The 87,131-nt window shown below is 43.9% G+C and carries 83 protein-coding genes, 2 tRNA genes, 2 pseudogenes and 1 riboswitch (1 of these 88 only partly in view); of the genes and pseudogenes, 66 read left to right on the top strand and 21 right to left on the bottom strand.

What is annotated here, in order from left to right:
- The 18 genes from nusA to AAV90_RS07970 form a co-directional block, all read left to right on the top strand.
- Positions 1–794, top strand: partial view of a transcription termination factor NusA gene (nusA, locus tag AAV90_RS07885; RefSeq protein ID WP_046497451.1) — the 3' portion only. 271 nt of this gene lie to the left of the window's left edge; the window shows 794 of its 1,065 coding nt (coding positions 272–1,065); the start codon falls outside the window, past its left edge; it ends in the stop codon at positions 792–794.
- Positions 778–1,044 (top strand): RNase P modulator RnpM, encoded by a 267-nt coding sequence (rnpM, locus tag AAV90_RS07890; RefSeq protein ID WP_046497453.1) that lies wholly within the window; start codon positions 778–780, stop codon positions 1,042–1,044. The genes nusA and rnpM overlap by 17 nt, the downstream gene beginning before the upstream one ends.
- Before the next feature lie 26 nt (positions 1,045–1,070).
- Positions 1,071–1,415, top strand: coding sequence for a L7Ae/L30e/S12e/Gadd45 family ribosomal protein (locus AAV90_RS07895; RefSeq protein ID WP_046497455.1), 345 nt, complete (start codon positions 1,071–1,073; stop codon positions 1,413–1,415).
- Positions 1,403–4,033, top strand: a complete 2,631-nt coding sequence (gene infB, locus AAV90_RS07900; RefSeq protein WP_046497458.1) for a translation initiation factor IF-2 — start codon at positions 1,403–1,405, stop codon at positions 4,031–4,033. The genes AAV90_RS07895 and infB overlap by 13 nt, the downstream gene beginning before the upstream one ends.
- Before the next feature lie 103 nt (positions 4,034–4,136).
- The gene (gene rbfA / locus AAV90_RS07905; protein WP_046497460.1) at positions 4,137–4,523 is read left to right on the top strand and encodes a 30S ribosome-binding factor RbfA; all 387 of its coding nucleotides are present in this window, start codon (positions 4,137–4,139) and stop codon (positions 4,521–4,523) included.
- Positions 4,510–5,475 carry a DHH family phosphoesterase gene (locus AAV90_RS07910; RefSeq protein WP_046497462.1) on the top strand — a complete coding sequence of 322 codons (966 nt, stop codon included), beginning with the start codon at positions 4,510–4,512 and terminating at the stop codon, positions 5,473–5,475. The genes rbfA and AAV90_RS07910 overlap by 14 nt, the downstream gene beginning before the upstream one ends.
- Positions 5,476–6,387 carry a tRNA pseudouridine(55) synthase TruB gene (truB, locus tag AAV90_RS07915; protein WP_046497464.1) on the top strand — a complete coding sequence of 304 codons (912 nt, stop codon included), beginning with the start codon at positions 5,476–5,478 and terminating at the stop codon, positions 6,385–6,387.
- A gap of 111 nt (positions 6,388–6,498) precedes the next feature.
- A complete protein-coding gene (locus tag AAV90_RS07920) occupies positions 6,499–7,443 on the top strand; it encodes a bifunctional riboflavin kinase/FAD synthetase (protein ID WP_046497465.1) in 945 nt (314 codons plus the stop codon).
- A gap of 272 nt (positions 7,444–7,715) precedes the next feature.
- The gene (gene rpsO, locus AAV90_RS07925; protein ID WP_046497467.1) at positions 7,716–7,982 is read left to right on the top strand and encodes a 30S ribosomal protein S15; all 267 of its coding nucleotides are present in this window, start codon (positions 7,716–7,718) and stop codon (positions 7,980–7,982) included.
- Positions 7,983–8,051: 69 nt separating this feature from the next.
- Positions 8,052–10,154 (top strand): polyribonucleotide nucleotidyltransferase, encoded by a 2,103-nt coding sequence (locus tag AAV90_RS07930; RefSeq protein ID WP_046497469.1) that lies wholly within the window; start codon positions 8,052–8,054, stop codon positions 10,152–10,154.
- Positions 10,155–10,510: 356 nt separating this feature from the next.
- Positions 10,511–11,308: a VanW family protein gene (locus AAV90_RS07935; protein ID WP_242847511.1), complete on the top strand. Its 798-nt coding sequence runs from the start codon at positions 10,511–10,513 to the stop codon at positions 11,306–11,308.
- 1 nt (position 11,309) lies between these two features.
- Complete coding sequence (locus tag AAV90_RS07940; protein ID WP_046497471.1) at positions 11,310–12,077, top strand: polysaccharide deacetylase family protein; 768 nt, start codon at positions 11,310–11,312, stop codon at positions 12,075–12,077.
- Complete coding sequence (locus tag AAV90_RS07945) at positions 12,046–13,194, top strand: D-alanyl-D-alanine carboxypeptidase family protein (protein WP_052729676.1); 1,149 nt, start codon at positions 12,046–12,048, stop codon at positions 13,192–13,194. The genes AAV90_RS07940 and AAV90_RS07945 overlap by 32 nt, the downstream gene beginning before the upstream one ends.
- 420 nt (positions 13,195–13,614) lie before the next feature.
- Positions 13,615–14,883, top strand: coding sequence for a M16 family metallopeptidase (locus AAV90_RS07950; RefSeq protein ID WP_052729677.1), 1,269 nt, complete (start codon positions 13,615–13,617; stop codon positions 14,881–14,883).
- A 5-nt stretch (positions 14,884–14,888) separates the two neighbouring features.
- Positions 14,889–15,326 (top strand): dUTP diphosphatase, encoded by a 438-nt coding sequence (gene dut, locus AAV90_RS07955; RefSeq protein ID WP_046497474.1) that lies wholly within the window; start codon positions 14,889–14,891, stop codon positions 15,324–15,326.
- Positions 15,327–15,403: 77 nt separating this feature from the next.
- Complete coding sequence (locus tag AAV90_RS07960) at positions 15,404–15,673, top strand: YlmC/YmxH family sporulation protein (RefSeq protein WP_046497476.1); 270 nt, start codon at positions 15,404–15,406, stop codon at positions 15,671–15,673.
- A gap of 263 nt (positions 15,674–15,936) precedes the next feature.
- On the top strand, positions 15,937–16,500 hold the full coding sequence (locus AAV90_RS07965) for a TlpA family protein disulfide reductase (RefSeq protein WP_052729678.1): 564 nt from the start codon (positions 15,937–15,939) through the stop codon (positions 16,498–16,500).
- Between the two features lie 126 nt (positions 16,501–16,626).
- Positions 16,627–17,550 carry a hypothetical protein gene (locus AAV90_RS07970; RefSeq protein ID WP_046497478.1) on the top strand — a complete coding sequence of 308 codons (924 nt, stop codon included), beginning with the start codon at positions 16,627–16,629 and terminating at the stop codon, positions 17,548–17,550.
- 90 nt (positions 17,551–17,640) lie between these two features.
- On the opposite strand, the gene AAV90_RS07975 is transcribed toward AAV90_RS07970, so the two are convergent.
- Entirely contained in the window at positions 17,641–18,516 is an 876-nt protein-coding gene (locus AAV90_RS07975) for a methionyl aminopeptidase (RefSeq protein ID WP_046497479.1), read from the bottom strand.
- Positions 18,517–18,562: 46 nt separating this feature from the next.
- Complete coding sequence (locus AAV90_RS07980; RefSeq protein WP_046497481.1) at positions 18,563–18,910, bottom strand: helix-turn-helix transcriptional regulator; 348 nt, start codon at positions 18,908–18,910, stop codon at positions 18,563–18,565.
- Between the two features lie 310 nt (positions 18,911–19,220).
- On the opposite strand from AAV90_RS07980, the gene AAV90_RS07985 reads away from it, so the two are divergent.
- The gene (locus AAV90_RS07985) at positions 19,221–19,964 is read left to right on the top strand and encodes an SIMPL domain-containing protein (protein ID WP_242847512.1); all 744 of its coding nucleotides are present in this window, start codon (positions 19,221–19,223) and stop codon (positions 19,962–19,964) included.
- A gap of 64 nt (positions 19,965–20,028) precedes the next feature.
- On the opposite strand, the gene AAV90_RS07990 is transcribed toward AAV90_RS07985, so the two are convergent.
- The 3 genes from AAV90_RS07990 to AAV90_RS08000 all read right to left on the bottom strand — a co-directional run bounded on the left by AAV90_RS07990 (position 20,029) and on the right by AAV90_RS08000 (position 23,435).
- Positions 20,029–21,579 carry an L-lactate permease gene (locus AAV90_RS07990; RefSeq protein ID WP_046497482.1) on the bottom strand — a complete coding sequence of 517 codons (1,551 nt, stop codon included), beginning with the start codon at positions 21,577–21,579 and terminating at the stop codon, positions 20,029–20,031.
- A gap of 178 nt (positions 21,580–21,757) precedes the next feature.
- Positions 21,758–22,255, bottom strand: coding sequence for a MerR family transcriptional regulator (locus tag AAV90_RS14100; RefSeq protein ID WP_052729679.1), 498 nt, complete (start codon positions 22,253–22,255; stop codon positions 21,758–21,760).
- A 310-nt stretch (positions 22,256–22,565) separates the two neighbouring features.
- The gene (locus AAV90_RS08000) at positions 22,566–23,435 is read right to left on the bottom strand and encodes a metallophosphoesterase (protein ID WP_084691519.1); all 870 of its coding nucleotides are present in this window, start codon (positions 23,433–23,435) and stop codon (positions 22,566–22,568) included.
- Positions 23,436–23,621: 186 nt separating this feature from the next.
- Here AAV90_RS08000 and AAV90_RS08005 point away from each other — a divergent pair, with 186 nt between their 5' ends.
- Positions 23,622–25,403, top strand: a complete 1,782-nt coding sequence (locus AAV90_RS08005) for a multicopper oxidase family protein (RefSeq protein WP_046497486.1) — start codon at positions 23,622–23,624, stop codon at positions 25,401–25,403.
- A gap of 203 nt (positions 25,404–25,606) precedes the next feature.
- Here AAV90_RS08005 and AAV90_RS08010 read toward each other — a convergent pair.
- A tRNA-Ala gene (locus AAV90_RS08010) sits at positions 25,607–25,682 on the bottom strand.
- A 361-nt stretch (positions 25,683–26,043) separates the two neighbouring features.
- Here AAV90_RS08010 and AAV90_RS14105 point away from each other — a divergent pair.
- Positions 26,044–28,521 carry an MEDS domain-containing protein gene (locus AAV90_RS14105; protein ID WP_052729680.1) on the top strand — a complete coding sequence of 826 codons (2,478 nt, stop codon included), beginning with the start codon at positions 26,044–26,046 and terminating at the stop codon, positions 28,519–28,521.
- Positions 28,522–28,635: 114 nt separating this feature from the next.
- On the opposite strand, the gene AAV90_RS08020 is transcribed toward AAV90_RS14105, so the two are convergent.
- Positions 28,636–29,787 (bottom strand): CapA family protein, encoded by a 1,152-nt coding sequence (locus AAV90_RS08020; RefSeq protein ID WP_157609515.1) that lies wholly within the window; start codon positions 29,785–29,787, stop codon positions 28,636–28,638.
- A gap of 233 nt (positions 29,788–30,020) precedes the next feature.
- Between AAV90_RS08020 and AAV90_RS08025 the strand changes: the two genes are divergently transcribed.
- The 3 genes from AAV90_RS08025 to fusA all read left to right on the top strand — a co-directional run bounded on the left by AAV90_RS08025 (position 30,021) and on the right by fusA (position 33,720).
- The gene (locus AAV90_RS08025; protein WP_046497488.1) at positions 30,021–30,566 is read left to right on the top strand and encodes a hydrolase; all 546 of its coding nucleotides are present in this window, start codon (positions 30,021–30,023) and stop codon (positions 30,564–30,566) included.
- Positions 30,567–30,709: 143 nt separating this feature from the next.
- Entirely contained in the window at positions 30,710–31,495 is a 786-nt protein-coding gene (locus AAV90_RS08030; protein ID WP_046497490.1) for an enoyl-CoA hydratase/isomerase family protein, read from the top strand.
- Between the two features lie 206 nt (positions 31,496–31,701).
- On the top strand, positions 31,702–33,720 hold the full coding sequence (gene fusA, locus AAV90_RS08035; protein ID WP_046497492.1) for an elongation factor G: 2,019 nt from the start codon (positions 31,702–31,704) through the stop codon (positions 33,718–33,720).
- 187 nt (positions 33,721–33,907) lie between these two features.
- Here fusA and AAV90_RS08040 read toward each other — a convergent pair whose 3' ends face one another.
- Together AAV90_RS08040 and AAV90_RS08045 are read right to left on the bottom strand one after the other, a co-directional pair.
- Positions 33,908–34,909 (bottom strand): anti-sigma factor family protein, encoded by a 1,002-nt coding sequence (locus AAV90_RS08040; protein WP_046497494.1) that lies wholly within the window; start codon positions 34,907–34,909, stop codon positions 33,908–33,910.
- Complete coding sequence (locus AAV90_RS08045) at positions 34,890–35,483, bottom strand: RNA polymerase sigma factor (protein ID WP_046497496.1); 594 nt, start codon at positions 35,481–35,483, stop codon at positions 34,890–34,892. The genes AAV90_RS08040 and AAV90_RS08045 overlap by 20 nt, the downstream gene beginning before the upstream one ends.
- 185 nt (positions 35,484–35,668) lie before the next feature.
- Here AAV90_RS08045 and AAV90_RS08050 point away from each other — a divergent pair, with 185 nt between their 5' ends.
- The 5 genes and pseudogenes from AAV90_RS08050 to AAV90_RS15405 form a co-directional block, all read left to right on the top strand.
- On the top strand, positions 35,669–36,112 hold the full coding sequence (locus AAV90_RS08050; RefSeq protein WP_046497498.1) for a YaiI/YqxD family protein: 444 nt from the start codon (positions 35,669–35,671) through the stop codon (positions 36,110–36,112).
- 101 nt (positions 36,113–36,213) lie between these two features.
- Entirely contained in the window at positions 36,214–37,059 is an 846-nt protein-coding gene (locus AAV90_RS08055) for an Mrp/NBP35 family ATP-binding protein (RefSeq protein ID WP_046497500.1), read from the top strand.
- 202 nt (positions 37,060–37,261) lie between these two features.
- Positions 37,262–37,408 carry a hypothetical protein gene (locus AAV90_RS14910; RefSeq protein WP_157609516.1) on the top strand — a complete coding sequence of 49 codons (147 nt, stop codon included), beginning with the start codon at positions 37,262–37,264 and terminating at the stop codon, positions 37,406–37,408.
- 476 nt (positions 37,409–37,884) lie between these two features.
- Positions 37,885–38,121: pseudogene (locus tag AAV90_RS15400) on the top strand (peptidoglycan-binding domain-containing protein); the annotation flags it as partial.
- 237 nt (positions 38,122–38,358) lie between these two features.
- Positions 38,359–38,538: pseudogene (locus AAV90_RS15405) on the top strand (3D domain-containing protein); the annotation flags it as partial.
- A 207-nt stretch (positions 38,539–38,745) separates the two neighbouring features.
- Here AAV90_RS15405 and AAV90_RS08065 read toward each other — a convergent pair.
- Positions 38,746–39,990 (bottom strand): KamA family radical SAM protein, encoded by a 1,245-nt coding sequence (locus tag AAV90_RS08065; RefSeq protein ID WP_046497502.1) that lies wholly within the window; start codon positions 39,988–39,990, stop codon positions 38,746–38,748.
- Between the two features lie 89 nt (positions 39,991–40,079).
- Positions 40,080–40,206, bottom strand: a riboswitch (cyclic di-AMP (ydaO/yuaA leader).
- A gap of 249 nt (positions 40,207–40,455) precedes the next feature.
- On the opposite strand from AAV90_RS08065, the gene AAV90_RS08070 reads away from it, so the two are divergent.
- Positions 40,456–40,857: a secondary thiamine-phosphate synthase enzyme YjbQ gene (locus AAV90_RS08070; protein ID WP_046497505.1), complete on the top strand. Its 402-nt coding sequence runs from the start codon at positions 40,456–40,458 to the stop codon at positions 40,855–40,857.
- A gap of 154 nt (positions 40,858–41,011) precedes the next feature.
- On the opposite strand, the gene AAV90_RS08075 is transcribed toward AAV90_RS08070, so the two are convergent.
- A tRNA-Lys gene (locus AAV90_RS08075) sits at positions 41,012–41,088 on the bottom strand.
- 225 nt (positions 41,089–41,313) lie between these two features.
- Between AAV90_RS08075 and AAV90_RS08080 the strand changes: the two genes are divergently transcribed.
- The 3 genes from AAV90_RS08080 (at position 41,314) to AAV90_RS08090 (ending at position 44,822) form a co-directional block, all read left to right on the top strand.
- Entirely contained in the window at positions 41,314–41,616 is a 303-nt protein-coding gene (locus AAV90_RS08080; protein ID WP_046497507.1) for a phasin family protein, read from the top strand.
- 82 nt (positions 41,617–41,698) lie between these two features.
- Complete coding sequence (locus AAV90_RS08085) at positions 41,699–43,354, top strand: ABC1 kinase family protein (protein WP_242847513.1); 1,656 nt, start codon at positions 41,699–41,701, stop codon at positions 43,352–43,354.
- A gap of 313 nt (positions 43,355–43,667) precedes the next feature.
- A complete protein-coding gene (locus AAV90_RS08090) occupies positions 43,668–44,822 on the top strand; it encodes an alkaline phosphatase family protein (protein ID WP_046497509.1) in 1,155 nt (384 codons plus the stop codon).
- 70 nt (positions 44,823–44,892) lie between these two features.
- Here AAV90_RS08090 and AAV90_RS08095 read toward each other — a convergent pair whose 3' ends face one another.
- Positions 44,893–45,117 (bottom strand): hypothetical protein, encoded by a 225-nt coding sequence (locus tag AAV90_RS08095; protein ID WP_157609517.1) that lies wholly within the window; start codon positions 45,115–45,117, stop codon positions 44,893–44,895.
- 533 nt (positions 45,118–45,650) lie between these two features.
- On the opposite strand from AAV90_RS08095, the gene AAV90_RS08100 reads away from it, so the two are divergent.
- From AAV90_RS08100 to AAV90_RS08165, 14 genes are all read left to right on the top strand, one after another.
- Positions 45,651–46,139 carry an Lrp/AsnC family transcriptional regulator gene (locus AAV90_RS08100; RefSeq protein ID WP_046497512.1) on the top strand — a complete coding sequence of 163 codons (489 nt, stop codon included), beginning with the start codon at positions 45,651–45,653 and terminating at the stop codon, positions 46,137–46,139.
- Positions 46,136–47,305 (top strand): aminotransferase class I/II-fold pyridoxal phosphate-dependent enzyme, encoded by a 1,170-nt coding sequence (locus AAV90_RS08105; RefSeq protein ID WP_046497514.1) that lies wholly within the window; start codon positions 46,136–46,138, stop codon positions 47,303–47,305. The genes AAV90_RS08100 and AAV90_RS08105 overlap by 4 nt, the downstream gene beginning before the upstream one ends.
- A 142-nt stretch (positions 47,306–47,447) precedes the next feature.
- On the top strand, positions 47,448–47,924 hold the full coding sequence (locus tag AAV90_RS08110) for a hypothetical protein (protein ID WP_046497516.1): 477 nt from the start codon (positions 47,448–47,450) through the stop codon (positions 47,922–47,924).
- 67 nt (positions 47,925–47,991) lie between these two features.
- Positions 47,992–49,569 (top strand): MBL fold metallo-hydrolase RNA specificity domain-containing protein, encoded by a 1,578-nt coding sequence (locus AAV90_RS08115; protein ID WP_046497517.1) that lies wholly within the window; start codon positions 47,992–47,994, stop codon positions 49,567–49,569.
- A gap of 384 nt (positions 49,570–49,953) precedes the next feature.
- The gene (locus AAV90_RS08120) at positions 49,954–51,135 is read left to right on the top strand and encodes a DnaD domain-containing protein (RefSeq protein WP_046497519.1); all 1,182 of its coding nucleotides are present in this window, start codon (positions 49,954–49,956) and stop codon (positions 51,133–51,135) included.
- Positions 51,136–51,187: 52 nt separating this feature from the next.
- Positions 51,188–52,546 (top strand): replicative DNA helicase, encoded by a 1,359-nt coding sequence (locus AAV90_RS08125; RefSeq protein WP_157609518.1) that lies wholly within the window; start codon positions 51,188–51,190, stop codon positions 52,544–52,546.
- A complete protein-coding gene (locus tag AAV90_RS08130) occupies positions 52,546–52,863 on the top strand; it encodes a hypothetical protein (RefSeq protein ID WP_046497521.1) in 318 nt (105 codons plus the stop codon). Before AAV90_RS08125 ends, AAV90_RS08130 begins: the two co-directional genes overlap by 1 nt.
- Before the next feature lie 228 nt (positions 52,864–53,091).
- Positions 53,092–54,399, top strand: a complete 1,308-nt coding sequence (locus AAV90_RS08135) for a phenylacetate--CoA ligase family protein (protein WP_046497523.1) — start codon at positions 53,092–53,094, stop codon at positions 54,397–54,399.
- A 16-nt stretch (positions 54,400–54,415) separates the two neighbouring features.
- The gene (gene hisC, locus AAV90_RS08140; RefSeq protein WP_046497525.1) at positions 54,416–55,519 is read left to right on the top strand and encodes a histidinol-phosphate transaminase; all 1,104 of its coding nucleotides are present in this window, start codon (positions 54,416–54,418) and stop codon (positions 55,517–55,519) included.
- A gap of 4 nt (positions 55,520–55,523) precedes the next feature.
- Positions 55,524–56,051: a spore protease YyaC gene (gene yyaC / locus AAV90_RS08145; protein ID WP_046497527.1), complete on the top strand. Its 528-nt coding sequence runs from the start codon at positions 55,524–55,526 to the stop codon at positions 56,049–56,051.
- A 178-nt stretch (positions 56,052–56,229) separates the two neighbouring features.
- Positions 56,230–57,969 carry an indolepyruvate ferredoxin oxidoreductase subunit alpha gene (iorA, locus tag AAV90_RS08150; protein WP_046497529.1) on the top strand — a complete coding sequence of 580 codons (1,740 nt, stop codon included), beginning with the start codon at positions 56,230–56,232 and terminating at the stop codon, positions 57,967–57,969.
- A 3-nt stretch (positions 57,970–57,972) separates the two neighbouring features.
- Positions 57,973–58,560: an indolepyruvate oxidoreductase subunit beta gene (locus AAV90_RS08155; RefSeq protein WP_046497531.1), complete on the top strand. Its 588-nt coding sequence runs from the start codon at positions 57,973–57,975 to the stop codon at positions 58,558–58,560.
- Between the two features lie 20 nt (positions 58,561–58,580).
- Entirely contained in the window at positions 58,581–59,411 is an 831-nt protein-coding gene (locus tag AAV90_RS08160) for a deoxyribonuclease IV (protein ID WP_046497533.1), read from the top strand.
- Positions 59,412–59,847: 436 nt separating this feature from the next.
- Positions 59,848–60,558 (top strand): type 1 glutamine amidotransferase, encoded by a 711-nt coding sequence (locus tag AAV90_RS08165; protein ID WP_046497534.1) that lies wholly within the window; start codon positions 59,848–59,850, stop codon positions 60,556–60,558.
- A gap of 169 nt (positions 60,559–60,727) precedes the next feature.
- On the opposite strand, the gene AAV90_RS08170 is transcribed toward AAV90_RS08165, so the two are convergent.
- The 9 genes from AAV90_RS08170 to nifH form a co-directional block, all read right to left on the bottom strand.
- Positions 60,728–61,333 carry a Fe-only nitrogenase accessory AnfO family protein gene (locus AAV90_RS08170; protein WP_046497537.1) on the bottom strand — a complete coding sequence of 202 codons (606 nt, stop codon included), beginning with the start codon at positions 61,331–61,333 and terminating at the stop codon, positions 60,728–60,730.
- A 28-nt stretch (positions 61,334–61,361) separates the two neighbouring features.
- Positions 61,362–62,216 (bottom strand): nitrogenase cofactor biosynthesis protein NifB, encoded by an 855-nt coding sequence (gene nifB, locus AAV90_RS08175; RefSeq protein WP_052729683.1) that lies wholly within the window; start codon positions 62,214–62,216, stop codon positions 61,362–61,364.
- Positions 62,200–63,621, bottom strand: coding sequence for a nitrogenase component 1 (locus tag AAV90_RS08180; protein WP_423229772.1), 1,422 nt, complete (start codon positions 63,619–63,621; stop codon positions 62,200–62,202). Before AAV90_RS08180 ends, nifB begins: the two co-directional genes overlap by 17 nt.
- Positions 63,622–63,677: 56 nt before the next feature.
- Positions 63,678–65,054, bottom strand: a complete 1,377-nt coding sequence (gene nifE / locus AAV90_RS08185) for a nitrogenase iron-molybdenum cofactor biosynthesis protein NifE (protein ID WP_052729687.1) — start codon at positions 65,052–65,054, stop codon at positions 63,678–63,680.
- A 124-nt stretch (positions 65,055–65,178) separates the two neighbouring features.
- Positions 65,179–66,540 carry a nitrogenase molybdenum-iron protein subunit beta gene (nifK, locus tag AAV90_RS08190; RefSeq protein WP_046497542.1) on the bottom strand — a complete coding sequence of 454 codons (1,362 nt, stop codon included), beginning with the start codon at positions 66,538–66,540 and terminating at the stop codon, positions 65,179–65,181.
- Positions 66,541–68,142: a nitrogenase molybdenum-iron protein alpha chain gene (gene nifD, locus AAV90_RS08195; protein ID WP_046497545.1), complete on the bottom strand. Its 1,602-nt coding sequence runs from the start codon at positions 68,140–68,142 to the stop codon at positions 66,541–66,543.
- A gap of 16 nt (positions 68,143–68,158) precedes the next feature.
- Entirely contained in the window at positions 68,159–68,542 is a 384-nt protein-coding gene (locus AAV90_RS08200; protein ID WP_046497548.1) for a P-II family nitrogen regulator, read from the bottom strand.
- Between the two features lie 15 nt (positions 68,543–68,557).
- Positions 68,558–68,884, bottom strand: a complete 327-nt coding sequence (locus tag AAV90_RS08205) for a P-II family nitrogen regulator (protein ID WP_046497551.1) — start codon at positions 68,882–68,884, stop codon at positions 68,558–68,560.
- A gap of 21 nt (positions 68,885–68,905) precedes the next feature.
- Complete coding sequence (gene nifH / locus AAV90_RS08210; RefSeq protein ID WP_046497554.1) at positions 68,906–69,727, bottom strand: nitrogenase iron protein; 822 nt, start codon at positions 69,725–69,727, stop codon at positions 68,906–68,908.
- Positions 69,728–70,213: 486 nt separating this feature from the next.
- Between nifH and AAV90_RS08215 the strand changes: the two genes are divergently transcribed.
- The 19 genes from AAV90_RS08215 to AAV90_RS14110 all read left to right on the top strand — a co-directional run.
- Positions 70,214–70,882 (top strand): N-acetylmuramoyl-L-alanine amidase, encoded by a 669-nt coding sequence (locus AAV90_RS08215; RefSeq protein WP_052729684.1) that lies wholly within the window; start codon positions 70,214–70,216, stop codon positions 70,880–70,882.
- Positions 70,883–70,926: 44 nt separating this feature from the next.
- A complete protein-coding gene (locus AAV90_RS08220) occupies positions 70,927–71,523 on the top strand; it encodes a hypothetical protein (RefSeq protein WP_242847514.1) in 597 nt (198 codons plus the stop codon).
- 151 nt (positions 71,524–71,674) lie between these two features.
- Positions 71,675–72,850 carry an Acg family FMN-binding oxidoreductase gene (locus AAV90_RS08225; RefSeq protein WP_157609520.1) on the top strand — a complete coding sequence of 392 codons (1,176 nt, stop codon included), beginning with the start codon at positions 71,675–71,677 and terminating at the stop codon, positions 72,848–72,850.
- A gap of 180 nt (positions 72,851–73,030) precedes the next feature.
- The gene (locus AAV90_RS15715) at positions 73,031–73,117 is read left to right on the top strand and encodes a stalk domain-containing protein (protein WP_076982626.1); all 87 of its coding nucleotides are present in this window, start codon (positions 73,031–73,033) and stop codon (positions 73,115–73,117) included.
- A gap of 229 nt (positions 73,118–73,346) precedes the next feature.
- Positions 73,347–74,213: a respiratory nitrate reductase subunit gamma gene (locus AAV90_RS08230; protein ID WP_046497559.1), complete on the top strand. Its 867-nt coding sequence runs from the start codon at positions 73,347–73,349 to the stop codon at positions 74,211–74,213.
- 47 nt (positions 74,214–74,260) lie between these two features.
- Positions 74,261–75,868, top strand: a complete 1,608-nt coding sequence (gene dsrK / locus AAV90_RS08235) for a sulfate reduction electron transfer complex DsrMKJOP subunit DsrK (protein ID WP_046497561.1) — start codon at positions 74,261–74,263, stop codon at positions 75,866–75,868.
- A gap of 268 nt (positions 75,869–76,136) precedes the next feature.
- On the top strand, positions 76,137–77,807 hold the full coding sequence (locus AAV90_RS08240; RefSeq protein ID WP_046497564.1) for an FAD-dependent oxidoreductase: 1,671 nt from the start codon (positions 76,137–76,139) through the stop codon (positions 77,805–77,807).
- Positions 77,808–77,954: 147 nt separating this feature from the next.
- Complete coding sequence (locus AAV90_RS08245; RefSeq protein WP_076982627.1) at positions 77,955–78,143, top strand: indolepyruvate ferredoxin oxidoreductase subunit alpha; 189 nt, start codon at positions 77,955–77,957, stop codon at positions 78,141–78,143.
- A 33-nt stretch (positions 78,144–78,176) separates the two neighbouring features.
- Positions 78,177–79,367, top strand: a complete 1,191-nt coding sequence (gene dsrA / locus AAV90_RS08250; RefSeq protein WP_046497569.1) for a dissimilatory-type sulfite reductase subunit alpha — start codon at positions 78,177–78,179, stop codon at positions 79,365–79,367.
- Between the two features lie 69 nt (positions 79,368–79,436).
- Positions 79,437–80,495 (top strand): dissimilatory-type sulfite reductase subunit beta, encoded by a 1,059-nt coding sequence (dsrB, locus tag AAV90_RS08255; RefSeq protein WP_046497570.1) that lies wholly within the window; start codon positions 79,437–79,439, stop codon positions 80,493–80,495.
- 61 nt (positions 80,496–80,556) lie between these two features.
- The gene (locus tag AAV90_RS08260) at positions 80,557–80,775 is read left to right on the top strand and encodes a hypothetical protein (protein ID WP_046497573.1); all 219 of its coding nucleotides are present in this window, start codon (positions 80,557–80,559) and stop codon (positions 80,773–80,775) included.
- A gap of 21 nt (positions 80,776–80,796) precedes the next feature.
- Positions 80,797–81,357, top strand: a complete 561-nt coding sequence (locus AAV90_RS08265; RefSeq protein WP_198142838.1) for an RsbRD N-terminal domain-containing protein — start codon at positions 80,797–80,799, stop codon at positions 81,355–81,357.
- Entirely contained in the window at positions 81,354–82,343 is a 990-nt protein-coding gene (dsrM, locus tag AAV90_RS08270; protein ID WP_046497578.1) for a sulfate reduction electron transfer complex DsrMKJOP subunit DsrM, read from the top strand. The genes AAV90_RS08265 and dsrM overlap by 4 nt, the downstream gene beginning before the upstream one ends.
- Before the next feature lie 7 nt (positions 82,344–82,350).
- Positions 82,351–83,967 (top strand): sulfate reduction electron transfer complex DsrMKJOP subunit DsrK, encoded by a 1,617-nt coding sequence (dsrK, locus tag AAV90_RS08275; protein WP_046497580.1) that lies wholly within the window; start codon positions 82,351–82,353, stop codon positions 83,965–83,967.
- Positions 83,960–84,364, top strand: coding sequence for a sulfate reduction electron transfer complex DsrMKJOP subunit DsrJ (dsrJ, locus tag AAV90_RS08280; protein WP_046497583.1), 405 nt, complete (start codon positions 83,960–83,962; stop codon positions 84,362–84,364). The genes dsrK (AAV90_RS08275) and dsrJ overlap by 8 nt, the downstream gene beginning before the upstream one ends.
- Positions 84,361–85,146 (top strand): sulfate reduction electron transfer complex DsrMKJOP subunit DsrO, encoded by a 786-nt coding sequence (gene dsrO, locus AAV90_RS08285; RefSeq protein WP_046497585.1) that lies wholly within the window; start codon positions 84,361–84,363, stop codon positions 85,144–85,146. The genes dsrJ and dsrO overlap by 4 nt, the downstream gene beginning before the upstream one ends.
- Positions 85,139–86,302 carry a sulfate reduction electron transfer complex DsrMKJOP subunit DsrP gene (gene dsrP / locus AAV90_RS08290; RefSeq protein WP_046497586.1) on the top strand — a complete coding sequence of 388 codons (1,164 nt, stop codon included), beginning with the start codon at positions 85,139–85,141 and terminating at the stop codon, positions 86,300–86,302. Before dsrO ends, dsrP begins: the two co-directional genes overlap by 8 nt.
- 105 nt (positions 86,303–86,407) lie before the next feature.
- On the top strand, positions 86,408–86,722 hold the full coding sequence (locus AAV90_RS08295; protein ID WP_046497590.1) for a TusE/DsrC/DsvC family sulfur relay protein: 315 nt from the start codon (positions 86,408–86,410) through the stop codon (positions 86,720–86,722).
- A 199-nt stretch (positions 86,723–86,921) separates the two neighbouring features.
- Positions 86,922–87,131, top strand: a 210-nt coding sequence (locus AAV90_RS14110; RefSeq protein ID WP_207642033.1) for a helix-turn-helix domain-containing protein, incomplete at its 3' end; no start/stop codon positions are given.

Below are 87,131 nucleotides of genomic sequence, written 5' to 3' on the forward strand. Positions count from 1 at the left end.
ATATTATAAATATTGAAATAACACCATCCAATTTTGGCAGAATTGCTGCGCAGACCGCTAAACAGGTAGTGGTGCAAAAGCTTCGCGAAGCCGAAAGAAGCATGATTTTTGAAGAATTTTCGGAACGTGAAGGCGAAGTTGTGACTGGTGTCATCCAGCGTATTGAATCAAAAATCGTTATAATCAATCTGGGTAGAACCGAAGGTCTTATGTTACCATCAGATCAAATCGCTACGGAACGATATGAAGTTGGGCAAAGGGTCAAAGGTTACATATATGAAGTAAAGAACAGTTCCAAAGGCCCCAGCGTATTTGTTTCCCGATCCCATCCTAATTTTTTAAAACGACTGTTTGAACTCGAAGTACCAGAAATATATGAAGGATTAGTGGAAATTAAATCTATTGCCCGGGAAGCAGGAGCCCGTTCCAAAATCTCGGTTCATTCCCTGGATGATAAAATTGATTCCGTAGGAGCCTGTGTCGGACCTCGGGGGATAAGGGTGCAGAACATTGTAACTGAGTTAAATGGGGAGAAAATTGATATAATCAAATATAGCAAAGATCCGGAGAAATTTATTGCCAATGCTTTAAGTCCCTCCAAGGTGGTTTGGGTAGCGGTCGACGAAGAAGAAAAAAAGGCTCAGGTAGTGGTACCGGATTACCAGTTGTCTTTGGCGATCGGTAAAGAAGGTCAAAATGCCCGTCTGGCGGCTAAACTTACCGGTTGGAAGATTGACATAAAGAGCGAAAGCCAGATGGAAGAGGAGCAGGATCAGGATGGCGAAAGTTCGTAAAGTACCGCAGCGTATGTGTGTAGGTTGCCGGGAAATGAGGAATAAAAAAGATTTGATCCGTGTGGTTAGAACTCCCGAAGGCAATATTGAACTGGATCCAACCGGTAAAAGATCAGGCCGGGGTGCCTACCTGTGCCCCAATTCTGAATGTCTTAACCAGGCGGTGAAAGGTAAACGCTTGCAGAAAGCATTGGAACAAGAGATATCCAGTGAAATACTGGATATAATAAGGACACAATTACAAACATAGGTGGTTGCCACAAGGCGGGTGATAGCGTGAAAAGGGTTTACAATCTGCTGGGGCTGGCCCAACGAGCCGGCAAAATATCTTCAGGAACAATGGCTGCTAAAACCAGTCTTTTGCGTAAAAGAGCCGTATTATTGATTTTAAGTCAAGATATTTCGGAAAATACGAAGGAATCCCTGATCTCAACCTGTACCAGGCAAAAAATACCCTGCATTATCATGGGTAATAAATACGATCTGGGAACTGCAGTTGGGGAAGCCTATCGGGTAGCTATAACCGTAAATGATACGGGCTTGGTAAAAGCGATATTTGACACGATTGAGGCGAGCGGAGAAAATGTAGAAAGTATGGGGGTGGTTGAATGGCCAAAATAAGAGTACATGAATTGGCTAAAGAACTGGGGATATCGAGCAAGAATATGGTTAATACGCTGCAGGAGTTAGGTCTGGATATAAAAAACCATATGAGCACCATGGAAGATTCACAGGCCAACTGGGTGAGAAAAAGACTGAGGGATTCAAAAACGGCTGAGAATGCCAAGCCAACCCCTGCCAGCGAACCAAAAGCGGCTTCGTCCAAGCCGGAAATGCGTTTTGAACCACAACCCAAACCCAAAACTGCGCCTAAAGAAGCAAAAGCCTCGCGTGACGTCGGAGTTGACCGCAACGTTAAGCCACAGCCGAACCAAAGCAAAATTCAACAACAAAACAGGCCTCAGCAGCCAAATAAGAATCAGACAGCGAGCCCAAGTCAGGATGTGCGTGCGCGCAGGAATGATACTACCCGGGAGACGCTTTCACCTGACCGATCGCCGCAACGTGACCAAAGTGCAAATCTGAGACCCGCTAGAGCGGAAAAAAAACCGGGCGCAACCCCAAAAAACCAGAGTCAACCGGTTGCCTCCAGACCTCAGAATAGAACGGCCGGACAGGCACAGGATAACCGACCCCGACCACAAAATGCCTCCCGTCCTCAAGACAATCGCACCCATGCAGGGACCGAAGCTGACAAACGACCGAATGCAGTTTCAGGAAGAAAAGATTATCCTTCCCGGGACAATCTTAATGGCCCGGATAACAAACCGGCCCCACAGATAAAAAAAGGCCGTTCTCCTGGACAGAAAACTGCGGCTGCGAACAAGAACTTTGGACAGAATAAAGGCATACCGCCTAAAAAGGATTTCAGCCGTCCACAACGCAAAGGCAAACATAAACGCAAAAAAGAGGATGCGGTAATGCTTACACCGGAACTCATTCAGGTAGGGGAGTCCATTCAGGTCAGGGATTTGGCTGAAAAAATGGGCAAAACTCCGGCTGAAATAGTTAAAAAACTCATGGAACTTGGCACCATGGCCACCATAAATCAGGAAATAGATTTTGATACGGTAGAAATTGTGGCTAGCCTGTTTGGTGTTGATGTTGAACGTGAAATAAGTGAAGAAGAAAAAATCTTGGAGGAAATAATCGACACCGAGGAAACTTTGCAGCCGCGCTCACCGATTGTCACCGTTATGGGGCATGTAGACCACGGCAAGACTTCCCTTTTGGATAGAATCCGCCAAGCTGATGTGGCTTCCGGGGAAGCGGGGGGCATAACCCAGCATATAGGCGCGTATCAGGTAACGGTTAACGGAAACCGCATTACCTTTATTGATACACCCGGCCACGCTGCATTTACCGCTATGCGAGCCCGCGGAGCCAACCTTACCGACTTGGTTATCCTGGTAGTAGCAGCTGACGATGGGGTTATGCCTCAGACGGTGGAAGCCATAAACCATATAAAAGCCGCTGATGTTCCCTTTGTGGTGGCCCTGAACAAAATGGACAAAAATGATGTCAACCCCGACAAGGTTATGCAGCAGCTAACTGAATATAATATTGTCCCCGAAGAATGGGGAGGCGACACCATGTTTATTCCGGTTTCAGCCAAAACCGGCCTGGGGATTGAAGACCTCCTGGAAAGGGTGCTATTGATTGCCGAAATACACGATTTGCGGGCCAACCCGCACCGCTTAGCGGAAGGTGTGGTTATAGAAGGGGAATTGGATAAAGGCCGCGGAGCCGTTGCTACGGTTCTGGTACAAAAAGGAACCCTGCGTACCGGAGATTATTTAATCTGCGGCACAAACTGGTGCAAAGTCAGGACTATGACAGATTACCGGGGGCGCAGGGTGGAAGAAGCCTATCCATCTATGCCGGTCGAGATAACGGGCTGGTCAGATGTGCCTGAAGCCGGTGAAAAAGTTCAGGCCTGTGACGAAAAAATAGCCAAGGAAATTACTAACCTGCGCTTAAACGAAAAGAAACTGGAAGAACAAAAGAAAAACAGCCGAATATCCTTGGATGATTTCTTTAAACAGATGCAGGATGCAGATGTAAAAGAACTTAACCTGATAATAAAAGGTGATGTTCAGGGTTCGGTCGAAGCCTTGGCCAGTTCTTTGCTGAGATTAAACGCCCTTGAAGTCAAAGTAAACGTGATTCATTCAGCCGTAGGTGCGGTTACTGAAACAGATGTCATGCTGGCATCGGCTTCTAATGCAATTATAATTGGTTTTAACGTCCGCCCGGATGTTAAAGCCCGCAGGTATGCTGAAGAAGAAAATATTGATGTCCGGCTGTATCGGGTAATATATGAGGCAATCGAGGATGTCAAAAAAGCTATGGAGGGTCTGCTTGACCCTGAATACAAAGAGAAATACCTGGGCAGGGCTGAAGTAAGGGCAACATTCAGAGTTCCCAATATCGGCACGATTGCCGGCTCATATGTGATTGACGGAAAAATGCAAAGAAATGCCCATATGCGGGTTTTAAGAGATGGAGTCATAATATACGATGGCAAACTGGAATCTTTAAAAAGATTTAAAGATGATGTCAAAGAGGTCGTCAGCAACTTTGAATGCGGTATAGGTATCCAGGATTTCAATGATGTCAAAGAAGGCGATATTATCGAAGCCTATACTATGGAAGAAATAAAAAGAACCCTGGATTAAACGTTGCACATGACGGTACAGACTCCCTTGATAGAAAGCAACCTCTAATCTGACAGAGCTGTTATCCGCAGAGATTCAATAAATATATACGGGGGTGTTATAAATGGGTAAACGTAGACAGGAAAGAATGGCTGAAGAAATTAAAAGAAGTCTATCTTCCATAATTCAGCACGAAATCAAAGATCCCCGCATTGATTTTAGTACTGTTTCAGTGACCCGGGTGGATATTCCCGCAGATATCAGTCATGCCCGAATCAATATCAGCGTTCTGGGTGATGAAGTCAAACAGGCTGAGACCATGAAAGCCCTGCAAAGCGCTCGGGGGCATATACGCACGGAATTGGCACGGATGCTTCAAATCAGACATGCGCCCGAATTGGATTTTAGATTGGACAAATCCATCGAGCACGGTATAAAGATGTCCTCCTTGCTGGAGGAATTAAGCAAGGAAGCCGAGGAAAAAAAGGATCACAGTGATGAAAAATCTTAAAAAAATAGCCCGGGAGATACAAAAGCGTGATAATTTTTGGCTAATAAGTCACGCTATCCCAGATGGGGACAGCATCGGTTCATTACTTGCCCTGGGCCAGGCTCTCACAGCCATGGGCAAAAAAACCGGCATGGTTTTGAAAGATCCAGTACCACATATTTATAATTATCTACGGGGCAGCGAACAGGTATTGTCTCCCGATCAGGTGAACGGTGAGTTAAGCCAGGTTATTTTTCTGGATTGTGCTGATAGGGAAAGGGCCGGAGAAGAGGTATTAAAACTAATAGCCCCGGATTGTTTCAGTATAAATATTGACCATCATGAAAGCAATACCTGTTTTGCGGATCTTAATTGTATTCAGCCGCGGGCGGCTGCTACCGGAGAAATAATCTACCAACTGTTAAAGGTTTTAGATATTAAGATTGAACCCGCAATGGCAAATGCCCTATATGCAGCTATTATTCAGGATACCGGCAGCTTTCAGCATAACAACACAACCCCCGCAACTTTTCGTATAGCGGCTGATTTGCTGGAATGCGGGGCAGATTTAGAGCTTACGAAAATCAAGCTGTTCGAATCCAAAAAACGTGAGGAGATTTGCCTTTTGGGCCATGCGCTGAACGGTATTCAATTCAGCCCGGACGGGAAACTTGCCTGGATGTCGATTAGTTTTGAGGATGCCAAACGCCTGGGGGTTATTGACCTTCACCCCGAGGGCATCATTAATCACACCCTTAAGGTGGAAGGAGTAGAAGTTGGTTTATTGTTTCGGGAAATCAGACCAAAAGAGATAAAAGTTGGTTTTCGTTCCAAAGGTGCATTCGATGTCTCCCGAATGGCTGCTCTGTATGAGGGCGGTGGGCATAGACAGGCGGCCGGGGCTCAGGTAAACGGTGATCTTGAAGCATGCATAGAAAATGTAGTACAAACAGTCAGGGATGTGATCACTTAATTGGATGGATTTATTTGTATAAATAAAGGCCAGGGGCCGACTTCTTTTGCAGTATTAAAGAAACTGCAAAAGATTTTCCCCCCCACCAAAATGGGTCATTTAGGTACACTAGATCCCATGGCCGAAGGTGTATTGCCCGTGGCTTTGGGACAGGCCACCCGATTAATTGAGTATATACCTGATTCTGATAAAACATATTGCGCTCGCATGACGATAGGAGCGGTATCGGACACCCAGGATGCCTGGGGGAATATTGTTGCCACCGGCCCCAGCTACTTTGATTTAGCTGATCTTACCGCTATATTGCAGGATTTTACCGGCATCATACAGCAAGTACCACCGATGTTTTCCGCCGTCCATCATCAGGGTAAGCGTCTCTACGAGCTGGCACGACAGGGAATTGAAGTAGAGCGCCCGTCCCGTACGATTGCGATTAAGACCCTCGAATTGCTGGATATCGGTCATGATGAAGCGGGTCGTCCGTTTGTTGACCTTGAGGTGGAATGCTCTCAGGGGACCTACATCAGGACATTGTGCCATGACATAGGTCAGAGACTGGGAACGGGTGCCTATATGTCCAGGTTGGTAAGAACCAGGGCGGGTATATTTAGGCTCGAGGATGCGCATACCTTGGAGGAATTAGAACAGCTCGCTGGTTCCTTTAAGGATATAATCAAACCGCTTGATTATCCGCTCAAGAGCCTGCCGGCTATATATCTGCGTGAACCGGCCGATATATTCCGGATTCAAAATGGCAGCCAGGCGGCAGTTGACTCAGATATCAACGCTGACCTGGTCAGGGTTTATATGTCAGCGGAAACCGAACCAGCCTCCTTGCTGGCCATAGGCAGAATAATAACCCAGGCAGACAGCCGATATATCAAACCCCAAAAAGTATTAAAGACGAATTAGAACAAAACCTAACACGAACTCGGATAATGGATTTACACAGATTATTTTTATCATTAAGGATGCTATCCTAGCTGTATAGATTGGAATTTAATAAGTTCAAGGAGCGTTGGCATGCAAATAGTATTAGGAATGGAAAACTATCGGCCCGCGGAAAAAGATCTTTTTCTGGCTCTGGGTAATTTCGATGGAGTACACCGGGGACATCAGAGTTTAATCGATCAATTGTTAAAAAGGAAGCATGAGGCCCAGGGTATGGCCGGTGCCTTTGTTTTTGAACCGCATCCGACTCAAATTCTCACCCCGGAGCGGATGCCTCCGCTTTTATCCAGCCCGCAGCGCAAAGCCCAGCTTTTGGAGAAATTCGGTCTGGATCTTTTGATTTACAGTCCTTTCAGCCGAGATATAGCGGCCTGGACTCCTGAACAATTTGTTGCTGATTTCCTAATTGACAAGCTGCATGTAAAAGGTGTCTTCGTTGGTTTTAACTATTCATTTGGCCACCGGGGCATAGGAACACCCCAGCTTTTGCAGCTGTTGGGTCAAACCCATGGCTTTGAGGTACACATAATTCCTCCGGTCAAGGTTGAGGATGAGGTCGTATCAAGCACGCTTATCCGTCAGGCCCTGGAAAAAGGTGATTTGACGAAAGCCCGCCGTATGCTGGGTTATCGTCCGGTAATGGACGGCATAGTGGTGGAGGGTGATCAGCGCGGCCGACAATTAGGATTTCCCACTGCCAATGTAGGAATCGACCGTATTTATAGCATCCCGGCCCGAGGTGTTTATGCCGCCAAAGCCTGGTTGAACAACCAGGAATACAGTGCCGTAGTCAATATCGGCAGCAAACCGACTTTCTATAATGAATATCCCGTTTCCATTGAAGCCCATCTTATAGATTTTACCGGAGACATATACGGGCAGGAAGTTAGCTTGAGTCTGATTGAAAAACTGCGAGATGAGGAGCGCTTTGCGAGTGTGGAAGAACTAATTGCGCAAATTGGCAGGGATAGGGATAGGGCTGCCGCCATCGCCAAGGACTATCACTGGGATCTATAAAACGCGGCCCAGAGCCGTTTGGGGGGCATAATAGCATAATTTACTTTTCCAAACTGCTGTGATAAAATAAACCTTAGTGTTTTTTAGGTTGTATAATTAAGGCAAACCGTGGAAAAAATAACTGGTAAGAGCGGCAAAATATTGCTTTGGAATATAATACATGCCATGCTGCATATTAATGGCAGGCAAAACGTTTGAACCATGGCTAGGCTTTACGATTTTCACCGACGTATGGCTTGGTTAATGGCGATTATGACTAAGGAGGTGAAAAAATGCTGACACCGGAAAAAAAACAGGAGATCATCAAAGCATTCCAGATTCATGAAAACGATACCGGTTCCCCTGAAGTACAGATTGCAATTCTCACGGAGAGGATCAACTACTTAAATGAACATTTGAAGGCCAATAAGAAAGATCATCATTCCAGAAGAGGCCTGTTAAAGATGGTTGGACAAAGACGTTCTCTTCTGGATTATCTTAAAGAAAGTGACTTTGAACGTTACCGTTCCATCGTTACCAGACTTGGTCTACGCAGGTAAAGAGCGGATTGCCGCTCTTTAACTTTATATGTTACGAAACCTTGTTAATATAGAAAGGAGGAGGTTAGCATCGTACACAAATACCAAACCGATATAGCCGGTCGTCCGTTGGTAGTTGAAGTAGGGCAGGTGGCCAAACAAGCTAACGGCGCAGCTATTGTCAGATATGGGGAAACCGTTTTGCTGGTCACTGCCACTGCGTCCAAAGCCCCGCGGCCGGGTCTGGACTTTTTCCCTTTAACGGTTGATTATGAAGAAAAGCAATATGCGGTTGGTAAAATCCCGGGCGGGTTTATCAAACGTGAAGGACGTGCTACAGAAATAGCTACCCTATCGGCTCGCCAGATTGACCGTCCCATAAGACCCCTTTTCCCCAAAGGATTTAGAAACGATATCCATGTGGTCGCCACTGTATTGTCTGTAGAAAAGGATAACGCCCCGGATGTCACGGCGGTAATAGGCGCTTCTGTTGCCTTGGGGGTATCTGACATACCTTTTGCCGGGCCGGTAGCAGCCGTCATTGTAGGCATGGTAGACGGACAACTTATAATCAATCCGACCGTAGAACAATACCATAAAAGTGATTTGCACTTAGTGGTGGCTGGAACTAAAGAGGCTATCATGATGGTTGAGGGAGAGGCCAATGAAATCCCGGAACAGGATATGCTGGAAGCAATATTTTTTGCCCATGAGGAGATTAAACGCATCGTAGCATTCCAGGAGCCTATATATAAAGAACTAGCTAAAGAAAAAATGGAGGTTCCCGAAGTCTGTATAGACCCAGAAATTGAAACCGCAGTAAATGAATATTCGTTAGCATTGTTGGAAGAAGCGGTTAAAAATCCGGATAAAAAGACACGCGAAGCCCACATGGATGAAGCCGCCGAGTCCATTCTGACTCATTTTGAAGAGATCTATCCAGAAAATCTGGACGATATCAGCAACCTGATTGACAAGATCATGAAAGAAATAGTCCGCAAGATGATTTTGGAAGACAGAGAACGCGTGGACGGAAGGAAACTGGACGAAATCAGACAGATATCCTGTGAAGTAGGCTTCCTGCCCCGCCCGCATGGCTCAGGACTGTTTACCCGAGGACAGACCCAGGTATTATCGGTGACCACCCTGGGGCCTATCAGTGAAGAACAGCGTCTGGATGGACTGGGTATCGATGAGACCAAACGCTATATACATCACTATAATTTTCCTCCTTACAGCGTGGGTGAAATAAAACCGATGCGCGGACCCGGCAGAAGAGAAATAGGCCACGGAGCTTTGGCAGAAAGAGCATTGATGCCGGTTATACCTTCAGCCGATGAATTTCCCTATACCATCCGGGTAGTTTCTGAAGTATTAGAATCCAACGGTTCCAGCTCCATGGGCAGTGTTTGCGGCAGCACCCTCTCCCTGATGCATGCCGGAGTGCCTATCAAGGCCCCTGTATCGGGAATTGCAATGGGTTTGGTCAAATCGGAGGATCAGTTTGCCATCCTCAGTGACATTCAGGGAATAGAAGATGCCTTGGGTGATATGGACTTTAAGCTTACCGGCACTGCTAAAGGCGTTACCGCCTTGCAGATGGACATTAAGATCTTGGGCGTAAACCGTGAAATAGTGTCGGCAGCGTTAGAGCAGGCACGTGAAGGCAGAATGTATATTATGGACAAAATGCTGGAAGTTATAGACAAGCCTAATGAAAAACTATCCCCCTATGCTCCCCAGATGATCAAAATGCAGATCAAGCCTGACAAGATTAGGGAAGTTATCGGGCCGGGCGGCAAGACTATCCATAAAATTGTGGCCGAATCAGGCTGCAAGATTGATATTGAAGATGATGGCAGCCTGTTTATTATAGCGACCGACAACGAAGGCGCCAATCGTGCTAAATTCCTGATTGAATCAATTATAGCTGAAGTTGAGGTAGGTAAAATCTACACTGGAACGGTTAAACGCATTATGGACTTTGGAGCCTTTGTTGAGATCATACCCGGAGTGCTGGGCTCATCCGGCAAAGAGGGGTTGGTACACATATCCCAGTTGGCGGAAGACAGAGTCAACAAGGTGAAAGATGTGGTTGATATAGGTGATCAGATTACGGTCAAGGTTACGGAAATAGACAACCAGGGCCGCATCAACCTTTCCCGTAAAGCCGTTTTAAAAGCAGCTAAATAAAACCAGTCCAGGCAAGGGGTAATCCTTTGCCTGAGAGTTAACCATTAAATAGACACAGATCACGCAGTTTTAATAGACCCAGATATTGACATTGCGGGTAACGACCTTGGGTCGTTCCGTAAAACGTTTTTTCAGAGGTGATTGCCCCCTGCGGGAACTACATATGTTACATGGCAATGATTATTAAGGTTGTGGCCTGCAGCCACGTTGAATTGGGATTAAAAATTAAATTTAGAAAAACTGAATAGTAGTGCTCACTGCCGAATATTATTTAAAAGTTAAAAAAAAGGCGGTGGGTATTATTTTTTAAAAGAGGGTTTTATTCTTTCAAAATCAACGGTAGAACCCTTTTTCTTGTGACCTTTTTGATTAGCCTTAACATAGTAAACAGTTGGCTTGATAAGATGGAGCGCGATCATTTGGGGGTCAAGAAAGGCGTTACTATCGAGGGAGTACAGGTTGAGCGGTTACTGCCGGGGGAACTGCGGGAAGTAATTGAAGAAATTGCAATTCAGGTGCAAAAATTACCGGTAGAACCGAGTATCGACAAACAGACTGGAGCCATCCTCCCTGAAAAACCGGGTATGGTAATCAACGTTGAGGATAGTGTAAATCAAATCTTGGCCGCCGCTGAAGGAGATACGGTCAAACTAAAAAGGGTAAAAGTGCAACCCCGGTATAAAAAAGAAAGCCTGGAGCAAGCCCGGAATTGTCTGGGAAACTACGCCACCGGATTTCGCGGCAGCGGCGAACGCTATAAAAATATCAGTGTAGCCTGCTATAGCATTAACCATACTATTATCTGGCCCGGAGAAGAATTTTCTTTTAATGAAACTACCGGACCCCGTACCCCGGAAAGGGGGTATCTCCCTGCACCTGTGATAATTGGCGGGTCTTTTGGGATGGATTACGGGGGAGGCGTATGCCAGGTATCCAGCACCCTTTACAATGCAGCCTTAAATGCACACCTGCCTATCGTAGAAAGGCATGCCCACAGCAAACCAATCCATTACGTACCCCCCGGCAAGGACGCTACAGTCAGTTATGGAGATCAGGATCTGCGGTTTCGCAACAACCGAACCGGACCGCTTATAATCAAGGCTTCCATGTATAGAGGACGGATATCGGCAGAAATATGGGGAGGAAATAATTAATATGAGGATTTATTTTTTTTCCAGAAAAACCCTGCTGACGGCTGCAGCCGTAACCTTGTTGGCGGCAGGATTTTTAACGTTTGCTTTGATTTATTACAATCATACCGGCATTGCCTCGAATGCCATCGATTTTAAAAAACCCATATTCCAGGGCAACAGCGGAGAAAAAGCGGTGGCCCTAACCGTTAACGTAGACTGGGGCGAAGAATTTATCCCTGCTATGCTCAAGAGTTTTGCTGCTACCGATGCCCGGGTAACCTTTTTTGTAACCGGAAAATGGGCGGAGAAAAACCCGGAGACGTTAAAACAAATGCACAAAGCAGGCCATAGCATACAAAACCATGGTTATAAGCATTGTCATTTTAATAACCTCACCGCAGAAGCAGGCAGCGGCGAAATCAAAAAAGCCGAGGCCATAATCAAAGAGATAACCGGACAAAAAAGCCGTTTTTTTGCCTCTCCTTACGGGGAATACAGTCCCAATGTAGTTAAGGCAGCCTCTGACATCAATTATCGGTTAATCATGTGGAGCGTTGACACGATTGACTGGCAGCGTCCAGATCCGCAAACGATCGTTAACCGGGTGATGAAAAAGATACACAATGATGCCATAATCCTCATGCACCCTACCGAACCAACCGTTAAAGCTCTGCCGGATTTGTTAAAACAGATTAAGGAAGAGAACTACAAAATGGTAACCATTGACAAGATCATTATTGAAAAGGAAAAAAATCTGGATGAAGGATCAAATTCGCGTGAGAGCCATTAGAATAACCGGGGCAATCCTGTTGGCACTTGGGCTGCTGTTGGGGCTTAAACCTTTGCCAGTTTGGGCGGCACCATCCATAAACTCCCGGTATTACTGTCTGGTGGAAGGAGCTACAGGTCAGCCCATTCTAGCCAAAAATGCGAACCAGGAGCGTCCAGTCGCCAGCACAACTAAAATCATGACCGGCATACTGGTCTTAGAGTATGCCGATCTGGATGAAATTGCCACAGTCAGCCAATTTGCCAGCCGTACCCCCCAATACAGTATCGGGCTGCGCCGTGGACAGGAGCTGTCCCTGCATGAGTTAATGAAGGCCAGCCTTATCAAATCCTCCAATGATGCCGCTGTGGTGCTGGCGGAACATATAGCTGGGGATGAAGAATTTTTCGGTCATTTAATGAGTAAAAAAGCCTTTGCCCTAGGGGCAATGCGTACCCATTTTCGCAATGCTTCCGGACTGCCCCAGGAAGGGCATTACAGCACGCCTTTTGATCTGGCGCGTATCAGCCGCTATACCTTGACCCAACCTTATCTGGCTAAAATGGTTGCTACCCGGCAAAGCAGTTTCAAGCATCCCGGTTATCTTCAGCCTCTGACAATTAATAATACCAACAACTTGCTGGGAAGTTATCCGGGGGCCGATGGAATAAAAACCGGCACCGCCAATGAAGCCGGGAAATGCCTAATAGCTTCAGCGACTCGCTCAGGTCGGCAATTAATAGCCGTTGTACTAAAATCATCCGACCGCAGCGGGGATTGCGCCCGCCTGTTGGATTATGGATTTAAACAGACCGCCCGTAGTCAGATCATTGATTCCGGGGAAGTATTCAAAAACGTCAAGGTCAGCAAAGGCCAAGCTGCCTATGCTGAAATAATGCCCCGCAGTGATCTATGGCTGTGGCTGGGAGAAGATAAAGCCGATATAGAAAAAAGGATCAGGATGAATTATCTTTTGGAAGCTCCTTTAGCGGCAGGCTATAAGGTAGGAGAAATGGATGTTTTCATGGAAGGTCAATATGTAGAAACGATCGATTTGGTTACCCGCAAAGATATCCCCCGGGAACCACATCCGCTTAAACGGATCATACTAAAATTATTAAGCCGCTCCGGGCAATAGGTTTTAATAGACGCGGGAAACGCGTATTAATTAGTCACAGATTTACACTTATTTTATCTTTAATTAATAATAAGCTATCTGCAGCCTCAGCGCATATACTCAAAAACCTGGTCTTTTGAGCGGAAGCTTTAGCCCCAATAAACGTAGCGGATGCTTCAGTTTCCGCAGGCAAGACGAGCTTTTCCAGTTTGTAACACAGCAGCTATTTCATAGGTGGTTGTGGACTGCGATTATGACTGGTCGATATAAAAATAACAAAGACAAGTTGCCGGACTTGACATTTTTCCTGCGGCTTAAAAAAGGAATAAGCTTTTTAGCAAAGAATAAGACTAACTATTGTAAGTTTTATATATCACGAATATAGAATTTAACCAGATCGCTTATTCAGCACGGAACATTTATATGCAGGAGGTATCAGTTGTGATTAATTGCTGGCGTCTAAGCAGTGGTGGGAAACTGGTAGTAGAAGAAATTCCTTATCTAAAATCAGCGGCTATCGGTGTATATATAAAAGTTGGCTCCCGGAATGAAACCCCGGATATAGCCGGAGCCAGCCATTTTGTTGAGCATATGCTGTTTAAGGGCACCGCCAAGCGGACGGCTCGTCAAATAGCCGAAACATTTGAGGGGATGGGCGGTCAGCTAAATGCCTTTACCTCCAAGGAATATACCGGTATTTACGCTCGTACCTTGGACGAGGATATTTATAAGGCCATAGAAATTATCTGTGATATGCTGTTTGATTCCCAGTTTAACGAAAGGGACTTTTTAACCGAAAAAGGGGTAGTTATAGAGGAAATCAACATGTATGAAGATACCCCGGACGAGCTTATTCACGATGTGTTTGCCCAAAAATTTTGGGAAGGACACCCGTTGGGATACCCGGTTCTGGGCACCTTGGACTCCATTACTGGGATGGAGAGGGAGGTCTTGTACCAGTATTACCGGAAAAATTATTTACCTTCCAATATGGTCTTTGCCGTTGCTGGCAATGTGGATCATCAAAAAATCCAAGAGGCTATTGAAAAACTGACCGGCAGCCTGAACGGTCAGTTGGTTCCTAGCCTCCTGGAAATACCGGAACCGGCCGCATCATTTATTAACCTGCTGCCCAAAGACGTTGAACAGGTGCAGATATGTATGGGCGTTCCCGGCCTTTCCTACCATAGTGATGACCGCTATGCGCAGAATGTGATGAACAGCATACTAGGTGGCGGCATGAGTTCGCGGCTTTTTCAGAGTCTGCGCGAAGAAATGGGGTTGGCTTACTCGGTCTACAGTTATTCTTCCAACTATGCAGATGCAGGCATGTATACGATCTACATCGGAACCGGTCCCAGCAAGGTAGCAAGTTTTTATGAAGCCTTGAATGAACAATTAAGTAATTTCGTTAACCAGGGAGTGAGCAGCGAGGAAGTCGAGCGCACCCAGAAGCTGATTAAGTCCAGTATATATCTGGGTTTGGAAAGTGTCATGAACCGTATGACCAGGGTGGCCAGATCCCTTTTGATGTATGATGAAATAGTAACTCCAGAGGAAGTCATTGATAGAATCTATGCTGTGGACGTGGATAAGGTAAATGAACTGGCCCGCCAGATGCTCAGACCGGATTACTTCTCCCTGGCCGCAATTGGGGATAAACAGGCGCTTAAATCAGTCGAACAGGAATACATGAAATGGTGGAGGTAAATAATATGAAAGTAATGATAAAACGCCTGCATTCTCCGGATTTGCCCCTGCCCCATTATCAGACCCCCGGTTCGGCAGGAGTCGATCTCTATGCCGCCAACGAGCAGGATATCATTATCCCGGTGGGAGGAAGGGCTCAGATACCTACTGGCATTGCCGTGGCTATGCCGACTGACTACGAGGCTCAGATTAGACCCCGCAGCGGATTGGCCTTAAAATACGGCTTAACCTTGCTAAATACCCCCGGTACGATTGATTCGGATTATCGCGGCGAAATCAAGCTCATTGTTATAAATCTGGGGGACAAAGAGTATACATTAAAAAGAGGCGAGAGAATCGCCCAGATGGTTTTCTCCCGAATTATGCAGGTAGACCTGCAGGAAACCGATGAGCTCGAGGACACCATACGAGGCTCGGGCGGCTTCGGCCATACCGGAAAATAAAAATGACGTCAGGCGTTAACTGGCAGTGATTGACGGCTATGATAAGTTAACCCCTAAAGTCACAGGAGGGATGGGATTTGCGTTTAAACGATCTGGTTGGCAAGGAAATGGTCAATATTTATGACGGAATGCGGATGGGCACAGTAGGAGAGTCGGATATGGTAGTCGATCAAGAGACCGGCAAAATAGTATCCATTATTCTCCCTAACCGCGGTAATATGCTAAACTTCTGGACAGATCGCCAGAAACTGGTGATACCTTGGGAATCAGTAAAAAAAATCGGCCGGGAAGTCATCGTAGTAGATATCGACCATACGCATATGCGCCTGAAAAACAACTCCATGTAACCGCTACATATTTTCGGGTCAGGTTGATTAAGAAGACCGGGGTTGTTGACAGGACGAGGTCAAACACTCCGGATCTTTTTTTAAGGGAGGCGAATATTATGCCGGTTTTACTCCCTCCTGTATTCAAACGGCGCACTTCAGCTTTACTGCTGAGAAAGCCGCTTTTGGTTGGATAAGGACTGCCCCCCAAAAACTACTTGACAACGGGATTCATTATAGTACCCTTTTTTACAGATTATACATTAGCCAAATAGGAGTATATTATGAGCAGATACTTAAAGCTAATAGCAGCCGGGCTAATTGTCGCAGTAGTTTTGTATGGCGCATATACTGTCAGACAGTCGCCTCAACCGTTCCCATCCCAACCCCCGCCAATTTCATCTGATGATAAAGGCTTTAAACCCCCTCTAGAAACCGCTCCGGAAATAAATCTTAAAGATCTTGATGGTCAAACCGTCAAACTGTCGGATTACCAAAACAGAATAATAATCTTGGTCTTTTGGTCCAGCTGGAGCTATGCTTCTAAGGCTATTTTGCCAGAACTGAACGAAACGGCCACCGAGCTGAAGCAAACCAATGAGGCGGTGTTGTTAACCGTGGATGTGCCCCGCGGTCGGGGAACGGCCACAGCAGCCGAAAAATATATCCGTGACCACCAATATAATTTCAAGGTTTTGGTAGACAGCAAAGGTAAGGCAGCCAATGCTTATAGTATCATGAACCTGCCGACCACCTTCATTATTCAAAAAGACGGAAAAATCTATGATCATCGCGTTGGCACACTTTCCAGCGCCGAAATCATGGATTACGTTCACAAGCTAAAATAGGCGGGTCTCTTTTCCCCGCGCTCCGCGGAATAATTAGCCTGATTCGGGATATCCTAAAAATCAGACAGCCTATTAATTCAAGCTGGGTTTAATAGCATTTGTGAATGAAACCAGGGGTGATATAGATTGAACCGATTGGGATTAAAAATAGCTGTTATAGTGATTATGATAGCGTTTGTTGTAACCTTGGCCGGCTGTTCCGGCCTAGAGAAGGATTCGGCCGCAAAAAAACCGGCCCCGTCTGATTCTAAAAATGCCCCGGTGGAGATGGAGAAAATCCATAAAGACTTGGAGAAGATTATGGCCAGCCTGGGCCAGAAAAAGAATCTGGCTCAAAAATCCAAGCAGCAGGGCGAAATGAGCCATTTTTCCACGGAACCAAAAAAATCCGGCCCCGAAAAAAGCCAAGCCGATGAGCAGTCCAAGTCCAAGGGGGGACGATCTGAATCAGATCAGGAATCAGAAAAAAAGCGGCCGGATCAGGCTGCGGCCAATAAGCAGATGATAAATGACTGGCAGGCTGAAGAAACGAGCCTAATCAATATTCATAGCAGTTGGAACGCACTTGAGCCCAAAGCTGTCAAGGACGGTTTGGGTATGACTGAAAGAAACGACTTTGAACAGATTCTGGACGAGCTGACTGTGGGAATAAGTCAACAGAACATAAACAGCAGTCTAATGTCGGCCATCGCGCTGTATGGACAGTATGCCAAACTGACCAGGATATTCAAAATGCCGATACCACCTGATTTTTATGAAACCAAATATCAGTTATTAGCGGCCGCAGCCGAGGCGGGCAACGCTAACTGGGAGCAAGCTGAGGGGCGAATAGCAGATATTAAAGAAAGTTGGCATCGTTTTAAGCTTCAGTCAAAGATCAAAGATGAAAATCTGCTCAATAAAAGTGAATTTGCCATAGAAGACGTGATCCGAGCCCTGGAAAACCAACAGATGGACATTTTGGTGATTAAGTCCGCAATTGCCTTAAACAATCTGCAACAGATAGAAAAAGAGCTTCAAAAGGTTCAATCTACCATTTCCCCTAAGTAAGGCTCTACTATTTTAAGCGCCTGGTTTAATTAATTCATTTACTTCGCAATCAATATGTTTATCTGCACATAAAAACAACCACTGCCTCTGTTAATATGCTAACACCTCATAACCTGTTTCTGTAACCAGGACTGTATTTTCCCATTGGGCCGAAGGCATCCCATCGACAGTGCGGATAGTCCAATTATCGCTTCTATCTGTTACTACTTTGGAACTACCCATATTTATCATAGGCTCAACGGTAAAAACAAGTCCCGGAACTAAGAGCATGCCCGTTCCTTTTGAGGCCACAAAACCGACCCAAGGATCCTCGTGAAATCCCAAACCGATACCATGACCGCCAATTTCACGAACTACAGAATAACCATTTTTACTGGCATGGTCATTAACTGCTTGCCCAATATCACCGAGAAATCCCCATGGCTTGACCTGCGCAATACCAAGCTCCATACATTCTTTCGCAACATCAACCAGGCGTTGCTTTTCATTTGAAACAGTGCCCACGCAAAACATGCGTGAAGAATCCGAAAAAAAACCGTTGTAAATCGTGGATACATCAATATTTGCAATATCGCCTTTGCGCAGATAGACGTGATTAGAGGGTATACCATGGCATACAACATCATTGATTGAGATACACATACTTTTAGGGTATCCGTTGTAATTAAGTGTTGCCGGAATCCCTTTAAGCTCCTTAGTTTTTTCCAGGATGAGCCGATCAAGTTCTACCGTAGATACTCCATCAACCACAAAATCTTCGATGTAATTCAGTAAAGCTATGTTTCGTTGGCAGCTTTCCCGAATACCTTCAACCTGCTGCCGGGTCTTTAGTAATCTACGATGGGGTACAATATATCCGATTGAACGGTAATTTGCCATTCGATTCTCAATAGGGGCATGGCATTTTTTATATTTTCGTCCGCTGCCACACCAGCAGACATCATTTCGCTCAAGTCTGTCAGTCACGTTTATTGTACTCACTTTCAAAAAAATCAAAAGGAAGCATTCTACCCTATGGGTTAGGTGTGGCCTGAGAAATACCGAAAGCTTTCCGATACTGGCGTGGCGAACATTGAAACGCTTTAGAGAAAGCCCTCGTAAACGCTTCAGATGATGAGTAGCCATAGCGGAGGGCAATATCGGTTATTTTGTCATCGGTTAAACAAAGATCACAAGCGGCAGCCTTTAACTTGCATCGGGCTAGAAATTGCTTATATGTCATTCCCATGTGCTGTCGAAACTTTACAGAGCAGTAAAACGGTGAATAACCAACGTATGCTGACATATCCCTAAGATTGGGGTTTTTCGTAATGTTATTCTCTACCCATTGCACCATTGTTTCAATTGTTTGAACGGACACTTGCGTCACTCCTTTTTTCTAGTATACACACCTGCTCAGACAATTACTTGATATAAGTTGCAAACATCTAAGTCAGTTTTGGATGCGGTTTCTTTGCAAAAGCCAGAGCAAGTTACAGGGCAGGCTTTATCATCAATACCCCACAGGTAACCGTTCCCCCAATATTTTTTTCGGTAGATGCAAGCAAAAATTCCTTAAAGTGGTAAGATTTAAGCGGCGCAAACGTACATATTAAGTAAACTTTTATTAATCAAAAGGAGGTGAATTATCTAGGGAATATTATAAAAAAACTTAAGGAGGATTGGAAAAGGTGGAAGAAAGCAGTCGAAAATGGGCAGTTATTTCGGTAGCGGGGATTCTGGCACTAGGAATGATATTATCTTCTCTTATTGTCAGCAATAGTATGGTAAAACTTAAAATGGCCAACAATACGATTACCGTAACCGGTTCAGCCAAGCAACAGATAAAATCTGACCTGTCTGTATGGACGGGAAATTTCACAACTCAATCACCGCAGTTAAGTACTGCCTTTAACCAGATTAAAAGTGATCAGCAAAAAATAAAAGATTATCTAAAAAATCAGGGAATCAATGAAAAAGACATGGTTTTTTCGTCAATCAATACCGAGGTCAGATATGCAACCCTTCCTAACGGTCAGTATAGTACCCAGGTGGAAGGCTACCGGCTGCACCAGCAGGTCGAAATACGTTCCCCGGATGTGGATAAAATCACCGAGTTATCTCGCCAGACTACAGATTTGATTAATCAGGGAGTTGAATTTCAGTCCAATCCGCCCCAGTATTTTTACACTAAAATTGCCGACATGAAAGTGAAAATGTTATCGCTGGCTACTAAGGACGCTATGGTGCGTGCAGAGCAGATAGCCAGCAACGCCGGCAGCAGGGTTGGTGCTTTAAGGGCTGCTCGAATGGGGGTTTTCCAAATTACTCCGTTGTATTCCAATGAAGTTTCTGATTATGGGATAAATGATACCAGTTCTCTGGAAAAAGAGATAACCGCCGTAATGAATTGTGAGTTTGAAATAAAAAGATAGGAAAATAGCCCCCGCCACTAACTGCATAGAGTGGTGGGGGCTATAAAGTTTATTACCTCTTACTTCAAGCCCATATAAACGTTAACAGGGCAGCTACTGTGGTAAATATAAGCGCGATGGGAATGGCTATCTTGATAACTTTAGACTCAATCCCCAGGGCATCAATAGTAGCGGCTGCGTTTTGCAATTTGGCCGGGGAGATAACACTGGCCAGACCTGCTGAAATCGCCATGCCTGCTGTTACTACCAAGGGGTCAATTTTCAATATTTCGGAAGTCATAATGTTGTATTTGGTAAAGAGCGCAATGGCCGAGGCTTCACTCCCGCTTACAAAGCCACCCAGCAATCCCAGGAAAGCGGCTGCCGCAGGGTAGAGCCCATTGAAAAAGTCAGCCGAAGTAACGGCCAGCACAGAGATCATGTTATAATCCGGCTTGATCAGTGCCCATCCAGAAGCCGTTGGCGCATAACCAGAGAACATCATCACATAGGCGATTGCAAAGAAGATTGCCGCTGAGAAAGTCGGGCGGGGAGCACGTTGCCACCACTTGGATAATATTTCCTGCCACTGGGCCCGGCTTGGTTTTAAAAACGGTACTGCCAGCAAGGTGCTGATAATTACCCAGGTGTAAGCGTTCCATAAAAACCTAGTGTTTACAGGTTTGCCGCCAGGAATAATCTGCAAGGGAAAAGCCAAATCGTTAAACAGCAGATTAAAAAGAGGCGGCCAGAAGTTGATGATGAGACAGCTAATTATCAGGATCAGCCAAGGTCCCAAGGCTTTCCGCAAAGGCAGTGACTCTTCTATGGCTTTATCCTGGGCAGTAAGGCAGGAACGATCGAGTAACGGTTGGCGGCGCAGTTTTAAATAAACAATCATCACCAGTACCGTTGCCATGCCAGCGATAACCCCGGTCAGAACAATACCTTTGCCGATATGGGCAACTGCCATGGCAGTTAAACCCATAGTCATACCCGCTAAAAGACAGGGTAGAAAGCCCTCCTTAACTTTGTTCAAGCCGCCCACGATGAACAACATCCCGAATCCGATCATGGTTGATATTATGGGCATAAACTGGGAAAAAACCAGAGCTGAATCCGTTAGGGAGGTGCCGGTCATGTCCGAAAAAACGACCAACGGCGCACCCAGTAGGGCATAAGTACAAAGGGAATCAAAACCTAACGCCGGCAGAGCAACGGCCACGAAGGTCGAATAGCCCAAAGCCAGCATAATCGGCGGCAGGATCGAAACAGGGGTTGCCCCTACTGACACCAGCAAGGTACCTATACCCATGTTAATTATCATTATTTGCACAGCCTGGTCATTTTTTGCCAAGGTTTTTACGAATACCACGACTCGCTTTAAAGCCCCGGTGGATTCAAGAAAGGTGATCTGAAATATGGAAGCCGCGACCATCAAGGAGACAGGGAATGAAGCTACTATACCCGCCAAACTTGCGGTTAACCCTACCTGCAATGAAGTTTGAAAAAAAAGCCAACCGATCAGCACTACCAATACCCAACCTACAAAACCACTTAGGTCGGCCGGCCATTTTGCCAGGATCAGCAGTGCAAGCACAGCAATAATTGGTACTAAAGTGAGTAGTACGCTCAATTAAACCATCCTCCAGTCCTACAATATAAAATTAAATGAGACTGTAACAGACAGATTGCACTATACTGCCGTACTTCCGAAACCAGAAAAAAATGCAATGGCCTGATACAACCAATATGGTAACATAATTAAAAGAAATTAGGGAAAAAATTTTCGGTTTGCTTACCAGAAATAAAATCTATTTGCGCATTAATTTGGCCAGCCATCCGGGTTTTTTATCTTCGGAATCATATTTAATTAGGGCTATTAGTTCAGTTATTTTTTCTTCTCTTTTTTGCTCGGCAGCGCTCATTTTTTTCTCTAATTCCTGTAAACGTTCCTGCATTTGTTTATTCTGAACCAAAATCTCGTCATTTTGTTGCATGATAGTTCGGGCCACGGTAAATATTTCTACAAAATCAACGTGATTGTATACCTGCGGGCTGGCATTAGGTGAATCTGAATTTTCATTCAGGTTTTCCAGTGCTAACTTTATAGCCGTTGTATTCAGACCCTTTTCGTTTTTAAGCTGCAGGATTAAACGCAGGGTATCCAGATCAGCGTCTGAATAAAGCCTTTCCCCTCGTTCATCCCGCCTGATTTTCAGTTTCAAGGTGCTTTCCAAATAGCGCAGGGTATAGGGCTCAATACCCAACATATCCGAAACCTCACCGATTTTGTAATAAATATCATGCATTTTGTAACCTTTCCTTTCCTCGCTTCATAATTTGTTATTAGCCGGTTCAGTAAGGCACAATAGCTGATTTTCAGGTATAAAAGCATCCCCAACAATTTATTAACCGTACCAAAAAACCGCCCGATTTGTTAACTTTAGCATTAACCTTATTGGCAGGCTGAAACTTTCCCCTCTATTTCTGCTCATTAAAGAAGCAGGCAATAATAGTTTAAGTGTACTTAGCCAGCTATTGGCTCCTGATTCTTATATATGAGCAAAGCCGTCCATACATGAATGGACGGCTCTCTTTCTAAGCACAGACGCAAGGAGACTATTTTTTAAGTGTTACCACAACGAGTTCTGGGCAATTAAAATATCGAAAGCCTTCATTACCGATGCCCAATCCGCGGCTGACAATCATCATTTTATCGGAAGCAGAAAACTCACCGGCATCATATGGAGGGAAAAAGATTTTTTCCGGGGAAAAAATTCCGCCGCACCAAGGCAGGCGAACCATTCCGCCGTGTATGTGTCCGGCCAGGGTCAGATCTGCTCCCCATTTTAAATAGGTTTCAAAATAAGCCGGATTATGTGTCAAAAGTATGCTAAATACCTCGGCATCTTTTTTTCCTAGCACCTGATTCATTTTATCAATGCTAAAAAAATAGTTATTAACGTTATTTTGCACGTATTTCATGTTCAAATTGCTGTAATAGCGGAGGTTAAACCACATTCCGTAAAGGGCAATATTATCGTCAGCCTTTACGATGGTCGCTTTATTATTATCTAAAACATTGACGCCCATTGCCGTCAGTTTTTGGGTGAGGGATTGCAGGTTGTTTTTGCCTAAACATTGTTCATGATTGCCAATGACAAAATAGACATCATATTTAGCTGCCAACGCTTGAGACAGGGAGATGAAAACGTCATAGTTTTCATCCTTGGAATTAACCATATCACCAGTCATTACTACGATGTCAGGGTTTACCTTGTCAATTTTGTTTATTAACTTATAATTGTTTTTTCCAAATTCCCGGCTGTGTAAATCTGATAACTGCAAGATCTTGTATCCGTCAAAGGCAGTGGGGAGATCTTGAGAGGCAACAAAATAATTGGTGGTGGTTATATAATTATTGCTGATATTGAATGAAACCACGATAAAAATAACCAATATCGCCACAATCGCTAAAATTGTTTTCATTTTTTTATTCATCATCTATCACCAACACAAGGAGCGGCTGCGAACCTTACCCAATATTAAGTGGTTTAAATATTATCTCTTTTAATCAAAAAAAGCGAGGTGTTTTCTCGATTTGGAACGTTTGCCTGAATATTTTAATATAATATGTCAGGAATGGTTTGCTAAATTTGGAAAGAGGTGATTATTATGGCAACTATAAATCCGATAACTATTCAAAAGTATGTCAATAATATTGGAGGACCTCCGCCGGTGCATATTCCATCGTATTGCGGACATGAATACATGGTAGATATTCTGGAATTCCAGCAGCAGATTCTCCCGCCTGGTTTTCCGGCCACAACAGTTTGGGGTTATGGGGGGCAGGCAAAAGACGCTGTTACCGGCAAACTTTTAGGCTATATCAAACAATCTCCTGGCGCCACTTTCGAAGCTACCAGGAATTGTCCCTTAACTGTCAAATGGATAAACAAGCTATCAAGTCCACATCTACTGCCGGTGGATCCGACATTACATTGGGCAGACCCTAATAATTTGGGCATGGTTATGTGTCCTTGTCTACCTTTTCCCCCAGGATATAAAAAGGCCCAGTATCCTGTTCCCGTTGTGACACATTTACATGGCGGGGAAGTACCCTCTGCTTTTGACGGACACCCTGAGGCATGGTTCACCCACCTTCATAATTGTTCTTCATTAAAAGGAAAACCCAAAACAGGACCTGCTTACATCACTGACAGATACATTTATCCTAACAGACAGCAAGCAACCACCCTCTGGTACCATGATCATACTTTGGGTATAACCCGTTTAAACGTACTTATGGGGCTGGCCGGCTTTTATCTATTAAGGGATCCCAATGACCCCGTTGCCCATTTGCTGCCTAGCCAGAAATATGAGATTCCACTAGTAATCCAGGATAGAACCTTTAATAGTGACGGCAGTTTCTTTTTCCCCAATGTAGGAATCGATCCAGATATTCATCCATATTGGGTTCCGGAATTTTTCGGCGATACTATTATGGTAAACAGCCTGGTCTGGCCAAATTTAGACGTTGAACCGACAAAATACCGTTTTAGGCTATTAAATGGGTCAAATGCCCGCTTCTACACGCTAAGTCTTTCCAATGGTCAGACACTTACCCAAATCGGAACTGACGGCGGCTATCTACCTATGCCGGTTACTCTCAGTGAACTTACTATTTCTCCAGGTGAACGGGCCGATATTTTGATCGACTTCTCCGCCCTTAGTCCCGGTACAAAATTAATCCTTATGAATACTGCTCCAACCCCTTTCCCCAACGGAGATCCAGCTGATCCACAAACAACCGGGCAAATTATGCAGTTTACCGTAGTATCTCCAGCCGGTTCATTGCCGGTGCTTCAACCTTTACCGGAAACGCTGAATATAATACCGACCTTGACCCCCAACGCACCCAAAAGAACGTTGACACTTGTTGAAGTAATGGGACCCCAAGGACCTCTTGAGGTATTGCTTAACGGACAGAAATGGAGTGCCCCTATTTCAGAATTCCCCGAACTAGGTACTACAGAAGAATGGGAAATCGTTAATCTTACTGGCGATACCCATCCAATACACTTGCATCTTGTCCAATTTCAACTCTTTTCCAGACAGCTGTTTGATACCGATACTTATATGGCTGACTGGATGGCTGCCAACGGTGGTATGATGCCGCCTTTTTCACAACCTACTAAACCATGGCCGGTGGATTCATATCTTATCGGAGATCCGATGCCGCCTAGATTAAACGAACAAGGGTGGAAGGATACCGTTCAAATGAACCCAGGCGAAGTTACAACGATTAAAGTGCGTTTTGCCGAGCAAAGTGGGAGTCCATTCCCCTTTGATGCCACCAAGGGTCCAGGTTACGTGTGGCATTGTCATATTCTTGATCATGAAGACAACGAAATGATGAGACCATATAAAGTTGTAGGCAACAAAAAATGCCCCTAGGAAAAAAAGAAAACAGTCCGAGTATTGTAAAAAAAGAAATGGGAGGACTATTTTAGATTATGGCTTGGGCAGAGAAATTACGATAAACTAGCGGGAAGGCTAAACTAACGAAAAATAGCTAGTGTGGCGGGGAACAGCTAAAATATCTCATTTAAGTCAGGAAGCCCCCAAAAGTCCTCCTGCTTCTTGGAAGGCAGGGTATTTGGTGGAGACGATGGGATTCGAACCCACGACCCCCTCGTTGCGAACGAGGTGCTCTCCCAGCTGAGCCACGTCCCCACAGCATGAAGTATTATATCATATTTATATATGCTACGTATAGTTATTCCCGCGGCTGACAACAAAAATAAAAATCCCCCCTCAATAGACAAAGTAAATGCAGCCTTTCTGCTTGATTCTGGCAAAGGCTGCATTTGCCTGGACGGTGCTCCTACAAATTAAAATCAAAACCCCAAAAACACAGTCAAAGCTAAGGATGTAAAGTTGGATGTCGAGCAGCTTTTATTTAAACAAGTATTATATGAATGCGGTAATTCAAAATACCTATATAAAATGTATAAAAGAATCGAAATATGTAGTACAATATAATCGAGTAAAAATTTCTCAAATTTTATGACGAACAAATAGGTGGGGAGCTGCAATGTTATCAGGTAATCTGGATTTATCAGATGAAGCGTTAACCAGGATTCAGCCCAAAGACCATCTGTGTCTAATCCACAAAAACCAGGAAGAATTAGAAAACGTTATAATACCGTATATAGTCATCGGATTAAAAAACAACGAGAAGTGCTTATATATAGGTGACAGAGACAGTCTGGATTCAGTTCGCTCCATGCTCTTAGGGGATGGTTTGCAAATTGAGTTATATGAGGCTGCCGGTCAATTGCTGATGCTGGACAGTGCGGTTTTATTTCATAATAATGTAGATCAGCTGGACTTTAACAAAGTGCTGGATTTGTATAAACAGGAATGCCAGAAGGCTTTACAGGAAGGCTTTAACTGTTTGCGGATAAGTGATGATTTGAGCTGGGCCATCACAAAACAGTTAACCTACGAAGATGTCTTTCTTTATGAAGAACATTTAAACCGGGATATCATTTCCACCTATAGTTGTATTCTGCTCTGTCAGTATAATCAAAGAAATTTTGATGCGCGAACCATTAGGAGGATAGTGGCTGCTCATCCAGTAATCATTCATAACGGGAAAATACATTTGAATATTAGTTATCTGCCCACTGAAACCCAGCATGGAAATAATGCTGATTACCAGTTGCAGGAATGGTTCAACAAAAAGGAAAGTATGCGGTTGTTCCAGGAAAACCAATTAGAAGAGCAGATGTTTTTTTGCCGGGACTATATTGATAATATCCCTGCTCCGATTTTTTGCCGAGATACCAAGGGCAGTTTTCAATATTACCCTCAGGTTTTCCCTAGTTTTGAGCGTACGGAAGCAATTGAGAATTTACAGTTTATTGTTGACGGCGATCTGGCACCTCTGGATTTACACCTGGCGGGTATTAGCAGGGAGCAATGTTATAATTTAAAATGGTCATATTCAAACAGGGAACGCACCCGGGAAACTTTCCAAAATAATACATTTTTTGGTGGAGAAGATTTTTCCGAATGTACCGACACCAAGGCAAATGATCCCCGACGCAAATCAGACCAAGAAGCCTTGCGCTTGAGCGAAGAACGCTTTAAAAGGATATTTACCCAGTCTCCTTTTGGCATGGCCATTTATGACTATAATGGGGCTTTGGTGGAAATGAACCGGGCCTGCCGCGAAATAATAGGAATCAAAAATATTGAGGATATGGAAAAATTAACTCTGGCGAATATTGACGTTCCCAAAGAAGCCAAGGAGAAGCTTAAAAGAGGCGAGACGCTTCATTTTGAGCAGGAGTTTGATTATGATCTGCTCAATGGTTTGGTTGCGACAACCAAGTCCGGTGTGCGCTACCTGAACTGTTTTATCAGCCCTTTAAATTACAAGCCAGGGGATAAACTGGGTTCCTTGTTTCAGATACAGGATATCACCGAGCAGAAAAAAACTGAACTCGCTTTAAAAAGAAGCAATGCCTGCCTTAGGCGCCTCACCGACAATATGGTGGAGATAATCAGTCAGGTAAATATTGAAGGGGTTTACGAATATGTGAGTCCTTCCTGTAAAACGATACTTGGTTATGAACCGGAAGAGCTTTATAACACGTCTATATTTAATCTGCTCCACCCGGATGATATCAATTTGATGATGAACTATATTACCGCAGGTTTGAAAACCCGTTCCTTCAAGAAAACGGATTTTCGTTTTCGATGTGCCGATGGAACCTATCTGTTTCTGAATACGGTCGGTAATCTATTCTGTGATGATGATGGCCGGATCGGTGGGGTAATTCTCAGCAGCCATGATGTCAGTGAGAACAAAAAGGTAGAAGGGGAACTGGCTCGTTTGGATCAACTGCGGATGGTAGGGGAAATGGCTGCCAGTGTTGCCCATGAAATCAGAAATCCCATGACCACGGTGAGGGGATTTTTGCAGGTGTTGGGTGATAATGACGAACATGCCAATTTAAAAGAGTATTTCGATTTAATGATTGAAGAACTCGATTCGGCCAATGCTATTATTTCCGAATATTTATCTTTAGCTAAAGAAAAGACAGTATTTTTTGCCAACCAAGACTTGAATAAATTAATAGAAGCCATCTATCCACTTATAGTGGTTGATGCAATTAAATCCGACCAGCGGGTTATCCTGGAATTAGGGGAAATCCCCAGCCTGTATATCGATGCCAAGGAAATCCGCCAGTTGGTTCTTAACTTGACCCGCAACGGCTTGGAATCCATGGGGCCGGGGGGCTGTCTAACGATTCGCACCACGGCCGATGAGCAAAACATAATCCTGTCTATTGAGGATCAGGGACATGGCATCGATGATAATAATCTGGAAAAGATCGGCATTCCGTTTTTTACGACTAAAGACCAAGGGACGGGACTGGGTTTGTCTATTTGTAACAGTATCGCGGCTCGGCATAAAGCGACCATTGATATTAAATCAAACCAGAATGGCAGTACTTTTTCAGTAGTTTTTAGACGTTTTGATATGCCCACCCTCATATAAATGTCCCCGAAACTGTCAGGCAACGGTTTTGTCAACTGGTGAACTGATAATTGCGGACAATAAAACTAAATGAGCAGATCCATCTGCTCATTTACTCATTTTATAGGGAAAAAATTATTTAAGCGGCCCAACTTCCATCTGTTCTTGACAGTTGGTGGCTATCTGTTCCAGCCAAGGTATGCTGTCGGTCTTAAGGTAAGGTTCACTCCCGGCCCGGATAGCTGCAATCGTTTCGGGAATGGGAATTACCCGGAATTTCTGGCGGCCGTTTTGATTATAAGTATGCGAGTAGGTTGGTGTATAATGGTAGCCTGTCAGAATAGTTTTCCCGCTTTCGAAATCCTTGGTATAAGCCAGTTTAATCACAACGCCGCTATTACGCTCCACACCTCTTTGGTTACCGATACAGTTTCCCATGGAATAAATAACAAATTTTTTTTGACCGGATATGTTAATGATGTGAGCCGGTTGGATAACGTGGGGATGTCCGCCTATTATAGCGTCTACTCCCTGAGCCAGAAACTGCTGGGCCAGCTTTTCTTGCTGAGCGGTTGGATAGGGACTGTATTCCACACCCCAGTGCAAAAGCAAAACTAAAACATCTACCTGTGGGCGCAGGGTGGAAATATCTTCAAGGATTTTATCCGGATCAATCAAATTATAAAAATAGGGTTTGTCTTGAGGGAGGGGTATACCGTTAGTATCATAACCATAGGCCAAAAATCCGATTTTTATACCCCTAATATCTTTGATCAAATACGCATCTTTTTCAGCTTGGGATCGATAGGTGCCGATTGTGTCAAGTCCGTTTTGATTAAGGACATCCATGGTGCGCATCGCCCCGCTAAGACCTCGATCCAGAATATGGTTGTTGGCTGTCGTTACTAAGTCAAAGCCGGCCTCTTTAATGCTTTGAGCGAGACTGTCCGGTGAGTTAAAGGTAGGGTAACCTGTATATCCTGTTTCCGGACCAGCCAGGGCTGATTCCAGGTTAATGATGGAATAGTCAGCTTGGCTGACCAGGCTTTTTATGGGAGCAAAAAGGTGGTCGAATTGATAGCTTTCTCCCATATCACCTGAAGCTATTACGGTATTGTGCATCAATATGTCTCCGGTTGCCAGCAAAGTAATGGTCTCTTTATCTTTTACCGGTTGATGGACAACTGTGGAGGGGGATTGGTTTTCTTTTTGAGTCAAATAATAATAGATCAGCGACCCGGTCAGGATCAGAGCTATCAAGGCGACCACCGAAGTTGTTTTGCGCAAAATACCACTCCCAATTGTTAGTAGACTAGGATAAAGCGGAATTTACCCGCAGAGTAATGCTGCAGATTTCACTTTAAACCCGTTAGCAAGCAGACGATTATCTTCCCTTATTTTTCCTCGCAACAATATTTTATCACAGTAAAGTAAACAAGGGGTTTGATTTTTTCCATAAACCTCACATAAGTATTGAAAATAATGATAGAATACTTAAAAACGAAGAAGGAGGTTTATCCGTGTCAAAATATAGGTTAAACAAGGAAGATGCCGTTTTAGTAGTAATCGATTTACAGGATAGACTGATGAACGCCATGCCGGATAAGGAAAAAGTATATAAGAATACCGGTATATTACTTCAAACAGCCCAGCAATTAAATATTCCGGTAATCGTCTCGGAGCAGTACCCTCGGGGGCTGGGTTCTACTGTAGCAGAGATTAAAGAACATCTAAAGGATTATGAGTATATTGAAAAGACTTCCTTTTCCGTCTGTGAAGCCTTACAGGCTAAATTGGCCGGATTAAAGCGTAAGACCCTGATCATTACCGGCAGTGAAACCCATGTGTGCGTATATCAGACTGTAAGGGATATGGTTGCAGAAGGTTATCAGGTTCATGTAGTGCAAGATGCGGTGTGTTCACGTTTTCCCGCCAACTATCAAAACGGAATTGAGCTGATGCGAGATCTGGGAGCGGTAATAACCAGTACAGAAACAGTTGTCTTTGATTTGTTAAAAGAGGCCGGGACTGCAGATTTTAAGGCGCTGTCCCCCTTGATTAAATAGTATGTTCCGGTCGCACATATTAGTCGCGCATACTCCTATGTTAGGACAGGTTAAATGCCGGGAGAGCAATTTGACATTATTTAACTGTGTCGGTATATTACAAGTAGATGTTAGCGGAAAAATAAATGGATGGAGGTTTAATAATGAGCTACGGAAAATACTTTAATTATGTTAAGGAAGATAATATTGGCATTGTAACCTTATGTAATCCTAAAGGCTTCAATTTAGTAGCAGGTGAACCCTTCTTCAGAGAATTATACGAAATTCAGGAGATTATCGCAGAGGATAAAACCCTGCGGGCAATCGTAATAAATGCCGAAGGCGATCATTATTCAGCCGGTGTTGACCTGAATTTCCTCCTACCCGCTACTTCCCAGTGGATAATGGAGCATCTGCCTTGGCTGCAAAGATTGTATGGGCGCTGGCAGGAATTTCCAATTCCGGTTATCGCTGCTGTGCAGGGTATATGTTACGGTTCAGCAACCGAATTAATACTGGGGTGTGATATTCGGATTGCAGCCGATAATGCACGTTTTTCTATTCCCGAGGTAAAATTCGGTCTTGCTCCAGACATGGGAGGCACTACCCGATTGACCCATCTGGTCGGGATCGGTCAGGCCAAGCGATTGATTATGGGATGTGATGAAATCGATGCCGCAGAAGCATTAAGAATCGGCTTGGTGGAAATAGTTGTGCCCAAGGATGAACTGAACTCCCGGGCAATGAAGATGGCTCAGAAGATGGCCGGCCTGCCGCCTGCAGCCATGCGGTTTGCTAAAAAAGGCATTAATCTGGCCAATGAAAGCAGTGTGGCGGCTAGCTTGTTGTTTGAAGAAGTTCAATCTACCTATTGTTGTGGGACAGAAGATCAGAAGGAAGGAATTAGGGCATTCTTTGAAAAACGTACCCCGGAATTTCATAACAAATAGCCGCCCAGGCGAATTATAAATAACGAATGCGGGAACAGCCGAATTTGAGGTTCTGTTCCCGTTTTTATTTTTTATTTGACAAGGGAATGATTATGTAATATGATTTATCATCAGGTGCGAAAAAAATACGGCCAATGTTTATCGGCACTACTATTTTTTAGTAATGCCGTTTACTTTTTTATCTGACAAGAGGAGTGAAGCATTCCATGCTGAGTAGTTTGAGAAACATAGGTATTATTGCCCATATTGATGCCGGCAAGACAACCACTACGGAAAGGATTTTATATTATACCGGACTGACCCATAAGGTCGGCGAGACACACGATGGCGAAAGTGTTATGGATTTTCTGGATGTGGAAAAGGAGCGAGGGATTACCGTTTCTTCCGCGGCTATCAAGTGTATATGGAAGGACTGCAGCATAAACATTATCGATACTCCAGGTCACGTTGATTTTACGGCTGAGGTGGAAAGAAGCCTGCGCATACTTGATGGAGCGGTCGTTATATTTTGCGGCAAAGGCGGAGTCGAACCTCAATCCGAAACGGTCTGGAGACAGGCAGACAAATATAATGTGCCCCGTATAGCCTATATCAATAAAATGGATGCGGTGGGTGCGGATTTTTTCAAGGTGGTAGATCAGATAAAAAACCGCCTGGGGGCTCAGCCGCTGATTTTAACCCTGCCCGTTTTTAATGACGATAATTTTACCGGCATCATTGATCTGATAAGCATGAAATATGAGAGTTTCACAGGCAGCATGGGCGATCAGATCGTGCAGACGGATATACCCGCTGATTACCTGGCTGAAGCAGAAAAGTGGCGTTTGGTTTTACTGGAAAAATTGGCGGAAGACAGCGAAAAGTTGATGGAACTCTACTATGATGAAGCCCCCATACCTGAATCCCTGCTATTGGCTGAGATCAGGAAAGACACCATAAATGGCAGTGTCGTCCCGGTAATATGTGGTAGTTCCTATCGCAACATAGGGGTACAGATGCTGTTGGATGGTATCGTGCAATACCTGCCGTCACCACTGGATATTGAACCAACCAAAGCATTGGATCTTAATACGGATGAAGACATTATAATCCGGGGAGATGCTCCGGAATTCTTCTCTGCCCTGGTTTTTAAAATTGTGAGTGATCGTCATGTTGGCAAGCTGGCCTTTGCCAGGGTCTATTCAGGCTCAATTGCGGCAGGCAATTATGTCTTAAACAGCTCCAAAAACAAGAAGGAACGCATTGGTCGTCTGGTAAAAATGCATGCCAATCATCGGGAAGAAATTCAAAAAGTGACGGCTGGTGACATTGTGGCCTTTATAGGCCTTAAGGAAGTTGGCACAGGAGATACCATTTGCGATGAAGACCACCCGGTGCTGCTGGAATCGATTGATTTTCCGGAACCGGTTATTCAGATAGCGATTGAACCCCGAACCCAATCTGATCAGAATAAAATATCTGAAGCCTTGGCTAAGATATCTGCTGAAGATCCAACCTTTAGAATTACTTATAACAGCGAAACTGGTCAAACCCTGTTATCCGGAATGGGTGAGCTTCACCTAGAAGTCATCAGCGAACGTCTGGCCAAGGAATTTAAAATTGATATTAATATTGGGCAGCCCCAGGTAGCTTATAAAGAGACTATCACCAAAGCAGCCGAGCAAAACACGCGCTATGTCAAACAAACCGGCGGCAAGGGGCAGTTTGCTCATGTGGTGCTTAAAATAGAACCGGGGGAAGGGTTTGAATTTGTTAATAAGATCGTAGGCGGGGCAGTTCCCCGTGAATATATCCCGGCCGTAGAAGCTGGAGTAAAACAAGCCCTGGAGGAAGGCGTCCTGCAAGGCCACCCGGTTGTTAATGTTAGGGCAACTTTATTGGATGGCTCCTATCATGAAGTGGATTCATCCGAAATGGCATTCCGTATAGCTGCCATGCAGTGTACAAGAGACTGTCTGAAAAAAGCCGGTCCTAAGATGTTAGAACCCATTATGCGTGTGGAAATAACTTCACCGGAAGAATATACCGGCGGTATAATCAGTAATATCAGCAATCGCCGGGGCCGAATGGATTCCATGGATATGCAGGGCAGTACGCAGGTGATTAGGAGTTATGTGCCTTTGGCAGAGATGTTTGGTTATTCAACCAGCCTGCGTTCAGCCAGCCAAGGCAGGGCAGGTTTTTCGATGGAATTCTCTCATTATGAGGAATGCAATCATATTTAGCAAAGACTCCGATTGCGCGTTAACCTTAATATCGGCCCGGCGCTCAATTATTATTGTCCAGCCATATAAAGCCAGTATTTTTTGGTGACGACCACGAGCGCTTAATTATGGTAAAAAGAGTAGAATAAAGACCGGAACTGTGTCCTGGATGAGGGCAAGTTCCGGTCTTTTATTTTGAGAATCCTGTTTAATGACCCGGAATTATTTCAATATGGCTGGCAATTTGGGTCAACTCCTCGTAGCCTAGATTTCCGGACAAGGTCAGATTGATTATATTATTGCCGATTTGAGTTTCACGGCTGACGCTGGCAGGAGCCTCAAGTTGCGCAGATAAAGAATCCGGGGGCGGAGTCTTAAGACTTGATATGCTCTCTTTTTTGTTTTGAGCCGAAACAGACACTATTTTAACCGTCAGCTTTCTGGTTCCATCTGCAGTCAAGTAATTATACTCCGACTGATATTCGTTCGCATTGGTAATGTATTGCAATTGATATTGAGCGGGAATATTTTTCAGTGACCAGCTGGGTGGGGCATATGAAGCTATTTTGCGTTCACCGCGCCCTACATCGAAGCTTTTGGGCGGTACGACACTGCTGACAAGCAAAGCTGTGTCAGGCGCCGGATTAACGCTTAACCTTAAATCCTGTTCGTCCGGAAGCGGGGCTTTAATTTGGGCTGCTGTATTGACGACCATCCCAGCGTCTTTTTGGTTGGTTTCACTCACCGCAACCGTATTCGCAGAGAAATCTGCAGAACCAGCCGGTAACTTGAGCTGGCATTTAGATTCTGCAATGATCCGGTCAGATTTTTCCTCTATTTTCTCCTGACCGGGCAGCAGTATCCCGGGAATGGAGATACATAATGCCAGCAATACTACTGCAGCGGCAGCCCTGGCAAAAAGCGGCAGGTTATAACGTCTGCTTAGGGAGGGCTTAGACAGCATCTTTTCTTCGGGCGGCAATACGGGTTGTATTTTAATGGCGTTTAATACCCGCTGATCAAAATCAGGGGATAGGTCGGGTATATGACTGACATCCTGCAGAATTAGATTTTCCTGGCGGGTTAGTTCATACTGGAAGCGGCAGGACGAGCACCTGGCTATATGGCGGTCAATATCCTGTTTTTCCTGGGCAGAAATCTCACTGTCAAAATAGCTGTACATATGTTGTTTACAAAGCCGGCAGTTCATATTTTTGCCCCCTTTCATCCCAGTGTTTGAGTATGGTTTTGCGTAGCGCTTTGCGGGCACGATGGACTTTTACTTCCACGTTTTCCCGACTTATTCCCAGTATGTCAGCAATCTCTTGATTAGTAAGATCCAACTGGTAGCGCAGAATAATAATAGTTCGATAGCTCTCCGGCAGTTCTAACAGGGCCTCCTCAATTTCTCTCCTTAGTTCTTGGTTTTCCAAGACCTGCTGGGGATCGGTTCGATTTGCCCTGGGGTCAGGTTCGTAATAAGGCGTAAAACTCTCATCGAAATTAATAAGGACGACTTTGTTATTTTTACGCATAGAACTTATGCAGGTATTTACTGCAATTCGATGAATCCAGGGGCCGAATTTTTTACTTTGGTCAAACTGATACATTTTATGATAGACGGTAACAAAAACCTCCTGAGTAATATCTTCAGCTTCGTGGTAGTTACCAATCATTCTAAATATAATTGCGAAAACTGATTTTTTATAACGATTCAGCAACTCTTCAAAAGCCGCAATTTCGCCGTTAAGAGTTTTCGCCGCCAGCATTTCGTCCGTAGGCAAGACAATTATCCTCCCTGTTCCGTACCAATAATACGGCAAAAATATAGATAGGCTTTCACAAATACTATAGAATAATAATACATGAAAATTGTGGAACTATATACAGTGTACAATGCTTTTATCCATATTATATAGTTTAAAGCCATACAATGGCAGAAACCCAAGCTAAAAAAGGAGATATACTATTGAAGATTATTGTTGACGCAGATGCCTGTCCAGTTAAGGGCATTATTGAGGAAATGGCTGCCGGCGCAGGGCTTGAACTTATTATGGTATCTAATTATCATCATATGATTAGGAGTAATTACGCGCGAGTGGTCATCGTAGATGGTTCGTCCCAATCTGCTGATATTACTATTGCCAACCTTACCCAAAAGGGGGATATCATTGTAACCCAGGACTATGGATTGGCAGCTTTGGTTTTAGCCAAAAATGCCCATTGTATTCATCCTCAGGGCCAGATATACAGCCTGGATAATATTGACGGGTTGCTGAGCCAGCGTTATGTTCACCAAAAAGCGCGCCAGGCCGGAAAACGCATTACAAATCCCCGCAAGAGACAAGCGCAGGATGACATTCGTTTTAAGAAAAACCTGGGCAGACTTATGGTTGAGGCGAATAATAATTAGTGGCCCATGGTTATGATGGGTGGAGCTGTAGATTGATTGCAATCTGGCGAGGTAAGTTCTAAAATTTATTAATAGTTGTTAAATTAGAAAGGGGTAGTAAAATGTCGGAAAAATGTAATACTTGTCCATCCCAGGCAGGATGTTCTGTAGACCCAAACGAATGTTCAGGTTCAGAAGCCACCCAGGCTCTTTTAGGTGCTTTGAACGATATCCGCAACGTAATTGTGGTTATGAGCGGTAAAGGTGGCGTGGGCAAATCTTCGGTAACCGCTTTGATTGCTAGTGCTTTGGCCCGCGCCGGAAAAAAGGTGGGGGTTCTGGATGCGGATATCACTGGTCCCAGCCAGCCTAAAGCCTTTGGAATCAGCAAGGAGCAAGGCCTTATGGCCAATGAATATGGAATAATTCCGCTTGAAAGTTCCAACGGAATTAAAATAATATCCATTAATTTTTTCCTGCCCAATGAAGATGATCCTGTAATCTGGAGGGGGCCAATGCTGGCAGGGGCTGTCAAACAGTTTTGGGGAGAAACGGATTGGCGCGATTTGGATTATATGGTGGTTGATATGCCTCCAGGTACTGGGGATGTACCTTTAACCGTTCTGCAAACCTTGCCGGTCAGTGGTATTGTAATTGTATCTTCGCCTCAGGATTTGGCTTTCATGGTAGTAAAAAAGGCGATCAAAATGGCACGGAAAATGGATATCCCTATTTTGGGATTAGTAGAAAATATGAGCTATGCTATCTGTTCGCATTGTAATGAAAAACTCGAACTTTTTGGGAAATCTCAGGGTGCCAAGGTAGCACAGGATTCCGGCATCGATTACCTGGGGGGACTGCCTTGGGATGCCAATTTAAATACCCTTTTAGACCAGGGAAGAATAGAAGAATATCAATCTGCAGATATAGAAAACATAGTCGCTGAAATATTGGTAAAACTCCCCTAATTATAGGGATTGTAAATGAGTTGAACAGCTCCACATTATTCCATTTATCTGTCTGGTTTTAGGAATTCTTTCATGAAAAAGAATTTGCATAAAAAATAAATTTATACTTAAAAAAATCTTTAAAGTTGTATATAATCTAATAAATACTAGCTACCTTGACTTGACTCAGAATATATTGGCTTGAATTTGGGGGTGTAGTATTATGGCAACCAAACTTTTTATGGATCTGAGACGTATTTTTGCTGAACTTGCTTCAACGTTGATTCTGGGTAAAAACAAAGATGCTGCTAACATTGCCATGGCACTTTCAGAAAAAAGCAAGGCACTGGCAGAAGAACTAGCCAAATAGTATGTGCTGGAAGAAGAACCAGTATATACTTTACATGTTCGATTCTGATCAAGTATAAGACCTAGTTCTAATTCCGGCAGGTAAGGCATGTCGGTTGGGAATTACATGGCTCCACTTGAAATAAATATACAAATAGACAAAAGGCTTTCCGTATGGGAGGCTTTTTTATTTGCAAAATTATCATTAATAGAGAGAAAACAGGGGATATATTAAAGATATCCCTTGGTTAATTTTCTCTTTGCAGAGAATAGAAGAAGATTTGTTAGCATCTTACCATATCAAAGCTTTCATTTTTATAGACAAAGATATGTTCAGGCTGAGAAAGCGTGAGACGGTTTGAGGTTTAGTTTTATTTCCGTTAGACTAAACGCATTAACTACCTGCTAAACTGCTTATCCAAGCATTGCAGTAGTAATCAGCTTAGAAAGGAGTTAAGGATGTATATTATAAAGAAGACATTTGCCCTGCTATTTGTAATGGCACTATTGGTTACCGGTTTTATTTTAAGTACGGAGCGAAAGGTTTTGGCTGCTGATAACATTGCTTTGGGAGCCCAGGGACAGGAAGTAGAACAACTGCAAGCGGCCCTCAACAGCAAAGATTACTGGTGCGGCGAAGCCAACGGGCTTTTTGGGCCCAGAACTTATAATGCTTTGATAAGATTTCAAAAAGACCACAAGCTGACCGTTAATGGTCAAATCGATGAAGCCCTTAAAAAAGCCTTGGATATGCTGCCTCCTCTCTCCAATTCATCTGAATCCCAGGAATCTGCCACTGTACCCCCCACGGCCGTTGCAGATAAAAGCAAGGCTAAATCCAGCCCTACAGTATCCCGCGGTGGGGGTAGAGTAATTACTATGGTTGCTACCGGATATACGGACGCACCAGAGGAAAACTGGCCGTATGCCGGGGCACCTTCCTACATTGGATTGCCTTTGGCAAGGGGAATAGTAGCAGTCGATCCGCGGGTAATACCAATGGGCAGTAAACTTTACGTTGAGGGTTATGGCGAGGCTATTGCTGCTGATCAGGGCGGAGCAATTAAGGGCAATCGCATTGATCTGTTTTTCGATAGTAAAGCCGAAGCTCATAATTGGGGGATGCGCTCCGTTAAAGTTACCGTGTACTAGATTAGCCCTAAAGAGTTTATACAGAAAAACAAATACCGGCTCTGCGTTTTTACTGCAGAGCCGGTATTTGATTTTATTAAACGTGTATAACGCAGCAACCTTAGTTATGAACGAAGTTCGTAATTAAGGTTGCCGCCGTAAAACCCCTTATCAGGCAGGCAATAAAACACGATTATCTGTACTGGCAGGGGGATACTATAGCTTCCCTTAATAATCGATATCGCAAACCTTGACGATCTTGTTTTCCCAGGTTCTCAAGTAGGTGGTATTGCCTTGGCGGTTCATCATATAATTTGGCATTACCGGAATTTTACCGAGACCACCCGGGGCATTATATATATAAGTTGGATTGGCTAATCCGGAAGTATGTCCGCGCAAACTGTTCATTATATCAAGGCCGGTTTGGAGATCGGTTTGCCAATGATTGGTGCCGATTACATTTTTGGCATGGAATATATAGTAAGGCCGCACCCTGATTTTTAAAAGCTCATGGTTAAGTTTTCTCATGGTGTGTGCATCATCATTAATATCCCGTAACAATACGGCTTGATTACCAAGCACCACCCCAGCGTTGACTAAACGATCACAGGCAAGTTTCGAATCAGGTGTAATCTCCAACGGATGATTGAATTGGGTGTTAATATATATCGGCGGATAAGCAGCCAGTATTTCACATAAGGCCGGGGTAATTCGCTGGGGCAGCGTTACCGGAACCCTGGTGCCGATTCGAACTATTTCCACATGAGGCAGATCATATAATTCCGCCAAAATCCACTCCAAGGTTTTATCGCTAAGGAGCAGAGCATCTCCGCCCGTGATTAATACATCTCTTATTTCCGGATGGGAAGCTATATAAGTCAGGGCAGCTTGTATATCTTCACGGCCGGCATTTTTATCAGTTTCACCAATATTTCGGCGTCGCTGACAATGTCGGCAATACATGGCACATTGATTGGTAGCATTTATTATCAATCTGTCAGGATAACGTCTGGTTATAAGCGGTGCCGGGGAAGTGTGTTCCTCATCCATTGGATCAGGAATGCCGCCAGGCACAAGTTCCCTAATGTCGGGAACCCCCATTTTGAAAATGGGATTATCGGTATGGTTTTTAGTTATAAGGCTTAGATAATAGGGCGAAATGGCCCAACGATAGGTTTTGGCGGTTTTCTCGATCTGATGCTTTTGGGTTGCGCCAAGATCAATAATACTGCTTAAAGTATCTGCATCACAAATCCGGTTTTGCATTTGCCATTTCCAATTGTTCCAATCACTTTCGGTACCATTTAATACGCCCAGCAGCCGCTTTTTAATAATTTGCGTATATTCGTAATTGCTAAAACCAGTCTCTATTTGCGCAGCTGCAGCCATATATTCTTGAGTATCACTGGCCAGTTCTTCACTTCTTAATACAGAGTCGACAATAGAAAGACTCCTTTCTGGGTATTCCCTCATGGTATCCCTCCTTAGCTGATAAACGTTTTATTTGGAAGCACAACATTCGAAAAGGTACGGAGGGTAATGCCCCTGTCGGCATTAATGTCCCTGGTTCCCTTTCCCGCTTACGAGGTTAGCTGACGGATTCGGGCTAAGGGATAGCCCTACCGATAAATCGGATTCACCCCAAAAATGGTTCCCCCGTTCTCCTTTGAGATTCAGCGTTATAATAATCTATTCTATTTTACGTATAACAAGTTCCTTATCTTGCATAAAATCACCTCCAAAAAAACTGAATAAAAAGCGGATAACCTGATTGCAGGCTACCCACCCCAGTAAGCCGATCCTCAAAGAAACGAGCCGAATAAACATCTTTGACCGCTAATGTGATTAATTGTAAAAAGAATATCATAATTGTTTTCTGAATTCAATAATGTAAAATATGGGGAAGAGGCAGTCTTTACAGAATAACGGAGGTATTTAATGCTTTATAAAATCAAGCTTCAGACCCATCATCATGCCCAAATGATTGATATTACATCAGAAATTCAAGAGATACTTAACAATAATAGCATAACAGAAGGTATGGTTTTGGTCTACTGTCCGCATACCACTGCGGCAATTACCATAAACGAGAATGCTGATGCAGACGTTACCCACGACATTTTAATGAGATTAGATGAAATGTATCCCTTAAAACATCAAAAGGACCGCCACCAAGAAGGAAATTCGGCCGCCCATTTAAAAGCCAGTACCATAGGTGCATCCCAGCTGCTCCCCGTAACCGCTGGCCGTCTGGTATTAGGAACCTGGCAGGGCATATACTTTTGTGAATTCGATGGCCCCCGTCAACGCACATTTTATGTAAAGGTGTTACCAGGGTAAAGTGTCAAAGGGACAGTTCTTCTGACACTCTTGACCTGCTTAGGTATACGGCGAAATTACCTGGTTTTTGTTATTTAGAAAAAACCTTTGCCACCCGCTTAAAAAAATGCAGAAAAACAAAAACCACGCAACCTGCGTGGTTATTTGCTTATTATGGTGGGCCATACAGGAATCGAACCTGTAACCTTCTGATTAAGAGTCAGCTGCTCTGCCTGATTGAGCTAATGGCCCATGTCGCAAGTATGATTATAAACCCTGGGCCAGCAGAAATCAATAGTGAGTGTGAAGGATTGCCGCAACCCTTCCTGGTGGCCTGTTTACACGGTGTTTTAACGAATTGGATAAAAGATTTGGGCGGGGCTTATGGAATCTTGGTAAATTGGCAATTATAACTATATGGTTGCTGAACTATATGTTATGCTGGGAGCAGACAAAAATTTTTAAGGAGGGGTAAAAATGAATATTTTTGATAGAATGATTAACCTGGGTTTGGGAACCTTTAGTCTGACCAAAGAGAAGATTGAAAAAACCATGGATGAAATGGTGGAGCGCGGAGAAATGAATCGGGAAGAAGCTAAAAGAACGATGGAGGATCTGATTCAAAGGGGTGAAGAACAGCGGGATCAACTTCGGGTTATGGTTAGGGAAGAGATGGACAAATGGAGTCCAGATTATTCTACAACCAAAACCCAGATAGAAAACCTTGAAGCCCGCATCAATGAATTGGAGGAAAAACTAAACCAAGCCAGCCAGGGCTAACCAGCAGCCAGCCCAAAGGTTCAAGGAAAATCCTTGAACCTTTGCAAATACGGAGGAGATCAATTTGCATCTTAAAAGTCCATTGACGCAGTTAAATCACATATCCAGATACCGTGAAGTAGCAAATGTAATGATCAAGCATGGATTTGGTTTTTTGTTTGACAAGGTCAGCTTACGCTATATCTTTGGATTTTGGAATACCAAGCAGATGCGGGAGGATAAAGCCAACCGTTTTACCCGTCCGCAGCGTTTGCGGATGGCGTTGGAGGAACTGGGGCCAACCTATGTCAAACTGGGTCAATTACTTAGTATCCGACCCGATCTGCTGTCGGCGGAATACATTTTCGAGTTGGAAAAACTTCAAAATAGTGTACCGCCGTTTGCTTTTTCTGAGGTTTTAAAGGTTATCGGCGACAGTGGTCTGGAAATTAATAGAGATTTTAAGTCCTTTAATGAGATACCGATAGCTGCCGCGTCAATAGCCCAGGTTCACGAAGCTGTTCTGAACGATGGGCAGCACGTGGTGGTAAAAGTGCAAAGACCTGGCATTGATAAATTAGTTGCCACTGACCTGGAAATTCTGATGGATCTGAGCGGCTTGTTAGAAAAACACACGGCTTGGGGCGAGTTCTACCATATTACCGAAGTGATTGATGAACTGGCTGAAGCAATACGTAGTGAGCTGGATTTTTTACAAGAGGGTCGTAATGCGGATCTGTTCAGAAAAAACTTCCGCTATGATCGCAGCATTAAAGTACCTAAGATTTTTTGGCAACATTCTTCCCAGCGGGTTTTAATTATGGAGTATGTGGAAGGGATCAAAATATCGAATTTTTCTGCTCTGCGCCAAGCGAATCTAGAAACTAAAACAATTGCCCAAAAACTGGTTAATGCACTTTTTAAACAGATTTTCGAATATGGATTTTTTCATGCTGATCCTCATCCCGGCAACCTAGCTATTTCTACGGAGCAAGAATTAGTTTTTTATGATTTCGGACAGATGGGCATGGTCGATGAAGTATTGAAAGAGAAATGCGTAGATCTTTTGATAAGTATGATGCGCTATGACGTAAATGGGGTAACCCGGGCGCTGCTGGATATTGCCATCGGCAGCCAAAGTGTGAACCGGGAGGAGTTGCGTCAGGATGTAGCTCGCCTGGAGCAGAAGTATTACGGTCTGCCTATGTCCCAAATCAAGTTGGGGGAATCCCTGGCTGAATTACTGGAGTTATCTGTCCGTTATCAAGTGCGGGTTCCCCCGGAGCTTTCCCTGATGGTTAAAATGCTGATGACTATTGAAAGCTTGGTAATGCAACTGGATCCGCAGCTTAGTATCGTTGATATTGCTGAGCCCTATGGCCGCAAAGTAATGCTCAAACGCTACTCGCCTAAAAACGTAAGCAGCAGCGCCATTGAAATTGCCCTGGATTATGGACGGATTTTCAAACAGTTTCCCCATGATTTTGAAAATATACTCCGCCAGATGCAGGAGGGCGAATTTTCGGTCAACCTGCAGCATAAAAATATAAATCGGATAACAGCCCGGCTGGATATTATGTCAAACCGCTTGTCGGTTGCTATCATCGTAGCCAGTATTATAATCGGCTCAGCCTTGATACTGGATAAAAGCAAATCCGGTTTTATCAACCAGGTTCCCTTGGTCGAGATCGGTTTTATAACGGCTGTGATATTGGGTCTGTTTCTTACATATTCAATATTAAAAAGCGGCAAGTATTAAAAATGTTAACAAATTCCTTTCTTAACACCCATGGCCGTAGGATACAACCTTAATAGTTACCCCAAGGTATCATATGTATTACCTGAAGGGGCAACCACCTATGAAAATGGTTACGTGATACGGATGGGGAAACTCTGTTTCCCACAGGCAGCTAAAGTCTCTACTAGGCTGGTTGAAAAATAAAATAACCGCAAAGATCCTCGTGATCCGTGTCTATTTACTTACTAATGTTCGGCAATGTTTATATGCTCTGCTAGTATAAAATACCTCTTCTAAAAATATAGATGGGTAAGGAATGTTTAGGGGGGGTTAGATGAGCAGGGTTTATTCTTATATACTGGTATGGTTTGTATTGTGCTTGACATTTACTTGTTTTTTGGCAACTGGCGGAAAAGCAAGTGCCGAAGAAACATCACCTGTCAAACACGTCTTTTTAATCAGTGTGGGAGGGTTAAATTCGGAAGGTTTTGCCGATACAGCTACGGTAAACATGAACTATTTGGCCGGGGAGGGTGTATTGGATCGCCACACCATGGCAGTACGCGCAGATACGCTGGAATCAGCCGAAACATCATTGTTGACCGGGGCTGAGCCGACCGACCACAAACATTATACAGTCAATGATTCTGTAGAAGTGGAATCAATTTTTGATGTTTTAAATAAAAACAAACGCAGCATTTTGGTAGTAGATGGGTCTGGCGGAAAGCTACAGTCTTTTGCCTATAGCAACCAGGGATATAGAAAAATAAAACTTACTGCCAGCAGCAAGGTGATATTGGAAGAAGCCTATAACAGTTTTCAAAAATCCAAACCTTTTTTTAATTATATATATGTAGATGATTGCAGTGATGTATTGCTCAGACAGGATCAAAAGTCCTATTATGCTGCGATACGCAAATTTGATATAGAGCTAGGGGAATTTTTGAAAAAATTGCAGGCCAGTGGGGTATACAAAGAAAGCCTTATTATAGTTACCTCTGCCCGGAGTTCCTCCCCTTCCCACCAAGTGCCCCTTATCATGTCCGGGCCTGGGGTAAAAGTAAATACAATCATTAGCGGCTCGATGATAATCGATGTGGCCAGCACGGTCTGTCAACTGGCTGACCTGAAGGTGCCGGCCAATTCGCGCGGAATTCCAGCCTATACTGTATTTAACGTGCCGACAGATCAAAAAGAAAAAATGTATGAAGATTGGATAAAGGATCTAAAGAAAGATCGTCTGGCGAATTGGGATATGAATTACAAGCTAAATGATGAATTAGGCAGAACTATACGCCAGATGACGGATATCAAGGAAGAAAAGCAGAGTATATTTGATTTTGCCGGTGAAAGGGAACAACTCATTGCATCCCTGAAGAAAAAACTGAGTCTTGAAAGGGGATTGTGGGGCGGGGTTGTTATACTTATGCTTCTGGGATATGGGGCAGAATATATTTGGCTGCGCAGGAAATTCCTTTTGTTTAAATAGTAAATGTTAATATTTAAACGTTGCCGGTGATACCTGCAACTGGAAGAGGTGTTGATTAAACACGGGGGGCTTAAGTTTTTATTTTTTGCAGAAGGCCATCTAAGACGTTTTTGAACTGCACAATTTTATTCCTTTCATTTTCATTACTAAAGTTTTCTTCATCGAGTTCCAGTTGAGCAATAAGCAGTGCATTAAAAAGCTTCTCATGAATCGTCATGGAAGGAGATTTAAAGTACTGATCTACCCGGTATGCTACCTGTTGCTCCTCACTCGTTAAATCCTTTGCTGATAACAATTTTATCGCCCCCCGGTAAATTCCTAAAGAAATCATATGCGCGTATTTTAAAAATAGTTCAACAAAAACGTAAAACAAAGATTAAATTTAGGAACTTGACTCCTTATATAAGCTGGTGATAAAATATTGGGCAATTAAACATTTTAAAGTGATGATCAGAAGACAGTTATTAATGTGATAACAGAGAGCCGGATAAGCTGAAACCCGGTATCAGATTGATAACCTAAGCCACCTGTGAATGCCGGTGAACTGCCTTAAGGGCCTTAAGCCGGACGGGAACCAGCCGTTATTGGAAATTAAGTAGGGCATTTGTTTTAAACATATGTCAAGCAGGGTGGTACCGCGGGAGACAGCTCTCGTCCCTTTTAAGGGATGAGAGCTTTTGGTTTTTATTCTCGGATTAGTTTTATGAGTATTAAACTAAGGTTGCCCCCTGCGGGGACTACCGATATGAACTTCGTTCATGATTAAGGTGGCACCGTGATCCGCGTTAATTAAAATTCAATTTTTTAATTAAAAATGGAGGTATAATTATGGATTTGGAAAAAAGAATCCTCAAACTGATTGAACGTGATGCCCGGCTTAGTGCCAAAACCATTGCCGCTATGATTGATGAGGACGAGGAGAAAGTACAAGAAATTATTTCCGGATTGGAAAAAAACAGAACCATTTTAGGTTACCATGCTATCGTTAACTGGGAGAAAAATGGTTGGGATGGCGTGACTGCCTTGATAGAAGTCAAGGTTAGCCCGGAACGTGAAGTAGGGTTTAACAATATTGCCGAAAGGATATATAGGTTCCCGGAGGTAAAATCAGTTTATCTGATGAGCGGCAGCTATGATCTTTCCGTAATTGTTGAAGGGGATAGCCTAAAAGATGTTGCCCGCTTCGTCTCACACAAGCTTTCGGTGATTGACCAAGTACAAAGCACGGTTACGCATTTTATTCTTAAACGTTATAAAGAAGACCATATTATTTTTAACGAGGGAGAGGAAGACAAAAGGTTGGTGGTAAGCCCATGAATAATATGAACGATTATCTGTCTGCATCGGTAAAATCGATTGCCCCCTCCGGGATCCGCAAATTTTTTGATCTGGTATCCCAAACCGAGGGGGTCATATCCCTGGGTGTTGGCGAACCTGATTTTGTAACTCCCTGGCATATAATCGAAGCCTGCCTCTATTCCCTGGAGCAGGGTTACACCATGTATACTTCCAATTCCGGATTGCCGGAATTAAGGGAGGAAGTGTCTTACTATGAACAAAGAACCATCGGGGTGGAATATGCGCCTGCCGACCAGATTCTGATTACGGTAGGTGTCAGTGAAGCCATCGATCTGGCCTTGCGTGCACTCCTTGAACCTGGGGATGAGGTATTGATACCTGAACCGTGTTTTGTCAGCTATGCCCCTGGTGCGGTATTGGCTTACGGGAACCCCGTTCCCGTGGAAACGTATGACATTGACCAGTATCGCCTGCGTCCGGAGATACTGGCAGGGAAAATAACGCCTAGGAGCAAGGTGCTGATTTTGCCCTACCCCAACAATCCCACCGGAGGCATAATGACCAGACAAGACTTGGAAGATTTAGTCGACATTATCGTTAAAAATGATCTGATCGTTATTTCAGATGAAATCTATGGGGAGCTTTCCTATTTTGAAAAGCATGTCTCCATAGCTTCCCTGCCGGGGATGAAGGATCGCACCCTGGTAATGAATGGTTTTTCTAAAGCTTTTGCTATGACCGGCTGGAGGATTGGATATGCCTGTGGCCACCCCGATATTATTGCCGCAATGACCAAGATTCACCAATATACCATCATGTGCGCGCCGATCATGGCACAGAAGGCTGCCGTTGAAGCTCTGCGTAATGGCGAAATTGAAATGCGCAAGATGATAGCTGATTATAATTATCGCCGCAAACTGATGCATAAAGGTCTAAACGAAATCGGTTTAAGCTGTTTTGAACCCCGCGGAGCCTTTTATTGTTTTCCATCCATTAAAAGTACCGGCTTAAGCAGTGAAGACTTTTGTGAGCAACTATTATTAAAGGAACAGGTGGCGGTAGTACCCGGCAATGCCTTTGGGCAATCCGGTGAAGGGTTTATAAGGTGCTGTTACGCTGCCAGTGTAAATAATATTGAAGAAGCACTGCGGCGGATCAAAAATTTCCTTAATCAGATAGAATAGTCATTATTTCCCAAATAGCTTCCAGAATTTTTATAAATTCTCGAAAAGTACTGAATTTACAGATAATTATACGATATAATTGTAAAGGAATTTTACCCTTTAGCTAGAACCTCTATAACATCAAGTAAAGGAGGTTTTTGCTATGTTTGGAGAGATTACTGCAAACGAAATAGAACTTCTGAATGCATATTATTTACTTGCACCCAATGCCCAAAAGGAAATAAAGGATTACCTGCGCTATCAACTTTGCAAACAGTATAAAAAGGAAGTAATGCTGGCTGTATTTAACAATCAACTTCTTCACAGTCTCTTACACAGTCTCTTGCATATGGTGGAAAGAGATGAATTCGACATCAATCAGGTGCAAAAAAGGGTACTGCAGATTAAAGAGCTATATTTTGGCATATTTGAACATATTCACTGTAAGTACAGTGAACATATCGAAGAATTGGACAGCAATGAGATCGTGAAAGAATTTGGCAGGATCAGCTTTGATAGTATTGATCGGGCCTGCAGATCGGGAAATCACATTACTATTCGCCTGGAAATAGTTGAATTTTATGAAGGATATAACAAGCTGGCCAGAAAAAAAGACGCCCGCAAAATAGTTGCTGTATAATATAAGACGTAGATCAATAGTTGCAGTATAATAAATAATATTTGTAGCAAATGGGGGCAAAAGAAAAATGAAGATCAAATTCCTAGGCGCGGCGCGAACCGTTACCGGTTCGTTTCATGTCATTGAAACCGACCAAGTGCGTTTTGCCATCGATTGTGGTCTCTTTCAAGGTAGTAAAGAAGTTAGGGAAAGGAACTATCAAGATTTTAAGATTGACCCTAGGTCATTACAGTTTTTAATCCTCACCCATGCACATATTGACCATTCCGGACTTATACCCAAACTATATAATAGCGGTTTTAGGGGCCAGATATTTTGTAATACGGCTACTGCTGAGTTGTGCGAAGTAATGCTCCCCGATTCCGCCTACATACAGGAATCAGAGGTAAAACGTAAAAACCGTAAGCTCAGCAGAGCCGGGCAAAAGCTGCTGAATCCAATTTACACCGTTGAAGATGCTACTAATTGTCTGGCACTATTTCGCCCTATTAACTATGATGAAATAATTGAACTGGCTCCCGGAGTAAAGGCGCGTTTTCGGGACGCCGGTCATATTTTGGGCTCATCTATCGTTGAGTTATGGCTCAAAGAAGGTAGCCAGGAGATTAAAATCGTATTCAGCGGCGATCTTGGTAATTTTGATCGGGCTTTCGTAAAAGACCCCACCACAATTGAAAGTGCCGATTACGTAATTATGGAATCTACCTATGGAGATCGTTTCCATAAGGAAGTATTTAATCGACAGGAAAAGCTAAAGCAGATTATAGATGATACCATGAAAAAGGGTGGTAATCTTATAATTCCTGCCTTTGCTGTAGAAAGAACCCAGGATCTTATCTACGACTTTAACGAACTTTACCTAAAAGGGGATCTTGATCCCGATATAGATATTTACATTGACAGTCCGCTGGCTATCGCTGCCACGGAGATATTTAAAAATCATACCTCCTTGTATGATGCCCAGACTATGCAGCATGTCAAAAATGGCAATCATCCTTTGTATCTGCCCAATCTTAAATATTCCCGTACCCAGGAAGAATCCGTTCAGTTAAACAAGATCGAAGGCGGTACCATCATTATTTCTGCCAGTGGTATGTGTGAAGCTGGCCGCATAAAACATCATTTAAAGCATAATCTGTGGCGGCCTGAAGCAACTATTTTAATAGTTGGTTTTCAGGCTCAGGGCACCTTGGGCCGCAGAATAGTAGACGGGGAGAAAACAGTTGTTATTCATGGTGAACAGGTAAGTGTCAAAGCCGATATATGCAATATGGATCTATACTCTGGACATGCTGACCAGGCCGGTCTGTTTGCCTGGCTAAAAAAATTCAATTCTCCGCCCAGCAAAGTATTTCTCGTACATGGAGACGAGCAGCCGCAAAAGACTTTAGGTGCTTTAATCGAGCAGGAATTAAAAATGTCGGTTGAAATCCCCAGATGGTTGGAAGAATATGAATTAACAGCTTCAGCTCCTGAAATAGTCACTGCCGCCGCTTTAGAAGAAACAAGCAACGATGCTCTTAAAGCCGAAGAATTATATCTGCAGGTTCGCACCAAGCTCAATGAACTTTTCCAGGCAGGCAGTCGCACCCAGGATTATGCCCAGATTATTGAAAAATTAAATCAAATCAAAGCAAATTTATAATTTACAAAAGCGGGATTCAAGGAGCAGGACCTATAGTTTAATTATAATCAATGAATCTTCCACAATGACATAGGACGATGGGGCAATCTTTAGAGATATGCCTCTATCGTCTTTCCCATTTTTATATCCCCTGCAAATCTATATTTTTTTTATTTTTTAAACAAAGCGCTTTATTAAGGCGTTGCCAAGATTTTAACAAAGTTTAGATATCAGTCAAACCCAGTTTTATGTTATGACGTAACGTTACAAATGTATGAAAGCAAATGAGGAAACTTTTTTATATTTTAGATAGTTTTTTTGCCAACAAGCTACTTCTCATCTCACTTGTTATAAATCATAAAAATGATATAATTTGTTTACTTCACATTTGGAGGCTGGAATAATATGCCACAGGAATACGCTTCAATTGAGATACTGCGCTGGGGTTTTGCCCATCTTCCCGGAGCGGTTTTATATTATGCCAAAGAATTAGACATAGATATGGAGGATATCGGTATATTAGCCGCTATTATCTATGCCTTTGAGAAAACCAAACCGCTTTTTCAATCCGGAGTAAGGACTGGACAGGTGTTACAGGCCTGTTCTAATTTAACCGCCCAAAAACTGTCGCGCAAACTAACCCGCTTATCAAAAATGGAACTGTTGGAGGTTGTAGATGGGGATACCAAGAGTTTTACTGATAAAACGGTTTATCTGGAACCCTTGATGGAAAAACTGCAGCAACTGATCCTAAGAGATCATCCCCGTATTATTTCCAGCCAATCTGATAAACAAGCTGAAAAAATACAGATTCAAGAGTATGAGGACAGGATACAGCAGTTGGAAATATTGTTGGAAGAAGAAAAACATAAGAATTTGCCGCTGCACAACAATGTCAATACCGCCATGCATAATAGTATGCACTATAAAAGAGTAGCTGATTTTATTGCCAAAAAAAGCGGTAACTTGCTTAGTGTAAAAATGGAAAATGAACTGCAAAAATGGCTGGATGATTTCGGCTTTACTCCGGAATTTTTGCTGTGTATGCTGGAATTGACTTTTGAGAGAAATATAAATAATCCGCGGGACATTACCAGAATTGCCCGGGATTTAAAAGAATATTCGGTAAACACCGTTGAAGGTCTGGAACTCTACTTTAAAAACTATGTAGACACCAACCAAAATGCCCCCCTGCGCGTTAATCAGTTTGATCCGGATATTGCGGAGTTTGGCAATTTTACAGGTATTGATATGAATGCCGAGGCCCGCAAAAAAGTGTACTACAAGTGGAGATATGACTGGCGTTTTTCCCATCAGATGATTATGAAGGCTGGGGAAATCATGTGTCAGCGCACCAAAAACGGCGGGCTGGAATACATAGATAGTGTGCTTAACAACTGGATGAGTAAGGAGATTAGATCAGTTGCGGATGTAGACAAAGAGATAGCTGAATTTAAAGCCCGCACTAAAGCTGCCAAACCGGCCGGCTTGGCTAATTCTGAAAAAACCGCCGGTAAACGTGCCGGCAAGGAATATGAACTATATGTTCCGCCGGAAGTGCTGGAGGAATTAAAAAGCAAGGCCTAAACCCTGGCGGTAATAGTAAAAGGCCTTTTCCACGGGAAGGATCAGTATAAATATGCAAGAAACCAATTATAACGAAACTTTATTTGACCTGGAAAGTGAACGGCGGGTGTTGTCCGCTATGTTGCATTCGGAAACAGCTTGTATTGAAGCCTTTAACCAGTTGTTGCCCGCGGATTTTTTTTCTCCCCAACATGCAACTGTCTTTGAATTATCCTGCAGTCTCTACGAACGCGAGATAAATCCCACGCTGGTCGAGCTAATCAAAGAAGGTCATAGTTTAGGTATTTTCACCAATCCCCGGGATATTGAAGATATAAGTTATATTGCCGAACAATATATTGATGATGAGAATATTAAGTACTGGATAAAAAGGGTCAAGGATAAAGCCCGCCTGCGCCGCTTTGAATTCTTTCTGCGCAGGAATTACCAGTTGCTGAATGAAGAAAATGAGCAGGATGTCGAGCAGATCCTTATGTCGGCCGAAGAAGAACTTACGAATTTGACGGCCTTGGAGATAGATGATCATATTGATACCCCGGCGGATATGGCCAAACTTGGCTATGAAGAAGTAGAGAGGCGTTTTTTACGCTACAAGGAAATAAAGGAACAGCACAAGGGGGTAATCCCCCTGGATGGGCTGCCCACCGGTTTTAGTAATTTAAACAAAATCACCCTGGGCTACAAACCCGGCGACTTAATAATACTTGGTGCCCAGACCGGCCACGGCAAGACATCTTTTGCCCTGCATACGGCCAATGCCATAGCGGTTAAAAACCAATCCAACCTGCTCTATCTTAATACGGAAATGAGCCGGGAACAGATTGCCTTGCGCTGGGGATCGATTCTGTCCGGGATTGAACATGAACGGGTGCGCAGCGGAGAAATAAATGAATCGGAATTATCACGTATACTTAATGCTTATTCCCAGTTAGGCAACAGCGGCTTTTATTCTTACCCCTGCCCTAACCTCACCCCGGAAAAGACTATTTCCATCGCCCGCAAATTCAAAGCTCAGAAAAATATTGACATGATGATAATAGATTATGTGGGACGCATGGACAAGCAAGATCCCAAACTGCAGGAATGGCAAATCCTGGAACAGATCGTCAAGACTCAGAAAATGCTGGCTCAGAATTTAAAGATGGTGGTTATGTGTCTGGTGCAGTTAAATCCGGATGGATCGTTGCAGGGAGCCAAACGCATGAAAAACGAATGTGATCTGATGTTAAAATTAAGCCCCATACCCAAAGAAGAACTGGAAGAAAACGAAGAATTTAAGAAATACGATATAGTGCCTAATTACACTATTTACGTGGATAAGAACCGCGATGGGCAAAGCGGGATTAGAATTCCCATATATTTTGATCTGCAGCGGCAGTTAATGATGGATGTTAAAAGGGTAAGCATATAATGAGCCGTCAGGAGAATATTAAAAAGGTCTATGACCGATGTTCAGCAATGATTACCAATCTGCATATAAAGAAAAGGGCTATCAGTCAAGAGGAGATGTACAGCCTTTTATCTGTGCTGGATATGGTGGTTCTAAAAAATGATTTCTCTGACTTTATTGATTTATTGCGATCCTGGCAGGAAGGACCCCGGGATGAGGAAATAGATGCCATCATAAAAGCCACCTTACTACAGATTGATTATACCAGCGAGCAATCTATCCGCCAAAACCAAGCTATTCTAGCAGATTTAATCAATTACCAGTCCAGCCAGAGCTAGAACTGACAACATTTCTATAGTGCACTTCAACTGTTTCTGGGTTACAATAAAGAATGAATTTAATGCCTTGCCGAAAAACTGAAGAAGGATGGCAGTATTATATTAAACCGGCATACCTCGTGTGGTAATGCTTGAATTTACTGTTTACAGGCATTATTTTTTTGCCGGCAAATATATATAATTTTTAACCCCAAAATATGTAGAACAGCAGGATAGGAGAGGATATCAATGCCCATATGGAACCCGGATATGGAGTGTATGCCCCGGGAAGAGATTGAAAAGCTACAATTGCAGAGATTAAAGAAAAATCTGCAATATGTTTATGAGCGTTCCGAGGTCTACCGCGAAAAGTTTGCCTCAGTTGGTTTTACTCCCGGCGATTTAAAATGTCTGAACGATTTAAGTAAACTGCCTATGACGGTAAAAGATGATTTCCGGGAAGGTTACCCATTTGGCATGTTCACTGTTCCCCAGGAACAGGTAGTCAGATTACATGCGTCTTCAGGAACCACCGGCAAGCTGACTGTTGTCGGTTGTACTCATAATGACTTAAACAACTGGACTGAACTCGTTGCCCGCATGGTATCCATGACCGGAGTGGATTCCTCCGATGTAGCCCAGATAGCTTTTGGTTATGGATTATTCACCGGAGCCCATGGTTTGCAATACGGCCTGGAAAAAGTGGGGGCCACTGTTATCCCTATTTCCGGCGGCAATTCCGAAAAGCAACTCATGCTCATGAAAGATTTTGGGAGCACGGTTCTGGTCAGTACGCCTACCTATGCCTTGCATTTGGCGGAAATCGCTATGGAGGCAGGAATTGACCCCCGCACCGATTTAAATATCAGAATAGGACTTTTTGGAGGAGAGGCATTTTCCGAAGAGTACCGCCAGGAGATTCAGAAATATTGGGGTATGCTGGCGACTGATAATTATGGTCTGAGTGAAGTGGGCGGCCCTGGTTTTTCCGGTGAATGTCATTTACTTTGCGGACAGCATGTGGCAGAAGACCAGTTTATCGTTGAAATCGTTGATCCCGAAACACTGCAGCCATTGCCTGCTGGAGAGCCGGGTGAAGTTATAATTACCACGCTCTGCCGGGAAGCGGTACCGGTTATCAGATACCGCACCAAGGATATATCTTCCCTGAATTATTCGGTTTGTGACTGCGGGCGCACCACCGCGCGGCTCAGCAAGATTACCGGCCGCAGTGACGATATGATGGTAATTCGCGGGGTCAATGTATTTCCTTCCCAGATTGAGAGTGTGCTGGTCAATATTGATGGTCTGGCTCCTCATTACCAGATTGTCCGCTACAATAAAGGTTATCTTGAAGATCTGGAAATACGGGTGGAAATAGCCGAAGATGCTTTTACCGACACGTACCGCGATCTGGAAGCGATTGAACAGAAATTTAAACAACAGCTTTACAAAGTACTGTCTCTAAACCCCAAGGTCAAACTGGTTGAACCCTACAGTATTGAAAGAACAGCCGGAAAAGCCAAGCGGGTGATTGATATGCGAGACAAGCAATAAAAGGAGATTTAATCCCATGCCGGATTTTATAAAATCAAAAGCCAGACGGGAAATATTCACCCTAAAACCTTATATTCCAGGTAAGCCGATTGAGGAAGTCAAACGCGAATTAGGCCTTACCGATGTAATCAAGCTGGCTTCCAACGAAAATCCCCTGGGTTCTTCCCCTAAGGCCATGGCAGCAGTAAAAGCAAGTATTTCGGATCTGCATTTATACCCGGATGCCAATTGCCACGATCTAAAAAAGAAACTGGCTTCCGTTTACGGAATGCCCGAAAAAAGTATTTTAATCGGTAACGGCTCCGATGAGCTGTTTAGGTTGCTGGCCGAAACATTTTTAGAAAGCCGTGATCAGGTCATCTTCGCCCAGCCGACTTTTTCCGAATATGAATTCGTTTCCCGAATAATGGGCGCCGAATGCATCCAAATACCCTTAAAAGATTATACCCACGATCTGTCGGCTATAATCAATGCTATATCCATAAAAACAAAAATTATCTTTATTTGTAATCCCAATAACCCGACCGGTACCATAGTTAACTCCAGACAGATCAACGAATTCATGGAGCAGGTGCCTGATGATATCCTGGTTGTCTTCGACGAGGCTTACCAGGAATATGTAGAAAGCCCTCAATATGCAAGCGGATTGCAATTTGTCCGGGAGGGCCGAAATGTCCTGGTATCCCGGACATTTTCCAAAATATACGGTCTGGCCGCTCTGCGGATCGGCTACGCTTTAACAACCCCGGCGATTGCCCAGGCGGTCGAACGGGTAGCTGAACCTTTCAATGTCAATATGCTGGCACAGGTCGCAGCTCTGGCGGCTCTGGATGATACGGAATTTATTGATAAAAGCCTGCAAAATAATCGCCTGGGCAAAGAGTATCTATATAAAGAGTTGACCCGTTTAGAGATAGAGTACATTCCTACGGAAACGAATTTTATCTTCCTGGATACCGGACACAACTGCCAGGGAGTCTTTAAAAATCTTTTGCAGCAGGGGATTATTGTGCGTGCCGGTGACAGCTTTGGCTGCCCCAACTATATTCGCGTAACGATAGGTATCCCTGAGCAAAACCGGCGCTTTATTAGAAGCTTGCAAAAAGTTTTGGGGTTATAAGTAGATGATTAGAATCAGCTACCACGAACCGGATGCCGAAATAATGTTGCTAAACGCTTTAAGCAGCAGCCTGCCGCCTTCGCCGGAGCAACTGCTCCTGCTTTGTATCGGCTCAGAGCGGCATATACTGGATTGCCTGGGCCCCTTGACCGGAACTATGCTTAAAACGCGCTTGCCTGGTCTGCTGGTATATGGAACCTTGGATCAGCCTTTACATGCCAACAACCTAACCAGGCAGATGTCAGAGATTCGTAAAAAACATCCCGGTACTATTGAATTGGCTATCGATGCATCGGTTGGTACAGAGGAGGAAATAGGGCAACTGCAATTTTGGCAGGGGAGTTTAATCCCCGGCAAGGCTCTGGCTAAAAATCTGCCGCTTGTTGGAGATTTCTCCTTAACCGCAGTTGTAGATGCCCGTCCCCGGACCAGATATCAAGATACTGGGAATAAACGTGGCTTAGCCCATGTATACCATATGGCCAGGCTCATTGAAGAAGCCATGTACCTATGGTATAAGGCCGTCAAATAAGCTTTCAAGCAAGATTTAACGCTTACACTTTTGTCCTTGATATGTTATTATTTTTTTTAGATATTACTATTAAGGGGCAGAATTCACTTGTTGTAACCGGCGCATTCCTAGCCTCTTGTTCCGTTTGTGAATGAGAGGCTTTTACTTGTGTATACCCAGGAAATAAGGAGGATTAATAATGAAGCAATTAATGATAGGTAACCAGGCTATTGCGCGTGGTGCGTATGAGGCCGGGGCTACTGTAGCCACTGCGTATCCGGGAACCCCCAGCACTGAGATCGTAAGCAGTTTTGCTGAATACGAGGGTGTTTATGCTGAATGGGCCCCCAACGAAAAGGTTGCCATGGAGGTCGGAGCCGGTGCTTCCATTGCCGGGGCTCGTACCCTGGTGGCCATGAAACATGTTGGCGTCAATGTGGCCGCTGATCCTCTGTATACCTTGGCCTACACCGGCGTAAACGGTGGATTGGTGATCGTTTCCGCCGATGACCCTGGAATGCATTCCTCCCAAAATGAGCAGGATAATCGCGGTTATGGACGTTTTGCAAAATTAATCGTGATTGAACCTTCGGATAGTCAGGAAGCACTGGATTTTACCAAAGCCGCCTTCGAACTGAGTGAAGAATTTGACACACCGGTTATGCTGCGGGTTACCACCCGGTTGTCCCACTCGCAGACCATGGTTGAAATCGGTGAACCGCAGGCGTTTAAGCTTAAAGAATATGTTAAAAACCCGGCTAAATACGTAATGTTACCTGCTTATGCGCGGGGTCGACATGTAGAAGTAGAAAAAAAATTCCTGCGTCTTAGAGAATACGCAGAAACAACCCCCTTAAATCGGATTGAGTGGGGAAATAAATCCCTGGGTATAATCACCAGCGGAGTGGCGTATCAGTACGTAAAAGAAGCTTTGCCAGAAGTGTCGGTACTAAAACTGGGCATGACCAATCCTGTGCCGCAAAAACTAATTACTGATTTTGCCGGACAAGTTGACCGGTTGGTGATCGTTGAAGAATTGGAACCAGTCATTGAAGAACAGGTTAAGTCCTGGGGGATAAAAGCCGAAGGCAAAAATATATTTAGTTTGCTGGGAGAATATAACTCCGAATTAATCGCTGAACGGCTGGCCCATGTTCCCCTGCCGACCGGTTTCGGGTTGGAGGGTGATGTGCCGGCGCGTCCGCCGCTACTTTGTGCCGGCTGCCCCCACCGCGGGGTTTTCCATACTCTTAAAAAGATGAAACTTACGGTTATGGGTGACATAGGTTGTTATACTCTGGGGGCTTTAAGTCCCTTGGACGGGATGGATGCCTGTATCTGTATGGGGGCCAGCATCGGCTCGGCCCTGGGGATGGAGAAGGCCCGCGGACCTGAACAGGCTAAAAAAACCGTGGCGGTTATCGGGGATTCCACCTTTGTTCATTCCGGTATTACCGCTTTGATTGATGTAGTCTATAATCAGGGGCATACAACGGTTTTGATTCTCGACAATGATACCACCGCCATGACCGGTCATCAGGATCATCCGGCTACCGGTAAGACTATTACTCGCCAGGCGACCCGCAAGCTGGATCTGTTGGCATTAGTAAAAGCCATTGGGGTAGAGCATGTCCAGGTGGTTGATCCTCTGCAATTAAACGATTTGGAAAGCTCCCTGCAGGAAGCTTTAAATCGCCAGGAACCTTCGGTGATTATCGCTAAACGGCCTTGTGTTTTGTTACACCCAGTCACACTTGCCAGCCGTTATTATGTAGACGATGAGCTGTGTACCGGCTGCAAGTCCTGTATAAAATTAGGATGCACCGGGGTGAGTTTTGATGATGAAAACAAAAAAGCCATTATAAATCCTGGCTGTACTGCTTGTGGGCTCTGCCCCCAGGTATGCAAATTCAATGCTATCAAGAAAATGGAGGTGTAACAAATGCCTGATAAGACCACTAATATTTTAATTGTAGGTGTCGGGGGGCAGGGAACTCTCCTTACCAGCCGCATAATAGCTCAGGTAGCTGTGCAAATGGGTTATGATGTAAAGGTGTCCGAAGTCCACGGAATGGCTCAGCGTGGCGGCAGCGTAGTATCACAGGTGCGTTACGGAAACAAAATCTACTCGCCGATAATCAAAAAAGGAGATGCCGACATCATTCTGGCCTTTGAAAAAGTCGAAAGCGCCCGCTGGCTGGATTTTTTAAAACCAGACGGAATGGTTATCATAAATAATGAGCGGGTCAATCCGCTGCCGGTCTTAAGCGGTAAAGTAAAATATCCTGACCAAATACATGAAAAAGTGGCAGCCTGCCTAAAGGATACCGTAATGGTGGATGCCACTGATATTGCATCTCAATGTGGCAATCCCAAAGCCGCTAATGTAGTCCTGGTTGGTATGCTTTGCAAAGCCATCGGATTACCGGAAGAAGAGGTCGAAAAAGCCATTCGCGATATCGTTCCTGCCAAAGCGATTCAAGTCAATCTGCTGGCCTTTAAAAAAGGTTGCGAGTTAATGGCTGGTTAACCCTTTAAGGAGGGCTCAAAATGCTTAAAATAGGTTGCCATTTATCAGTTTCCAAGGGTTATGCCCATATGGCACAAGAAGCCCTTGCCATAGGTGCCAATACCTTTCAATTTTTTACCCGCAATCCCCGCGGCAGCAAAGCCAAAGCCATCGATACTCAGGATATCGCAGCCTTTTTAAATCTGGCCGCAGAGCACAAATTTGCTCCTATTTTGGCCCATGCCCCATACACCTTAAATCCTTGCTCCGCTGAAGCCAGGGTTAGGGAATTTGCCCTAGAGATAATGGCTGATGATTTAAGACGGATGGAATATACTCCTGGTAACTACTATACTTTTCACCCTGGCAGTCATGGAGGACAAGGCATTGAGACAGGCATTGACCTGATTGCCGAGATGCTCAACCAAATTCTGCTGCCCTCCCAAAGCACCTTGGTTTTGCTCGAAACTATGGCCGGCAAAGGTAGTGAAGTCGGCCATAGTTTTACACAGCTACGTCAGATTATAGATAAAGTAAAATTACAGGAAAAGATCGGTGTCTGTCTGGATACCTGTCATGTCTATGATGCCGGTTATGATATTGTCAATGATCTAGATGGTGTTTTAGAAGAACTTGACCACATTATAGGCCTTGACCGCCTCCATGCCATTCACTTAAATGACAGCAAGAACCCCATTTCAAGCCATAAAGACCGTCATGAAAAGATCGGTCAGGGATCCATAGGACTGGAAACCATTATTAATGTCATCAACCATCCTTTGCTGCGCGATTTGCCTTTTTACCTCGAAACCCCCAATGAATTAGAAGGTTATGCCCATGAGATAAAAATACTGCGAGATGCTTATATATAATACTCAATTCCGTAAACACGTTCAAATGATAATTTCTACGAATGGACAGGGAAAACCGCTGTATGATCTGCTGGGGCAGTATGTTTGCAGAAGGAAAGGCAATTGAGCCCTCTGGCGCAGAGTTATTGCTTTTATAGATGATTGGCACTGCCTAATCAGGCAGGTTTTAATAGAGGAAGCAGAAAGAATGCTCCGTTGCTTCCTGCAACAAAGTATACATTATACCTTGTTGCGGGTCATTGCTTTCCTGGTTACTATATGGATTATAATGAACATAGAAAATAAAAATAAATAGTTTGTTAACAAACGGCCAATGAAGTCCCTGCGTTAGTGGAGCAGGGACTTCTGTCTTTATGAAGCCTGTAAAAATGCTCAAAAATTAAAGCTTGGCGGTTAGCCGCGGCTGCAGCCCGCCTGGCAGGTTAGGAGGGGTTTTATGCGTATATTGGTGATTCAGCATGTCGCTTGCGAAGGACCGGGATTACTGGGAGATGAACTCATCGCCAATGGTTGGGAATTAGACATCCGGTGTATGGATATACCATCAACCGTATTACCTGATGATCTGGATGAATATCAGGCCTTGATTATTTTAGGCGGTCCGATGGGTGTCTATGAAGAAGACAGGTTTCCCTATTTCTTTAAAGTCCAGGGACTAATCAGGGAATCGGTAGCAGGTAGTATCCCTTGTGTAGGTATATGTCTGGGCGGACAGCTCATTGCCCGGGCCTTGGGAGCAGCTGTATATAAAAACCCGGTAAAGGAAATCGGCTGGACGCCCATTCGCTTGCTCCCTGCAGGGAAATCAACTCCGTTGTTTCGCCTTATGCCCAATGGTTTTTCTGTCTTTCAATGGCATACCGATACTTTTGCTCTACCGGAAGGAGCAGTCCTGCTGGCATCAAGTGAGGACTGCAGGAATCAGGCTTTCGTCTATGGTAATCATGTTTGGGCGCTTCAATTTCATTTGGAAGTAACACCCGAAATGATCGCCGATTGGTCTGAGATATACCAAAATGAATTAATTGCTTTTGCCGGGCCGGGAGGAAAGGATCGACTACTGAACAACACTCGGGCGCGCTGGGAAGCTATGCGTTCAGGACGGGAACAGTTCTTAAGCAATATATGTGCCATACTCAGGAGTTAAGGCTGCCTGAGTATGGTAACTGTGCAGTAGTATTTTCCCGGGGGAAGGGATGCCCAGGAACCCTCTTTGGCCTGCCTGGATTCCAACCGACCTTTACGGTAAAGCTGCTTAACTTGATTCTGACGCGATGGTTAGCGGCAGAATTCGTCAGGCGCTCTTAAACTGTGATTTAGCGATGTATGGTTACCCTGAACTCATTTGAGGTGATTTTTTCTATCGTTCCTTCCAATTCGCCGCTGATCAGCTTGATTTCCAGCCAGGGAGGAATATGGGAACATATTATCTCCAAGTTGCGAACCTGCTCATTTTTTAACAGCGGAAAAAGAATCTGCTTGGAAGTAATCTTGGTGTTACGATTTTGAATATCTTTTAAGGAAATTGAATAACAACCGTGAGAAGTTTCCGCAGCTTCCGGAATAGATGGATCATTTAACTGCCGGGGAACTTCTGTTTGGGTTTCGGCTGCCATTATATGAGCGATTATATCGGCCGGATGTCCGGTCATTTCCCAGACAGTAAATCCGGCTTTTTCCAATTCATAGAAAGGCAGGCCAACTACTGCGCTGCCTGCCAGGATTCTGCATCCGTTAAGAAAAGAAATTATCCTATCCATATATTCCCGCATGGCCTTTAACCCCTGTATAGCTTGCAGGTTATAAAGCATACGGCGGCTCAACTCCCAACTGAATCCATCATACTTAAAGACCTGGATTTCCTCCGCTGTTTGAATCGGAGCAGCTGTTCCATCGGCTCCTATCAACACCGCTATTTCCATGATGCACCCTCTCTTTCTAAATTTCTATTCAAACTGCCTTTGAGTCGGTTTGGATATTGCATTTAGGTTCGGTTAACATGCCTACCGCGTCAGCCCTGCATTGACGGCAGTGCAACAGCTGGAGCATTTCAGTCTGACAGGTGCTGCGTATTGTATCCAGCTTGTGCCGGTCAGTAGGTGAAAGTTTTTCAAATACACTGCCCCGCACCGGAATGAAAGGCATAATATTGGTGATATAAACCCCTAACTCACTCATTTTTTGCACCACGGCCCTAATTTCATGATCGTTAATTCCCGGAATCATAACCGTGTTTACCTTAACCATTATCCCGGAGCTGACCAGCAGACGGATTCCTTCCAATTGATTATAAAGCAGCAAGTCGGCTCCGCTGTTTCCTGTATACCTTTTTCCTTGATAGTTTACATAACGGTAAATCTTGGCTCCCGTTTCCGGGTTGAGGGCGTTTACGGTGACGGTGACATGGCTGACTCCCAGTTTTACAATATCATCGGCCATACTGGGCAGCTTCAGACCGTTCGTGGACAAACACAGGATAACCTCGGGATCATATTTGCGGATCAAACGAATCGTCTGGCTGGTTTCCTCCCAATCGGCCAGCGCATCTCCAGGACCGGCAATACCCACCACACTCAAATTGCTTAATCGTTGTTTATGATATTGATAACGACGCAAGGCTTCCGCCGGACTGATAATGGCACTGGTTACCCCTGGGCGGCTTTCATTCAAGCAATCATACCTGCGGTTACAGTAGTTGCAGTTAATATTGCAATGCATGGCTACCGGGAGATGAATGCGGGCATAGTGTTGGGCAGCGGACGCTGAAAAGCAGGGATGTTTTTGGTTTTTAGAATTGTCCATCATCGCTTACCTCCCCTTTAAACATTATTGTTTTTGGTTGGAAGGGAAAATGCTTAGCATACATATTTTCCCGGTAATGCTTAAGTTTGTTTGCCAGCAGGGTATTGGTTATCAAATCAAGCAATTGCGTCGTACCTGTATAGCCAACCGTCAGAATCCGCTGCCCGCCGATGCGATCGTGAACAGGAAAACCCATTCGTACCAGGGGAATCCCATCTTTTTCCGTAAGAATACGCCCGTCAGAGTTGCCGATAGCCAGATTGATTCGTTTATCGGCACAGTGCTTGCGAATCTGGGCGAAGTCACTGTCTATTAAAATGAGAGGTTCTTCATCATTGTCTGCGGTCAGATCTAAAAGTAATTCCTTAAGACGAGGAGATTTGCTCCCGGTGGCAAGGATGACAGGGGTTATGCCGTTTTCTGCCAGCACTTGGCCAAGCGCATATACCATTTCCGGTTCGCCGAATACGACCGCCCGTCCTTCGCGATTATATTTATGGGCATCAACCATGGCATCCAACAATCGTCCTCTTTCATCCAGAAGCTGTTTTGGAATTTCGTTGCCGGTCAAGGTTTCCAGAAGGTTCAGAAACCGGTCGCAGGCAACGATTCCCATCGGTAAAGATAGATTGTATAATGGCACACCATGATTGATCTCCAGATATTTGCCCGGAGAAAGCTCATCCTCCACGGTTGCCCCAAACTGAATCGTGGCCCGGGCACCCGGCATGGCCGCAATATCTGCCGGTACGGTTCCCCCGGCCGGGATTTTTCTGTATATCTGGGTATAAGGGGCGTCCAATGTTGCCGATACGTCAGGCAACAGGGTATATTGAACCTGCATCAGTTCCAAAAGTCGTTTGATCTCCCTGACATCTGCCGGACTTATATGCGGAACCAGCACATTGATCCTATCATGTCGGCGGGTCGGTTGGGCCAGGGCTGTCACGATGCCGGTTAGAGCTAGAAAATAACCCTCAAAATGCGATCCTCCATATCCGGGGGTGGGAACAGGAATCATCGCCGGTGTTTCGGATCCTGCCTGTTCTTCCTGAAAGACCCCAGCTATACGCACGATATCCTCACCAATGGTTTCAGCCAGGCAGGTGCTTAATATACCCACCACGGCCGGCTGATATAATTGAATCAGATTGTTTAACCCATGTTTAAGGTTGGCTTCGCCGCCATAAATCGTTCCTCTTTCTGTAATAGAACTGGATGCAATATCAACCGGCTCATTAAAGTGTTCAGCCATATGCCGGCGCATATAAGTGGCACACCCCTGAGATCCATGAATAATGACCATGCAGTTTTCGATCCCTTTAAAAGGGATAATGGCACCCAGCGGCATACACATATTGCAGGGATTTTCAGCAACGCTTCGAACCGGATTCGGGTCATCTTTCATCATCATTACCTCCTGTTGTGTTAAGTTCATATGGAAAATAAAGCAAGCGTCCCGCTTTATGGGTTGATCCTCCCTGTATGAATCGGCCCATCAAGATATTTCCATACCGGGGAACAGACCGTTTGCTCAACCTCCCGGGCAAAATTGGCAGCGCCCGTAAATCCGCTTAAGGGATGTTTGCGTTCATGATTATGATCAATAAACGACAATCCCAGTTTATATGCCAACGGCCTTTCCTTCACGCCGCCTACCAACAAATCGGCTCCCTGTTCCAGCATAAACCTTTCCAATTCAGACGGATTAGCGTCATCCAGGATCACCGTACCTTCAGCAACCAGCTGGCTGATGGCATCATATTCCTCTTGGCGGCCGGTTTGGGTTCCTACCATAACTACTTCCATACCTAACTCTCGAAACTGTTTGATCAAGGATATAGCTTTGAAGCCTCCTCCTACAAATACCGCCGCTTTCTTTCCCTTAAGGTGTTGACGGTATTGTTTTACGATCGGGCCATATTGAGCTAATTCGCGCTCAATTAAGGCTTCACATCTTTTGATAATATAAGGGTTAGCAAAAAAATCAGCGATCCTGCGCAATGACTGCATCGTATCCTCCAATCCCAAAAAGGACACGTTTAGAAAGGGTATCCCATAGATTTCTTCCATGCGTTTGGCCAGGTATCCCATAGAACCAGCACACTGAACTATGTTTAGCGCTGCCCCGGGTGCGGTAAGCAGGCTTTCGCAGCGCGAATCCCCTGTAAAAGCAACGTTAACATTAATGCCTATCTCCTGCAGATAGCCGCAGATAATCCAGGCTTCGCCGGCCAGATTATAATCGCCTAAATAGTTTAGATGAAACGGTTGATAGAGTATCCTTTCCTGTGATGCAATCATGCGCAATAAAACTTCACAGGCGATCCGGTAACCGTCCGATTTGTTGCCGGAAAAGCCGGAAGACTGAACCGGGATCACCTTGATTCTATGACGTTTTGATGCCAAACGACATACGGCTTCCAGGTCATCACCAATCACGCCCACGATACAGGTTGAATAGACGAGCATCACCGGAGGATGATACCGTTCGGCTAATTCGTCAATACAACGCATTAATTTACGTTCGCCGCCAAAAATGATGTCTTCTTCACGAAGATCGGTAGAAAAACTATGCCGGTATAAATCGGCGCCGCTACTTAGACTGCCGCGGATATCCCAGGTGTAGCTGGCGCAGCCGATCGGGCCGTGAACCAGATGAACCGCGTCAGTAATGGGGTTTAACACGACTCTGGCTCCGCAGTAAACACAAGCCCGCTGACTGACACATCCGGCAACACTATCAGCCTGACATTGAATGGCCTGCATTTGCTGTCCTTTAGTGCGAATCGATTTTTCCCGTTCGGGAATAAAACTAAAATCCGTTTGGTTGATTGCCATATCCATCACTCTCTTTCCGAAATAAGACATTATAAATAGGAAAGCGCCCTTCATAAAATTAAGAAAGGCACCTTTACCTATTGCTGCTCTGTGTTTATAGACTGGCCGGCTTTTTTGGCAATCGTTACAAAATCAATTCAAAATCCTCATCGGCAGCCTCTCGATCTTGTTTATCCAAAAGGGCATTGCTGATCATTTCAATTAAGCGCAAGGCCCCTTTATAACCTACAATCGGCAGATAGGAGTGAACCCCCCGATCAAGTATCGGGAATCCTACTCTTACCAGAGGGATGTTTTCGGCTTTGGCAATATATTTGCCGTACGATGTTCCCATCAGGAGGTCAACGGGTGCCTCCTTAATCCATTGGTGCAGGGTGAATAAATCACCGCCCGCTTTAACTCGGCCCTTAATACCTGCTTCATCCAGCATTTGTTCTACTTCTTTGGCAAACGCTTCGCTGGGTGTACCTGTAAGTACATAATTAGGCACCATGCCTAGTTCCAAAAGGAAAGATGTGAGGGCGATAACGATATCTGGGTCACCAAATACAGCCACTTTTTTATCCTGATATTGGTCGTGCAGATCTACCATAACATCTATGACTTGGCCCCGTTCCTCCTCCAGTTCGGCACTTATCTCTTGCCCGGTGGCCCTTGAAACCGCCATTAAAAAATTATCGGTTGCCCTGATGCCGATCGGATTACGCAGAATCAGAGGGCGAACCTTGGCCTTTTTTCTCAGCTCCTGGGCTGCATCTTCCGATGCAAAGCTGCCTAAGGCCAGCGTGACCGTAGAGTTTCCGGCATCAATAAGCTCTTCTATTTTTGTTCCTCCCGCCGGATACATTTCATACTTGCCAGTTAAAGGGGCATCCAGAACCCCGCTGGTATCAGGAAACATAATAAACCTTACCTCCATGGCCTTCAGCATCCTCTTTATTTCCCGCATATCCCCGGGGTTTACAAAGCCGGGGATGATATTTACTTTGCCATTGGGATGATTGTTGTTTACACTCAAACCTTTAACCATACCCTTGACCATATTGGAAAATCCGGTAACATGGGAACCAACATAGCTGGGAGTGTTGGCATAAATAACTGCTTTTCCCGGCGGTACTTGTGCCTGGTTAATATAAACCTGGATATCATCACCGATGGTCTCCGATAAACAGGTCGTATGCACGGCAATGATATCTGGATTATAGATGGCAAAAACGTTTTTGAGCGCCGTTTTTAAATTAGCCCCTCCGCCAAACACGGCTGCTCCTTCGGTGAAGGAACTGGTCGAGGCCGCGATCGGATCTCGAAAATGTCTGGATAAATGCATACGGTGATAAGAGCAGCAACCTTGAGAACCATGACTGTGCGGCAAGCACCTGTGAACACCCAGAGCAGCATACATCGCCCCAATTGGTTGACAGGTCTTGGCGGGGTTTATCACGATCCCATTGCGGGGTATAATCTCCGGGGGGGTGTAATCCCACATCTATATCACCTCCTTAATCAAGCTACCTTCAAGCATAGGCTCGGTTTTCCAGGGCGGCCGAATCATATTCCATACTGGAGCAGTCAATCCCAGGGCTATATCCCGGGCGAATGCAGCGGCTCCTTTGAAGCCGGCATATGGGCCGGTATAATCATAGGAATGCAGCTGCTTGGAAAATACCCCGCTTTTATGGATCTGATATTTTTCTTTAATGCCGGCACAGAATATATCAGGCTTTAGGAGCTTTAGAAATTCGTCTATTTCATAGTGATTGATATCATCAATGACAACGCTGTTGTTCTTCATGACCTTGATCATGCCGCCAAAATAGTTAAGCGGTATCTGTTTTTTAAGCGTTTCATATTTTTCCCGGGAGAGAACTAGACGATAGTGCTTCTCATCAGGCTCCAGGTGCAGGGTTTCAATATTTTTACTGTCGGCATCTTCTTTTATAAAAGGGATGACCTCACTCCCTTCATAATCATCCCGATGAGCAAATTCAAACCCGGCCAAAACGGTTTCCATGCCCAGATCCTGAAACAGGTATTGGTAATGCAGGGCTCGGGAACCACCCACGAACAGGGCGGCAGTTTTGCCGACACAAAGTGGCTGGTAATGGTTTATAACCGGCATGATCTCATCCAGTTCCTCGGCGATAACTTCTTCCGTTCTAGCTATAAGAACCGGATCATCAAAATAGCGGGCCATATCTCGCAGTGATTCAATGCAGCTTTGAACCCCAATAAAATTAACTTTGAGCCAATCGGTTCCATATTTGGTTTGAATCATCTCGGCGATATAGTTGATGGAGCGATAGCATTGCACCAAATTAAGGTTGGCCAGATGAGCATTTTTAATTTTGGCAATAGAACCGTTGCCGGTCATTACCGAGACAACTTCATAGCCGATGCGGGTAAGGACGCGTTCAATCTCCCATGAATCTCCGCCAATATTGTATTCGCCCAAAAGGTTCACCGAGTATTTCCCTGTTACGGTGTTTCCGGTTCCTACCACATTTTTAATCAGGCCATTATTGGCAATATGATGACCGGCAGATTGGGTAACGCCCTTATAACCCTCACAACTAAAGGCCAGCACTTTAATATGGAATTCTTGTTCCGCCCAGGCGGCTACGGCATTGATATCATCGCCAATCAGCCCTACCGGGCAGGTGGAACAGATCATAATGTTCTGGGGATGAAAGATTTCCACCACTTCTTTAATGGCCCGCTTTAATTTTTTCTCCCCCCCAAAAACGATATCCCCTTCCTGCAAATCGGTGGAAAAACAGTAATTTAAATAATTATCTGTTTCACCTTCCTCCAGCCTGGCCTTGTTGCGCCGGGTGGCCCAACTGTAATAACCACACCCGATGGGGCCATGGGTGATCGTAATCGCGTCTTTGATGGGGCCGATAACAACGCCCTTGCACCCGGCATAGCAGCAGCCCCGGCTGGTGATGATACCCGGAATGGTTCTGGTATTGGCCGTTATCGTCTGGGGATTTTCACTGTCATGATCCACCAGCACTATATGCTCTTTGCGGTTTTTAAATATATTGGCCGGATATTTGTCCACAATCCTGCTCAAATGATCTTTCATAGTGTTTCACCTCTTCCTATAAAGCTGCTTCCCCGTATTCTTCAGTTCTGACCTTAATCGTGTCGACAACTGGCATAACGAAAATTTTTCCGTCCCCTGGATGGCCTTTTTGATTCACGGATATAATCGTCTCCACCAGCTTTTCAACGTCTTCATCCTGAACCACAATAGACAACAGTCTTTTTGGAATCAGGCGCTGTCCTTCAGAAATGGCTTCGGCCAGTACCGGTGAACCGATTTCATGGCCGTTGATCAGGTTTTCGACCAAAGAAAAATCAACTTTTTGTTTGCCGCGGCCCATAACCTTAAGACAGGTTAGGGCGGGAAAATCAGCTTTGAGCAAGGCCTCCTTAGTCTTACTAATCATGTCCATACGAATGATTGCCATTACTTCTTTCATAGCCAAACCTCCCGACTACAGCTCTCGGTTGCCAGAGCTTATGGTATAGGCTTCCAAGACCGGACTGACAAAGATCTTGCCATCGCCAAAAGCTGCTTTCTGTCCGGTTTTAGCGTTTTTCATGATTATTTTTATGACATCATCCTTATCCTCATCCTGGACAACCATCATTATCATTTCTTTAGGAATCTCATCATAAAAAACGTCCCCCACCTTTACTCCTTTTTGTTTGCCGCGGCCCATTACATCAATTTTGGTTACGGCAGGAAAACCGCCGTCACTTAATTCTGACAAAACCACCCCGGTTTTTTCAGGTCTGATTATGGCTCTTATCATCAACATAAAAAACCCTCCCCGCAATCTTTACAGTCCCAGGAAACCGTATTTCATCATCAATTCCTCAAGCCGATCCTGATCCATCGGTTTTGGCACCACAAACATTTTGTTTTCGGATATGGCCTTGGCCAATCCCCGGTAGGCTTCAGCCTGGGGTTCGTCTGGGGCAAACTCAATGACCGTCTTTTTATTGATTTCGGCTCTCTGTACCAAATTGTCCCGGGGTACGAAGTAAATCAACTGGCTGCCAAGCTCATCGGCAAAGGCTTCCAGTAATTCCCGTTCGCCGTCCACTTTGCGGCTGTTGCAGATAATGCCGCCTAAACGGCATCCGCCGGAGTTGGCGAATTTTAAAATCCCTTTGGAAATGTTATTGGCCGCATAAAGGGCCATTAACTCACCGCTGGCGACAATATAGATTTCCTGAGCTTTTCCTTCCCGGATAGGCATGGCAAAGCCACCGCAGACCACGTCTCCCAGAACATCATAGAAAACATAATCCAGATCTTCGGTGTAAGCCCCTAAACTCTCCAGCATATTAATTGAAGTGATTATCCCCCGGCCGGCACAGCCTACTCCGGGTTCAGGCCCTCCTGATTCCACACAGCGGATACCAAAAACCCCTGATTTCATAATGTTTTCGAGTTCGATTTCCTCACCTTCCTCTCGCAGTGTGTCCAGTACACTCTTTTGCGCCAAACCTCCCAGGACCAGCCGGGTTGAATCCGCTTTAGGGTCACAGCCCACGATCATAACCTGCTTGCCCATCTCTCCTAAACCGGCGGTTAAGTTTTGGGTGGTCGTGGACTTGCCGATACCACCTTTGCCATAAATCGCAATCTGTCTCATCATTATTTCCTCCTTTAAATATTTTCCGATGCCCTGTATCCAGTTAATCCAGGGCACGATGGCTGACAGACGAGGTTTTGTGATTAAGAAAGCCAATATAGAAAAATGCCCGGAACGTTTTCGTCCCAGGCACCTTTACCACACATTTTTATGAAATTTACCGGTTAAATGAAATGGCCCCCAGATTTACGGGGGCCTCATTGCCGAAGTTAAATTTATTTTAATTAGTATAAATACTAGCTGATATTAAATCAATAGAAAAACGACAGGTATACATTATAATTTTCAATGCATTTCTTTTTTAAGTATGCATAGCCATTTTTTTCAACCTTATGTTATACTGATCCGTAAAAAAGCAAACTCCATTCTATTGCCGGGGATTTACTCTTTGGCATAAGCAGAGTTGTCGAGTGGATATCACCATCGAGATATTAGATCTGGGCAGGGTTTTAATGGTTTAAGCAGGACAAGGAAGGAGGAAAGTAAATGAGCAAATATGTAATTAAGCAGGCAGCGTCTCCCAATCATAACCAGGGCAGGGGAGGCAAAAAAATAATAGCCATTGTACTCCATATTACAGCCGGCTTGTTCCCCGGTTGTCTGGGTTGGATGAGGAATCCGGCAGCCAAGGCCAGTGTACATTACTTGATCACCAAGACCGGAGAAATCTACCAACTGGTTCAGGATACGGATACTGCTTGGCATGCCGGTATTGTAAATAAACCCACCTGGATACTGTATGATGGCTCTAATCCGAACCGTTATACGTTGGGTATTGAATTCGAGTGTTTAGCCGGCGGGGAATTAACCGAAACGCAATATCAAGCCGGGTTATGGCTGATAAGCTCATTGACGGAAAAATATAAAATCCCGGTGGATCAAGAACATATCATAGGCCACTATCGGATAGACAGCGTAGACCGGCCGAATGACCCTGGCCCCTACTTTCCATGGGGCAGGCTGTTTCATGATCTAATAGGAGAGAAGGACGTGTTGTCTGAGGCCAAAATCAAGGTTGATGATCAGGTGTTCACCGGTTTTATTTTGAAAGATAATCTTAGCTATGCGCCGGTCAGAGCCCTGGCGGAAGCTTTGGGATGTAAGGTGGAATGGGATGATAAAACCAAAACAGTGCTTATTGAGAGGAGAGGATAAGATGAAATATGTATTATTGGTTATATCTCTGGAGGTTCGTAAACGTGGATAAAAAAGCAGGCATGTATGCTGCCCTGTTAACACTTGCAGGGGTATTAGGATTTGCCTTGTCGATGATCACAGCCAGCAGTTTTGGAAACTATCTGGCGAGTATGCTTATCGCCTGGGGATTTGTCCCTATGATCTGTTCATTTGCTGCATACAGTAAAAAAGGAGCGAAAGCTATAAGCTACACGGCCATTGCCTTTGCAACTGTATATGTCACCTTAATCATGATGGTATATTTTGCCCAGCTAACCACAGTCCGTCTGGAAGTCCTAAATGAGCAAACCAAACGTATATTGGATTATACCGAATTTGGATTATTTTTTAACTATAATTTATTAGGATACGCCTTTATGGCTTTAGCGACTTTCTTTATTGGCTGGACAGTCAATGCCCAGAAAAACAGAGACAAGTGGTTAAAAGGGCTTTTATTGGCGCATGGCATATTTGCTTTCATCTGCGTTATACCTTTGCTGGGGGTGTTTCATCCCAATATGCAAGGGGGCGAATGGATAGGGATTTTGATTTTAGAGTTGTGGTGTTTATATTTCACACCGGTCTGCATCTTATCCTATCTTCATTTCAAAAGTCAATGAAGTTAATAGCCCTGGTATTTCGGCGTATTCAGTACAGCCAGAAAAAAACAATCTTGACGATTATCACGTATGAAAGAGGTGGGCCGGTTCCCCAAGCAATTGATATAATTTGGTTAATACATAATAAAATGGAAAGAAAGGATTTATAAAAATGATGAAGACGATTATTTTTGGCTTAATTGGTTTTATAGGTGTCGCTGTTATAGCTTTGCTGACCTTAAGCGGCGCTTTTGTAAAACCCGCCTACCTGGAACCATGGGAAAAAGACTACCCACAAAAATTTGCCGATCCTAGAATCCAGCTTGCGGCACATGGGCTGCTGGCAGCCAACGGTCATAATATGCAGCCATGGAAAATACGTCTGAAAGAGGATGACCCCAGGGTATTCTACTTATATGCCGACAGTGACCGCTTAACCAAAGAGGTAGATCCTTTGGCGCGGCAAGCCATGATTACACAAGGCACCTTTTTAGGCTATATCAATATGGCCGGAAAAAAATTGGGTTATAAAACGGATATAATACTGTTTCCGCAAGGCGGCTATGACGAGCAGAGATTGGCGGAGAGTATGAGTGCCATGCCGGTTGCCCAAATTACGCTTGCCAAGGAAACTCCCGCAAGCGCACCTTTTTATGATTATATGTTTTGGCCGGAAACCAACCGGGCACCCTATCAGTCAACCAGGTTGAGTGCGGAACAGATTAAAGGGCTGAAAAATATTAATAGAGATGACGATATGTCTATAAGATTTTTTCAGGATAAAGAAAACCTAGACAAATTGAGAAGTTATGCCATGCAAGGAGCCACCATAGAAGCAGGTGTGAACCGCGTTATGCAAGAATCAGAGACTATCTTTCGTGCCAATGAATACCAGAAAAACCAATATCGTTATGGCTTTTCCATCGAAGGGCAGGGTAATTCTGGAATTATGAAGCATCTTATGCAGGGTCTGGTCACGCTTTTTCCCTCATTGAACAGCGGCAAACCGGCAGCTGATTTATTTATTCAGTCTACGCAGACAGCCGTAGATAACACGCCCGTTTATACCATGATTATTTCCAAGGATAATACGCGTGTCAATCAGGTAAAAAGCGGAATGCTTTACAGTGAAATGATACTGGCAGCGCATCAGCAAGGTCTGGTTATGCAGCCGCTTAGTCAGGTTTTGGAGGAATACCCTGAAATGAACGAGCTCTACCAAGGCATTCATCGAGACTATGCCCCAGATGGAGGAACGATACAAATGCTCATGCGCGTAGGCAAGCCCACCAAGGAAGTTCCCCCAAGTATGCGACGTGATGTGATGGATTTGATTATCAAAGAATAAGCTGCCCGCCGGGTGCGTATAAATTTTTTGTCGAAACAAATATAGTTTATTCCAGCATACCTAAGCGGCTTAAAAAGGAGAATTTTTCAGTCTAACAGTTCACTTGTAGTGCGAACTAACCGGGGTTGATTGAAGCTATTAACCACGGCTATCGAGTAAGTTTCGTTCAATGGCAGAACTATGATCCCGGCTCGTTACGTGGCTGAAGGATTAGGTTATCAGGTGGGATGGGATCCTTTAAATAGAATCGTATTGGTATCCAAGTAATTTAATACGAATAACAAAAACGAAAACCCTTGTTATCAGGTCTTGAAACCCGATAACAAGGGTTTTCCATTAATATATGATCTGGCATGTAATTCTTAAACTAATAATTCGAAATTCTTATCATATCGATAAAAATATGCGATTTTACAAAGGTTGCGGCTTTTCTTAAACTAAAAGACAGTAAAAGTTTTGTGAAAAACTTCATTATTATAGAGGGAGGCGCAGAAAATTGATATTGGGGCTTTCAGCTTATGTAGCACTGCTTTTGTTTATTGGCCTGTCAGCCAGGAAAGCTATTTATTATGGACGAATGCCATTGCATGGAAGGATGGAACTATACCCGGTGCCCCAGGAAAAGGAAAGGCATACATATGGGGGATCATACATGGAAGAACCGGAATGGTGGAGTAAGCCGCGGCAGATATCCAAAGCATCAGAGATTAAGGATATGCTCAAAGAAATGTTGTTTATTAAAAAGCTTTTCCAAAATCAAAGATCGTTGTGGTGGATTTCCTATTTATTTCATTTAGGCATCTATATTATGATTGCCTGGACAATCTTATTGGTTGCCGGGGCAATTACGGATTTGGCCGGTATATCCGTAAACTCACATGCTTCTGTATGGCCGGCGCTACTTTATTACTTAACCATATTCACCGGGTTGGTTGGTTTTATCATAACCACGTTCGGTGCCGCTTCTCTTTTACTGCGCAGAATTTTTGACCCAATACTTAAAAAGTATACAACCCCACAGGAATACTTTAACTTAATCCTCCTTGTAGCTGTTTTAGTGAGCGGAATCATAGTATGGAGTCCAGACTTGACTTTCGGTACTGCTCGGCAGATAACTGCTGATGCCATTACGCTTTCAATTGTACCGAATACGGCCTTGCTTATTCATCTGCTTTTATGGGAAGTAATGATGGTTTATATTCCCATCAGTAAGATGGGACATTATGTAGGAAAATACTTTACTTTCCATAAGATTCTTTGGGAAAATGAGCCGAATGTAGCCGGCAGTAATATTGAAAACCGTTTAAAAGCTGAGACGCGCACCCGGCCCACAACTAAATGGTCTGCGCCGCATATGCAGTAGCTTTCAGAATCAAAGCGTGAATCATTAGGGTGAAAGGAGACTAAACTGTGAATCAAAAAGATTTAAGACCACAGGAATTGGGTAAACCGTGTGAACAGCTGATCCAGTTAAATGACTTAATGCCTTTGAGTTTTCCTTATGATCAGCCGGGCATGGAACCTGATTTTCCCGATGTTAAACCTGAATGGAGAGAGAAGTATTGTACTTCTTTAGATGGTTGTGCAGGCATTGACACACTACAGCGCCCTAAAACAGAAGCCGAAGAAATAGAATTTGTTCAGAAATTCCTGAACGGGTTGGAAAAAATATTTTCGGATGCCAACAATGGTGTTTTGCAGCCTTTGAAATTGTCCTTTGAATATTGTGCCAAGTGTAATACCTGCTCAGATGCCTGCCATATATATAAAGCTTCTGGCGATAACGAGTTATACAGACCGATTTTCCGGGCAGATGTTTTGAGAAAAATTTATAATAAGTATTTTACCTCCGGCGGAAAGCTATACAAAAAATTTATCGGCGGAGATATTGACGTAAATTGGGAAACTATCGCCAGGTTAGGTGAATTAGCTTATCGTTGCAATCTGTGTCGCCGCTGTGCGCAAACCTGCCCGTTGGGCCTGGATAATTCACTATTTGCAAAAGAAATTCGCAAGATATTTAGTCAGGAGATGGGAATTGCGCCTACGCCTTTACATGACAAAGGAACCATACTTCAGCTTAAGACCGGCTCATCTACTGGCGTTGGCAAAGCTGCCTTTGTAGATATGGTGGAATTCATGGAAGAGGATATTGAGGATAGAATCGGGCGTAAGATAAAGATTCCTATAGACAAGAAGGGTGCCGATATTCTATTGGTTCATAATACAGGTGAATTTGTTGCCTGGCCTGAGAATCCAGCTGCTTTTGCTATCCTGTTTGAGGAAGCCGGGGTTGATTGGACTCTTAGTAGTGACATGATAGGTTATGACAGTGTTAACTATGGTATCTGGTATGATGACGCACAGGCCAAAAAAGTTGCCTTGCAACAAATGCAGGCGGCCAAGGAACTAGGGGTAAGAAGAATTGTCATAGGCGAGTGTGGACATGCACATAAAGCTGCCGGAGTTGTAGCCGACCGTTTTTTATATGGAGAAGATAAGGTGCCGGTTGAAAGCTGGCTACCCATTATGTGGGATCTGGTAAAAAACAAAAGGCTAAGATTCGATCCAAACAAAAATAACTTCCCGATAACCTTGCATGATCCTTGTAATATGGTTAGACAGATGGGAATCGTTCAGCCGCAGAGAGATATATTAAAAAATATAACTCATCAATTCAGGGAAATGACACCCCACGGAGTAGATAACTATTGCTGCGGCGGAGGTAGCGGATTCGCCATAATGAACAGCTTTAATTTTGATAAGTTCCGAGATAAACTGAGTGCCCGAGTTAAGTTCGAACAAATTTTAAGGGCATTTTCCGATACTATCGATGACAGTAGCATACCTAAGTATATCTGCGCCCCATGTTCCAACTGTAAGGGAACCATGAGGGGAATTTTAAAATATTACGATGCGACTGAGAAGTTTAATGTTCAGTACGGAGGCCTGGTCGAGTTAATGGTTAATGCACTAGTAAGTGTAGATAAGCCATACCTGGAATTTTTAGACGAATAACAATTTATTAATATCATATCTGTCTGAATTCTTAAGCTGTACTGAGTATTACGTAAAAAACTTATAATCTGTCCGGTTCGTTTACCGAAGCAGCCTAATTAGTTCGCCGCCTGTTCTCAAATACTCCCCGCAATGTAGAACTCTTGCTAGGCTAACGTTATAGAATCTTTTACTTAGCTTAGGTTGAACCTACCACAGGTAATCTTAATTGTAATATTTGCTTGTACCCAGCGGGTATGGGAGGTTAGCGAGGAAAGAGGTCAAGTATATGAAAGTTATTATAATTGGAGGTATGGCTGCAGGTCCGAAAACAGCCGCACGGCTTCGCAGGCTTGTACCTGATGCTGAAATTACTATAGTCGAACAAGGTGAGTTTATATCCTTTGGGTCATGCGGCATGCCATTTTATCTGGCTAATCTGGTGCCGGAGTTTAGCAGTCTGTATGCTACATCTTATGGTGTTGCACGTGATATAGAATTTTTCCGTACCAGGAAGGATATCAGGATTCTAGCCGGAACCAGGGCGACAGGCATTGACAGGGAGCGTAAAAGGGTAAGTATCATTCACTTAGAGAGCCAGATTCAATCTGAACTAGAATATGATTATCTGGTTCTGGCAACTGGGGCTGTAGCTATAACTCCACCGATAAAGGGACTTGAAACGCCTGGTGTTTTTACGATGCACCAACCTAATGACGCACTTCGCTTGCAGGAATATTTGCGGACGAAAAATGCTCAACATGTGACAATAATCGGTGCGGGAGTAATCGGAATGGAGGTTGCTGATGCTTTAGCAGGACGTCGTATTAAGGTGACTGTCTGTGAAGCACAGAATCAAGTTCTGCCTAAGCTTCTGGATCCTGATATCGCTCAATTGGTTGCTGCGCAAATGAAGCAATATAAGGTTGATTTACAGCTTAAATGTCGGGTGAAAGCGATAAACTGCGGTGAGGATGGGAGTGTCAACAGCATCACAACCAACCAGGGTGAGATTATCACTGATGCAGTGATTGTAGCTACCGGGGTACGGCCTCGAGTCGACCTGGCTCAAGTTGCCGGCTTAGAGCTGGCTAGCAATGGTGCGATTAAAGTAGATGCTCATCTGCGTACCAGTGACCCTCACATTTTTGCCGCAGGAGACTGCGCATCCCAAATTAACAAGGTTAGTGAACAAGAAGTATATATTCCGTTGGCATCTACAGCGAATAAGCAGGGCAGGGTAGTAGCAGACAATATTGCCGGTCTTGATACTGAGTTTTCTGCAGTAATGGGTACTACAGTTCTACAGGCATTTGATTTAAATATTGGCAAAACAGGTTTAGGAGAATTTGAAGCTGTTAGCTTGGGAAATAACGTTATTTCTGGAATTGTATCTGGGCATGACTCACCACATTATTATCCTTTGCACAGCTCTCTGACAATAAAATTAATTGCTGATCGGAGTACAGGACGTTTATTAGGGGCGCAGGTTTGCGGAGCAGGCGAGGCGATAAAGCGTGTAGATGTTTTTAGTGTGGCGATTAAATTTGGTGCTTCGTTAAAGGATATAGCCAATCTGGATCTTGGATATGCACCTCCTTATTCAGAAGCAATAGATATTGCCATACATGCAGCCAATACCCTGGAAAACAAACGTTGTGGACTGTCCAGGGGGATATCACCGCTTGCTTTAGACTTACTGAAGAATACCCAAGTGCCCATTTGCTTCCTCGATATACGAGAACCGGATGAAGTCAAGGCTAAGCCACTTAGTGAAAAGGATGTATTGCTGATTCCTGCTGGTGAGCTGCGAGAAAGATATCACGAAATACCTTGTGACCGGCCAGTTGTGGTGGTTTGCGGTTTGGGTATCCGCAGCTACGATGCTGTCTGTTTTTTGCAATCAATGGGTTTAGAGGAGGCCGTGTATTTGGAAGGCGGCATATCTATTTGGTTGTAATAAGGGTTTTTGATAGTGCTATAAAGTATTGATATTTTACAGGTTCATTATACAATGTTTTACTTATATCAAGGTAAGTGAAATTTATTACACAATCAACAGCATCCTGCCTTAAAAAGGTTCAGATAAAGAAATGGAGGAGGAAAAGTGTTTATAGTTGCTATTGACGAGGAAATATGTACAGGCTGCAACGAATGCACCGAAGGATGCCCTGCTCGAATTTTGGGTTTTAATGGCGAGAAGGCATTTGTGTCTGGAGATCCCACCGAATGCATGGGTTGTGAGGCTTGTACATCAGTTTGCCCTAGCGAGGCTATCTCGGTTACGGAGGTTTAATACAAACAATATTAACCGACAGGAGGATTGACCATGGCGGAAGATAAAAAAACACCACAGTTAGACGAGTTGGAAAAAGGTCCTTGGCCAAGTTTTGTTACTGAAATAAAAAGGGCTGCCGTAAAGAGTCCTGCTGCTAATGAGTTATTAGGTCTCATGGAACGTTCTTATGAGGATAACAAGGGACATTGGAAACATGGTGGCATCGTAGGAGTGAGAGGATACGGGGGAGGTGTTATCGGTCGTTATACTGACTTGCCGGAGGAGTATCCGAATCTGAAAGAGTTCCATACAATGCGTATTAATCAACCCAGCGGCTGGTTCTATTCAACAAAATCGCTACGGGAGATATGCGATATCTGGGAAAAGCACGGCAGCGGTTTGACCAATATGCATGGATCTACCGGTGATATTATTCTGTTGGGAACCACAACTGATGAATTACAGCCTACTTTTGACGAATTTAGCGATGCTGGCTATGACTTAGGCGGATCCGGCTCTGATTTACGATCCCCTAGCTGCTGTGTTGGGCCCGGCCGCTGCGAATTTGCTTGCTATGATACTCTGGACATGTGTTATGATATCACGAACGAATTTCAGGATGAACTACATCGTCCCATGTGGCCATACAAATTTAAAATTAAAATGTCTGGTTGTGCCAACGACTGTGTTGCAGCAATCGCCCGTGCAGACTGTTCAGTAATCGGAACATGGCGTGATACCCTTATTATTAATAATGATGAGGTAAAGGCTTATGCTGAGAGTGGGATGAATATCCAACGTTTAGTATGCGACAAATGTCCAACTCGTGCCCTGGAATTTGATGCCATAAACAATGAGTTAACTGTAATACCTGAAGATTGTTCACGGTGTATGCATTGTATTAATATGATGCCCAAAGCTATACAACCTGGTAAAGAGAAAGGGGCATCAATCCTTTTGGGAGGAAAATCCACTATTGTTAAATCAGCCTTCATGTCCTGGGTAATCGTTCCCTTCATGAAAATGGAGCCACCTTATACCGAATTTAAGGATCTGATGTATCGTATCTGGGATTGGTGGGACGAGAACGGTAAGACCCGCGAAAGATTGGGTGAACTGATATACCGTGTAGGAATGGGAACGTTTTTACGTGAAGTAGGATTACCGCCTGTACCGCAAATGGTTTTCCGACCTCGTGCTAATCCGTATGTATTCTGGCAAGAGGAAGAAATAAATAAATAGATATCCTTCCGAATGCAAGATGATTCATTTATAAAGCGGTTAAATACAACATACAAGAGGTGAAGATTAATGGCTAAAATTGACATTGGCCCCCCAGATTATAAAGAAAATCTTCCGCCGGTAATTCGGGAGAACTACGGACAATGGAAATACCACGAAAAAGTAAAACCAGGTCTTTTGAAGCATGTAGCTAATTCTGGAGATGAGCTGTACACTATTCGGGTCGGTTCTCCCCGATTGGTAAGTGTTGATTTCATTCGCGACATCTGTGCCCTGGCGGATGAATATTGTGACGGTTATCTGCGGTTCACTAGCCGTAATAATATTGAATTCCTAACCGGAGACGCATCTAAAGTGGAACCTTTAATCGAAGCATGTAAAGCTAAAGGATTGCCTGTCGGCGGAACCGGTAACTCACTGAGTAACATCGTACATACTCAGGGCTGGATTCACTGCCATACTCCGGCAACCGATGCTTCCGGTATAGTTAAGGCAGTAATGGATGATTTATATGAATATTTTGGACGTGATGACCTACCGGCTAAACTGAGAGTTGCCATGGCTTGCTGTCTTAATATGTGTGGTGCAGTACATTGCAGTGATATTGCAATATTGGGTGTACATAGAACCGTTCCCACCATAAAACATGAAATACTGCAAAAAGGTGCGGAGATTCCAAGTCTGGTTGCCAGTTGCCCAACCGGAGCTATTCGTCCGGATCCTAAAAACAAGAGTGTTGCCCTTAAGGATGAAAAATGTATGTATTGCGGAAACTGTTTCACCATGTCCCCGGCTATGGATATCATGGATCCCAAAAACGATGGTGTGGCTATCATGATTGGCGGGAAGGTTTCCAACGCGCGTACTGCGCCAAGTTTTTCACGTCTAGTTATTCCATATCTGCCTAATAATCCGCCCCGTTGGCCTGAAGTAACTGAGGCTGTGCGCAATATTGTGGAAGTTTGGCTTAAAAATGCCCGGAGTGGTGAGCGGGTTGGTGAATGGGTTGAACGTATTGGCTGGGAAAGATTTTTTACCCTTGCGGATATTCCCTTTAGCGACAAATGTATAGATGATTATATATTTTCGCGTGAAACATTCCGGACAAGCGCAGCATTTAAATACTAATAAGCGATGAGCAGCAGTAAGATCTTTTCCAACCTCAAATTGAAAGTGAGGAGGAATACAAATGTCAAAGGAACCAGCAGACCCCAAAATTAAAGAGAAAGTTTTAGCTTATTTGGAAACTGTTGAAAAAGCCAAAAGCAAAGACATTGCCAAAGCTATTGGAGAAGTTAAGTCTGACGTAGACAATGCCATTAAAGAATTGGCTATCGAGGACAAGATAGAATACCTATACATTACAACAACCTTTGTGGCGCTTAAAGGCAAGGTAGGAGCTCCTTAAAAAGGGATTGGTAAGGACGAATTGAATAACAAATCGTCCTTACTAACTCAAAAAGGACTTATTTTTCCTAATTATAAGGGGAGTAAAGTAAGAATGGAATTGTCGATCTACACAGCAATTAGTGAAAAAAAACCTAAAATCCTATCAAAGTGGCAAGCAAGTGCATCCACTTCTCATGCGAAGCAGGATCCTTTAATTGTAAATACCAAGAAGGGCCGCTTTACCAACCCCATGGCCTACATAATAGAAAAAAATGCTGAGGAAATTTTTGAGTGGCTGATAAAGCCTGACGATAATCTGGATTTGCTTACTCCACTTCAGGAGATCTGTAAACTCAGGGCAATTCAGGATTTCAAACCTGCGGAAGCATTGAAGTTTATATTCACACTCAAGCAGATTATAAGAGATGAACTGGCAGAAGGGGATCAAACCAATAATTGGTCTATAGAAATATGGGATGTTGATAAGCGTATAGACGAAATCGGTCTACATGCCTTTGATATTTATTCAGACTGCCAAGCCAAGATTTATGAAATCAAAATGAATGAAATTAAACGTTTGTATGGGAGAGATGCGGGATGAAGGTTTGGTTCTCTCTGCTTGCGGTAATAATTTTAGCTTTAACGGCATGGGTTGGTGTTGAAATTCTACATCTGAACACTTTGTTTGGAATTATTATTCCTTATACTGCCATCGCAGTATTTATCGGGGGATTTATCATTCGAGTGGTTAGGTGGGGAAAGTCACCGGTGCCGTTTTGTATCACAACAACATGCGGACAGCAGCAATCCTTGCCCTGGATAAAGCAGAATAAAATAGAAAATCCCACAAATACATGGGGCGTTATTTGGAGAATGGTACTAGAGGTTACCCTTTTTAGATCACTGTTTAGAAATACAAAAACAGAAAAGATCGAGGACAAATTAGTTTTCGGTTCTGCTCAATGGCTTTGGTTTGGAAGTCTCGTCTTTCACTGGTCAATGCTGATTATTCTATTAAGGCATCTGAGGTTCTTTTTAAACCCGGTTCCCGGTCTGATAATTGGGTTGGAATCATTGGACAGTTTTCTGCAGATCGGTGTTCCTCTGTTATATATTACAGATGTGCTGCTTGTGGCTGCTTTAACTTATCTTTTCTTAAGACGGGTGATGATTCCCAACATCAAATATATCTCTCAGATTGCAGATTACTTTCCGGTACTATTGTTACTGGGAATTGCTGCCAGTGGTATTTTGGGAAGGTACGTTTATGGTGTAGATGTGGCAGCAGTAAAGGAACTGACTATGAGTCTGGTTTCTTTCAAACCAACTACCTCTACGACTATTGGCACAATCTTTTATATTCATATATTTCTTGTTAGCAGTCTGGCAGTTTATTTTCCTTGTAGCAAATTAATGCATGCTGGGGGAATATTCTTAAGTCCAACCAGAAATCTGGCCAACAACAGTCGCATTGAAAGGTACATTAATCCCTGGAATTATGAGGTGGAAAAACACCATTACTCAGAATATGAGGATGAGTTCAGGGATAAGATGCGTAAAGTCGGCCTGCCGCTGGAAAAGGAGTGAGGAGATAATGGCCAAGTTACCGAAGAAAGACGAATTGCTCCAACATAAGTTTGATGTCCCCAAAACAGATTGGATGGATACACCAGTTGAATTTAAGCCAGGTACATACTGCTATGGAGCTAAGGCGAAAAACTTGGAAATTGTCAATTTCCCGAATGCTCGCGATTGGTCGCCAGAAGATGAAGACTGGAAACTTCCCGAAGATTGGAAAGGGACTATAATAGAAGGAATCTCAGATTATATGTCCAAGTACCGTTCTTTTAGATTGTTTATGGATGTGTGCGTGCGCTGCGGTGCTTGTGCAGATAAATGCCATTTTTACATGGGAACAGGTGATCCCAAAAATATGCCGGTATTGCGGGCCGAGCTTATGCGGTCAATTTACAAGAGATATTTTACAACTTCCGGTAAAGTCTTTGGTCGTTTAGCCGGTGCTCGCGATCTTACAGAAGATGTTATTAAAGAATGGTGGTACTATTTTTTCCAGTGTACAGAATGCCGCCGATGTTCAGTTTTTTGTCCTTATGGCATAGATCAAGCTGAAATAACCATCATGGGAAGAGAATTGCTGAACCTGCTGGGTCTGAACACGGACTGGATTTCCGGACCGGTAGCGAATTGCTACATCAAAGGAAACCACGTGGGTATGGAACCACAGGCAATAATGAGTAATATTGAGTTTATGATTGATGATATTGAGACTATAACCGGCAAACGGATTAATCCTTCTTTCAACCGCAAGGGAGCAGAGATTCTATTCGTAGCACCCTCCGGAGATCTGTTTGCTGAGCCGGGCATATTCACTTGCATGGGTTATTTAATGCTTTTCGAACAGCTGGGCCTTGATTACACCATGAGTACATATGCGTCTGAGGGAGGAAACTTTGGATTCTTTACCTCCAATGAGATGGCTAAACGGCTCAATGCGAAGATTTACGCCGAGGCCAAAAGACTTGGTGTCAAATGGATCCTGGGGGGGGAATGTGGTCATATGTGGCGGTTGGTAAATCAGTATATGGATACCTGGAACGGTCCGGCGGACTTTTTGGAAGAACCAATTTCTCCAATAACAGGAACAAAATTTGAAAATGCAAAATCAACCAAAATGGTTCATATTACTGAATTTACAGCGGATCTTATTTACCACAACAAATTGAAACTTGATCCGAGCCGCAACGATCATCTGCGGATTACCTATCATGACTCTTGTAATACGTCAAGAGGCATGGGACTACTAGAAGAACCGCGCTATATTATCAACAAAGTCTGCAATAATTTCTTCGAAATGCCTGAAGAAACAATCCGCGAAAAGACTTTGTGCTGTGGGAGTGGTTCTGGGCTTAACGCGGGAGAAAACATGGAATTGCGTTTGCGGGGAGGCTTCCCTCGGGCGAATGCAGTAAAATACGTGCAGGAAAACCACGGGGTCAATGTATTAGCTAATATATGTGCGTTGGACAGAGCTTCTTTCCCATCACTGATGGATTATTGGGTTCCGGGAGTTGAAGTAATGGGAGTTCATGAATTAGTTGCGAATGCTCTCGTAATGGATGGTGAAATTGAACGAACATTGGACTTGCGTTGTGAACCACTACCTGAAAAAGGGGTAAAGAGTGATGTATAACAGCAGGAAGATTATTATAGGTCTTGTTATTTTTGTATTAGTGGCCGCTTTTCCGTTTTTTATAAACGTTGGGAAGACAGCTCAGCCGCTCCAATTAAGTTTGAATACACCAACTATTAATCAGTTAGAAAAAAAAGAATGTATAGAAAGTGCTGATTATATGCGTGCCAATCATATGCGTATGCTTAACGAATGGCGTGACCAGGTAGTACGCGAAGGCAATACTGTCTATACAAGCAGCTCTGGTCAAAAGTATGAGATGAGCCTGGAAAACAACTGTTTTCAATGCCATTCCAACAAAAGTAATTTTTGCGATAGTTGCCATACCTACTCGCAAGTTGATCCATATTGTTGGGATTGCCACAATGGAACGAAAGGAGCTGGTCTAAAACAATGAACAGACGAGATTTTCTTAAAGTTATTGCGGCAGCAGGTATTGGCGGAATAGTTGTTATGGAAGGTCTTGACGATTTCAGGGTTGAGGCTGCGGAAATGAATAAAGATAGTAATGCTCTGCAGGCTAAACACTGGGGGATGGTCATAGATATCAGTAAGTTTCAAAAACCAGAAGATATTCAAAGGGTCGCCAATGCTTGTCATCAATATCATAACGTACCCGATATTAAAGATCCTAAGCATGAAGTTAAATGGATTTGGAAAGAAGATTTTGAGCATGCATTTGCAGAAATGGAGAGCAAATACTTAAGTGAAAAAATAAAAACCATGAACTTCCCGGTATTGTGCAACCACTGTGAAGAGCCTATGTGCGTAAGGGTTTGCCCAACCAAGGCAACCTTCAAACGCCCTGATGGAATTGTAGTTATGGATTATCATCGCTGTATCGGCTGCAGATACTGCATGGCTGGGTGTCCTTATGGTGCCAGAAGCTTTAATTTTATTGATCCAAGGCCGCACATAGGTATGATGAATCATGACTACCCTACCAGAGCTATAGGTGTTGTTGAAAAGTGTACTATGTGCGTTGAGCGATTGAACAAGGGGTTAAAACCGATTTGTGTTGAAGTCTCCCGTGGAGGCATTATATTTGGCGATTTAAATGACCCTAACTCGGAAGTGAGAAAAGTATTGCGGAGCAATTTTGCTATTCGCCGCAAAGCAGAACTAGGAACTGGACCAAGTGTGTATTATGTGATCGGGGGGGACGAAGAGGGTGCTTGAGAAGGTCTTGTACGGAAGTAAACGTTACTATACCTGGATTGTTTTTCTAATGATTATAATAATCTTCGGATTCACAGCTTACCTCGAACAATTTAATACCGGCTTGGGTATTACTGGAATGAGTAGGGATGTTACCTGGGGTTTATATATTTCTCAGTTTACCTTTATGGTAGGGGTAGCAGCATCTGCGGTAATGGTAGCGATACCTTATTACCTGCATGATCATAAAACATTCGGGCCAATAGTTATCTTAGGTGAATTCTTGGCAGTTGCGGCAGTAATTGTCTGTATGCTGTTCATCCTTTGTGATATGGGACAGCCAACCCGTTTCCTCAACATTGTTTTACATCCAACCCCCAATTCCGTTATGTTTTGGGATATGTGTGTACTTCTTGGTTATCTGTTGCTTAATTTAATTATTGGATGGACCATATTGGGTGCTGATAAAAAAGGAATTTCTGCCCCTCATTGGACTAAGGTACTTACTTATATTGCAATTCCGTGGGCAGTGAGCATCCATACCGTTACTGCTTTTCTTTATGCGGGACTGCCGGGAAGATACTATTGGTTAACGGCAATAATGGCGGGACGATTTTTGGCTTCGGCTTTTGCTGCAGGACCAGCCCTCCTAATAATCCTTTGTCTTATACTGCGCAAGTATACGTCCTTTAAGACTTCAAAGGAGGCTATTCAGTCGCTGGCGGTAATCGTAACCTATGCAATGATTGCCAATGTTTTTTTCTTTCTTTTGGAGGTATTTACAGCGTTTTACAGTAATATTCCGGGACATATGGCTGCGCTCCAATATCTTTTTGTAGGATTAAACGGACATAATAACCTGGTTCCGTTTATGTGGACAGCGGCAATACTGGCTTTCTTAGGTATTGGTCTGCTTCTGGTGCCGAGTATGCGGCGCAATGAGAAGGTTTTAACTATTGCCCTGGCAGCAGTTTTTATAGCTGCTTGGCTAGACAAAGGGATAGGCCTGGTACTGGCAGGGTTTGTACCCAATTCATTTGAACGGGTTACAGAATATATACCTTCAAGTACTGAGTTGGCTATAGTTTTAGGAGTATACGCTATCGGCTTCTTAATCTTAACTATTTTGTATAAAATGGTGGTCGCGGTCAGGGAGCAAAGTATGGTTGAACATTAAAAACCTTGCTCTGAAAATATATAATAATAGTAAATTGTGCTTGTAGCAGCCTGAAAGGAATGCTGCAGCATAATTATATATATGATAAATAAGGAGGATTTAAAAATGGCAGAACTAAAAGTAGGAGATCGTATTTTGCTTTTAGATGAAGATGGTTTTCTTGATAATGCTGCGGACTGGGACGAAGAAGTCGCTCATGTCCTGGCTACCACAGAAGAAGTTGAGTTGACACAGGAACACTGGGATATCATTAACTATCTGCGTGAATATTATGCGGAGTTTGGTGTAGCCCCAATGGTTAGAAAAATGTTAAAGGATACGGGTAAAAAACAATCAGAAATCTACACCTTATTCCCAAGCGGCCCGGGGAAAGGCGCGTGCAAAATTGCCGGACTACCGAAACCTACTGGATGCGTATAATTTGAAAAATAGCGGCGCTCTTTATTGGAGCCCGCTATTTTAGAAAAACGACTAATCTTCTGTACATACTATATGCTAAATAGTATTGCAGTAGGTGCTAAACAATATTGCAATAAGACCTGTGTAACCGCTAAACTAAATTGGACAGAAAACAACAAATAAGAATGAACAGTATTTACCACAATCCTCCAAAAAGGCTATGATTGAGCTGGAAATAAAAACAGCTTTGATCATAGCAGAGGAGGAAGAAATGAACGTAGCAGAAGGGTGGAATATGTATTTAGATATCCAGGACCTAAAAGCCAAACATTTTAACATAAGTCAGATATCCCGGCGTTTGGATCTATCCCGAACAACAGTGTATAAATACCTGGACATGACTCCCGAGGAAATGGAACAGTTCCTGGAG

The sequence above is a fragment of the Syntrophomonas zehnderi OL-4 genome, assembly GCF_000983115.1.
GTDB classification, from domain to species: domain Bacteria; phylum Bacillota; class Syntrophomonadia; order Syntrophomonadales; family Syntrophomonadaceae; genus Syntrophomonas_B; species Syntrophomonas_B zehnderi.

Bases quoted from the DNA above. Each gene is read 5' to 3' on its own strand.
- AAV90_RS08090 (WP_046497509.1), top strand. From the start codon at position 43,668: ATGAGCAGGGTTTATTCTTATATACTGGTATGGTTTGTATTGTGCTTG.
- fusA (WP_046497492.1), top strand. From the start codon at position 31,702: ATGCTGAGTAGTTTGAGAAACATAGGTATTATTGCCCATATTGATGCC.
- AAV90_RS15715 (WP_076982626.1), top strand. From the start codon at position 73,031: ATGATCCCGGCTCGTTACGTGGCTGAAGGATTAGGTTATCAGGTGGGA.
- nifD (WP_046497545.1), bottom strand. From the start codon at position 68,142: ATGAAAGATCATTTGAGCAGGATTGTGGACAAATATCCGGCCAATATA.
- AAV90_RS08215 (WP_052729684.1), top strand. From the start codon at position 70,214: ATGAGCAAATATGTAATTAAGCAGGCAGCGTCTCCCAATCATAACCAG.
- AAV90_RS08120 (WP_046497519.1), top strand. From the start codon at position 49,954: ATGCCACAGGAATACGCTTCAATTGAGATACTGCGCTGGGGTTTTGCC.
- AAV90_RS08040 (WP_046497494.1), bottom strand. From the start codon at position 34,909: ATGAACTGCCGGCTTTGTAAACAACATATGTACAGCTATTTTGACAGT.
- AAV90_RS08000 (WP_084691519.1), bottom strand. From the start codon at position 23,435: ATGAAAACAATTTTAGCGATTGTGGCGATATTGGTTATTTTTATCGTG.
- yyaC (WP_046497527.1), top strand. From the start codon at position 55,524: ATGATTAGAATCAGCTACCACGAACCGGATGCCGAAATAATGTTGCTA.
- AAV90_RS08105 (WP_046497514.1), top strand. From the start codon at position 46,136: ATGAATAATATGAACGATTATCTGTCTGCATCGGTAAAATCGATTGCC.
- AAV90_RS08240 (WP_046497564.1), top strand. From the start codon at position 76,137: ATGAAAGTTATTATAATTGGAGGTATGGCTGCAGGTCCGAAAACAGCC.
- hisC (WP_046497525.1), top strand. From the start codon at position 54,416: ATGCCGGATTTTATAAAATCAAAAGCCAGACGGGAAATATTCACCCTA.
- nifH (WP_046497554.1), bottom strand. From the start codon at position 69,727: ATGAGACAGATTGCGATTTATGGCAAAGGTGGTATCGGCAAGTCCACG.
- dut (WP_046497474.1), top strand. From the start codon at position 14,889: ATGAAAGTAATGATAAAACGCCTGCATTCTCCGGATTTGCCCCTGCCC.
- AAV90_RS08065 (WP_046497502.1), bottom strand. From the start codon at position 39,990: ATGAGGGAATACCCAGAAAGGAGTCTTTCTATTGTCGACTCTGTATTA.
- AAV90_RS07920 (WP_046497465.1), top strand. From the start codon at position 6,499: ATGCAAATAGTATTAGGAATGGAAAACTATCGGCCCGCGGAAAAAGAT.
- AAV90_RS07910 (WP_046497462.1), top strand. From the start codon at position 4,510: ATGAAAAATCTTAAAAAAATAGCCCGGGAGATACAAAAGCGTGATAAT.
- nifB (WP_052729683.1), bottom strand. From the start codon at position 62,216: ATGATGGACAATTCTAAAAACCAAAAACATCCCTGCTTTTCAGCGTCC.
- AAV90_RS08170 (WP_046497537.1), bottom strand. From the start codon at position 61,333: ATGGAAATAGCGGTGTTGATAGGAGCCGATGGAACAGCTGCTCCGATT.
- dsrJ (WP_046497583.1), top strand. From the start codon at position 83,960: ATGTATAACAGCAGGAAGATTATTATAGGTCTTGTTATTTTTGTATTA.
- AAV90_RS08295 (WP_046497590.1), top strand. From the start codon at position 86,408: ATGGCAGAACTAAAAGTAGGAGATCGTATTTTGCTTTTAGATGAAGAT.
- AAV90_RS07965 (WP_052729678.1), top strand. From the start codon at position 15,937: ATGAGCAGATACTTAAAGCTAATAGCAGCCGGGCTAATTGTCGCAGTA.
- dsrO (WP_046497585.1), top strand. From the start codon at position 84,361: ATGAACAGACGAGATTTTCTTAAAGTTATTGCGGCAGCAGGTATTGGC.
- dsrM (WP_046497578.1), top strand. From the start codon at position 81,354: ATGAAGGTTTGGTTCTCTCTGCTTGCGGTAATAATTTTAGCTTTAACG.
- AAV90_RS08160 (WP_046497533.1), top strand. From the start codon at position 58,581: ATGCTTAAAATAGGTTGCCATTTATCAGTTTCCAAGGGTTATGCCCAT.
- dsrB (WP_046497570.1), top strand. From the start codon at position 79,437: ATGGCTAAAATTGACATTGGCCCCCCAGATTATAAAGAAAATCTTCCG.
- AAV90_RS14100 (WP_052729679.1), bottom strand. From the start codon at position 22,255: ATGCATGATATTTATTACAAAATCGGTGAGGTTTCGGATATGTTGGGT.
- AAV90_RS08125 (WP_157609518.1), top strand. From the start codon at position 51,188: ATGCAAGAAACCAATTATAACGAAACTTTATTTGACCTGGAAAGTGAA.
- nifE (WP_052729687.1), bottom strand. From the start codon at position 65,054: ATGGCAATCAACCAAACGGATTTTAGTTTTATTCCCGAACGGGAAAAA.
- iorA (WP_046497529.1), top strand. From the start codon at position 56,230: ATGAAGCAATTAATGATAGGTAACCAGGCTATTGCGCGTGGTGCGTAT.
- AAV90_RS08070 (WP_046497505.1), top strand. From the start codon at position 40,456: ATGCTTTATAAAATCAAGCTTCAGACCCATCATCATGCCCAAATGATT.
- rnpM (WP_046497453.1), top strand. From the start codon at position 778: ATGGCGAAAGTTCGTAAAGTACCGCAGCGTATGTGTGTAGGTTGCCGG.
- AAV90_RS08115 (WP_046497517.1), top strand. From the start codon at position 47,992: ATGAAGATCAAATTCCTAGGCGCGGCGCGAACCGTTACCGGTTCGTTT.
- AAV90_RS08110 (WP_046497516.1), top strand. From the start codon at position 47,448: ATGTTTGGAGAGATTACTGCAAACGAAATAGAACTTCTGAATGCATAT.
- AAV90_RS08180 (WP_423229772.1), bottom strand. From the start codon at position 63,621: ATGAAAGATGACCCGAATCCGGTTCGAAGCGTTGCTGAAAATCCCTGC.
- AAV90_RS08080 (WP_046497507.1), top strand. From the start codon at position 41,314: ATGAATATTTTTGATAGAATGATTAACCTGGGTTTGGGAACCTTTAGT.
- infB (WP_046497458.1), top strand. From the start codon at position 1,403: ATGGCCAAAATAAGAGTACATGAATTGGCTAAAGAACTGGGGATATCG.
- AAV90_RS08005 (WP_046497486.1), top strand. From the start codon at position 23,622: ATGGCAACTATAAATCCGATAACTATTCAAAAGTATGTCAATAATATT.
- AAV90_RS08205 (WP_046497551.1), bottom strand. From the start codon at position 68,884: ATGTTGATGATAAGAGCCATAATCAGACCTGAAAAAACCGGGGTGGTT.
- dsrK (WP_046497580.1), top strand. From the start codon at position 82,351: ATGGCCAAGTTACCGAAGAAAGACGAATTGCTCCAACATAAGTTTGAT.
- AAV90_RS08100 (WP_046497512.1), top strand. From the start codon at position 45,651: ATGGATTTGGAAAAAAGAATCCTCAAACTGATTGAACGTGATGCCCGG.
- nifK (WP_046497542.1), bottom strand. From the start codon at position 66,540: ATGTGGGATTACACCCCCCCGGAGATTATACCCCGCAATGGGATCGTG.
- rpsO (WP_046497467.1), top strand. From the start codon at position 7,716: ATGCTGACACCGGAAAAAAAACAGGAGATCATCAAAGCATTCCAGATT.
- AAV90_RS08135 (WP_046497523.1), top strand. From the start codon at position 53,092: ATGCCCATATGGAACCCGGATATGGAGTGTATGCCCCGGGAAGAGATT.
- AAV90_RS14910 (WP_157609516.1), top strand. From the start codon at position 37,262: ATGGCAACCAAACTTTTTATGGATCTGAGACGTATTTTTGCTGAACTT.
- AAV90_RS14105 (WP_052729680.1), top strand. From the start codon at position 26,044: ATGTTATCAGGTAATCTGGATTTATCAGATGAAGCGTTAACCAGGATT.
- AAV90_RS07940 (WP_046497471.1), top strand. From the start codon at position 11,310: ATGAGGATTTATTTTTTTTCCAGAAAAACCCTGCTGACGGCTGCAGCC.
- AAV90_RS08130 (WP_046497521.1), top strand. From the start codon at position 52,546: ATGAGCCGTCAGGAGAATATTAAAAAGGTCTATGACCGATGTTCAGCA.
- AAV90_RS08030 (WP_046497490.1), top strand. From the start codon at position 30,710: ATGAGCTACGGAAAATACTTTAATTATGTTAAGGAAGATAATATTGGC.
- AAV90_RS08155 (WP_046497531.1), top strand. From the start codon at position 57,973: ATGCCTGATAAGACCACTAATATTTTAATTGTAGGTGTCGGGGGGCAG.
- AAV90_RS08225 (WP_157609520.1), top strand. From the start codon at position 71,675: ATGATGAAGACGATTATTTTTGGCTTAATTGGTTTTATAGGTGTCGCT.
- AAV90_RS08055 (WP_046497500.1), top strand. From the start codon at position 36,214: ATGTCGGAAAAATGTAATACTTGTCCATCCCAGGCAGGATGTTCTGTA.
- AAV90_RS07945 (WP_052729676.1), top strand. From the start codon at position 12,046: ATGAAGGATCAAATTCGCGTGAGAGCCATTAGAATAACCGGGGCAATC.
- AAV90_RS08200 (WP_046497548.1), bottom strand. From the start codon at position 68,542: ATGAAAGAAGTAATGGCAATCATTCGTATGGACATGATTAGTAAGACT.
- AAV90_RS08260 (WP_046497573.1), top strand. From the start codon at position 80,557: ATGTCAAAGGAACCAGCAGACCCCAAAATTAAAGAGAAAGTTTTAGCT.
- AAV90_RS08165 (WP_046497534.1), top strand. From the start codon at position 59,848: ATGCGTATATTGGTGATTCAGCATGTCGCTTGCGAAGGACCGGGATTA.
- dsrA (WP_046497569.1), top strand. From the start codon at position 78,177: ATGGCGGAAGATAAAAAAACACCACAGTTAGACGAGTTGGAAAAAGGT.
- rbfA (WP_046497460.1), top strand. From the start codon at position 4,137: ATGGGTAAACGTAGACAGGAAAGAATGGCTGAAGAAATTAAAAGAAGT.